Origin of the sequence: Actinomadura sp. 6N118, from assembly GCF_044326415.1 — a bacterium.
Lineage (GTDB): Bacteria > Actinomycetota > Actinomycetes > Streptosporangiales > Streptosporangiaceae > Spirillospora.
In genome coordinates this window covers 283,309-397,361 of record NZ_JBIRAZ010000009.1, presented here as the reverse complement: position 1 = coordinate 397,361, position 114,053 = coordinate 283,309, and the positions used below count along the sequence as shown (strand labels likewise).

Genomic DNA, 114,053 nt, shown 5'->3' with positions numbered 1-114,053 from the left:
CAGACGTCGCAGTAGCCCTCGTCGATCGTGCCCCGGCAGGCCGGCCCCGCGCACCGCTCCAACGTTTTCACGTCAAAAACACCGCTCTCTTCAGGGCATCAAAAAACGCCCTCGAAAATGCGTGGAACAATAAACCGCATGGTGATTCAACCGGTGTGCGGACACACATCGGCCGATGAAATGTAAGGAGAGGGGGACGGCCAGAACGGCCGTCACGCCAGACGATCGGGAGGGTCCCCTCTGCAGGGGAGCGTGGAGGGAGACGAAACGCGGCAAACTGGCGCCGCTGCTCCTGTGAGTGGTCTCATCGGGTCTCCTGGTCGCAGCTGAAAAGCTTTGCCGACCAGACTTCCCGGCACACCTGATAAGACTTTAACGCGTTGTATGCGCCTGAGAAAGGCTTTATCAGCGGCCCGGCGCGGCCATTAGTGGCCGTTTAGGAGGCGGGAGCGGAGGTGCGCGCCGCGCCGATCGGCGTCCGGCCCCGGGCGAGGAGCCAGGCCATGCCGGCGAACGCGGCGACCTGGAGTGGCCAGCCCATGAAGATCTTGCTGGCGCCCAGCCAGCCGACCTGACCGGCCAGGTAGAGGGGGTACTGGACCACCACGCGCACGATGCACGGCAGGACGAGCAGCCAGGTGAGGCGGGAGCAGAGCTTGACGATCCCCGGGTCGTTGCGCCAGGCGGTCGGGTCGCCGGTGACCGAGCCGATGATGAAGCCCACCACCGGCCAGCGGACCACGATCGAAAAGATCATGGCGACCGCGTAGCCCGAGTTGTAGAGGATGCCGGGCAGGAAGGCGTCCTCGGCCTTGCCGGAGCGCATGGCGAAGAACGCGGCGATCGCGATGCCGAACAGACTGTTGATCACGAACTGCGGGTTGGACTTCTGCGCCACCCGGACGGCCAGCAGCACCACGGCGGCGGCGACAGCGATGATCAGCGAGAGCTTGAGCTGGTCACTGATGACGTACGAGAGCGTGAAGCCCGCCGTCGGCACGGCCGCCTCGATGACTCCGCGTACCCCGCCCAGGGCCTTGGACAACTGCGCCCGGACCGCGGCCTCAACCGTCTCGTGGGCATCCGCAGGCGCATCGTCGCCAGTCTCGGTCTCCGAGCCGTCACCGGCCTTGGCGCCGACACCGGCCTTGGTGCCGACACCGGCCTTGGTGCCGACACCGCCGTCGCCCTGGGGCTCGGCGTCGTCGCCGACTCCGGCCTCCGTCACGTCGGCGAACTCGCCGGCCGCCGATCGATCAGTCTCAGCGCCCACGCCGTTCGTCTCCAGTTCTCTCACCTGAGGCCTCTCGCGCCGCATCGGTCCCCCACCCCCGCCGCGCGCCGTGAAGGCATCGTGTCAGGAGCCGCCACGCAGCTCGTAGCGGGGGTTGAACATGACCTTGCGCCCGTCCTGCACGCTCACCAGGCCCTCGGCGCGCAGCCGGCGGCCCGGGTCGATCCCGGCGATCTTGCGCCGGCCCAGCCACACCAGGTTGATCACGTCGGTGCCGTCGGAGAGCTCGGCCTCCAGGGCCGGCGCTCCACCCCGCGGACGCAGGGTCACGGTCCGTAGCGTACCCGCGACGCAGTGCCGCTTGCGAGCGGCGCAGGCCGTGATGGGGGTCGCCCCCTCCTCACCGGAGGTCTTCTGGAGGTCTTCCGCCTCCAGCTCGGCCTTGCTCGACGCCATACGGCGCAGGAAACGCCGCAGGCCACCGCGCTGTTGCTCGGGCTCGGAACCGCCACCGGTCTCGGGTGACGGGTCCGCCTGCACCTCGTCCATGATTCGAAGACTAAGGCATCCCCAAGCTAAACGAACCGCCCGGCAATGAACGAATCATCCCAAGTCCGTTTACCTCGCACATCACGGGATGTGAGGAGCATCAGCCGCGCGGCGCGTACATGATCACAAGAACCCCGAGCAGGCATATGGCGGCGCCTGCGACGTCCCCGCGGTCGGGCCGGAAACCGTCCACCACCATCCCCCAGGCCAGCGAGCCCGCGACGAAGACACCGCCGTACGCGGCGAGGACGCGGCCGAAGTTCGCGTCCGGCTGGAAGGTCGCGACGAAACCGTAGGCGCCGAGCGCCAGCACTCCCGCGGCGACGAACCACACGCCGCGGTGCTCGCGCACCCCCTGCCAGACCAGCCAGGCGCCACCGATCTCGGCCAGGGCCGCCAGCGCGAACAGCACGAGCGAACGCATCACGGTCATGGTCGCCGACCGTACCCGCAGGGATCAGGCCCCAGAACGGGTGCCCCTACCAGGGCGATCCTGTGACGCCCAATCGAGACATCTCAATTTCCCAAGCCCGCCACGCGGCGACCTGCGGACGTCTACTTTGCCAGGAGTAGTCACAGTCGGTAATCGAGCTATCACGTAGCGAGGAACTCGATGCGTCGCAGGCACAGCCAGCGGAAATCCGGGCGGCGGCGCCTCGCCGCGGTCGCCGCGGCAGGCACAGTGGCACTCACCGCCGCGGGTGTCTCACTCGTGGCATGCGGGGTCGGCCGAGAACGCCCCGGTCCCCCGCCGGCGCTCGCGCCCGACGACGCCCAGGCCCCTACACGGCGGCCGGACACGATCCGGATCGCGCCGGTCGACGGCGCGCGGCAGGCGCGGCCTGAACGGGGCGTCACCGTCACCGCCGACCGCGGCACGCTCGGCAAGGTCGTCGTCCGTGCCAAGGGCACCCGGACGGCCGAACCCGGCAAGCTGTCCCGCGACAGGCGAACGTGGCGGACGCGCTGGGCGCTCCGTCCCGGCACCGCCTACACCGTCACCACCATTGGAACGGACGACACGGGCCAGCCCACGACGGCGGTCAGCCGGTTCCGCACGCTGCGCCCGGACGCCACCTTCACGATCACCGACGTCACGCCCCGATCCGGCGAGCAGGTCGGCGTCGGCATGCCGCTCATCGTCACGTTCGACCGGATGATCACCGACCGGGCCGCCGTCGAACGGTCCCTCGAACTCCGGATGAGCAGGCGCGTGACGGGTGCCTGGAACTGGGTCAGCGGGCGGCAGGTCGTCTTCAGGCCGCGCCGCTACTGGCCCGCCGGCCAGCGGGTCACCCTGGTCGCGCACACGACCGGCGTACGCGCCGCACCGGGGGTGTACGGGGCCGCCTCCACGACGGGCGGCCCGTACACCAGCGGGTTCCACGTGGGCGCAGCCCGCATCAGCACCGTCGATGTACGAAGGCACCGCATGTCCGTACGCGTTAACGGTGTGGTCGTGCGCAAGGCCGGCATCAGCGCGGGCAAGGGTGGGCGGCGCGCGTACACCACCACCAGCGGAGTGCATCTGGCGATGAGCAAGGGTGACCCGGTCGTCATGACGTCAGGGTGGATGCGCGTTACCGACCCGAAGGATCCGCGCTACTACAAGCTCAAGGTGCGCCACGCGGTGCAGATCTCCAGCAGCGGCGAGTACGTGCACTCGGCGCCGTGGTCGATCGCCTCGCAGGGACGCGAGAACGTGAGCCACGGATGCGTGAACGCCCCTCCGCCGTTCGCCCGGTGGTTCTACGCCCAGTCGCTGCGCGGCGACGTCATCACCGTGAGCGGCACCGACCGGCCCTTGGAGTGGACCAACGGCTGGGGCTTCTGGCAACTTCCGTGGAGCCGGTGGGTGGCGGGCAGTGCCCTCAAGCGCCCGGCACCCGTCCAGCGCCCGGCGTCCGTTCAGCGAGCAAGCTGAGCAGGTCGGACATGCCGGACGCCCGGCGGCTCAGACGATCGGGCGGCCCTTGCGGATACGTCGGCGGACGTCCCAGAGGTAAACGTTCCAGGGAAACTGGCGTACGGGGCGCGGCAGCACCCTGTTGACTCGGGCCGTCGTGCGGACGTACGTGTCGAAGCGGGCCTGGTCACGGTCCGTCCACGTCACGCCGAGCTCGTCCCTGAACTCCTGCGGCAGGAACCCCAGGGTCAGGAATCGGTTGAACGATCCAAGAACCCTCCGCACCGGAGCCGGGAGAAAGGCCATATCGGTGAGGTCCAGCAGGTACTTGCGTGTGACCTCGTCCATCCGCAGCTGCGTGAGCCCGTCCTGCCAGTACTCCTCGAACGCGGCGCGGTCGGCCGGCCACATGGCGTCGGGGAGCTGGAGCGTGGTGCCGAACCGCGCGCCGTGCCGGTAGAAGTCATCCCTCATCTGGTCGCTGGGTTGCCCGTAGAGCTTGATGTAGATGTCCTCGGTGCCCCAGAACAGGCAGGCGGCGACCCACAGCTGGAGGTCCCGGCTGAACGCGTTGTACTTGACCGGGGCGTCCGGCCCCGACCGCACCTGGCGATGGGCCTTGTCGACCTCCAGGCGCATCGCCTCGCGTTCCGCCTCGGTGCCCTGCATGGCGATCATGATGTAGCTGAGGGTCGTCCGGAGCCGCTTGACCGGGTGCTGGTCCACCCGGCCGCTGTCGACCGTGCTCTCGGCCACGCCGCGGCCGATCGGCAACCGCGACAGCTGCATGATCACATTGGCGTTGGCGGCCCCCAGCGCGAAGCCGTTGATGGTCTCGCGAGCGATCTCTGGGATCTCCGGAACCATGTCGCGGCGGGTGGCCGCGCCCGTCGCTGTCATCGGGCCTCACTTCCGTGACGCATGGGGTTGATGCGCGGTCCAGCCTGCCAAAGTAAGTGATTGCTTTCAAGTAGGCGCTCCGTCACACCTTCCCACGCGGCGGCCGATGAGTTTCGCTCGACCAGGAGGTCTCTTCCACCACGGATCTCTCCGCGGATCCCTGCACGGACCTCTCCGCACATCCCTACACATCCCGCACATCCCGCGCATCTCGCCAAGGAGGACGCCATGAAACTGGGTCTGCACCTGCCCGTCTCCGGACACGACGCCTCGCCCGAGGTCATCGCACGTACCGCCGAAGAGGCCGAACGGATCGGGCTCGACTCCGTCTGGACCTGGGAACGCCTGCTGCGGCCGACCGTCCCGATCGCCATGGGCGGTCCGGGCGGCCCGGTCATGGACCCGCCCGAAGCCTTCGCCAGCGTCTACGACCCTCTGGACACGCTCGCGTACGTCGCGGCCCGCACCACCCGCGTCACACTCGGCACCAGCGTGCTCGTCTCGCTCTTCCAGAATCCCGTCATCCTCGCCCGCCGGATCGCCACGATCGACCGGCTCAGCGGCGGCCGCCTCGTCGCGGGCATCGGCCAGGGCTGGATGGAACAGGAGTTCGCCGCCGCAGGCGTGCCCATGAGCCGCCGCGGCGCAGGCTTCGAGGAGCACATCCTGGCCATGCGCGCCGTCTGGGGCCCCAACCCGGTGCGCTTCGAGGGTCGCCGCTACCAGATCCCCGAGTCCGAGATCGGCCCCAAGCCGGTGCGGCCCGGCGGCCCCACCCTGCTGATCGGCGCCGCCGTGCCCGCCGCGGTCGAACGCGCCGCGCGGCTCGGCGCCGGGGTGACCCTCGTCATCTTCGACTTCGACGCCACCCGGGAGACGATCACCACGTTCCGCCGCACCGCGGAGGCCGCCGGTCACGACCCGGCCTCCCTGCCCATCGCCATCCAGGTCAACGGGAGCGTCACCGCCAAGCCCCTCGACGAACGCGCGCCGCTCACCGGATCGCCCGAACAGGTCGCAACCGATTTGGAAGCGCTGGATGCCGACCACGTCTTCTGGAACGACCCCATGACGGGCACGGACGAACAACTCCACAATCTCGCTCAATTGATTGCAAAATAGACAATTACCGGCCCCTCTCATACAAATCTCCCGCGAGCCCGGATAACCGTGTGCAGGTCGTAATAACGAAAGGCCCCTGAGACGGCACAGGAATAGGTAGTCTCCCCCATCGATCGCCCGAGCTTGTGTGAGGCAATGAGGGAGAAAACGCCACATGACGGCCGACAGCCGAGCACAGACCATCACGCGTTGGTCAGCCATAGCGTTCATGGCCGCCGCGGTCCTGACCGCGACCGCCGGAGGCTTCGCCCAGTCCTATGCCGGCCTCTACCACTGGGCACTGGAACACGGTCTCAGCGGCTGGAAGGCGGAGTCCTTCCCCCTGCTCGTCGACCTCTTCATCATCGTCGGCGAGCTGGGGTTGTTCCTGCTGGCCATCGACGCCTTCGTCCTCCAGCGCCGCAGGCTGCTGAGCTGGCTGGACTTCGGCCTGCCGCTGTCGATCGCCCTCGCGGGCTGGACGGCCAGCCTGATCTTCAACGTCGGCCACGTCGGCGAGCGCGCCTTCTCGTACCAGGCCACCGCCGCCGTCCCGCCCATCGTCTCGATGCTCGGGCTCTTCGTCCTGCTGCGGACGCTCCATCGCTACGTGGCGGACGAGGAACCCGAGCCTGAGCCCAAGCGCGACAGTTCGGACATCCGTGCGGTGGCCCTGCATCAGGTCACCCTCACCCCGATCCGGAACACCGGCCCCCTGTTCCAAGTGCGCGCCCGTCCAGAACCAGCCCTTGGGCCAGGCGTCGCCACACCACCCCAGAAAGCCGCCACCGGCGAGAGCGCGGGTGAGGGCGCGCCAGCCGAACCGGCCACCGTGCCCGAAACAAGGGCACCCCAGGCCGAAAGCGCTCCGTCCGTCAACGGCAAAGATCCAGCGAACGGCAGGGGCGGCTCAGCGAACGGCGCAAGCAGCTCAGCAAATGGCGCGGGCAACTCGGCAAATGGCGCGGGCGGCTCAGTTAACAGCGCAAGTGGCTCAGTTAACGGCGTGGGCGCGGCGGCGGAGCCGACCCCTGTAAAGGTCACCCAGCCCGCTCCGGCCTCGCTCAAGGAAGCCGTCCTGGCGCCTTCGGTCGTCGTGAGCAGCGCGAACGGGGCGCACGACGTGGCTGTTCTCCCGGACGCAGCCGCCCCTCAGCTGGATCCGGATGCGCTGCGCGGAATGGTGATCGAGGCGCTGGAACGCCACCACGGCGACGTCGCGGCGACGCTGGCCGATGTCACGAGCAAGGGCCACCTCTGTGACGAGGCCGAGATCCGGCGGATCAGCGCGAACCACTGGTTCCCCTATGCCGTCTACCGGCTGCTCGCCCGGCACGACGGCGATGGCGAGATGGTCGCCGGCCTGCTCGCCGAGCGCGGCGTCGACTTCGACCAGGCCGCGCTCGACGAGCTCGTCCGTTCCTGGCGTGCCTAGGGGGCGTAGGGCGTGTCTCGCGCCCTACGCCCCCTAGGGATCGGCACGCCTTAGGGGATCGGCACGCCCCAGGGACACGGCACGCCTTAGGGGATCGGCACGGCGGCGCCCGAGACGTGGACCCGGGGGTCGCCGTCGCGGAGCTCCACCGTGAGAAGTCCCGGGCGGCCCATGTCCTCGCCCTGGTGGAGCGTGAGCGTGGCGGCGGGGGCGACGATGCCGAGCTCCCGCACGTACGCGCCGAACGCGGCCGCCGCAGCACCGGTTGCGGGGTCCTCCACCACACCGCCGACGGGGAACGGGTCACGCACGTGGAAGACGTGCTCGGACTCGCGCCACACCAGCTGGACGGTGGTCAGGTCGTACCTGGTCATGTACGCGGCGAGGCGGTCGAAGTCATAGTCCAGGTCGGCCAGCCGTTCCCGGGTGGCGGCGGCCAGGACCAGGTGACGGGCCCCTGCGTACGCGATGCGGGGCGGGAAGGCCGCGTCGAGATCGTCCTTGCCCCACCGCAGGATGTCCAGGGCCTCGGAGAGGTCGGCCACCTCCTCCAAATGCGGCTCGACACTTGTGAGGGTCGCCTGGAGAACGCCGTCGGCCTCGACCACCTCTACGGGGACGGTGCCGGCCTGAGTGGCGAACGTGAGAGCACCTGGGCCGATTCGTTCTGCCAGGGCGACCGCGGTGGCGACGGTGGCGTGACCGCAGAACGAGACCTCAGCCTTGGGGCTGAAGTAGCGGATGGTGAAGGCCCTGCCCGGCTCCCCGAGGCCCTCGGGCGGCGCGGTGAGGAACGCGCTCTCCGAATAGCCCAGATCCGCCGCGATCGCGAGCATGGCCGCGTCATCCAGTGCGGAGGCGTCCAGGACGATCCCGGCGGGGTTGCCGCCCTCGGGGTCGGTCGCGAAGGCCGTGTAGCGCAGCACCGCGCTGCTCAAGTTGGTCATGCCGCTATCAAACACCAGCAATCCACGCCGGATTCCGCCATGACGGCGCCCCGCAAGCGGGCCGCCTAGCCGCGGCCGGGGAGGCGGGCGCGGACGAGGTCGTAGAAGTAACCGAGTTCGACGATCTTCATGAGCCGGGCGGTGAGGACGTAGAGGAGGCCTCCGCCGATCCCGCCGATGAGCAGGGCCAGGAACGCGGAGAGCCGCTCGCCCGGAACCTGGCTGATGGCGAGGACGGTGACGGCCGCGAACACCAGGGCGGGCAGCACGGCCAGGTGCAGCAGGATCAGGGTGCGCAGGATCCGGCGGCCGTCCATGCCGCCCAGCCTCCGGCGGAGGACCAGGGCCGCGCCCAGACCGCCGACCACGTAGAACATGCCGTACGAGAGGGGCAGGCCGAGCACCACCTGGCGGGCCGGGACGAACTCCAGGAGAGCGAGAGCCGTGACGACCTGGGCGATACCGGCCGGGACGGCGATCAAACCGGGCGTCCGGGTGTCACCGAGGGCGTAGAAGACGCGCATCAGCAGCTGGTGGAACGTGAACGGCAACACCATCACGGCGAACACCATGAGGATCACGCCGATCCGGCGGGCGCCGTCCGGGGTCGTGCTGCCGTGGGAGAAGATCGCGACCGCGCCGGGGACGCCGAAGGCGAACATGCCGGCCGACAGGGGCACCAGCAACGCGCAGGCGAGGCGGAATCCCCGCGAGAGGTCTGCGCGGACGAGGTCCCGGCGGCCGTCGGCGACATGGGAGCTCATCCGGGGCAGGAGGGCCGTGATGACCGAGACGGCGATGACCGCGTACGGCAGTTGGAAGACGACGAGAGCGTTCTGGTAGACCGTGAGCCCGCTCCCCGCCACCGGATGCCCGGCGGCCTCGGCGGCGCGGTCTCCGGCCCGTGTCGCCACGTTCACCGTCACGAACACCCCGGCCTGCACCACGACCACGTACACCATCATCCAGACGGCGGTGCGCGCCGCCTCGCCGAAGCCCGACCCACGCAGGTCGAGCCGCGGCCGCCAGCGGAACCCGGCGGTCCGGAGTGTCCAGGCGAGGATCGCGCTCTGCACGATCGTGCCGAACGCCGAGCCCAGTGCGAGCAGGGTCAGCTGGCCGTCGGTGACGGTCTCGGCGGTCCGGCCCGCCCCGGCGAGCCACAGGTAGAACAGGGCCGCCGCCATCGTGATGAGGTTGTTGGCGACCGGCGCCCACATCGCCGCGCCGAAGCGGTGCCGGACGTTCAGCAGCGTGCCGCTGACGCCGCTCACTCCGATGAAGAAGACCTGGATCAGCAGCAGCCGGGTGAGCAGCACCGTGACGTCGCGCTGCCGCCCCTCGTACTCCGCCGCGTACAACGAGATCAGCCAGCCGGCGGAGAGGACGGCCGCCACCGTGAGCACGAGCAGCGCGAGCAGGACGGCCGTGAAGAGCCGCTGCTCGGTCGCGTCGCCCCCGTCCTCGTCCCGCTTGCGCCGTTTGACGAGGAACGGCACGAAGACGCTGGCCAGCATGCCGCCGAGCAGGAGCTCGTAGACCGTGTAGGGGATCGTCTCGCCTACTCGGTAGGCGTCACCGAGCAGCGCCGTGCCCAGCGCCGCGGTGATCGTGACCGTGCGGAGGAAGCCCGTGGCGCGGGAGAAGACCGTGCCGATCGCCATGACGGCGCTGGAGTGGGCGACGCCGGGCGGTGGCCGCTGCGCGGCGGTGCCGATCTCGTCGCCCTCGGAGCCCGGCCGGTCCGCGGTGCCCGGATCATGGACGTCGGTAGGGTCGTGGCGCGTGGTCAGGCCCAGCTCAGGATCGGTGGGCGGCTCCGCGCGTTCGACCGCGTCGAGGATTTCCGGCATTCGCTGCCGATCGCCGTTCGCGCCCCGCACCGGCATCACCCCATAGCCCCGGAAATACAAAGTATGCCGGAAGGTCTTAGCCGTCCCGTGGCCGCGGGCGGCCAGACACGAGGACGAGGGGCCCGGGCCGATCCAGGATCTTCATGTTGTCGTGAAGCTGTTGAATTTCATTGAGTTGATAGGATTTCGTGACTTCCCCAACTCGATGACCAACCCAATCGGCTTCCGGAGGCGCCGCGTGACGACGCCGTCAGACCTGTACGACGAGGCGCTGCTGCGGTTCGTCGAGCGCTTCGCGATCGTGCTGAACGAGACCGGGATGCCGCGCATGGCCGCCCGCGTCTTCGCCTTCGTGCTCGCCGACGACGCCGAGACCTACACCGCCGCCGAGCTCGCCGCCGGCCTTCGGGTCAGCTCGGCCGCGATCTCCAGCGCCGTCCGCTACCTCGTACAGACGGGGCTGCTCGGCCGCGAACGCCGCCCCGGCGAACGCGTCGATCACTACCGGGTCTACGACGAGGATGTCTGGTCGGCGATACTCAGGCAACGTGAGCCCCTGCTCCGCCGGAACGAGGAGTTTCTCGCCGAGGGCGCCGAGATGCTCGATTCGAAGCGGCCGGGCGGGCAGCGGATCCGCGAGACCCTGGAGTTCTACCGGTTCGCGCGCGCCGAGTCGCCGCGCATGGTCGAGCGCTGGCAGGAGCACCGGCGGCGGCACCGCCTCGGCTCCGAACACGGTGAACACTCCGAACACGAGGAACCCCTCGAACACCGGGAAGACTCCGCCTGACCGCACGGCGAAGCGGGGCGGCCGCAGCCGCCCCGCTTTGATCTCCGTGTCCCGTCTCAGACTCTCCGTGTCCCTTCTCAGACCGTGTGTCCCTCCTCAGACCGTCACCGCCGCCACCGCGGGAGTACGGACCGCGCGGCGGGCCGCGCCCACGGCCGTGCCCAGGGTGAGGGCCACCGCCAGCGCGGTCACCCCGGCGTACACGGCCGGGCTGCCGTCCGGCAGAGCCGAGCCGAGCCGGACACTGGCGTACGGGAGGATGGTGAAGAGGGACGCGACCGTTCCCATCAGCACGCCGGTCACCGTCAGGACCGCGCCCTCCAGCGCCACCATGCCCAGCACCTGCCGGCGGGTGGAGCCCGCGAGGCGCTGCTGGCCGAACTCCCGGCCGCGGTACGTGGTGGCCGCGAGCAGCGTGTTGACCAGCATGATCGCGGCGAAGACCACGATCATCCCGATGACCACGAGGTTGAGCGTCTCGATGTTCTTCTCCTCCACGGTCTTGGCCAGCCCCGCCGCCTCCAGTGCGGCGTTCTCCGTGCTCTGCATGTAGAGCGTGCCCGTCGCGATGGCCGTGAACAGGACGATCGGCGTGAGCGCCCCGCCCAGCTGGCCCGTCCGCTGGCGCAGGTTGCACACCGCGAGGTAGCCGGTCACGCCGCCCACCCGTTCCACCGTCCCCGCCAGCACGGCGACGACCCGGCGGATCATGATCGGGCCGAGCAGCGCCATGCCGATGGCGGCGTAGATGCTGGCCTGCCCGGCGGTCGACATCGCTCCGCTGCCCTCGTTGCGCATCGCGGTCGCGGTGACGATCGCCAGGTCGAGCCCGAGGAGCAGGAACAGGGCCGCACCGGCGATGCGCTTCTTGCTCATCCGGCCCAGGTCGGTGGCCGCGTCCGCGATCGACTCGGTCACCCGCATCCGGGCGGCCCGCCGCACCGCGAGCAGGGCCGCGCCGGTGGCGGCGGCGAACGTGATGATCAGCCCCATCGGGACCGCGAGCGGCCCGAACACATACGAGACGTCCGCGTTCACCTGCCCGGTCGAAATCAGCAGCTCCAGCAGGCCGCGGCCCGCCAGCGCGGCCGGCGCGATCGCACATGCCACCGCCGCCACCGCCAGCACCGCTGCCTCACCGACGATCATCCGGCGCAGCTGCCCCGGCGTGGCGCCGACGCTCTTCAGCAGGGCGATCTCCTCCGCCCGCTGCCGGACCGACAGGGTCAGCGTGGACGCGACGGCGAAGACGACCAGCAGCAGTCCCCAGCCGCCGACCACGCTCGCCATCGTGATCATCGTCTCCCGTCCGGTCCCCGACGCGCCGCCGAGCACCGCAGTGTCGTACATCGAGCCGAACGTCATCAGGATCGACGCGCCGAGGAACATCGACAGGAAGGCGGCGGCGAAGCCGCCCGCACGGAACCGCAGGGTTCGCAGAGCCAGCCCGAACATCACGCCACCGCCGGGATGATCTCGTCGGACAGGTGGGTCATGCGCTCGGCGACCGCCTCGGCGGTCGGCGCGGCCATCCGGCCGACGATCCGGCCGTCGGCGAGGAAGACCACCGAGTCGGCGTACGAGGCGGCCACCGGGTCGTGGGTCACCATGACCACGGTCTGCCCGTACATGCGCACGGCCTCCTGGAGGAGCGCCAGCACGTCCCGCGCGCTCCGTGTGTCGAGCGCCCCGGTCGGCTCGTCGCCGAACAGCACGCTCGGCCGCGTGACCAGCGCACGCGCGATCGCCACCCGCTGCTGCTGCCCGCCCGACAACTCCGACGGCCGGTGGTGCAGCCGCTCCCCGAGCCCAACGCGCGCCAGCACCGCACGGGCCTGCTCGGGATCGGCCTTCCGCCCGGCCAGCTTCAGCGGCAACGTCACGTTCTGCATGACCGTCAGCGCCGGCAACAGGTTGAACTGCTGGAAGATGAACCCGATCCGCTCCCGCCGGAACTTGGTCAGCGCCGCCTCGTTCCGGCCGGCCAGCTCCTCGCCGTCCACGAACACCCGGCCGCCGGTCGGCTGGTCCAGGCCCGCCGCGCAGTGCAGGAACGTGCTCTTTCCCGAGCCGGACGGCCCCATGACCGCAGTGAACGATCCCTTGGGCAGGGCCAGCGAGACGCCGTCCAGCGCGTTCACCTGATTGCCCTCGGCACCGTAGACCCTGCGCACCGACTCCAGCCGAAGCGCCTCCACCGAACCGGTGCGCTCCTCTGCGTTTCGCCTGAACATCCCATACCTCCGAGTCCTTCGAGCGCCTCTCGCGCCGTCAGATACGAAGTTATGAGCGGGGAAGAGCAGGGCACATGGACCCACCACGTCAACCGAGGTAGGCAAAACCCCACCTTCGCTCTCGGGGGTGGAGCTACGTCACGTACGAGATCAGCCGGTCGGCGAGCTCCTTCGGACGGGCGAGCATGGGCATGTGGCCGGTGGCGATCTCATCGGGCGTGACACCGAGCCGGTCCTTCACCACACGCCGCATGAACTCGGCGGGAAAGAACCGGTCTTCACTGCACAACAAGAATCTGGTCGGCACATCGGGCCACGCCGGCAGCGGCCACGGCTCCCCCATCGGCGTGCCGGACTGGTCACGCTCGTCCTTCGTCGACTCTGCAGCCAGTTCTGGCGGAACGTCATGGAAGAACGTGTCGCCGTCCAAGGACTCGTGCCCGGTGTTGGCCCACCAGTCGTTCGCCGTCTCCCCCGGCGCCGGGATCATCGCCGTCAGCATCACCAGCAGGTCCACCGGCACCCGTGCACACACCAGCGGGGCGGTGAACCCGCCCAGCGAGTGGCCCACCACCACGAGATCCCGCCGGTCCCCGATGGCGTCCACAGCCGCATCGGCGTACTCCGAGAGCCCGGCGGAGTCGTCCTCGCTGGGCAGATCCACCGCCACCCCGTCGTGCCCCCGCGCACGCAGCTCGTCAACGAGCAGACTCCAGTACCAGGGCCCGGACCCTCCGCCCGGGATCAACACGAAGTTGGCCACACCGATACCCCTTTCACACCGGAATCCCTCTCACACCGCGGCTTCCTTCCTATCGCGAACGTCCGACAGAACGTCCGACAGAACGCCCCCGCATCGACATTCCCCGAATCGTCATAGACTCGGTTCCACCTATGACGACGCAGACCGAGCCCTCACAGGACGCCTCTGAGCAGCTGCTTGAGGCGTTCAAGGCGCTCGCCAACCCCGTGCGGCTCCAGCTCCTCCAGTGGCTGCGCGACCCCGAGGCCCACTTCCCGGTGCACGAGGGGATCGCGGACCCGCATGAGGTCGGCGTGTGCGTCAGCCACATCCAGGCCAAGACCGGGCTCGCGCAGTCGACCGTCTCCGCCTACATGGCATCGCTGCAGCGCGCCGGGCTGGTCCGTTCCACCCGCATCGGGAAGTGGACGCACTACCGGCGCGACGAGGAGCGCATCGCCCAGCTCGTCGACCTCATGGGCCGGGCGCTCTAGCCGCGCGCTCTAGCCGCGCGCCCTCGACGAGGTGGCGCCTCAGGACATCGCGGGCAGCCGGTGAGAGGGCCGCTCGGCCACCTGGACGGCCCAGCGGCGATCCTCGGCGAAGCTCGTGGCGTTGAGCACCGACACCACGATGATCGTGGTGTTGCGGAGGGCATCGCGAGTGGCGGCGCAGGCCGTGGCGTCGCAGGTCACGGTGTCGCCCTGCGCTGGGAAGCAGCTGGTGCACCCCTCGGCCGCATACTCGGTGTTGAGTGCGAGCCTCAGGGCCATCTCGGCGAGAAGGTGCCTGCGTTCCCACGCTGCCGGCGTCGTCCCCGCACTGTGCAGGATGACGCGCTGGGCTATCTCACGGCACTCATGGGCGATCTCCAGCAGCTGGTGCTTCGAGACGGCGGGAGACGTGCCCGCCAGGCGGCCGTCGAGGCAGGCCAGCAGCGCCTGACCAAGATCAGCAAGTGCGAGTGCTTGAGCCTGCTCATTCATGGCGGCCTCCCCGAATCCTCCCGAACCCCTGAACGACTCCACCCCTGCCACAGCCTGTCCCTGAACTGTGAACGGGCATCAGTGGTCACCCCGGCACTCCACGCTATCGCCAGCGCCATGCAATCAGTACCTCGCTCCAGCTGCACGGCACCGCATGCGCACGGCACCGCATGACTGTCGGGGAACACCGCATGACTGTCGGGGAGCGTGGCAGCTGCGGCAAGATCAGCGAGAATGGGGGTATGGAAGCGGTACCGGAGGACTGGCAGCGGGCACTGGCGATCGTGGCGCATCCCGACGATCTGGAGTACGGGGCGTCGACGGCGGTCGCCAAGTGGACCGCGCAGGGCAAGACGGTGGTCGAGGTGCTGGCGACGCGCGGCGAGGCGGGGATCGACTCCATGGACCCGGACGACGTGCGCGCCATCCGTACCGAGGAGCAGATCGAGGCGGCCCGGCAGGTCGGCGTCGACACGGTCGAGTTCCTCGACCTGGCCGACGGCATGCTGGAGTACGGGCTGCCGCTGCGGCGCGAGATCGCCCGCGCGATCCGGCGCCACCGGCCGGACGTGGTGGTCTCGTCGAACTTCCGCGAGACCTGGCCCGGCGGTGTGGGCTTCAACATGGCCGACCACCGGGTGCTGGGTCTGGCCGTGGCCGATGCCGTACGGGACGCGGCCAACCGCTGGGTGTTCCGCGACCTGGACCTGGAGCCGTGGCAGGGCGTGCGGTTCGCCCTCTTCTGCAGCTCACCGCAGGCCACGCACTACGTGGACGTCACCGGCTACCTGGACGCGGGCATCGCCTCGCTTCAGGCCCACAAGGTCTACTTCGACAACCTGGGCGCCGAGTTCGATCCGGCGGCGTTCCTCACCGAGGCGGCCTCGGGGCAGGTGGACGGCGTGGCTCACGCGATCCAGTTCGAGCTCATCGAGCTCTGACCTCGGTGACGAGCCCTGACGTAGGTATTGAGGGGACGTGGGTATTGAGGGACGTGGGTATCGAGCTCCGACGTCAGTGCCGGGCGGCCGGCCGCTTGCCCTTGTTGGCCTTGTTGCGCTTGCGGGCACGGCGTTTACGGGTGCGTTTCGACATGGCTTGATTGACCACCCGCCGGGGCCGCTCTGCAAGACCCAAATGTGACCTAGGCCACAATCAGCCGCGCCAGAGCGGTGGCCGCCACGGCGGCGATCAGCACGGCGGCCGTGTCAGGTCGGCCTTGTCAGGCAGCACAAATGATCACGGCCCGCCGCGGTATCGCGACGGGCCGTAAAGACGGTTCGAGCTGTGCCGGCCGTTCCGGGTCAGCGGACCTCGGTGATCTCCGGGCCGCGCTCGAAGGGGTTGAAGGTCTCGACGGCCCCTTCTTCCTCCTCCTCGCCCGCCTCGGAGAACTCCTTGGGGATCTCCAGCGGCAGCAGGTCGCGGGGCGGCATCGGCGACTCGCCGCGGACCACGACGATGTTGCGGAAGACGTCCTCCAGGACCTGCCACTGCTCCTCGTCCTCGATCGCGGCGCCCTGCACCACGGCCTGGAGGAACCAGCGCGGGCCGTCCACCCCGATGAAGCGGATCAGCTGCGGGGCCCAGCCCTGCTCGATGAACTCGGCAGGGATCTGCTCCTTGACCTCGTCCGGCATCTCCGCGAGGACCTCTTCGGTCAGCGCCGCGGGGACCATGGCGATGAGCTCGGGACCGAACGGGCCCTCACCGTCCTGGGTCTGCCCCTGCGCCTCTTCCTCGATGTCCTTGGCGGTCTCGCGCCGGATGTCCTCCCAGATCCCGCTGCGCTTGGGAGCGGCGAACGCCTGCAGCTGCATGGCGCTCTCCTCGTACTGCACCAGGACGGCGACGGGCCGGCCGTCGAGGGGGTTGCCCTCCTCGTCGACCTCGGTGGCCTCGAAGTTGACCTGGAAACCAAGGCCGGGCGCGACCGGGACCTGCATGCATCCGAAGTCCAGACGCTGCAACTCGGGGTAGGACTCCTCGGAGTCCCACGGGCCGCCGTCATCCGGCACGGTGCTCTCGGAAGCCCCAGCCTCGGCCTCGGCGGTCTCGTCCGCCTGCTCGTCGGTCAGCTCGGGCTCCTTAGCGGGCTCCTCAGCCTGCCGGCGACGTCCAAAAGCCACGACTCACGCTCCTTCTTCCCTGTGCTCATTATCCGCGAATCCCCCTGTGGAGCCGAATCCGTCGACTCCGCGGGCCGATCCGGGAAGCTCGGCGACCTCGTGGAACACCGCCTGCTCCACGCGCTGCACGACCATCTGCGCGATGCGATCGCCGCGCCGCAACCTGACCGTGGCGCGGGGGTCGGTGTTCAGCAGGGTCACCTTGATCTCACCCCGATAGCCGGCATCGACCGTACCGGGTGCATTGACAATGGTCACCCCAAACCTAGCGCCCAAACCGGACCGGGGGTGAATGAAAGCGGCATAGCCGTCCGGCAGCGCGATCGAGACCCCGGTCGGGACCACCGCGCGCTCTCCCGGCGGGAGTTCGACGTCGACGGCGGCGACCAGATCCGCGCCCGCGTCACCGGCATGCGCATACGACGGTACCGGCAATTCCGGGTCGAGGCGCTTGATCAGCACATCCACCTTGCTCACAGGTTCACCTCACGGGCTGACTTCACAGACTGACTCACGGCTGACTGCTCAGCTGGGCTCACGGCCGGGGATCACACCGCCGACGAAGCCACCCGACCATACCGAGAGCCCCGTCCGCCGCCGGGGCGAAAACGCCGCCGTGGGCGAGTCCGGACGCCCCTGTTGGTGCGGCAGCGCGTCGTACACGCCGTGACCCTACCTGCTCAACGAAGGTGACCGGATGCGGCATGTTTAGCACTCCGGAGGCACTGGAGCGCGTAGCGTCACTTGTGTCACTGCTCGTACATCCTGTACGAAGGGGCCGCAGCGATGCCACGTCAGGTCACTCACCGATCACTCGATGGCATCCGGGTTCGAATGTCCGGTTTGCACGATCTTTCCCGTCCCTACACCTCGGTTGCCAAGATCGCCGTCGGCGACCGGCTGCACGAGATCTCCAGCGGCACGCGCGCGGACGCCCGCGCATGGGCCGAAGACATCGGGGTCGGCGCGTTCGACCAGGAGTTCAGGCTCCAGGGCGGGCGGCTCCGGATCGGCCGGACGCGGCTCACCGATCCCGACACCCGGGTCGCCGACCAGATGCTCGCGGCCGTCTGGGAGGGGCGCCGGCACGCGGTCTTCACGCACCTCTACCACGGGCGACCGGCCGACGCGGTGGCGTTCTTCGACGGGCTGCGCCTGGCCGAGCACGAGGACGGTGTGGTGGCGGTGCCGCGCGGGCGGCGCGTGCGCCGGCCCGAGCCCGCCGAGCTCGTCAAGGAGATCCCGCACGTGGGCCTGCTGGAGATCACCGCGCTGACCGCGGCGACCCGACGGCGGCTGCCGAAGTGGCGCGGCGCGAAGATGGCGGGCGGCGAGCTCTTCCGCGGCGACGTCGATGGCCAGGGGCCGTACTTCCTGCTGGCCACGCGTTCCCTGCTGGTCACCGTGCTGCCGGAGGAGGAGCAGGTCCGCGACGTGCCCCGGCGGCTGGCCGGGCTGTCGGTCGAGGCGGTCCGCTGATGAACGATCTGCTGGCCGTGGTCGCCCTGGTGACCGTTCCGCTCGTCCTGCTCGGCTCGCTGGCCGGGCACGTCGCGCGGCCCGGAGTGCTCGTCACCGCGCTGCGCGCGCACCGTACGGTCCCCGGCGCCATGGTCGTCGCGGTCGCGAGGCTGGTGGGCGTCATTGAGGCCCTGCTGCTCGGCGAGATGATCGTCGCCCTGGTCTGGTGGGAGCCGGGGCTCCTGCGGGCCGGGATGGCCGCCGCCGCGGCGCTGCTGGCCGTCTACGGGCTGTATTCGGCCTACGTGAGGTGGCGCGGGCCGCCCGGCGTGCCCTGCGGGTGCGCGGGGATCGAGACGCCGATGACGGGCTGGGTCACGGTACGCGCTGCATTGCTGGGACTCATCGCGGCGGCCGGAGCCGTGTCCGGCCCGGTGCAGGAGCCCCTGCCCTTCCAGATCTTCGTCGGCTTCCTCGCGGGGCTGGCGTTCACGGTGATCGCCTCGATCCTGCCGGAGGCCATGATCTATGAAGGAGGCGCGGCCAAGTGAGCTTCCAGAACAGCGCCCTGTTGCTCTCGTGGGTGGCGATCGTGCTGCTCGCGCTCGTGGTCGCCGGGCTCGTCCGGCAGGTGCACGCGCTGAGCCAGGGGCCGCCGGGATCGGCTGGGCAAAGCCCGCTCGGCCCCGCGGCGGGCACCCGGGCGCCCGGCTTCGACCGGCTCGGGCCCGGCCTGCTGCTCTTCCTGGACGTGGACTGCGGGGTCTGCGTGGAGGTGCTCGACGAGGCCGGGTCGCTGGGACGCCCCATACATGCGATCTTCGCGGGTGCCGCGCCCGAGGCACCCGGGATCACGGTGCTCGCGAACGAGCGGGACGGGCTCTTCGAGGACTACGCGGTCCCGGCCACACCGTTCGCCGTCCTCGTCGACGCGAGCGGCCGGGTGCGCGCCGCCCAGCCGGTGGGCTCCACCGAGGCACTGCGCGAACTGCTGGGTGACACGGAGGTGAGTCGATGACCATCGCCGACACTGAAACTCTGCGGCTGGAAGACATCCCGCCCCTGAGCGGCCCGCGGCCGGAAGGCGCCGAACGGGTCCGTCGCCGCGCGCCAGGCGGGACCGGCACCGCGGGCCCAGCCCGCCGCAACGTCCTGCGCGGGCTGGCCGCCGCGGGCACGTCGCTGGGGCTTACCGCGCTCGGGGTCTTCCCGCAGGCACGTCAGGCGATCGCCGCCGGATACAGCCTGGGCGGCGGCTACCACATCTACGGCCGCTGCCCCTCCTACGGCGCCAACCACAACTGCTCCCCCGGCTGTGGTCCGAGCGTCGTGTGCTCGACCTGCTGCCGTACGTCCGGGAGGTACAAGGGCTACCACAAGTCCGGCAAATCCCACCCCGGTCGCTACAGGCTCCGCCCCAACCAGTGCTACAGCGGTCGCTGGGACGGCTGGCTCTGGGGCTACTCCCGACGCTGCGGCAACTGCCGCCGCGGTGTCACCTGGCGCTGCCACGACGGCTGGAAGAAGTCCGGGCGCGGCGCCTGGTACAAGACGATCTGCCGTAAGGCCACGAGTTGCCGCAAATGACGAACGGCCGGCGAGCCCGCGCCGCGTTCACCGACCCGCTGCTCCCGGTCACGGCGCTGGCGCTGCTGGCGGTCGCGGCGGCCGCCCTACAGGCCACGGTGCTGTGCTGGGCGTCGGTCGGCGCGCTGGCGGGGTTCGCACTGTCCGGCTCGGTTTGAACGCGTAACTCGGAGGCCGTCCTCTTCTCGCCAGGTTGGCGAGGTCCGGTACGGCAAGGGGAGATCCTTGCCGTCTTCACCCTCGGGCTGCTGCTCGGGGGCAGTCTCAGCGCCCTGCTCGTCTGGCTGCTGTCCGGCCTGGCGGCGCCGTTGCCGTCGGACGCCCGCACGGCACTGATCATCGTGATCGCCGCCGCCGGTGCCGCCCGCGAACTCGGCCTGGTGACCATCCCGCTGCCGCAGAACGCCCGGCAGATCCCGCAGGAGGTCCTGCAACTCCGGCTGCGGCAGGGCTCGCTCCAATTCGGCTTCGAACTGGGCACGGGCGTCCGGACCTACGTGTCGGCGAGCACCCCGTACGTCCTGGCCCTCGGCCTGCTGCTCAGCCGCCAGGACCTGCTCCCGACCGTGCTGGCCGGAACCGCGTTCGGAGCCGGCCGGGCACTCAGCGCGGCCCTCACGCTCTGGTCGCTCGACCCCGACCGCGGCGCCACGATCGCCGCACGAATGACCTGGATCAAGAACGTCACCGCGATCACGACCCTCACCGCCCTCGCCGTCCTCCTCATCACCTGACCGGGAACCTCCAGGCGCTCCCGCCCGTCAACAGATCGACACCCGCACGCAGGAAGGCCCACCCGTGCCGCTGATGATCGCCGCACTCCTGCGGCTCCTCGGCATGGCCGACACAGGCAGCGCGCTCGTCACGCTGGCGACGGTCACCGTCGCCGCCCTGCTCCTGCTGGCGGCCGCACAGGTCCTCCACCACCGGCCCCGCACATCACCGGCCAGAATCCGGACGACGCTGCGCGAACGCACGTTGCGCACGGCCTTCCTGCCCCAGCGCGACCCCGACGCGGCGGGACGCCCCCGCCCCCGAGCCCCCGGTTTGAAGATCACTCTCGCGCACTGATCTTCATCTCTACCGGAAGGCTCTCATGTCCCTGCTCGACGCACCCGTCTCCGCCGCGTACGGCCTCGTCACCACCCTGGCCGACGCCCTGTCCCCCATCACCGGCGATCTCGCGACCGTCGCGGCGATCATCATCTTCACCGCCGCCGTACGGCTGATCCTGCTCCCCCTCGCCGTCGCCGCCGCACGCGGCGAACGCACCCGGACGCGCCTCATGCCCCAACTCCAGGCGCTCCACAAAAAGCACGCCAAGAGCCCCCAGCGCCTGCAACGCGAGACCGCCGCCCTCTACGAGAAGGAAGGCGCAACCCCGCTCGCCGGATGCCTGCCGATGTTCGCCCAGGCGCCGTTCTTCTACGTCATGTACCGGCTCTTCGTGTCCGGCACGATCGCCGGACACCAGAACATCCTGCTCACACACACCCTCCTGGCCGCGCCGCTCGGCCAGAACTGGATGAGCGTCCTCGGCGCCGGCTTCTTCTCCCCCGCTTCCCTTGTCTTCCTCGGCCTGTTCGTGCTGCTCGCCGCGATCGCCTGGTGGTCGTCGCGCCGCGTCACCGCCGAGGGGCCGATGGCGAACGTGGCGAAGCTGCTCCCGTTCGGCACCGTCGTAATGGCCGCGTTCGTCCCGCTGGCCGCCGGGGTCTACCTCCTCACCACGACGGCGTGGACAGCGGTAGAACGCGCCACCCTGCACCGCCGCATCGTCGCCGCCCAATAGTGGTGGCGGGCCTGCAAGATGGTGACCTCGGCCTCAAACACCGTCCCCGACCTCAATGAGGTCATGCGGGCTGCACCGACCTTCCAGCGCCTCCTGGTAGGACGCCAGCAGGCGCTCCCTGTTGACCGGTGAGCGCATCAGATAGGCGATCTCCTGGAGGGAGCGGTACTCGGCTTCGGGCACCAGAAACGCACTGCCGTTCTTGGAGACGATCTCTATGGCTGCAGCATTGTTGTTGACCTCCTCAATGAGGGGGAACAGACGGCGCCGGGCCTCGCCAGCGGTGATGGACATGCGAGCTCTCCTATCTGGTACCAGATCCGTACCACTTGGGGCGTCTTCGAACGCCTGGATTCAGGGAGAGCGAGTTGAACCGCGCCACTGACCGCCGCGTTCGCGGGCGGGATCGGCTTGACGGCGGGGCGGGGGGCGGATTCGATGGAAACCGAACGGCATTCGGGCATAACGCACGAGGACGGTGCAGCGTGGCGACCGAAACACTCGAACCGACCGTCGATCTGTCGGACCTGGAATTCTGGGCGCTTCCGCAGCGGCAGCGGCTCGCGGCCTTCGCGGCGTTGCGGGCCCAGGACCGTCCGGCGTTCTTCCACGAGCTGAAGCTGCCGTTCATCAAGCACGGCGCCGGCTACTACGCCCTCGTGCGGCACGCCGACGTGGTCGGGGCCAGCCGCAACCCGGAGATCTTCAGCAGCGAGCCGTGCTCCAACAGCATCGCCGACCTGCCCCGCTACATGGCGCGCTACTTCGGCTCGATGATCAACATGGACGATCCGCGGCATGCCAAGATCCGGCGGATCGTGTCGCGGGCGTTCACCCCGCGCGTGCTGGCCAAGCTGGAGACCGACCTGCAGGCCACCGCGACCCGCATCGTCGACGACCTGCTGGCCGGCGGGCCGTGCGACTTCGTGACCGAGGTGGCGGCGCGCCTGCCGGTCCAGGTCATCTGCGACATGATGGGCATCCCCGAACCCGTGCGCCCGATGGTGTACGACCGGACGAACGTCATCCTGGGTCTGGGAGATCCGGAGTACACCGGAGGGCGGGAGTTCGTCAGCACGGGCATCACCCGCAGCGGCATGCTCTACGGCCTGACCAAGGGCATGACGGCGGGGTACGAGCTCAACCACCTGGCCATGAAGCTGGCACGCAAGCGGCGCCGGGAGCCCGGCGACGATCTGGTGTCCGCCCTGGTGACCGCCAACGTGGACGGCGAATCACTGACCGACCAGGAGATCGGCTCGTTCTTCATCCTCCTTGTCGTCGCGGGCAACGAGACCACGCGCAACGCGATGTCGCACGGCCTCAAGCTGCTGACCGACAATCCTGAGCAGCGTGCTTTGCTGCTGGCCGACTTCGACGCGCACATCGCGGGCGCGATCGAGGAGATTCTCAGGATGGCGACGCCGGTCATCCAGTTCCGCCGCACCCTGACGCGCGACCACGTCATGAACGGGCAGCAGTACCGTGCCGGCGACAAGGTCCTGCTCTTCTACAACTCGGCCAACCGCGACGAGGCGGTCTTCGCGGATCCCGACGTCTTCGACATCACCCGTTCACCGAATCCCCACGTCGCCTTCGGCGGTCCCGGCCCGCACTTCTGCCTGGGCGCCAACCTCGCCCGGCGGGAGATCACCGTCATGTTCCGCGAACTCTTCACGCGCGTGCCGGAGATCCGCGCCGGCGGGCGCCCCGACCGGCTCTTCTCCAATTTCATCAACGGGATCAAGCACCTGCCCTGCGCCTGGTGACATTCCAGGACGGTCACGGTCTGTTGACCAAGTCGAGGACCTCTGAGAGGGACTCGATCTCGGGGCCCGTCCAGTTGACGGGCTCGAAGCGGTGATGGACCGTGCCCTCGTCGAGGATGCGGACGGCGGTCATGCCCGCGGCGGTCGCACCCGCCAGCTCGTCACTGCCGCCGTCACCGACGAAGAGGCAGTCGGCCGGCTCGACGCCGAGCCCTTCACAGGCGAGCGCGAAGATGCGCGGGTCGGGCTTCTTGAGGCGCGCGGTGAAGGAGAACACGGGCACCTGGATGTAGCGCGCGACCTCGAGCGTGTGCCACTCGTCGGGAAGCTCGTCGGTGCAGTCGCTGATGAGCGCGATATTCACGTTCCACTCGCGGAGCGTCCGGAGCGTGCTGACCGCGTCGCGGCGGAGGTTGCGGAACGAGCGTTCGCCGGAGCGCCGGAGCTCGGCGGCAGCGGCGAGCTGCTCCGCAGTGGCGGAGACCCCGAGGCGGCCGGCGACGTCCGCCAGGGCGGTGGAGAAGTCGCCCATGGCACCGACGCAGCGTTCGGCCCAGGTCTGCCACCACAGTGTGCGGAACTCCTCGGGCGGGGCACCTATCGCCTCGGCGATCGCCAAGATCGCCGAGGCCCGGCGCTCGGGCGCGCTGGCCACGGTCAGGGTGCCGAAAAAGTCGAAGACCACCGCTTTGTAACGCACGATCGCAGCGTACCGGGGGCTCACGCCACGGCGACGCCCTCGATCTCCAGGAGCCATTCCTCGCTGTAGATGCCCGTGATGATGACGGTGACCGCGGGCCGGCGGTCGCCGAGCACCTCCGCGCGGATGCGGCTGTTGGCCTCCCGGTCGCGGCGGTCGGTGAGGTAGATCGTGACCTTCGCGAGGTCGCGCAGGGTCAGGCCCGCCTCCGCGAGCACCCGCTCGACGTTGCGCCATGCCAGCCGGCACTGCCCCTCGAAGTCGTCCGGAAGGTCACCGCCCCACGGCGGCTGGCCGCTGACGAAGAGCAGGCGCTCGGCTCCGCTGACGAGCGTTCCGTGGGTGTACGCGGGGGACGGCTCGGGCAGTCCGGCGGGGTCAATGGTCTCGATCACGCGTGCTCACTTCCATGGCCGTGTAGTAAATGCACTCTTCCTCGCCGTCGTTGGCGAAGGCGTGCGTGGCGTCGCCGGCGTAGTACATGGCGTCGCCCGTGGTCAGCCGGTGTGGGGTGCCGTCGATGGTGACCGTCAGCTCGCCGCGTTCGACCGCGATGTACTCGCGCGAGCCCGCCGCGTGCGCCGCGAACTCCCCCACGGTCACACCGGCGGGCACGATGGTGCGGATGAACTCGAACTCCACGCCCGGCAGCGTCGGCGACAGGATCCGCCGCTCCCAGCCCGCGGGTTCGCGCAACGCGGGCTGGTCGGCGTGCCGCAGCACGACCACCCGATCGGCGGCCTGCTCGTCGAGCAGCCGGGCGGCCGTGGTGCCGAGCGCTGTCGCCAGCCGCGCGAGCACCACCACGGTCGGCGCCTTAGCGCCGCGTTCCACCTCCGAGATCATGCTCCGGCTGACCCCGCTCGCCGTCGCGAGCGCGTCCAGGCTCACACCGCGCGCCTGCCGCTCTCTCCGCAACCGCCGTCCGAGATCGGCCAGCGAGAAGTCCGCAACGCTCACGGTTCCACTATAGAGGAATATTTCCCCTATAGCGTAAGGAGTCCTAGGCGTTCGGCGAGGCGGGCCCGATGATGGCGTGGCGGGCCAAGGAGGAGTTCGCTGCTCTTGGCACGCTTGTAGTAGAGATGCGCGTCGTGCTCCCAGGTGAAGCCGATGCCGCCGTGGAGGAGCAGGTGGTCCTTGGCCGCCTGGAAGTAGGCGCGGCCTAGATAGGACTGCGCGAGGGCAGCGGCTACAGGGAGCTCGTCCGGGCTCTCGTCGGCGGCCCAGGCGGCGTAGCGCACGATCGACTCGGCCTGTTCGAGGGTGCAGTGCATGTCGGCGAGTTTGTGCTTCACGCTTTGGAACGAGCCGACGAAACGGCCGAACTGCACGCGGAGCTTCGCGTACTCCACGATCGTGTCGAGGCAGCGGCGGAGACCGCCCAACTGCTCGGCGGCGAGAGCTACGGAGACCAGGTCCAGGGCACGCGAGATGACCTCACTCGCGTCGTCAGGGCCGATCTGGCGCGCGGGCGTGGCGTCGAACGTCAGCGTTGCCTGCGGGCGGGTGAGATCGAGGGTCGTCAGGGGCGTGCGCGTGAGCCCGGACGCACCGGGCTCGACCGCGAAGAGTGCGATGGGCCCGTCACCGTCGCTGGCTTCGTCGGCGAGTGTGGCGGCGAGGAGAACGAGATCGGCGTCCGCTCCGTTCAGGACGCGGGGGGCCGGGCCGCTGATCTCATAGCCGCCGGAGGACTTGCGCGCGCCGGGCATGGGGTCGCCGAGGACCGGAATGGCGACCGTGGCGACGGTATGGCCGGTGGCGATGCCGGGCAGCAGATCCTTGATCGCCGCGTCGTCGCCGGACTCCAGGAGGACGTTCACGGCGAGGACGGCCGAGGCCAGGTAGGGGCTCGGGGTGAGCGCGGCGCCCAGCTCCTCCATCACCACCGCGACCTCGGCATGGCCGGCACCGGCCCCGCCGAGGGACTCGGGGACCGCGAGCGCGGCGAGGTCGAGCTCACCCGTCATGCGGGCCCAGACGTCCGGGTCGTACGGGGTGGACGACTCGGCGATCTCGCGGACCTTGGCCATCGGGGCGGTGCCGGCAAGGAAGTCCCGAACGGTGGCGGCCAGTTCCTGCTGGTCATCAGTACGGATCAGCTTCACTTGCCCTCCTCCGACTGGGTGCCGACCTTGAGATCGCGGAACGGGATCTCGCGATCGACCTGGGGCTCGCGGGGCAGCCCGAGGACCCGGTCACCGATGATGTTGCGCATGATCTCGTTGGTGCCGCCACCGAGCGCCATCCCGGGCGCCCAGGCGAGCGCGCGAGAGATCTTTCCTTCGCCCTCGTAGGCCACCGACTCGGCGCCGAGGATCTCACTCGCGACGTCGGCGCTGGACATGGTCAGGTCGGCGAGCAGCAGTTTGGCGATCGAGCCGCGCGCACCCGGGAAGACCCCGGCCTTGACCTCCTGGGTGAGCCGGGCGTTGAAGAGATCGAACGCCCGTTCCTGCAGGTAGAGGTCAATAAGCTGGTCGACCACCGCGCGGTCGCCGAGCAGGCCGCGGTCGCGGGCGGCACGCGACAGGGCCTCGAACGAGGCGGGGCGTTCGGTGCGGGCGGCGCCCATGCCGATCGACACGCGCTCGTGGAGCAGGGTGGTGACGGCGGCGGACCAGCCCTCGTTCACGGTGCCCACGATCTGGTCGGGCGCCACGCGGACGTCGTCGAAGAAGATCTCGTTGAAGTGGGACTCGCCGGTCATGTCGCGCAGCGGGCGGACGGTGACCCCTGGGTCGTGCATGTCGATGATGAACATCGTGATGCCCTTGTGCTTGGGCGCGTCCACGTCCGTACGGGCGATGAGCAGGCCATAGTCGGCCTGGCGGGCCACCGACGTCCACACCTTCTGCCCGTTGATCACCCACGCGTCGCCGTCGAGGACGGCCCGCGTCTGCAGCGACGCCACGTCCGACCCGGCACCCGGCTCGGAGAACATCTGGCACCAGATCTCCTCGCCGCGCAGCAGCGGCCGGATGTAGCGCCTCTTCTGCTCCTCGGTGCCGATCGACACCAGGGTCGGGCCGCACATGCCGAAGCCGATCCCGAAGACCCCGACCGGGAGGCTGACGTCCCGTGCGGCCTGCTGGAACGCCCGTTCCTCGGCGGCCGACAGCCCCTGCCCACCGTACTCGGCAGGCCAGGTGATGCCGGAGTACCCGGCGTCGTACAACTTCCCCATGAACGCGCGGGCGGTGGCCAGGTCGGGCTCGCGGGGAAGGTCGCCGGTGTTGGCGTCGAGCCAGGCTCGGGCGCGGCGACCGTACTCGTCCAGATCCGTCACAGGGCGGCTCCTCGGTGAGACGCAGTCAGTATTCACTTACGCTAACGCCTGCCCAAGCAAAACGGAATGACGTTCGGTTAGTGCGCCTCAAGATCGGCCCCGCCGATCGCACGGCCCGGCAGTGGCGTGCCAGGCCGCGAGCGCAGGCCGTCCAACATCAGACCGACCAGCCGACCGGGAACGGCGTCCGCCAACTCGGCGGGAATGTCGGCCGCCTGGTGGATGTGGACGTTGATGAGCATCCCGATGTCACCAGGCCCGACGTCGTCGCGCATCACCCCCGCAGCCTGGGCGCCCTCGACCATCAGGGCCAGAAGCTCCACCAGCCGGCCACGGGCCTCCGCCACCGCCGGATCATGCCGGATCTTGGTGTGCAGGACCGGATCGACCGTGGTGCCCAGCACGCCCATCCGGAGTTCGACGCAGCGGCGGACGAAGCGGCTCAGCGCACTCCAGCCGTCGGGCTCCTCGTCCCACGCGGTCTGGGCGATCTCCACCACGCGCCGCATCGTGTGTGCGGATATGCCGATCAGCAGATCCTCGCGGTCGGGGAACCGGCGATAGAGGGTGCCGATCCCCACACCGGCTCGCTGGGCGATGTCCTCCAGCGGCGGCATTCCACCCCGTTCCACGATCAGCTGCCGGGCCGCTTCGAGGAGGAGGTCCCGGTTACGCCTGGCATCCGCGCGCAGCTCCACCACTCCTTCTTCACCCTTCTAACGGAGGATTTTCCTCCACATATTGATACTGTGCGCTATACGGAGGAATTTCCTCCCCTTATGCCCCAGAGGAGACGCAGTATGCGCATCGGACTGTTCGTGGACGAGCTTGGCATGTCCCTCGACGCCGTCGTCGAGAAGACGCGGGAAGTCGCCGAAGCGGGCTTCACCGGCGCCTGGTTCGCCCAGCGGCATGGTTGGGACGCGCTCACCACCCTGGCCATAGCGGGCCGTACCGCTCCCGGCATCGAACTCGGCACCAGCGTCGTGCCGGCCATTCCCCGGCACCCGCTGGCCATGGCGGCACAGGCACTGACCATCCAGGCGGCGATCGGCAACCGGCTCACACTCGGGCTCGGCGTGAGCCACAGGCACATCGTCGAGGACGGGTTCGGCATGTCGTTCGACCGGCCTGCGCTCAGGATGCGCGAGTACCTGACCGCGCTCGGCCCGCTCCTGCACGGCGAGAGCGTGGCGTACGAAGGCGAGACGCTCAAGGCCGAGGGGGTCGTCCTGGCCCCGGGCGCGACGCCGCCCGCGGTCCTGATCGCCGCGCTCGGTCCCGCCATGCTGCGGATCGCCGGCGAACTCACCGACGGGACGATCGTGTTGTGGGCCGGGCCCGAGGTCATCGCCGACTACTTCGTTCCGACGATCACCAAGGCCGCGGCGGGCGCCGGGCGCCCGGCCCCTCGCGTGGTGGCCTCCCCGTTCGTCGCCGTGACGGATGACCCGGACGCGCGCCGCGCCTGGGTCGCCGAGAACTTCGGCATGGCCGCGCAGGTCCCCGCCTACCGTGCCGTCATGGACCGCGGCGGCGCCAGGGGTGTCGAGGACACGATCGTCGTGGGCGACGAGGCCGCAGTCGAACGTGAGATCCGCCGCCTGGCCGACGCCGGCGCGACCGACCTCATCCCCATGCCCTTCGGACCCGAGGAGGAGCAGGCCCGGACGGTCGCGTTCCTCGCCGACCTCGCAGGAGGCTCAGGAGGCGCACGCGAGTGAGCGGCTTTCGGAAAGCGGACCGGGCTCCCGACGGCGCGGATTTCGGGAGCCCGGCCCCGTCTTCAGGAGGCGGTTTCGTCCGCCTGGGGGCGCGCGGCCATCGCCGCGGGTGAGGTCGCCAGGTAGTCGAGCGCCTTCTGCGTCGAGCATTCCTGCGAGGGGTGGTGGTCGCGGCGCAGATAGGCGCGGGCGGCGCCGATCATGAAGCGGTTGCTCGGGAAGATGCCGCGGCGGACGGCCCGGCGGTAGTCGCGGATCCGTGGTCGTACGCCCTTCAGCGTCGGGTCCTTGAGGCACAGGTACGCGGAGCCGAAGTAGACCATGAGCGGCATCGCCAGCACGCCGGTGAAGAACGCGAGGAAGCGCCGCCAGTACGCACCGGACACGTGCTGGTACACGTCGAAGGCCACCGACCGGTGCTCGACCTCCTCCGCGCCGTGCCAGCGCAGCAGGTCCATCATCGTCGGGTCCGCGCCCGCCTCGTCCAGTTCCCGGGCGTCCAGGATCCACTGGCCGAGCACCGCCGTGTAGTGCTCGATCGCGGCGATGATCCCGATGCGGAAGTTGAGCCACTGGCGCTTGGGGACCAGCGGGAGCGGGGGCCGGTCGCCCAGGAGGTTCTGGAACACCCACTCGATCTTGTTCGTGAGCGGCCGCGGGTCCAGGCCCTGGGCGAGCATCTGGCGGTCGAGCACGCCCTGGTGGGAGTACGCGTGCACGGCCTCCTGGCCCATGAAGCCCTTGACCTCCCTGCGCAGTTGCTCGTCGTTCTCCACCAGCGGCAGCGCCTGCTTGTAGACGTGCACGAACCACCGCTCACCGGCGGGGAGGAGCAGGTGCAGCACGTTGATGAAGTGCGTGGCGACGGGCTCGCCGGGGATCCAGTGCAGCGGGGTGGCCGACCAGTCGAACCTGACCCGCCGCGGCGCGATGACCGGGTGCCGTTCGTCGATCTCATCCAACCCCGGCCCTCCGTTCGTCGCGGCAATTAGATACCAAATCTAATATGGAGAGCGCCGTGAACGTGAGTCAAGACCGTATCGCCCTAGTGCCCTGGGCCTACCCGGGCGGCCCCATGTTGGCCCCGTGGCTTCTGTCGCCCCTCCATCCCGCTCGCGAGCATGGTCCGCGGCCGGTGATCATTCGGCCGCCCTTTCCCTGGACCACTGCAAAGGACACCCATGCGCAGAACGGCTATCAGCTTTGCCGCCGCGGCGATCGCGGTGAGCGCCATGGCGCCGGCCGCGCAAGCCGCGGAGGCCGCCGCCGCGGAGCCGACGAAGGTCACCGACTGGAACCTCGACCTCTACAGCCCCACGGAGGTCAAGGCCTCGGGCACGTGGACCGTCAACGGCAGCAACATTGTGCTGACCGGCAACCTCCGCGACACCACTCCCGGCGACATCGCCGTGGCGAAGCTTGAGTTCTACCGCAACGCCAACGGCACCGGGACGGTCAAGTCCATCACCGCCGACACCACCTACACCTTCAGGTTCACGGTGCCCGGCACTTCCGCGACCAAGCTTTGGGCGAGGAAGATCCTTTCCTACAGCGACAACACGACCAAGCGCAGCTCGATCGTCCGCATCAAGTAGCCCACGCGCAGCGCAGGGCCGGGTCAAAGCCCGGCCCTGAGTCATGCCCGGGAACGTGTCAGCCGGTAGGGGCGAGGGTCACGTGGACGGTGAGCTCGACGGGCTCCTCTTCGAGGGCCAGGTCGGCGATGCGGCCCGCCGCGACCAGATCGGGCCCGGCCACGTGCCGCACCTCGGCGCCCCGGACGACGGCCCGGGCGACATCGGCGCGCATCGAGGCCCTGGCCTCCGACTTGGCCTTGCGGACCTGGCGCAGCGCCTCGGCGGTGGCGGCCAGCACGGCCGGGTCACCACCGGACGGCAGCTCGGCGACCTCGGGCCAGGATGCGCGGTGGACCGAGCCCTCACGCCACCACGACCAGACCTCCTCGGTGACGTACGGCAGGACGGGCGCGAAGAGCCGCAGCATCACCGAGAGCGCCGTGCGGAGGGCGACGCGGGCCGATTGGGCCTCGGGGCCGTCCCCATAGGCGCGGGTCTTGACCAGCTCCAGGTAGTCGTCGCAGAACTCCCAGAAGAAACGTTCCGTACGTTCCAGCGCCCGGGTGTAGTCGTAGCCCTCGAAGGCCTTGGTCGCCTCGTCCACCACGCCGCTGAGCGTGGCGAGCATCGCCAGGTCCAGCGGCTCGGTGACGGCGGCGCCGGAATCGACCTCGCCGAAGCCGAGCACGAACTTCGAGGCGTTCAGGATCTTGATGGCGAGACGGCGGCCGACCTTGATCTGGCCTGTGTCGAACGCGGTGTCGGTGCCGGGACGGCCATTGGCCGCCCAGTAGCGGACCGCGTCCGAGCCGTACTCCTCCAGGAGCGCGATCGGCGTGACGACGTTGCCCTTGGACTTGGACATCTTCTTGCGGTCCGGGTCGAGGATCCAGCCGGACAGGGCGGTGTCGGTCCACGGCAACGAGCCGTGCTCCAGGTGAGCGCGGACCACGGTGGAGAACAGCCAGGTCCGGATGATGTCGTGGGCCTGCGGGCGCAGGTCGAACGGGAAGACGCGGGAGAAGAGATCGGCGTCGCGTTCCCAGCCGCCCGCGATCTGCGGGCTGAGCGACGAGGTGGCCCACGTGTCCATCACGTCGGGGTCGGCGATGAAGCCGTTGGCCTTGCCGCGCTGGTCCTCGGTGTAGCCGGGCGGGACGTCGGAGGACGGGTCGACCGGCAGGCTGTCCTCGGCCGGAACGATCGGATCGTCGTAGACGGGCTCGCCCGCGTCGTCCAGCCGGTACCAGACCGGGATCGGCACGCCGAAGAACCGCTGCCGCGAGATCAGCCAGTCGCCCGCCAGGCCCTCGACCCAGTTCTCGTACCGGGCCCGCATGTAGGGCGGGTGCCAGACGAGTTCGCGCCCCCGCGCAAGGAGCTCCGTGCGTGTCTCCGCGTCACGGCCGCCGTTGCGGATGTACCACTGGCGGGTGGTGACGATCTCCAGCGGCTTGTTGCCCTTCTCGTAGAACTTGACCGGCCGGGTGACCTTGCGCGGCTCGCCGTCCAGGTCACCGGACTCGCGCAGCAGCTCGACGATCCGTTCCTTGGCGGAGAAGACCGTCTTGCCCGCCAGCTCGCCGTACGGATGCGCCGGAACGCCCTGTGGCGGCTCGTGCGCCAGCCGCCCGTCCCAATCGATGATCGCCCTCGTGGGCAGGTCGAGCTCGCGCCACCAGGTGACGTCGTTGATGTCGCCGAACGTACAGATCATCGCGATGCCCGAGCCCTTGCCGGGCTCGGCCAGCCGGTGCGCGACGACCGGGACCTCGACGCCGAACAACGGCGTCCGCACGGTGGTCCCGAACAACTCCTGGTAGCGCTCGTCGTCGGGGTGCGCGACGACCGCGACGCACGCGGGCAGCAACTCCGGCCGGGTGGTCTCGATGTAGACCGGGCGCTCATCGCCATTGAAACGCAGCCGGTAAAAGGCGCCGGGGTGATCGCGGTCTTCCAGCTCCGCCTGCGCGACCGCCGTCCGGAACGTGACGTCCCAGAGTGTCGGTGCCTCCGAGACGTACGCCTCACCGCGCGCGAGGTTGCGCAGGAACGCGCGCTGCGACGCGATCCGGGACTCGTCGCCGATGGTCGTGTAGAGGTGGTTCCAGTCGACCGAGAGGCCGACCCGGCGCCACATCTCCTCGAAGGCCTTCTCGTCGATCTCCGTCAGCCGTTCGCACAGCTCGATGAAGTTGCGGCGGCTGACCGGCAGCTGGCGCTTCGGATCCGGCTTTTCCGGCGGCTCGAACGACGGGTCATACGACAGCGACGGGTCACAGCGGACGCCGAAGTAGTTTTGCACGCGGCGTTCCGTCGGAAGCCCGTTGTCATCCCACCCCATCGGGTAGAAGACCTCCCGGCCGCGCATCCGCTGGAAGCGCGCCACGGTGTCGGTGTGGGTGTAGGAGAAGACGTGACCGACGTGCAGGGAGCCGCTGACCGTGGGGGGCGGCGTGTCGATGGAGTAGACCTCGGCCCGCGTCCTCGTCCGGTCGAACCTGTACGTGCCCTCGGTCTCCCAGGCGCGCACCCACTTCTCCTCCAAGCCGTCGAGGGAGGGCTTGGCGGGGACGTTCGGCGTACGCGGCTGTTCTGTCATGCGCCAATGGTATTGACATCGGGGCGTTCCGCATGCCGATTAAGCCGGTGCACGGCGGTCCGGTAGCGTCGACCACAGATTCGAGTACGGGAGGACACGATGGCGGACAAGGGTGACATCGGCTGGCGCCTGATGGCGGGTGCCGCGGCCTTCGCCGGCGGCTTCGTCGCCAAGAAGGTGATCACCATGGCGTGGAAGAAGACCACCGGCAAGGAGCCGCCGACCAACCCCGAATCCCCCGAGGTCGCGCTGCACGAGGCGATCGGCTGGGCCGTGATCATGGGTGTGGGCATGGAGGTCGCCCGGCTCCTGGCCACCCGCGCGGCGGCCCGGCAGTGGGCCAAGGGCACGGGCAAGTCCCCCTACGAGCTCAAGGCCGAGGTCTGAGCCGGGGGTCCATGACTCGCACATCGTGGTCGATCCCCAGCACTCCGAAGGGATCGACCACGATGCCGTCCGAACTCGACTTCCCCTAGGACTGCGGGTAGCGGTGCGTCACGCCCTGGCTTCCGGGGGGGCTAGTCGGCGGAGGGGAGCCGGGGTGGTTCGCTGGGGAGCGGTGTGGAGGTGGTGGCCCGGAGGTCCTTGCGGATCTCTTCGGAGAGGCGCTTGGTCGCGGTGCGGTTGAGGGCGGCGCCGGCGGCCGCGCCGGTCAGGAACGGGCCCATCGTGCTGAGGCTGCGGCCCATGGTGCGCAGCAGGCGCTTGCGGAGGGCGACCTTGGCTGCCGAGCCGAGCGCGTTGGCGAACGATCCGGTCTCGAGCGGGTTGATGCCGCGGCGTTTGGCCCAGGCCGTGAGGAACGCGGCGCCGCGCGCGGTGCCCGAGCCCTCGACGCGGACCCCGTAGACCTCGTGCAGCTCGGCGATCATCTTGACCTCGACGGCCGCGATCACCAGGGTCTCGGCGGCGAGCTGGGCGGGGGCGGTGAGCAACAGCGGCGGCGCGGCGAACTGCACCGCCGCGAGCGCGCCTCCGGCGGCGCCCACCGCGGTCGTGCCGTTGGCCGCCACCCGCACCACGTTGTCGGCGAGATCCTCGCCGGTCAGGCCGTGATGGTGGCGGCTCAGGGTCTCCAGATCACGGATGGGGATGTGGGGCGCGGCCGCGGTCATCAGATCCGCCAGCCAGCGGCCCCGCGCGATGCCCGCGGCGCCTGCTCTGCTCGCGCTGTGGCCGAGCAGCCGGGCGAGTCGCCCGAACAGGCGGCCGCGGGTCTCGCGGTCCATGTCGTCGTCGTTGGAGAGCTTGCCGATCAGCTCACCGATCTCGGCGTCCTCCGGGACGGCGACCGTAGTGTGCTCCTCGTCGTCGCGTTTTTCTCCTCCCACCGGGGGCTCCCGTCAGGCGGCGCACTCGCGGCAGATGGGCTGGCCGTTCTTCTCGGTGGCCAGCTGGCTGCGATGGTGCACCAGGAAGCACCGCGTGCAGGTGAACTCGTCCGCCTGGCGGGGAACCACCCGGAAGGTGAGCTCCTCGTTGGACAGGTCCGCGCCTGGAAGCTCGGCGACCTCGCCGGCGTCCAGGTCCTCGTCGATGATGCTCGCGGCCTTGTCGGCCCGCCGAGCCTGAAGCTCCTGGAGGCTGTCCTCGTTGAGATCGTCGTCTGTCTTACGTGGGCTGTCGTAGTCGGTCGCCATCTTCTATCTCCATCCCCCTCAGTCCTTTATGCGCCCCGTCGCGCGGATCTAACGCTCGGGAGACCCTTCTTGTGCCCGATCCGGGCGGGAAATTCTGTCACGGGCAGTGGCCTGCGACACACAAGGCGCGACTGATCCCACCGGTGACACCGATCACCCCAGATCACTCCCCCGATATGTGTCGTACATCACAGACCCGATCGGGTATCCCGGACTGAATCAGGGCCGGAACGCCCCACCGGGGCTTCCCACGGCGGCGGGATCATATCGGTCCCGGCCGCGTTGTGCTCGCCGACCGGCGGGAGGCTTTCTCGTGGTCCTGAAACAAGGGGGCTTGCGCCCCCGAACCGATCGCTCCGGTGAAACGTCTGAACTAACGCGATATCGTGCCCGCCTAGGTTGGGGCGGGTCCCCTGACAGGGCGTCCCCGCATCGTCACGGTCCGGGGTGCCCCATGACGGGGGCCGGCGTCCGACACGCGGCACATTACTGACGGGTCACTGGAGGGTCAGATGCCGGATGCCGCTCCCCTGGAGCCAGGCGATCCCCGCGTATTGGGGCAGTACGAGGTCGTCGGGCGGCTCGGCGCGGGCGGGCAGGGCGCGGTCTTTCTCGGCAAGTCGCCCAGCGGCGAGTACGTCGCCGTCAAGCTGCTGCATGCCCAGATGGCGAGCGACCCGGCCGCGCGCGCCAGGTTCACCCGTGAGGTGAGCGCGGCGCAGAAGGTCGAGCCGTTCTGCACCGCCCGGGTGATCGAGGCCGACGTGCACGGCGACCAGCCGTACGTCGTCAGCGAGTTCATCGACGGCCCCTCGCTGCACGACGTGGTCGCGCACAACGGGCCGCGCGACGCGGCCGAGCTCGAACGGCTGGCGATCGGCACCGTGACGGCCCTCGCGGCCATCCACGAGGCCGGGATCGTCCACCGCGACTTCAAGCCCAACAACGTCATGCTGGCGTCCGACGGCCCGCGCGTGGTCGACTTCGGCATCGCCCGCACGGTCAACTCCCAGGAGAGCGCGGTCACCGCCACCGGCATGGTGGTCGGCACCCCCGGCTACCTGGCGCCGGAGCAGCTCACCGGGGCGCCGCTCACCCCCGCGGTCGACATCTTCGCGTGGGGCGCGACCATGGTCTTCGCCGCGACGGGCCAGTCGCCGTTCGAGGCCGACACGCTCCCGGTGATCATCAACAAGATCCTGAATGAGGAGCCCGACCTGTCGGCGCTGCCCGCCGGGCCGGTCCGCGACCTGGTGGGGCGCTGCCTGTCCAAGGACGCCGGGCTCCGGCCGCCCGCGGCGACGCTGCTGCTGCAGTTGCTCGGCCACGTCGGCGCGGCGCCGTCCAACCCGGGTGCGGGCCAGGAGGACCTGCTCAACCAGGGCACCCGGATCGCCGCCCAGATGCAGGCACCGCCGCCCGTTCCCCAGGCGCGGCACACGCCGCCGCCACAGCCCCTCACACCGCCCCCGATGCCCATGCACCAGGGCGGGGTCGGCCCCAGCACACCGCCACCGCAGCAGATCACTCCGCCGCCCATGCCCATGTATCAGGGCCAGGGCATGCCGCAGGGGCCGCACACGCCGACTCCCATGCACATGCAGCAGGGGCCGGGTATCCCGCCACAGCCGCCGATGTACGGGCCGCCGCCGCGCCAGGGCGGTTCCAACGCGCCCGCCATCATCGGCATCGGCTGCGGTGCGCTGCTGGTGGTCGGGATCATTCTCGTGGTCGTGCTGGCCGCGATCGGCAGCGACGACGACGATCCGCCGCCGTTCCGGTCGACCTACAGCCCGCCCACTTACAGCCTGCCCACGCGCACGCCGTCGCTCGGCGCCGGCGAGCTCTCAGGCATCTGGGAGGGGCCGGCCAGCCAGCCCGCCTCCTCCAAGCCGGACACCAGGAGCTTCACGGCACGGTTCACGATCTTCCGGAGTGCAGGCATCGCCCGGTACACCTACAGCAACGTCTCCGACAACTGCTCCACCAGGTTGTCGTACATCGGCGGCGACAGCACCAAGGCGACGTATCGCGAGACGCCCCTCAGCACCCTTAACAAGAACTGCGCTGAGGGGTACCTGACGTTCTTCCTGAGCTCGACTCCCTCGATGCGCTGGGAGTGGCGCACAGACCAGTCCAGGACCAGCCCCCAGGCGTTCGGAACGGCCCGCAAGCAATAAACCTGGAGGACCCCCCGCCCATGGACGTTCTCCCTCTGCGCCCAGGCGATCCCGACCGGTTGAGCGGCTACCGTCTCGTCGGCCTGATCGGCGAGGGCGGCCAGGGTTCGGTGTTCCTGGGCGAGGGCGACGACGGCGCCAGGGTGGCCGTGAAGCTGCTGCACGCGCGCTTCAGCGGCCACCCCAAGGCCCGCTCGCGGTTCGCCGCCGAGCTGGACGTGGCGCGGCGGGTGGCGGCCTTCTGCACGGCGTCCATCCTGGACGCCGACGTAGAGGGCGACCGCCCGTACATCGTCAGCGAGTACATCGACGGCCCGCCGCTGTCGCAGGTGCTCGCCACCGAGGGCCCGCGCACCGGCGCGGTCCTGGACCGGATCGCGATCGGCACGATCACCGCGCTCGCCGCGATCCACGAGGCCGGGGTGGTGCACCGCGACTTCAAGCCCGCCAACGTGCTGCTGCCGGCGGACGGGCCGCGCGTGATCGACTTCGGCATCGCGCGGGCGCTGGACGCCACCGGCACGCTGTCCAGCACAGCCGTGGGCACGCCCGCCTATATGGCGCCCGAGCAGATCTCCGGGGCCCGGGTCGGCCCCGAGGCCGACGTGTTCGCGTGGGGCACCACGATGGTCTACGCGGCCACCGGGCGGCCCGCGTTCGGCCAGGACTCCATCCCGGCCGTCATGCACCGCATCCTCAACCTGCCGCCGGACCTGGGCGCGCTTACCGAACCGCTGCGCGACCTCGTCCTCCAGTGTCTGAGCAAGGATCCCGCGGTCCGGCCGTCCTCGCAGCAGGTCCTCGTACGCCTCCTCGGCCTGGCAGGGAGCCTTCCGCAGAGCGGCTCCAGCCCGCAGGCCCAGCCCGCCGCCGTCCTCACGCAGGGCGCTGCGGCGGCGGCCGAGACCACCGAGGTCCGCCTCCTTCAGCCGCCCGCCACACCGCCCACTACACCGCCCGGCACTCCACCTGCGGCTGTGCCTGCCCCGCCTGTTGCTCCCCCCGCCCTCCCTCCCGGATTCGACCAGCCCGACTCGTTTCCGCCTCACAATCCGTACGTCGGGGCCGGGTACCCCTACGACGCGGCGCCAGGGCACCCCTACGCCCAGCCCGCGCCCGGCGGCAACGGAGGCGGCGCTTCATGGCCGAACGGCCCCACCTCACCGGGCGCGCAAACCACCTCGCCGGCAAGCGGGCTCGGCGGGCCCGGCAGGCCCGGTGGACCGCCCGGTACAGGTGGCCCGCGCAGGCGAACGATCGGTGTGCTCGCCGGTGCGGGCAGTGCCGCGCTCGTGGCGCTCGTCGTCACCGGCTCGGTGATCGCCGTGGACCTCTTCGGGAAGGACGACAAACCGACGTCCAAGCGCGGCGGCCAGTTCACCATGGTCGTGAGCAAGTTCTTCTCGGACGAAGAGCTCAACCCCTCGCAGGCGGGTTACGGCAGCGGCACCCGCTTCGTGGTCAAGCAACTGTTCACCGGGCTGACCGAGATCACCTCCACCGGCGCCGTGCGCAACCGCCTGGCCACCCGCATCGTCCCGGTCGACTCCACCTGCACGACCTGGCAGATCGACGTCAGGAGCGGCACCACGTTCAGCAACGGCGAACCCGTGACCGCCGAGGCGTTCGTACGGGGCTGGATCCGCGCCGCACAGGGCAAGAACGGCGTGGCGCCCCTCCTCATGTCCAACATCAAGGGATATTCCGAGGTCAGCGGCAACAGGGCGACCACCTTCTCCGGTGTCCAAGCCCCCGCCGGCGAGAACCGCATCGACGTCACCCTCACCAAGCCGGACTGCGAGTTCGACAAGCGGCTGGCCGACCCGATCTTCTTCCCGGTGCCCACGAACGCCCTCAAGGCCGACAACCAGTCCTACAACGTCATGCCGGTGGGCAACGGTCCCTTCAAGATCAGCTTGTATACCCGGGACAAGGACCTCACCCTGGTCCGCAACCCCTCGTGGGGGCTCGGCACGGCCCGTCTCGACCAGGTCACCGTCAAGTTCAACGACGACGCGCTCACCGTGGGGCGCACCGGCTTCGCCTCGGGCGCGTATGACTGGGCGGAGCTCTCCACGGATTCGCTGGCGAGCGCCAAGTCTCAATCCGCCCTGCTCACCCAGCCGTCGATGAGCATGAACTACCTCGTCCCGATCACCTCGCGCGGCCCGATGAGGTCCAGGGAGGCCCGGCTCGCCGTCTCGTACGCGCTCGACCGCCGGGCGATGAACAACACGCTGTACGGAGGCCTCTACGCCCCCGCGAAGGGCTTGCTCTCCCCCGCGATACCCGGGTTCGCACGGTCCGGCGTTTGCCCGTCCTGCGAGACGTCCGACCCGGCCAAGGCCAGGCAGCTGGCCGAGCAGGCGGACCTCAAGGCCGGCACCAGGGTGACGATTTACGCCCGCGAGCTGTCCTCGTACAGGCGCTGGGCAGAGCTGGTGCAGCAGCAGCTCCAGCAGAACCTCGACTGGTCGGTGGAAATCAAGACGGTCCGGCTCGACGACAAGGAGCTGCGGCGGACCCTGCTCGCCAAGAACGCGCCGGGCGGCCTTCTGACGTACGGCTGGGTGCCCGACTATCCCTCCGCTTATAGCGCCCTACAGCCGCTGCTGGGCGGTGACCAGGTCGCCACCGAGACCAACAGCACGCTCAACTTCAGCGGATGGCGCAACGAGCAGTTCGACCAGGCGCTCGCCAACGCGATCAAGGACCCGCAGGCCACCACCCGCCTGAACAGCCTGCAGCAGGCCGAGAAACTCGCCCTCGACGACATGGCCCTGATCCCACTCTGGAGCTACGCCAAGGCGGCATTGGCCAGCGCCAAGTTCACCGGTCTGAAGCTCGACCACGAGGGCAATCCCACCTTGGCCACAACGGCCCTCAAGTAGCCCTCAACCCTCAAATAGCCCTCAAGTAGTGGGACGAGGCGGCGGGCTGGGACGAGGCGGCGGGCGAAGGCTGTCAGATGGCGGCGTGTGAGACCAGGGGAAGGCGGACGGTGACGACGAGGCCGCCGCCCGCCCGGGGGGTCGCGTAGACCGTGCCGCGGTGCGCCAGCACCACCGAGCGCACGATCGACAGCCCGAGGCCGGCGCCCTTGGCGGACTCGATGCGGTCGGAGTTCAGGCGGCGGAACGGTTCGAAGAGCCGGTCCACCTCGTAGTGGGGTACGACGGGGCCGGTGTTCTCCACCTGGACTGTCGCGAAGCCGTCCAGGACACCCGTCCGAACCCAGACGTCGCCGCCGTCGTCGTTGTGCTTGATCGCGTTGTCGACCAGGTTGGACACCAGGTGCTCCAACAGCACCGGATCGCCGAGCGCGGTGCCGGGCGTCAGCTCGCGGTGGACGGCGACCTCGTTGTCGTGCTCGCGGCGGGCGGCGAGATCCAGCACGGTCTCGGCCACCTCGCCCAGGTCCACCGTCGTACGCGCCGTCAGTTCCCGTTCGCTGCGGGCCAGGAGCAGGAGGCCCTCAATGAGCCGCTCATGCCGGGCGTTGGTGGCCAGCAGGGTCTTGCCGACGGTCTTGAGGTCGGCGGACACGTCCGGATCGCCGAGCGCCACCTCCAGCAGCGTCCGGTTGATCGCCAGCGGGGTCCGCAGCTCGTGCGAGGCGTTCGCGACGAAACGGCGCTGGGAGTCGAAGGCCTCGCCGAGCCGCTCCAGCATCGCGTCGAACGTGTCGGCCAGTTCCTTGATCTCGTCGTCCGGCCCTTCGAGCGCGATGCGTTCGTGCAGCGTGCTCTCCGACAGGCGGCGCGCGGTGGCCGTGACCCGCTGCAACGGGCTCAGCGCCCGGTCCGCGACGAAGTAGCCCAGCACCAGCGCGATGATCCCGACGCCGACGAGCGCGAGCAGCGACCGCCCCACGAGCTGCCGCATCGTCTCCTCGACGAACTCGCGCCGGAACTTCTCGAGAACGTCGGGGCTGAGCAGCGGGTCGACGATGGTGATCTTGCTCAGGATGTTGGCCATCAGGACGGACATGACCAGGAGCAGCAGCCCGCCGGCCATGAAGAACAGCAGCCCGTACAGCAGGGTGAGCCGCAGCCGCACGCTCACCCGGCCCGGCAGTGCCCGGAGGTCCTCGGCCAGGGACGATCCGTCCCTCCGCCCGCTCTTGCGGCCGCCGCCGTTCTTGGGCTGGACGACCACCGGCTGCGTACCCGGCGACCTGAACAACCCGCGCCGCTGCCCGGGATCGGCGGGCGGCTGGGGCTGGATGGGCTGTGTGGACTGGGTCGAGGCGGGCTGAGGCGACGTGGGCTGAGCTGAGGGGGGCTGGGGCGAGGTGGACTGGGTCGAGGCCTCCGCCGGCACCTTCTGCCGGTCGGTGCCGGACTCCGGGGCAGGACCGGGCTCGGGGGCGGACGAGGTGCTCACAGCCGGTACCCCACTCCCGGCACCGTCTCGATCACCGGCGGGTCACCGAGTTTCTTGCGCAGCGTCATCATCGTGACCCGCACCACGTTCGTGAACGGGTCGATGTGCTCATCCCAGGCCTTCTCCAGCAGCTGCTCGGAGCTGACCACGGCGCCCTCCGCGCCCAGCAGCACCTCCAGCACCGCGAACTCCTTGCGGGTGAGATCGACCGGACGGCCGTCGCGGAGCACCTCGCGGCGCGACGGGTCGAGCACGATCCCCGCCCGTTCGAGCACCGGCGGCAGCGGCGCCGAGGCGCGCCGGCCCAGCGCGCGCACCCGGGCGATCAGCTCGGCGAACGCGAACGGCTTGGCCAGGTAGTCGTCGGCACCGATGGACAGGCCCTCGACCTTGTCGTCCAGCTCGCCGGCCGCCGTCAGCATGATGATCCGCGCCGGATACCGCTGCGCGACGAGCTGCTTGCAGACGTCGTCACCGTGGATCCTGGGCAGGTCCCGGTCGAGCACGATCACGTCGTACTCGTTGACCCCGGCCCGCTCCAGAGCGCCGGCGCCGTCGTACGCGACGTCCACGGCCAGCGCCTGCCGGCGCAGGCCGGTGGCGATCGCGTCGGCGAGCACCCGCTCGTCCTCGACGACTAGAACACGCACTTCACGTCCCCCTCGTTCATGCTGCTCGCGCACCGGACGGCACCATAGTCAGGTATGACACGGGCCTCGTAAGACGCCCGTAAGACTCTTTCAGGATGGCGCCGCGCGCCCCCCGGAAAACCCTGCGAATTGCTGGTTTGGAACAGGTTTATCTTCAGCGTAGGCGTGGGTAGGAGCTGGCCTGATCCGGGAGGAGGCCCATGGGCGAGCTGTCACGAACCATCAGACAACGACTCGACGACGCGTACGAGTCGCTGCAACACGCCCACGCTGACGGCGACATCTACCTGGCGGACATCCGCCAGGAGGAGATCAAAGAACTGCGCCGGATCGCAGCGAACCACGACATAGGCGTCGAACCACCCCGCTGCGACTGAGGACGCCTCTGCGATAGCCACAGGAAGACCGGGGCCATTGCCCCGGTCTTCCTGTTGTTCGCAGGTCTCCATGCCTCTGAGCGCCGCTGAGAGCGGGATGTGAGGTCAGTGCGAGCCGGGTCCGGTCAGTCGCGGGCCGGGTCCAGGGGGAGCAGGAGGCCGTGGAGGGCTTCGAAGGTGGCGGGGCCCGCGGCGATGGTCAGTTCGGGACCTGCGGGGCTGCCCTCCAGGCCACCGACGAGACCGCCCGACTCCTGGACGATCAAGGCTCCGGCGGCGATGTCCCATGCCTGGACGCCGCGTTCGTAGTAGGCGTCCACGCGGCCCGCAGCGAGCGAGCACAGGTCCACGCAGCACGACCCGTTCCGCCTGATGTCACGGACGTTGGGCAGTACGCCGGTGAGGACATCGGCCTGGTGGGCGCGGCGCTCCGCCGCGTACCCGAAACCGGTGGCCACGAGGGCCTGGTTGAGCGGCACGTCGGCGTTGACCTGGAGATCACGGGCGCCGGACGGGGTCTGCAGCAGCGCGCCGCCGCCCTGGACGGCGGTGTACATCTCGCCGCGCCGCGGCATGTCGATCACCCCGGCCACCGCCACGCCGTCCACCTCGGCGGCGATGCTGACGGCCCAGTCGGGCAGGTCGTACAGGTAGTTGACGGTCCCGTCGATCGGGTCGATCACCCATCGCACGTTGCTGCCGCCGTCGTGGGTGCCGCCCTCCTCACCCAGGAAGCCGTCGTCGGGGCGGGCGGCCCGGATGCGCTCGACGATCAGGCGTTCCGCGGCCTGGTCCATCTGGGTGACCACGTCGGTCGGGCTCGACTTGGTCTGCACCACGTCCGGCCCGCCCACCGGCCGCTTGTCGACCAGCATGCGGGCCGCCTCGCGGGCGGTCTCCACGGCCAGTTCCAGCAGGTCCTCGGCTTGGCTCACGCTTGTTCCCCCGATGTCTCTGCTTCGGTCACCAGTTCGCGGGCGAGCGCGGCGAACCGCGGATCTGTCCCCGGCGTGGTGACCCGTACGAATCGCATTCCGAGTTCCTCGGCCTTGGCGGCCGCCTCGACGTCGAGGTCGTACTTGACCTCCATGTGGTCGGAGACGAACCCGACCGGGACCGTCACCACGGACCGGACACCCGCACCGTGCAGCGTCTCCAGGTGATCGCACACGTCCGGCTCCAGCCATGGCTGGCTCGGTGGCCCGCTCCGGCTCTGGTAGACCAGCGCCCACGGGCTGCCGGGCGCCGCCTCGTCAGCCACGGTGGCCGCGGCCTCCTCCAGCTCGGCCACGTAGAGCTCGCGGCGGGGTTGTGCGAACGGCACGCTGTGTGCGGTGAAGACGAGGTGGGTGTCCTGTGGCGCATCGGCGAGGGCCGTCCGGGTGGCGTCCACGAACGGGCTGAGGAAGCCGGTGCGGCGGCAGTAAGCGGGCAGCTTGTCGATCTGCGGCGCACCCGGCACCTCGGCGCGGGCGCGCGCGATGTCCTCCACGTACTGGTCGCTGGTCGAGTAGCCGCTGTAGGCGGACGTGACGAACGCTGCGGCGCGCCGGACGCCGTCCTCCTTCATCTGCCGGACGGTGTCGGCGAGGTACGGGGTCCAGTTGCGGTTGCCCCAGTAGACGGGCAGGTCGATCGAATGCTCTTTGAAGTCGGCCTCGATGGCGGCCTTGAGGTCCCGGCACTGCTGGCTGATCGGGCTGACGCCGCCGAAGAGGAAGTAGTGCTCACCGACGGCCTCCAGGCGCTCGCGCGGGATGCCCCGCCCCCGGGTGACGTTCTCCAGGAACGGAATCACGTCGTCGGGCCCCTCCGGCCCCCCGAAAGACAGCAGGAGCAGCGCGTCGTACTGCGCCGTCTTCATTCCAGCCGTCTTCCTTCCAGTCGTCATGCCTCCATCCAACCAGTCACCTACGAGTGACAGGTGTCACCCCGAACCCCGGCTGTGACTAGCGGAAGCGGGCGGCGTAAGCCTTGGCCAGCGCCAGCACCTTCTGGACGTACCAGTCGGCGTGGTTGTAGTGCCAGATAGCGCGGTAGAGCTGTTTGCCGCCCTTGCCGGCGCCGTTCGCGCACAGGTACTTGGCAGCCCCGGGAACGGCGTCGTAGGGGTTCATGATGTCCGCTTTGCCATCACGATCGCCGTCCACGCCGTACGCCTTCCATGTGGCGGGCATGAACTGCATAGGGCCGAGCGCTCCGGCGCTGGAGCGGCCCGCATTCCGGCCGTGGTCGCTCTCGACCTGGCCGATAGCGGCGAGGACCGTCCACGACAGGCCAGGGCAGGTGGTGGCGGCCTGCCGGTAGAGGTCCATGTAGCTGCCTGGGCGGCCGCCGTCGGCGGGCGCCTGGTACTTCTGCTCTTGCAGATTGACCACGTTCGCGCCCCCTCCGAGGATCTTGCCGACTCCCTTGACGACCGTGGCGGGGTTGGCGCCCGGCGCGTTCACCATGACGGCCACGTTCGGGACCAGGCCCAGGTCACTGCCGGTCTTGCGGCTGACCAGCATGTCGATGCCGGGCAGGCCGAGCGTGCCGGAGCCGCCCATCGTGAGGTTGGGCATCGTGCGGGCGACGATCGGGTACTGGAAGCCGCGGGCGAGCTGGAGTTGCTCGGCCGCCGAGGAGGACACCACGAACTGGTCTGCGGCGAGCGCGGCCCACAACTCGGTCTTCTTCGCGGTGCCCGGCGGCGTCCACGACCGGAACGAGGACGGGTCGACGGCGAACGTGTTGATCCCGCGTCCCTGGAGCTGGACCGCCCCGCCCGCGACCGCCACGACGTCCCGGACCTTGGCCAGCTTGGAGATCTTGTTGATCTGCGCCGGGCTGATCGAGCCGCCTCCGCCTCTCACCGCGAGCACGTCCGGCGGTACGACCCGGCGCAGCGGAGCGACCTGGCCGGCGTCCGCCACGTTCGTCACCGGCCCGGGCGGCGCGGTCGGCGGTGCCTCTGACGGCTTGCCCGCGGTGGACCTGCGCTTGTCGTTCCGGGTGTCGATGGCCGCGTAGACGCCACTGCCCAGGCTGCCCGCCGCCAGAAACGCGATACCGGCCGCGGCCAACGGTGCCAGCCGCCGCCGCCCGGTCTTGGCCTTGGGGGGTGGTGAAGGAGGAGCCACTACCAATCCCAACGAGAGTCGCTACGGAGGGGTTACCTGTTTTTAGAGTTGTTTCGTCCCAGTAACGTGATCTTGGGTCTGAAGGTCGACGACGAGACCGGGGGCCGTCTCCGGGGTGAGGAGACAGGGTTGGCCAATCCGTACCGGGAACTGCTGGCCGTTCCCGGGGCCCGGACCTTCGTCGCCGCGGGCTTCGTGGGCCGCATGTCGATGTCCATGGTGGGAATCGCCATCGTCCTACTCGTGTCCGCGGTTACCGGATCGTACGGTATCGCCGGTGCGGTGTCGGCGACCCTCTCCCTGGCCTACGCGGCGGGCGCCCCGCTCAGCGCGCGCCTTGCCGACCGGTACGGGCAACGCCGGATCCTCATCCCGCTGGCGCTGGCCAACGCGTCCAGCTTCGCCACACTGATCATCTTCACCCTGCTGCGGCTGCCGACCTGGACGCTGTTCCCCATGGCGGCGCTGGCCGGGCTGACGCAGCCGTCGCTGGGCGCCTGGGTGCGGGCGCGCTGGAAGTACGCGCTGCGTGACGGCCCCGCGCGGCTGCACACCGCGTTCTCCTTCGAGTCGGTCGTGGACGAGACGATCTTCGTCTGCGGTCCGATGATCGTCACAGCCGTGGCCACCGGCGTGCATCCGGCGGCGGGCCTGGCCGTCGCCGCCGCGTGCACCCTCGCCGGCTGCCTGGCACTGGCCGCGCAGCGCGGCACCGAGCCGCCGCCCGTTCCGCCCGTGGCGGGCGGGTCGGCGAGCGTGCTGCGCAACCCCGCAGTGCTGATCATGGCGCCGGTCTTCCTGATGCTGGGCGCGGTCTTCGGGGCGATCGACGTCAGCGGCATCGCGTTCGCGGAGGAGAAGGGCCACAAGGCGCTCGCCGGGCTGCTCCTCGGCTGCTACGCCCTGGGCAGCGGGAGTGCCGCCCTCTGGTACGGGGCGCGGCACTGGCGCAGTCCGCTCGACCGCCGGTTCCGGATCGGGCTGATCCTGCTCGCCGCCGGGCTCGTGCCGCCGCTGCTGATCACGAACCTCTATCTGATGATGTTCGTGGTCTTCTTCTCCGGCCTGGCGATCTCGCCCACGATCATCCCGGGGTACGGGCTGGTCGAGCAGTCCGTACCGGGACACCAGCTGACCGAGGGGCTCGCGCTGGTCTCGACCACGGTCGGTCTCGGCGTGGCGCTCGGTGCCTCCAGCGCCGGGCGGGTGGTCGACCTGTACGGCGCGCGGGCCGCGTTCCTGCTGCCGCTGGGGGCCGCTCTGATCGCGGCGGCGATCGGCCTGGCCGGGACCCGGAAAATAAGTAAACATGAACTCTCTTCACGTCAATGATCCCGGTAGAGTCACCGCATGTCCCCCGCGAGTTCACAAAAGTGGCAGAACTGGGCCGGGAACCAGCAGGCCACGCCACGGCGCGTCGTGACCCCCCGGACCACCGACGAGGTGGCCGGCGCGGTTCGCTCGGCCGCCGCCGACGGCCTCACGGTCCGCATGATCGGGACAGGCCACTCGTTCACCGGTGCCGCGGTCGCCGAGGGGGCTTTGCTGCGGCCCACGGGGTTGACGGCGGTCCGTTCGGTCGACACCGCCAGCGGGCTGGTCACGGTCGAGGCGGGGCTGCCGCTGCACGCGTTCAACCTGGTCCTGGACGAGCACGGCCTCGCGCTCGCCAACATGGGCGACATCCAGGAGCAGACGGTCGCGGGCGCCCTCCAGACCGCGACGCACGGCACCGGCCGCGACGCCGCCGGCTTCGCGTCCCAGGTCGAGGCTCTCGAACTGGTCCTCGCCGACGGCAGCGTGGTGACGTGCTCCCGGGACGAACGACCGGAGCTGTTCGACGCGGCCCGGGCCGGGGTGGGGGCCCTCGGCGTCGTCACCGCGATCACGTGGCGAACCGTGCCCACGTTCATCCTGGAGGCCCGCGAGGAGCCGATGAACTGGGACGAGGTGCTCTCGCGCCTCGACGAGTTCGAGGCGGCCAACGAGCACTTCGAGTTCTACTGGTTCCCGCATACCGAGGGCTGCCTGACCAAGCGCAACAACCGCGTGGAGGGTCCGGCCAAGCCGCTCTCCGCGTTCAAGGGCTGGCTGGACGACCAGTTCCTGTCCAACACGGCCTTCGGCTTGCTACAGCACGTCACCCACCGTGCTCCAGGGACTGCGCCGTTCATTAACGGCGTCTCGGCCAAGGCACTGGGCGCGCGTACGTTCAGCGACACCTCGTACAAGGTCTTCACCAGCCCGCGCACGGTGCGATTCAAAGAGCAGGAGTACGCGATCCCGCGCGAGCAGCTCGTGCCCACGCTGCGAGACCTGCGGGCGCTCTTCGACAAGCGCGACTGGCGTATCAGCTTTCCGATCGAGGTGCGGTTGCTGCCCGCCGAGGACGCCTGGCTGTCGATGGCGTACGACCGCCCGAGCGCCTTCATCGCGATCCACGTCTACAACCGCGACCCGCACGAGGAGTACTTCGAGGGCGTCGAGGAGCTCATGACCGCCGTAGGCGGCCGCCCCCACTGGGGCAAGATGCACACGCGCGACGCCGCGTACCTCGAAACGGTCTACCCGCGCTTCAACGACTTCTTGGCACTGCGAGACCAACTGGACCCTGAACGCCGGTTCCTCAACCCGTACACCAGGCAGGTCTTCGGCGCCTGACCCGTTTCCCTGTTTCGGTCTGCCCACATGTCGGTCCGCATTGGAAACTAGCCGGACTTCTCGGGTGTTCCAGGCCTTGGAAGTGACGTCGGCGGCCAAAAAGTGCAGGTCCCCCTGCATCTTCAGGCACAGTGTGGAAAAGGATCCACAAGAATCAGGCAGGGCGACCCCAGCCGGAGTTCGGCACGGGCAAGCTTGGTCAGGTGTCCTCTTCACCCTCGTGAGGAGGGCTTCGAGAGCGGCGATGTTCGGACATGCCGGGTACGGTGCTGGCAGCAAGGCGTGTCCGGAAGACAGACTCAGGAGTCCGGGGGAAGGGCACGCATGCGCCCTCGGTGGGCGCCGAACGACCGATCGTCACGAGCACGAGTGAGGCGGGCTCGCGACGGACGTGTCGTCCGGCACCCTCCGTGCCGTCAGGAAGGGCAGGAAGGACACGCATGCAGGAGCTGCGCCTCGTCGCGGTCAGCGAGGACGGTACGTACCTCGTCCTGGCGACCGCGGGCCGGGGCACCCGGTTCACCCTGCCCGTCGACGACCGGCTGCGCGCAGCGGTACGTGGGCATTTCTCCCGCCTCGGCCAGTTCGAGATCGAAGTGGAGAGTCCCTTGCGTCCCAAGGAGATCCAGGCCCGCATCCGCTCCGGCGAGACGGCGGAGGAAATCGCCGAGTCGGCCGGCATCCCTGTCGAGCGCGTCCGCTGGTTCGAGGGCCCTGTCCTCCAGGAGCGCGAGTACATGGCGCAGCAGGCGCAGCGCGTGACCGTCCGCCGCCCGGGCGAGTCGACGCCCGGGCCTCCTCTCGGCGAGACGGTCGAAGAACGTCTCGGCCGCGGCGGCGTCGACCTCGACGAGGTCGAGTGGGACTCCTGGAAGTGTGAAGACAGCACTTGGCGGGTGCGCCTGTCGTTCTTCGACAACGGCCGCCCGCACGCGGCGGAGTGGGTCTTCGACCCCCGCCGCCGCCACGTCTCCCCACTCGACGAGGTCGCCGCCCGCCTCACCGCTGTGGAATGGGGGGACGACTCGCTGAACGACACGGTCACGCCGCTGGTGCCCCGCCGTCCCGCCATGAAGGTCGTCTCAGACCGCGAGCAGCAGCGCCCCACCGACGCCCGCCGCGAGTACATCGTCGAACGCGGCCGCATGGTCGACCCGCGCCCGGCTCCGGCTCCGGCACCAACCCCGGCCCCCGCTCCGGCCCCGCCGACCGAAACCCCGCGCGAGACCGCTGTCGCCGCGCGCCTGGAGCCCCCCGCCGTCCGCGTGGCCACCCCCACTGCCGACAACTGGGACGACGGGCGCCGGACCATCCACGAGGCCACATCCGAGGACCGTCCCGCACCTGCACCTGAGCGCGGAGAACGGCCGCTCGCCCCCGCGGCGGTCTCCGATGAGCGCGCCACGCCGGCCGAATCTCGTGATGACTCGCACGAGACGGACGCCGCGCGTGACGAGCGCCCGGCTGCCCGGCAAGAGGAGCGCTCAGCCTCCCAGCCGGCCGCCAGGGAAGACGAGCGCTCTGCCTCCCAGCCAGCCTCCCAGCCAGCCTCCCGGGAACGGGAAGACGAGCGCTCAGCCGCCCGGGAAGACGAGAACGCGGCGGCACGGGCGGAGGAGGCCCGCGCCGCCCGTGAGGAGCAGGCGGCCGCGGCCCAAGAGGAACGCGCCACTGTGTTCGCTCGCCCAGAAGAGCCTGCAAAGCCCACGCCAGTGGAAGTCGCCGCCGTTCAGGAGGAAGAGCCCTCCCAGGACGCGGACCCCGTTCACGAAGAGGCATCCGCGCCCGCGCAGGACGAACGCGACGTCCAGCCGACGTCGGCCGCCGCAGAGGTCGTGGAGCGGGAGGCACCCGCAGAGGTTGCAGCAGCAGAGGTTGCAGCAGCAGAGGTTGCAGCAGCAGAGGTTACGGACCCCGCCCCCGCGCAAGATGTGGATCCTGCTCCCGAGGCGTCAATGCGGCCTGCGCCAGCCCCCGTTCCGGAGCCCGCCTCGGAAGCGGCGGACGAGCTCGCGCCCCAAGATGCGGAAGCTTCCGACGACGAGCTTGAGGCGTCCACCGAGGCCGACGACGAACTCCCTGCCGCGCCTAAGCCTGCCGAGTCCAAGCCCAAGCAACAGGCGCCGAAGCCACAGCCGCAGCGTCGCGAGGCCCCCCGTACACCCGCTAAGAAGAAGCCCACGGGCCGCCCGACGATGCCCGCCGCAGACAAGCCGGGCAGCGAGCCCGCGGCGGCGGCCAACTCCGAGCCGCCGGCGGCACCCCAGCGTCCTGCGGCCCGCAACCGCCGCAAGGCCAAGGGCAAGCGCGCCTCCGTCCCGTCCTGGGACGAGATCATGTTCGGCGCCCGCCGCCCCGAATAGCCACGCCCTCCTCAGCGGGTCAGGAAGGGGTCCAGCCAGGCCGGCGTGATCTCTGCGGCCAAGGCGGGAACCTCCTCCTCCGCCATGTCCACGGCGGGATAGCCCCCGTCGCCCGCGCCCACGGCGACGATCAGGGTGGCCAGCCCGAGGCGGCGCTGGAAGAGCGTCTGGCGGATGCGCCAGCCCACGACTGCGCCGTGTTCGACCACGGCTTGGCGGCGGCGAAGCGATCCGGATCGAACGGTCAGCCGTTCCCCGTCGGAAGCATGGCCCAGCTGGCGGTACCGGTCGAGGCCGAGCGGGACGGCGAGCAATGCGGCCACGGCGCATCCGTACGCCACCCAGGGCTGGCCGGCCAAAACGGCCAGCATCCCCATCCCGGCTGGCGGGGCGATGGCGCGGGTGATGCGGCGGCTGCGGGCGCCTCGCGGATGCATGATGAGCGGTGCGGGCGGCGGGCCGAGCACCCGTCGCGCCATGGACTCCACTGCGGCACGCGGCGCGGCGGGCAGCAGGCGGCCCCGGTGTGCGGCGTCCCCCAGGCCGGTGACGAGGGCGCCGAGTCGGACGACGCCGGCGAGCCGTTCGAACGGGTTGTCCGCAAGCTCCACGCCCCGGATGCGGCGGCGTTCGAGCGAGACGCTGCGCCGGGTCATCAGACCGCGCTCGGCCACCACGGAGCCGTCCCGCTCGTACACGGTGAAGTCCCAGTTGAAGAGCGTGAACACGATGACCGACATCACCGGCATGGCGATCAGGAACAGGATCGCCAGGATGATCACGACGAGGGTCGGGAGGCCGACCACCTCGTGGCCCAGGTTCTCGAGCCGGTCGCGGGTGATCAGGCCGAAGTCGTCGCTCAGGTTGTAGAGCGTGCCGAGGAGACTGCCGGCGAGTGCGAACGGGGTGAGGAGATAGGCGCCGCTGAGCGGTGCGTACACGTACCAGCGCGATTCCATCCGGCCAAGGACGCGGCGCTGAGGCTCTGGCTCGGCTCGTTCAGCGACTGCTGAGGCTCGGGCGAGCAGCACCTTGCGGAGCCGTTCGGCTTCCTGCCGCGAGACCGCGTTGAGCTCGCCCTCGCCCCCATCCGCGCCGGCATCGATGTGGACGATGGCCAGCCCCAGCACTCGATGGGCCAGCGTCGCGTTGATGTCCACACCACGGATGCGGTCACGCGGAATGGTCTTCACGGATCGCCCGATCAGCGCCCGGCGGAGCTCGATGCGGTCTTCGTGGACGGTGTAGGTGAACGTGGCCCAGGTCGCCAGGTGGAAGGCGAAGCCGACGCCCAGTCCGACCAGCGTGAAGTAGAACGCCGTGGACAGGCCGCCGACCGCCAGTCCCGCTGCACCGGCGGCAAGGAGCGCGATCAACTCCCGCACCGCGCCCACGACGAACGTCAGCGGATGCAGCCGCAACGCAACCGGCTCAATCCCACCAGGCTCTGCCACCGTCTCCGAGCGGTGGTCTTCCTCTAGGTCGTCCGAGGGGCCGTCCGAGGGCCGCGAGTCCCGCTCGCCTTCTTGGACGTTCATGTCGCGTCGTCTCGGAGGTCATGGGCGCGGCGAGCCAGCTCCTCGGCCAGGCGCGTCGCCACCGCCACCGGAAGGCCGGCGACTTCTGACGATCCGGCGTGCGAGGCGGTGTTGACCTCGATGGTCGCCAGCCCCAGCATGCGTTCGATCCAGCCCTGCTCGGTGTCGACGGTCTGGATACGGCTCACCGGGACGAGCAGCCACTCACGGCTGAACCACCCCGTGCGCGTGTAGACGACGTCGGAGCTGACCTCCCAGCGATGAACCCGGTAGCGCCACACCGGCGCGACCGTGACCATGAGCACCCCGGCGGCACCGATCAGGAACGGCATCCACCAGACACGTTCGATCATCCAGCCGGGCAGTCCGTCCCAGTCGGCGTCGTCGATCCAGGTGGCCACGCCCCAGGCGAGGCCGAATCCCAGGCCCCAGAGCAGGAAATACTCGATCGCCCAGTGGGCGATGGCGCGCGGAGAGACCCGATGGGCGGGCGGCCGCAGGCGCGGGCCCCCGCCGTCGGGCTGGTGGGCGCGCACCACCGACGTCACGGGCATGAGTCTAGATCCCTGAGGGCTCCCGCCAGTGGAGCGTCATCGGCAAGCTCGCCCAACCCCGATGTGTTTGCCCTGCTGTGACACGAAGTTGTGTTCACCATGCTCGGTGCGACGCAAGATGTAAGCCAGCCGCGCCCGGGGGGTCTCAGCGTTTTGTCAGACCCAGATGCGAGAGTTGTTCTGGACGTCAGCGGGCCGCCAGCGATTTGTCAGGACCGTCGGAAATAACTAGATGCGTTCCCCACCGGACAGCTGTAACTTGGCACGCCGCCGCCTCCGGGACCGTTTCAGATGTCCGGCGAACACAGACCTAGGAGACCACATGTCACACGCCATCCAGGCCGAGGGCCTGGTGAAGCACTTCGGTGAGACCAAGGCGTTGTGCGGAGTATCGCTGCAGGTCGCGGCCGGTACAGTGCTCGGCGTTCTCGGTCCGAACGGCGCGGGCAAGACAACGACCACGCGGATCCTCGCCACCCTTCTCCGGCCCACCGAGGGCACGGCGCAGGTCGGCGGCTACGACGTCGTCAAGGACGCGCACCGGGTCCGCCAGCTGATCGGCCTGACCGGGCAGTACGCAGGCGTCGACGAGATGCTCACCGGCACCGAGAACCTCGTTCTCATCGGCCGCCTGCTCGGCCTGTCGCGCAGTTCCTCCAAGACCCGCGCCGCCGAGCTCCTCGACCGCTTCGAGCTGACCGAGGCCGCCGAACGCGCCGCCAAGACCTACTCGGGTGGCATGCGCCGCCGCCTCGACCTCGCCGCAAGCCTGGTCGGCCGCCCCGAGATCCTGTTCCTGGACGAGCCCACCACGGGCCTCGACCCCCGCAGCCGCACCGCCCTCTGGGACATCGTCCGCGGCCTCACCGCCGACGGCGTCACCGTCATGCTCACCACCCAGTATCTCGAAGAGGCCGACCAGCTCGCCGACGACATCATCGTCATCGACCACGGCACCGTCATCGCGCACGGCACCTCCGACCAGCTCAAGGCCCAGGCCGGCGGCCAGGTCCTGCAGGTCCGCCCGGTCAACCCGGCCGACGAGGTGACGGTCGCCCGCGTCGTCGCCGACCTGCTCGACGCCACACCCGAGCAGCGCGACGGCCAGGTCTCCGCGCCGGTCACCGACCCGGCCGTGATGCCCGCCGTCGTACGCAAGCTGGACGAGGCGGGCGTCGTCCTCAGCGAGCTCTCCCTGCGCAAGTCGACCCTCGACGAGGTCTTCTTCGCGCTCACCGGACACCACACCGACGACTTCGAGGCCGAGGCCGAGGAGCTCATGTCCCAAGAAGGGGCCAAGGCATGACCGCCGCCACCCACGTCGCCCCGCGCGACCTGCCCCGGCAGGTGGGCCTGTCCAACGGACTGCGCAACACCATGACGCTGACCTGGCGCAACCTGGTGCAGATCAAACACAACCCGATGGAACTGGTCGACCTGAGCGTCCAGCCCATCATGTTCGTGTTGCTCTTCGCCTTCGTCTTCGGCCCGGCGATGGCCGGAAGCGTCCAGGACTACCTGCCGATCCTCATTCCGGGGATCATCGTCCAGAACGCCCTGTTCGCCTCGATGACCACCGGCGTCGGCCTCAACAACGACGTCACCAAGGGCGTCTTCGACCGTTTCCGCAGCCTGCCGATCGCGCGTTCGGCCCCGCTGGCGGGCCGGATCATCGCCGACACGGTCAAGCAGGCCTGGTCGATGTTCATCGTCATGATCGTAGGACTGGTCATCGGCTTCCGGGTCGAGACCAGCTGGGTGAATCTGCTCCCCGCGTTCCTGCTGCTCCTCGCCTTCTCCCTGCTCTTCGCGTGGGTCTCGGTCTTCGTGGGCCTGGCGGTCGACGAGCCGGAGAAGGTGCAGATCTTCGGGTTCACCATCATCTTTCCGGTCTCGTTCCTCAGCAACGCCTTCATCCCGGTCTCCGACAAGTACCCGGGGTGGATCCGCACGGTCATGGAGAACAACCCGGTCTCCCTGCTGGGTGACGCGATCCGGGGACTGCTGATCGGCCACAAGGTGACCGACCCGAGCATGGGCCAGCCGGTCCTCACTCCGGCGATCCAGTCCCTCATCTGGGGTGTGGCGATCGCCGCCGTCTTCATCCCCCTATCCATGCGAGCCTTCAAGCGCAAGGTCTAAGCACACCCAAGCGGCGGCGGTCCCCCAAAGGGCACCGCCGCCGCTTTTGTTATGGACCGCTTTTGTTATGGGCCTCGTTGAGCCTCGTTATGGGCCTCGGGTGGTTATCGCGGCTGCCAGGGCGAAGATGGCTACGGCTAGGAGGGCTGTGGTTGCTCCGGTGGAGCCCTGGTCGAAGAGGCGGCCGATCGCCAGGTCTCCCACGCAGGCGAACATCCCCGAGCAGAACGCCAGGACGCCGTAGTACGAGCCGAAGCGGCCCTGGGGGGCGTGGCGGGCGGCGCGTTGGAAGATCGATGGTTGGATCAGGCCGTTCGCGATGCCGTTGAGGACGGCCGCGAGCATCAGGAGGTTGGTCTCCGTGCCGTCGAGGGGTGCCAGCACCAGGAAGGTCGCCGCTGCGCACAGCAGACCGAGCCGCAGGACCCAGGGGCGCTCGCCACGGTGTTTCGCGGCCACGAACGGTTGGGCGGCTGCAGCTACTGCGGCCAGCACGCAGAAGCAGAGGGTGGCCGTGCTGGGCGTGAAGCCCAGGAGCGGCACGGCGGTCATGATGTGGTTGGCGAGAAGGGTCGTGGGGGCGGTCGCCAGGGCGAAGAGCAGGAATGCGCGGTCACGGAAGGCCGCTTGGATGCCCGCGAGGAGATTGCGGGGAGCCGAGTTTTGGTTGTGCCGGGGCAAGAAAAGGAAGAGGGCGCCGGCGAACGCCCACAAGATGGCGGCCGTTCCCGCGACGAACACGAAGCCCAGGGTGAGCAGGGCGAGTCCCAAGGGTGGGCCCACCACCGTCCCGATGTGCTGGGTCGCCACGTAGGCGGCAAAGCCTGTGGAGCGGCGGGCGGGAGTGACGCCGGCCAGCATGGTCTGCGCCGCTGGGTGGAGGAGCGCGCCACCCGCGCCCATGAGGACGGCCGCGCAGAGCAACGCGCTCAAGCTCTCGGCGGTCCCCAGGAGGGCGAAGCTCAGTGCGCGGAGGAGACAGGCGATCGTTCCGGTACGGCGTGCGCCGAGCAGGTCGGTGAGGGGGCCGACCGGCAGCAGGAGTGCATACTGCACGCCGAGCCGGACGCCGAGGATCAGCCCGATCGTGCCGGCCATCAGGCCCACGTCATGCCGGAGGTGCGCGACCACGTGCGCCATCACGGAGAAGTAGCCCAGGCAGGCGGCGAGCTGGACCGCGACCATCGTCACGATCACACGGCGATCGGACCTGGCAGCGATCATGAGCACGGGACAGAGCACACCAGAGTGGCATCCGGTCAGTCCAATATGGACACGGCTGCGGTCCTATAGGCGAATTCATATCGGTAACCGCTCCAGGAGCAGCCAGACCCCGATGGCGGCCATAGCGGCGCCGGACACGCAGCTGGTCACGCGGGCGGCGGCGGGCCGGGTGTGAAGGGTCGTGCGGGCGCCGGGCCGGGAGGGAAGGGTCGTGCGGCCGGCGGGCCGGGAGGGAAGGGGCGAGCGGGCGCCGGGCCGGGAGGGAGGGGTCGCGCGGGCGGTGGGCCGGGGTGTGAAGGGGCGAGCGGGCGGCGGGCCGGGAGGGAAGGGGCGTGCGGGTGAGGGTGCCCAGGCAGAAACGACCGGCACTCCCTACCTGAGCTGGGGCGGAGACGGGCTGGAGACGGATTGGAGACGCGGGTCGGATTGGCTCTGGGGCATCACCGACCTGGGGAGACACACATGTCCTGTCACCTTCGCTCGCTTGCCGTAGTCGGCTCGGCCTGCGCCATCTCGGCCACATTGCTTTCTTCGGCGGCTTCGGCCGCGCCTGGCTCTGCGACTTCGGTCGCGCCTGGGCCTGCTCGTACGGAGGCGGCCGGGGATGCCACGGTTCTGAAGCGCCCTGCTTGGACCCGCCTTCGTGCAGAGCACTCCAAGAAGTGCATTGAGATCCCTGGCTGGTCCAAGCGGCAAGGAGTGCGCGCCGACCAGTGGTCCTGCACGAAGCAGGCGAACATGCAGTGGGCACTCTGGCTGGTCCAGGCGCCGGGGTCTGGTGGCGTCCGGCACTACATCTACGCGATCCAAAACCGGAACAGCGGGCTGTGCCTCACTGTGGACGCCAAACGGAACGGGGCCGCCGTCACGCAGCGGCAGTGCCGGAACAAGAAGTACGGCGACAACTACACCAAGCAGCTGTTCTGGTACACGCCCGACAGCCGGTTCTTCAGCCAGTACGCCAAGGGCAAGTGCCTGGACATCGCCGGGGCCAGCAAGCGCAACAAGGCCCTCACCACCGTCTGGAAGTGCGGCTACGCCAAGAACCAGCGATTCAAGAACATCAAGTGACCAACGGCGGCGGGCGTTCCAGCGCGAAGGCGCTCAGGACGTCGTCCAGGGTCGTGGCGAGGCCGCGTTCATAGGCAGTGGTGAACGCGGTCTCGCCGAGGACCTTGCGGGTGGCGTCCTCGACCAGCAGGACGTCGCGCAGTGACTGGTCGCGGCTGCCGCGCAGACCGTCGGCCGCGCCCAGCCAGTACGCGGAACGTTCCGCCTCCCCTTCGCGAAGAGCCAGGGCGGCGTGGCCCACCAGGACGATCGCGATGACCGGGTGGTCAATGGTGTGCACGGCGGCCTGCAACGCCTCGACAAGACGCGTCCGGGCCATCTCACCCTTGCCGAGGGCAAGGGCGAGATGGCCCTGCGAGCACAGGACCAACGCGCGAATGTGCGGTGGGCCGGTATGGGACGAGATCAGTTCGTACGCGCGATCGAGGCGCTCGGCGGCTCCGGCGAGGTCGCCATCGTGGCGGGCGATCTCGCCGAGCTGGAAGAGCAGCGCCGCCGTCGCCTCGACACTGCAGACCCGCTCGGCCTCGCGGAGCGCGACATTGAGCATCTTGACGGCGCGATCCTTGTCACCGAGCAGCGCCAGCTCGTTCGCCAGCCTCATATGGCACTGCACGATCGGCACCGGTCCGCCGCCCAGGGCGTCGTTGAGCCGGATCGACTCCTCATAGAGCGCGACGGCGTCGCTGTGGTCGCCGCGGCGGCCGGCGATTTCGGCCTGGGCGGTGAGGGTGAACGCGAGCCCCCAGCGGTCGCCGATGCGACGGAAATCGTCCAGCGCGCGGGCGAAGTCGTCGGCGCCCGCGTCGCCGCGCCCGAAATTGAGCGCGAACTGGCCGCGGATGAAGAAGCCGACCCCGCGTACCCACGGATCGGGATCGTGCAGAAGCGGGTCGATGAGCGTGATCGCGTCCTCGTCCCAGCCCATCAGGTACATCTTCAGCGCGACGTTCGTCACCCGCAGCGTCGGCTGCAGTTCCTCGTCGCCAAGGGTGTCGCAGATCTGGCGTACCCGCATCAGCAGGGCGGTGCTCTGCTCGTTTTTGTAATCGCTGTCGACCATCATCATCGCGCCGAGCGCCATGGCGACAGCGGTCGTCTGGTCTTCGGGGAGACCGGGCAGGTTGATCACCCATGTGATGGTGTCGGCGCTCTCCTTGAGCTGCCCGCGCAGGTACCAGTACCAGCCGAGCCCCGCGCAGAACCGCACGGCCAGCGGCGCGTCGCCGACCGAGATCGACCACCGCAGCGCGGCGTGCAGGTTGTCGTGCTCGGCGATGAGCCTGGCCAGCCAGTACACCTGCTCGTGGCGGTAGAGGTGGGGTTCGGCGGTTTCGGCCAGTTCGACGTAGTACGTGGCGTACGCGCGTCTGACTTCCTCTTCCTCGCCTGCCTCCGCCAGCCGTTCCAAGCCGTACGCGCGGATCGTCTCCAGCATCCGGTAGCGAGGCTCCTCCTGACCGTCACTGATCGTCACGAGGGACTTGTCGACCAGGGCGGTCAGCACGTCGAAGACCTGGTCACGAGGGAGCTCCGGGCCGGCGCACACCTCCTCGGCGCTCGCCGCGGTGACGCCGCCGGTGAAGACCGCGAGCCGCCGCCACAGCGCACGTTCGGCCGGATCCAGCAGATCCCAGCTCCATTCGACGACGGCGCGGAGCGTCTGGTGGCGCGGCAGCGCGGTGCGGCTGCCCGCCGCCAGGAGACCGAACCGGTCGCCCAGCCGGGCCGCGACCTGACCGGGCGTCATCGCGCGCAGGCGCGCGGCGGCCAGTTCGATCGCCAGCGGCATCCCGTCCAGGGACCAGCAGATCTGCGCGATGTCGGCGACATTGCCGTCGGTCACCGCGAAGCCCCGGGACACCGCCGTCGCACGGTCCGCGAGGAGCCGTACCGCGGGATAGGTCAGCGCCTCGACGGCCCGCACCTCCGGCGGGGGTGGTGGCAGCGGGTCGACGGGCCACAGCGACTCGCCCGTGATGCCGAGCGGCTCGCGGCTCGTCGCAAGGATCCGCACGCCAGGGCAGTCCGCCAGGAGCCGATCCGTCAGATGGGCCGCGGCGTCGAGGAGGTGCTCGCAGTTGTCGAGAACGAGCAGCAACTGCTTGCGCGCGAGCGCGGCGGCCAACCGGTCCAGCGGATCGGTGGCCTCCCATTTCACGCGCCCCGCGCCCGCCTGCCAGACCGTCTCACGCAGCCCGAGCACCGTGAGAACGGCCTGCGGCACCTCGGCCGGGTCGGTGATCGGCGCGAACTCGACCACCCACACCCCGTCCCGCATCCGGCCCAGCCACCGTTCGCCGGTCTCCAGCGAGAGCCGCGTCTTCCCAGCGCCGCCTGGCCCTGTCAACGTCACAAGCCGCTGCCCAGCGAGCAACTCGCTCAACTGGGAGAGATCGTCATCCCGTCCCACAAAGCTCGTGATCCGCGCCCGCAGATTCCCGGCAGGCTGAACATCATCCGCGGCCCCGGCATTCTGAGCCGCGTGCTCCGCGTGCGCCACCTGAGCTGCATGCGTCAAGTGCGCCCCTTGAGCTGCGTGCACCGCGTGCGCGTCGCCGGGGTCTCGGCGGAGGATCGCCAGGTAGACGTTCTCAAGGTCGGGTGAAGGGTCCACGCCCAGGGTCTCGGCCAGGGTGCGTTTGGCCGATTCGTATTCGGCTAGGGCCTCGGCCTGGTGGCCTGCCGCGTACATGGCTCGCATCAGCTTGCCGCGGAGCGGCTCGCTGAGAGGGTCGGCGGCGGACAGCGCCTGTAGCTCCGGAATGAGCGAGGCGTGGCGGCCCAGCGCGAGATCGGCTTCGATGCGTTCGTCCAGGGCTGTGCGGCGCAGGCCTTCGAGGCGCGCCGACGGTCCCTCGGCGAACGGCCTGCCCGCCACGTCCTCCAGCGCCGGGCCTCGCCAGAGTGCGAGGGCCTCCCGCAGTTCGGCCGCGCGCCTTGCGGGGTCACCTGTACGGAGCGCATGGCCGACCCGGGCCTCGAAGTCGTGCGCGTCCACCGCCGCGGGCGGGATGAGGAGCCGGTACATGCCCGGCTTCGACTCCAGGTGCTCACGGCCGATCATCGGGCGCAGCCGCGACACCAGCGACTGCAGGGCATTGGGCGCGGTGCTCGGCGGGCGGTCCTCCCAGAGGTCGTCGATCAGCCGGTCGGCCGAGACCGTACGGTCCGCGTTGAGCGCGAGCAGGATCAGCAGGGCGCGCAGTCGTGCGCCGCCGACCTCGACAGGGTGGCCGTCGGCGGCCACCTCCAAGGGCCCGAGGATCCCGATTCGCACCCGTTGATTCTCCCTCAAGCCGGGACCGTTCCGCCTATGCGCGGATGACGACCCTGCCGAACGAGAACGCCCCGCTGATCCGGACGTGGATCAGCGGGGCGTCGTCGTGTGCCGTCAGGCGGCTGTTGTCAGGCGGCCCGGTCGGCCTTGGTCGCCTCGAGCTGCTTGACCTCGTCGGTCGCCGCCAGCTCGAAGTCGGCCCGCGGCTGCTCGATCGTGCCGAGGGAGATGGTCTCGCGCTTGAAGAAGAGCGCGAGGGTCCAGTCGGCGAGCACCCGCATCTTGCGGTTGAACGTCGGCACCATCATCCCGTGGTAGGTGCGGTGGAACCACCAGGCCGGCAGGCCCTTGAGCTTGAAGCCCATCGGGTTGGCCACGCCCTTGTGCAGGCCGAGACCCGCCACCGCGCCCAGGTTGTTGTGCGCGTACGGCTTGAGCGACTTGCCGCGGAGGGCGCGGACGATGTTGTCGCCGAGGAGCTTCGACTGCCGCAGCGCGTGCTGGGCGTTCGGCGGGCAGAACATGCCGTCCTGGGTGAGGTCGGGCACCGCGGCGTTGTCACCCGCGGTCCAGGCGCCCACCACGCCCTCGACGGTGAGGTATTCGGTGGCCTTGATCCGGCCGCGGTCGTCAAGGGGAAGGTCGCTCGCCTTGACCACCGGGGAGGGCTTGACGCCCGCGTTCCAGACCAGCGTCCCGGCCGGGAAGGCGCTGCCGTCCGACAGTTCGATGTTGCCGCCGACCGCCGACTGCAGGAGCGTCTTCATCTTGACGTCGATGCCTCGGCCGCGCAGCTGCTCGGCCGTCCACTTGCCCATGTCCGGGCCGACCTCGGGGAGGATCCGGTCGGACGCCTCGACCAGGTAAAAGCGCAGGTCACGCGGGGTGACCTTGCGCATGTACTTGGTCGCGTCACGGGTCATGTCCTCGATCTCCGCGACCGCCTCGACGCCCGCGAAGCCGCCGCCGACGAAGACGAACGTGAGGGCCTTGCGGCGGATCTCCTCGTCGTCGGTCGACTCGGCGATCTCGAGCTGCGCGAGAACGTGGTTACGGAGGTGGATGGCCTCGCCGACGGTCTTGAGGCTGATGCCGTTCTCGGCCAGTCCCGGGATCGGCAGGATCCGCGGCACCGCGCCGGAGGCCATGACGATGTAGTCGTAGGAGATCCGCTCCGGCGGTCCGGCCAGCGGCTGCACGATCGCCCAGCGCTCGTCGTGGTTGATCTCGGTGACCCGCGCGTTGCGGACGTTGCAGAGGGGCAGCGTGCGGCGCAGCGGCACCACGACGTGCCGCGGGGAGATGTTCCCGGCGGCGGCTTCGGGGAGGAACGGCTGGTACGTCATGTACGCGTTCGGGTCAACGACGGTGACCTTGACCTCGCCCCGCTTGAGCTCGCGCTTGAGCTTCTTCTGCAGGCGGAGCGCGGTGTACATGCCCACATAGCCGCCACCCACGATCAGGATGTGGGGAGCGCCAGGGATCCCCTCGGCGGTCCTGGCCATTGCGGCCCTCCAATGTTCATGGTCGGCTTGTGAAGACATTCACAAACTACCCGATGAGCCACGTCAAGCACCAGCCAGAGGGAGGCAAAGAACTCAAGAACTTTCCAATCCGACAATATGGACCGTTACGATCATGTGAACTTCTGCCATCCTTCGCTGAATAACGGACATCAGGGAACAGACATCCCATGATGAACGTCACAATGAGACTCTCCGGAAGCGCCGTCGTCCGCGGGGAGAAAAGGCCCGATCCACCCCCGTAGACCGCCTATGGTTATGGCGGACGAGGAAGGGAGCACCACCGGTGCGGTGCGCCCGCCCTGGAGTTGGACCGAATCTGGCAGTGCGCGGCGTACGATCTCGCCCATCAGCCAGGCTGGCCCTGGGCTGCAGGATTGCGGTCAAGCCTGGCTTGTCCTTTGACAGGGTGGCTGGGTGTGGGCTGCGGGAAGGCGGCCAAGCTCGGCTTGTCCTTTGATAGGGCGGCTGGGCGGGGGCTGCGGGAAGGCGTGTCGATGATGGGCAGGAAGCGGCGTCCAGGTGTGGCCGCAGTGGGCGTCGTGCTGCTCGGCGGGGCGCTGAGCGGGTGTGGCCTGATCGGGCTGCCCCAGAACAAGAGCGCCGAGCTCTCCGAGTGGTTCCCCGTGAACAGCCAGGTCTTCCGTGATGGGCAGGACTTGCCCACACGGTACGGCTGCGCCGCGTACTCTGGCGGGCAGGGCAAGACCCCGCCGCTCGGATGGAGGGGCAAGCCCGCCGGGACCCGCTCGTACGCGATCGTGGTGGACGACCCGGACGCCGACAACGGCGCGTACGTGCACTGGGTGATCGCGGGCATCGGCGAGAACACGCAGGACCTCATCGAGGGCACAAAGATCGACAAGACCTGGGTCCAGGGTCAGAACACCGGCAAGAAGGTGGGTTACGAACCGCCGTGCCCGCCCCGCGGCGAGGAGCACCGGTACCGGTTCACCATCTACGCACTCGACGACCAGGCGCCGTTCAAACAGGGCGCGACGCTGAAGGAATCCCTCGGGGCCATCGCCAAGCACACGGTGGGCCGGGGCAGGATCATCGGGAACTTCGGGACCGAGTAGGCGCGTTCAACCCTGAGGCCGTTGGGCAAGCAGGGCGAACAGAGCCTGGAGGGACAAAACTGACAGGGGTGTACCGGTCGGCCGGATTGGCCGATAGAGGCACGCCGTGTGAGGGTAGATGTGCGCGAAGGGTGTGACAACGGTCATAGCGGTCGGTCAGAATCGGTTTAGGCTCCCATCGGGGACCCGGCCGCTAGCGATAATCAGGACGAACCCGCGGGCCGTAGGGCCAAGGCATTGGGTGGTGGCATGACTTCTTACATCGTGGTCTTCGGCCTCATTGTGGTCGTGGTCCTGGTGGTCGTCCTGGTGGCCTTGGGCATGCGGGCCAGCAGGGCGGCCCGTGAGGACGACGACGACTGGATGGCCGACGAGCAGCAGCAGCCGTCCAGGGGCTACCGTTCCGCCCCGGCCGACGAGCCGGTGGACGATGGCTACGGCACCGGCTATGACGGCGCGTCCTATGGACCGGGCCAAGCCGAGCCGGGTTTCGACCGCCGTGTCGCGGGCGGCCAGGCCGGTGGTGGCCAGCCCGGCGGCGCGCCGCTCGCCGCCGCTCCCCTCGCCGCGCCCACGCCCGCCCCCGTGCAGGCGGCCCCCGCGCCGCCCCCGCCCAGCGGCCAGGCCAGCGACGAGATGGCCGACGACGATTATTGGGCGACGATCACCTTCGACAAGCCGAAGTTCCCCTGGCAGCACGACGCTCCCCCGGAGAAGACCGAGGCCGAGCTCGCCGCCGACCCGCTCAACGCCCAGAGCGGCCCGCAGGCCCCCGAGCCGCAGTCCCCCGCCGAACGTCCCGCCGCCGGTCTCACCCAGCCGGTGTCGATGAACGACCTCGGGCACGGCCCGGGCGGTCAGGGCCCCGGTGCCCCGGGGACCGGCGCCGTCGGCGGCCTGCTCGGCCCCCGCAACGGCGCCGACGCGCAAGCGGTGCCCACGCCCCCGGCGTCCTTCACTCCGGCCGCCGCGCACTACGCCGGTGACCCGAGCGCCACCGCCGCCGACCTCCAGGCGCTCGGCTCCGGCACCGGCCCGCAGGCCGCATTCGGCGCGGGCGACCAGTCCTTCGGCGGCGCGGGCTCCGACCAGCCGCCCTATGGCCCCCCTGATCAGTCCCCTTACGGTTCCCCCGAGCAGCCCGCGTACGGGTCGCCGGACCAGTCTCCCTACGGCGCCCCGGACCAGCAGCAGCCCTTCGGTGCCCCGGACCAGCAACCCTTCGGCTCCCCTGAGCAGCAGCCCTACGGCCCCGGCCCCGAGCAGTCCCCGTACGGCGTGGGCGACCAGTCCCCGTACGGCGCCCCAGACCAGCAGCCGGCCTACGGCAACGGCTCCCAGGGCGCCTACGGTGCGGGTGACCCGCTGGGCACCTCCCTTCCGGCCGCCTCGGCAGGCCCGGCACGCCAGGACTCCTACGACCTGCCCATGTCCTCGGGACCACTCTCGGGCGACCCGCGTACCTCCGACCCACTCGGACTGCCCCTCGGCCGCACCGACGAGCAGCCCGTACGCGGCTATGGCGAGGCCCCTGCGGCTCACCCGGCCCCGGCAGCCCCTCCGGCCCCTGCGGTGCCGTCCCGCGCCGAGCCTGCGGCTCACGGCGGCTGGGACGGCGGCGGCTCCTCCGGCGGCGACACCGACAGCAACAAGCTCCCCACCGTGGACGAGCTGCTCCAGCGCATCCAGACCGACCGGGCACGTTCCGCCGGCGGTGCCGGCGGCGCCGGGGCTCTCGGTGGCGCGGGCTCGCGCTCGCCCGAGCCGGAGGCACCCGCGTACGGCAGCGGACTGGGTGACCCGCTCAGCGACCCGCTCAACACGGGCAGCGGCTCGTCCTACGGCTCCACCGGTCCCTGGTCCACGCCTGCCTCGGCGAGCGCCGGGTACGACAGCGACCAGTCGGGACCGTCCGGCGGCTTCTCCGGTATGTCCGGCGGCGGTACGGGCGGCGGCGGTTACGGCCAGAACGAGGGTTACCCATCGGCGCCCGCCTACGGTGACTCTCCCCGCTACGACGATCCGCTCGGCGGGGGAGGCCGCGAGTCGTACGGCTCGTACGGCACCGGTTCGGGTGCCGTCCCCGGTCCCGCCGGCAATGCGGGCCCCGGCTCCGCCGGCAACGGCGCGGGCGACAGCGGAGAGCCCGGCCGCTACACCGACTTCAGCGGCAGCAGCTACAACGGCGCGTCCGACCCTCTGTCGGCGCCGACTCCCCAGGACGCCGGCTCCCAGGGCGGTTACGGAGACCCTGGCGCCACCCAGAAGTTCAGCAACGGCTACTTCGGGTCGCAGCAGGGCTACGGCAACTCCGACCAGGCCGGAGGGCCTGGGGGCGGCGAGACGGGTGGCCAGTACGGCTCGTCATACGGCAGCGGCAACTCGCGCCAGCAGCAGCAGCCGGACGACTGGGAAAGCCACCGCGACCGCGACCGCGACTACCGGCGCTGACCAGCTGAACATCAACGAAACGGAGGGCAGCCCCTAGGGCGCCCTCCGTTTCGCCTTTCGACGGCCCGGATCCGCCGAAATCTACAACTCCGTGGCCCCTCGTTTGTGTCATCCCGGGCGGACATGATCCAGCTCGTGATTGCATACTATGCGTGACGTTCAAGACACTCAACGTATCCATGCTTCGACGGGACCTTCCCGCCTCGTTCGTCGTCTTCCTCGTCGCGATCCCGCTGTCTCTGGGTATCGCGGTGGCCTCCGGGGCACCGATCGCCGCCGGACTGATCGCCGCGATCGTGGGCGGTGTCGTGGCGGGGCTGCTGGGCGGTTCGCCACTGCAGGTCAGCGGACCCGCGGCGGGACTCACGGTGATCGTGGCCTCGCTCGTCCAGACCTACGGCTGGCGTGCGACCTGCACGATCACGGCACTGGCGGGGCTGCTCCAACTGGCCCTCGGCGCCGCCAAGGTGGCACGGACGGCGCTGGCCGTCTCCCCCGCCGTCGTCCACGGCATGCTGGCCGGAGTCGGCGTCGTGCTCGTTCTGGCGCAGGTGCACGTCGTCCTGGGCGGAAGGTCCCAGCATTCACCGCTGAGCAACGTACGGGAGCTTCCCGGGCAGCTGATCTCGTCCCACTCCCACACGGTCATGCTCGGCCTGCTCACCATCGCCGTCCTCCTCGCCTGGGAACGGCTCCCCAAGGGCGTGAACGGCACCGGCACGGCGTTGCACTGGATCCCCGCGCCGCTTCCCGCCATCGCCCTCGCCACGCTGACGTCGTGGGTGCTCGGCTGGGAGACGGCACGCGTCGACCTGCCGGACACCCTGCTGGGCGACTGGCAGGCGCCCGCACTGCCCCATGGCCGCCTGCCCGAGATCGTGGGAGCGGTCGTCTCGGTCGCCGTGGTCGCGGCCGTCGAGTCGTTGCTGTGCAGCGTGGCCATCGACCGGGCCCGGCCGCAGGGCGTACCGCGAGCCGACCTCGACCGCGAACTCCTCGGCCAGGGCGCGGCGAACGCGGCGTCGGGCCTGCTGGGCGGCCTGCCCATCGCCGGCGTGATCGTACGGAGCACGGCGAACGTGGCGGCCGGAGCCCGGTCTCGTGCCTCCACGGTGATGCACGGGTTCTGGGTGCTCGTGCTGGCCCTGTCGTGCGGGCCGGTGATAGAGCAGGTGCCGCTGGCGGCCCTGGCCGCGCTCCTCGTCGTGCTCGGCGTCAAGATGATCGACACCGCCCGGGTCCGTGACCTTCGTCACCACCGCGAGGCGCCCGCCTACTTCGCGACCTTGATCGGAGTCGTGCTGCTGGGGCTCGGCGAGGGTGTCCTGCTCGGCATTGGGATCTCGGCCGTGATGGCCTTGCGGCGGCTCACGAGGTTGTCGGTCCGGGTCGAGCAGGCGCTCTCGATCCCGGCCCGGGTCTCGCCCGGATCCCCTGGCGGGAAGGGCCCTGCGGAGCAATGGCATGTGATCGTCGAGGGCACGCTGACGTTCCTCGGCGTGCCCAAGGTGACCAAGGTCCTGCAGCAGGTACCCGCCGGGGCAAGCGTCGATCTGGACCTGAACGTGGACTTCATGGACCACGCCGCGTTCGAGGCGATCCACGAGTGGCGGGTCGCCCACGAACGTCAGTGCGGCAGGGTCGACATAGATGAAGTTCACGAGGGTTGGTATGAAAGAGCTGTGACTGGGGATATGTCGCCGCCGCGTAAATCGTCCCCCAATGCCCGCTGGTGGGCACCATGGGCGAATCGACGGCGCCGCCACGAAACACCGGAACTCGACGCACCGGACGTGTCGCCGAGCGCCCTGCTGCTCGCCGGCGTCCGCGAATACCACGGCCGCACGGCCCGGCTGGTCAGGCCGATCATGGCCGAGCTGGCGTTCGAGCAGAAGCCCGAGCACCTGTTCATCACCTGCGTGGACTCGCGTGTGGTGCCCAACATCATCACCGCGAGCGGTCCCGGCGACCTGTTCATCAACCGGAACGTCGGCAACCTCGTCCCGCGCTTCGGCTCCCGCACCCAGGACGACTCGGTGGCCGCGACGGTCGAGTACGCCACCAACGTGCTCGACATCAGGACCATCACGATCTGCGGCCATTCCAACTGCGGCGCCATGGCGGCACTGCTCGCGGGCGGCACCGAGATCGACCACCTGCCGGCGCTGTCGCGGTGGCTGAAGCACGGCAACCACAGCCTCGCCAGGTTCCTGGCCACCGAGCCTGAGGACGGCGTGCCGCCGCTCACCCGGCTCTGCCAGATCAACGTGATCCAGCAGCTCGACAACCTGCTGACCTATCCCTGGCTGCGCAACCGCGTGGAGGCCGGGAAGCTCGAACTGGTCGGCCTGTATCTGGACCTGGAGTCCGCCGAGGTCAACGTCCTCGACCGCTCCACCCAGAGCTTCGTCCCCGTCCCGGACGAGGCCCCCGACGGCGACTCCGACAACGCCCGGGCCCTCACCTAGCAAAACGATCATGGGTCGTCCCCCGACAGGACGACCCATGATCACCCGGCCCACGGCACCCGCCACCGTGGAACCGTGCTCACCCCAAGCCCGACTCGCCGCGCCTGGCGCGCTCCTCTACCACCGTCTTGTGGTGTCCGGTCGTCCGCCCCGGCCCTCGTGGCGGCCGATTGCCCGACCCCGGCCTCGTGGCGGCCGGTTGCCCGCCGCTGGTCTTCCAGCGGCGGATCGGCCGCCATGGGGTCTTCAGCGACCGACGAGTTCGTTCTCGCCGGTCCTGTCCCCGTGTTCGATCCGGGTGTGGTAGCCCGTGTACTCGTCCCTGCGGGCGGTGTAGTCGTCGCGGATGTACATGCCTGCCACGCGGCGCGCCCACCGCGTCTGACCGGTCGCCGGAGCGTAAAGGGCGTCCCGTCGACTGGACCGCGAGAACGCGGCCACCAAGATCAGTGGCACCAGCAACCCGACGAGCGCGGCCACCGCGATCACGATGAACATCGGCGCTCCTCTCCGCGGGGCGTTCTTCCGGGGCCCCGCCGCCACCGCCGATCTCCCCCAAAGGCGATCAGCTTTACCTTGGACGTTAGAGGCGCGCTTTCCGCTCCTTTGTGTCGTGTGACCCGAAGCTACCGAGATGAGACCCACTTCCCGTTTTGGTGTGAACGAGGCGCGCAGGGGGAAGGGTAGATAAGTGGGCCTGGTGCCGGACGGTTTTAGACTCTGACCTCTTCCGGCAGTGAAGCCGAGGGCGCCTTTGGTGCGCGGCGGCCGGGCATCCACCAGTTGGCCTTGCCGCACAGTTCCATCACCGCGGGAACGAGAATCATCCGGACGATGGTGGCGTCGATGAGCACGGCGACGGCCATGCCCAGACCCCCCTGCTTGTTTGCTACGTCGGGGCCAAGCAGTGAGGTCATGAAGACGGCGATCATGATGGCGGCCGCAGCCGTGATGACCTTGGCGGTCCGCGCCAGCCCGCGGGTGACAGCGATGCGGGTGTCGCCGGTGCGCTCGTACTCCTCACGGACCCGCGAGATCAGGAAGACCTGGTAGTCCATGGACAGGCCGAACAGGAGCGGGAACATCATCATCGGTATCCAGATCGTGATCGGCATGTCGGTGGGGAATCCGAGGGCCGTGCCGAACCATCCCCACTGCACGACCGCGACGAGCACGCCGTAGGCGGCGCCGACCGACAGCAGGTTCATCACGGCGGCTTGCAGCGCGATCGTGACCGACCGGACCAGCGCGATCAGCAGCACCATGGACATCGCGATGACGACCGCGATCATCAGGGGCAGGCGCGAGCCGACCTCGTCGGCGACGTCGATCGCGCCGGCGTTCGGGCCGCCGACGTAGACGCCTTCGCCGCCGGGTGCCGTGGGCAGCACGTCATCGCGGAGCTTGCGCACCAGGTCCGTGGTCGCCTCGTCCTGGAATCCGGTCGTGGGGAAGGCCATAAAGGTGGCCGCCTGCCCGTCCTTGCTGACCCGCGGCTTTGTGGCGTAGGCGATGCCCTCGGTCTTGCTGACCGCTTCGACGACGGGATGCAGATCGGCGTCCCTGGAATCGACCTGGGTGGCGAAGATCAGGGGTGCGCCGTAGCCGGGACCGAAGCCCTCGGAAATGATCTTGTATGAGGTGTAGCTGCTCCTGTCGCGGGGCTGGACACTGGCGTCGGGCAGGCTCAGCCGCATCGACAGCGCGGGTGCGGCCAGCACCAGCAGAACCCCGCCGACCAAGAGCGCGGCGGCCAGCGGCCTGCGCTGCACCACGCCGGCCCAGCGCTCGGCGGGGGTACGGCGCTCCCGGGGCGGGGCGCTGATGGGCTCGGGCCGACCGGACGTGCGACGGGGCAGGCGCCACGAGTTGATCTTGTGGCCGGTGAAGCCCAGGAACGCCGGCAGCAGGGTCAGCGCGGCGATCATCGTCACCAGCACGATCACCGAGGTGGCGACGGCCACGCCGGTCATCAGCCGCTGTCCCATGATGACCAGGCCGAAAAGCGCGATAACGACGGTCGTTCCGGCGAACAACACCGCGCGACCTGCGGTCGCGATGGCCTTGACCGTGGCGCTCTCGGGCTCATCGCCGTCCTGCAGGCTGTCCTTGTAGCGGGTCACGATGAACAGTGCGTAGTCGATACCAACCCCGAGCCCGATCAACGCGGCGAAGGTCACCGTGAAATTCGGCGCGGGAACCACGTGCCCGACCAGCTTCATCAAGGCGATGCCGCCAAGGAGCGCCAGCAGCGCGGTCACGATCGGCAGGCCCATCGCCACCAGTGACCCGAAGGCGATGAACAAAATCACCGCTGCCGCCAGGACGCCCACGCTCTCGGCCGGACCCTGCGGAGGTGTCTCGGCCTTCTCTGCCCTTTCCCCGCCCAACCCCAGCGTCACGCCGTCACCGGAGGCTTCCTTGACCGTGGCCACCAGGGGTTTGACCTCGGCTTTCGTCACATCCTGGTCGGTCAGCGGGATGATCGTACGGGCGATGCGACGGTCCTCCGTCACCAGTGCCTTGTCCTGGTACGGCGAGGTCACCGGTCCTGTAATGGATGAGGCGTCCAGATCGGCGATGACCTTCTCGACCTTTTGCCGGGCGGCGGGGTCGTCGATTCCCTTTTCCGCCTTTATAGCGAGAGTGAGCGTGTCGCCCTGCTGCTCGGGAAAGTGCTTTTCGATCAGCTCCTGTGTCTTGGCCGATCCGGAATCTCCGCCAGAAAAGTCATTGTCGGAGTCGGCACCATAACCGAAGCCGGCGAACGCCACAATGATCACACCTGCGATCCAGGTCAGGAGGACCAAACGGCGGCGCCGGTAACAGAACCTGGCCAGTCCCGCCAGAATTCCATTCGTACGGGGAGTCTCGTTCTTCATGGCCCGATCCTGGCTGCCGGCAGCAATGCCGGTCGTCCCCCGGACGCATGCAATTAGCGCTACGGCTAATGGTGCACCCTGTTACCGCAGAAGCCGCAGGCTCCGCGAAAGTACTGCGTACGCGGTAGGCGCCTGCTCGTCCGTGAGCAGGAGTGGCACGCGCCAAGGCGCGGCTAAGGTGCGCATATGAGCACAGGACTGTCCGGCGTCTGGGCCAAGGCCAGAGGCTGGACGATCTCGGTCTGCGTGGCGGCGATTTTGCTGGTCACCGCGCTGGCCGAGGATCACCTCGCCACGGATTTCGACGTACTCGGCTACGCACTGGTGGTGGCGAGCGGCCTGGCACTGGCCGCAAGCCGCCGGGCCCCCGTTCCCGTCCTGGCCGTTACCGGACTGTGCGCGTTGAGCTATCAGGCGATGGGTTTCGACGTGCCTGCCGTCGCGTACCTGTTCGCGGTGTACGCCGCCGTACGCGCGGGACACCGGATCATCACGTTGGTAGCAAGCGTGGCCCTGCTGGCCACGCTCCCGCTCGCCGTCATGGCCTCTCCGGCGGACGGGTCCACGGCCGACGCGTTCGCACAGGCCCGAAGCGCCCTGGAGCTGGCCTGGCTGATCGCTGCCGCTGCCGCGGGTGAGGCGCTGCGGCAGGCCGAGCGGCGGGCGGACGAAGCCGAGCGCACCCGGGAGGAGACCGCTCGGCTGCGCGCGTCCGAGGAACGGCTGCACATCGCGCGCGAGCTGCACGATTCGCTCACCCACCAGATCTCGATCATCAAGGTGCAGGCCGGAGTCGCCGTCCACCTGGCCCGCAAGCGCGGCGAACACGTACCGGAGGCCCTGCTGGCGATCCAGGAGGCCAGCCGGGAGGCGACCCGGGAACTGCGAGCGACCCTGGAGACGCTGCGCGACGACGCCAGGATCCTGTCGCACGGGCTCGACCACGTCCCGGATCTGGTGAAACGGGCCCGTGGGACAGGCCTGAACACGACGCTGATGATCGAAGGACAACGGCACGACGTGCCGGCCGCGGTGGACCAGACCGCCTACCGGATCGTTCAGGAGTCGCTCACCAACACCGCCCGCCACGCCGCCGCCGCAACGGCGTCGATCCGGATCAGCTACCTTCCGGAAGCCCTCGCCATACAAGTCGACGACGACGGCAAGGCCATGCCGGGCACCGCCCCGGTGCCCGGCACCGGGCTGCTCGGAATGCGTGAGCGGGTCACCGCCCTCGGCGGCCGGCTGCGCGCGGAACCGCGCAGCGAGGGCGGCTTCAGCGTCCAGGCCGAGATCCCCGTGGGCCGGCCGTCGTGATCCGTGTCCTGCTGGTCGACGACCAGCCGCTCCTCAGGGGAGGTTTCCGGGCCCTGCTCGACGCCGAGGACGGCATCGAGGTGGTGGCCGAGGCCGCCAACGGCGAGGAGTGCCTCGCCCTTGCCAGGGAGCATCTGCCCGATATCGCGCTCATCGACATCCAGATGCCGGTCATGGACGGCATCGAGACGACCCGGCGCATCGCCGCGGACCCGGCCCTGGCCGGCGTGCACGTCGTCATCCTGACCAACTACGGCTTCGACGAGTACGTCTTCAACGCGCTGCGCGCCGGGGCCGCCGGATTCCTGGTCAAGGACATCGAGCCGGAGGACCTCCTTCACTCCGTACGCGTCGCCGCGCGCGGTGACGCCCTGCTCGCACCGTCGATCACCAGAAAGCTGATCAGCCGGTTCGTCTCCCAGCCGCTCAACCTGGCGACCGGCACGGGGCTGAAGGAGCTGACCAACCGCGAACGCGAGGCCGTCGCCCTGGTCGCGCAGGGCCTGTCCAACGACCAGATCGCCGACCGTATGGTGATCAGCCCGGTGACCGCGAAAACCCATGTCAACCGGGCCATGATGAAGCTCCACGCCCGCGACCGCGCCCAGCTCGTGGTGCTGGCCTACGAATCCGGCCTGGTAACCCCCAGAAACCCCTGATCACATAGCGGCGGACGAGTCGGCCTGTAAGCCGGGTTCTGTGTCCCGCCGCGCCTTGCGGCGGGCGGGCGACGGCCATCCATCTCGGACCGCCGTTGCCGACGGTCTCCAGCGATCTACCCGCAGGCTCGGGCGGGCAGCCCTCGAACGCCTGCGCGGAGAGCCTGTCGGCTCACCTTCTTGACCTTGCTCCAGGTGGGGTTTACCTAGCCGCCCACGTCACCGTGGGCGCTGGTGAGCTCTTACCTCACCGTTTCACCCTTACCACCGGCGAACCGGTGGCGGTCTGCTTTCTGTGGCACTGTCCCGCGGGTCACCCCGGGTCGGCGTTACCGACCACCTTGCCCTGTGGAGCCCGGACTTTCCTCGGCGGGAGACCCGGAGATCTCCCGACGCGGCCGTCCGGCCGGCTCGTCCGCCGTGCCTCAAAGGTTACCGCTTCAGGAGGGGTCGCCGAGGCTCCGGTCGGGTGCGGCCGTGCGGGCCGAGGGGTGTCCGCAAACGGTCAGTCCAGGAGGTGATGGGTGTCGTTGAACGCGCGGAGGCTGGCGGGGCCGTCGTCGTACCAGTGGATCGACGAGAGCGACGCCACGTCCAGCTGCATCCGGAAGAGCGCCGTCATCGGGGCGCCCAGCGCCTCCTTCACCAGGAGCTTGATGGGCGTCACGTGCGACACGACCAGCACGCTCTGGTGCCGGTAACGCACCTTGAGCTTGTCCAGCGCGGTCCGTACGCGGCGATCGGCCTCGGCGAGGCTCTCCCCGCCGGGCGGCGCCACGGACGGGTCGGCCAGCCAAGCCTTCAGCTCGGCAGGCCAGCGCTCACCGGCCTCACGGAACGTCAGGCCCTCCCACGAGCCGAAGTCGGTCTCGCGGAAGCCCTCCTCGACCCGTATCTCGGCGCCGGTCACCGCGGCGACCTCTGCGGCGGTATCGCGGCAGCGGCTCAGCGGGGAGGTCACGATCGCGTCGATCGCACGGCCCTTGAGCGCCATGGCCGCCGCCCGCGCCTGGGCCAGGCCGTTCTCGGTCAGCGGGAAGTCACCGATGCCGGCGAAGCGCTTCTCGACTGAGAGTGGTGTCTCGCCGTGCCGCAGCAGCAGGGTCGTGGTCGGCGTGGTCGTGGCCCCCGACCACGCGGGGGCCGCCACCTCAGGGGTGGGCGGCGGCTCCTCCTCTACTGTGCGGACCCAGTGTTCGCCGCGCGCCGCCGCGTCCATCGCCTCGTTCGCCAGGCGGTCGGCGTGCGCGTTGCGGTTGCGCGGGATCCAGGAGTAGGAGACCGAGCCCAGGCCGTTCGCCGCCTCCCGGGCCTCCAGGGCCAGCGGGATCATGTCCGGGTGCTTGATCTTCCAGCGGCCGGACATCTGCTCGACGACGAGCTTGGAGTCCATCCGCGCCTCGACCCGCGCGCCCGGGTCGACGGCCGCGGCGGCCCGCAGACCCGCGATCAGGCCGCGGTACTCGGCCACGTTGTTGGTGGCGTGCCCGACCGACTCCGCGACCTCGGCGAGCACCTCACCGGTGACCGCGTCGCGGACCAGCGCGCCGTATCCGGCAGGGCCGGGGTTGCCGCGCGATCCGCCGTCCGCCTCGACGACCAGTTTCCGGCCCACGCCTACAGACCCGACTCGGGGGTGCGGATGAGGATCCGGCGGCACTCCTCACAGCGGATGACCTCGTCGCCGTCGGCAGCGCGCATCCGGTTGAGGTCGACGGTGTTGAGCGCCAGGTGGCATCCCTGGCAGGCGCCCCGGTAGAGCTTCGCGGCGCCCACCCCGCCGAACTGCCCGCGCAGCTTCTCGTAGAGGGCCAGCAGGTCGTCCGGCAGGTCCTTGGCCACGGCGGTACGGGCCGTGCTGGTCATGCCGGTCTCTTCGTCGATCTTCTGCTGGGCCTCGTCGCGACGGGCTCCCGCGGCGGCCAGCTCCTCCTGGGCGGCGGCCTGCTCGGCACGCAGCGCCGAGACCTTGCCCTCGGCCTCCTCGCGGCGTTCCATGATCTCCAGTACGACCTCCTCGAGGTCGGACTGGCGGCGCTGCAGCGAGGCGATCTCCGCCTGCAGGCTGCTCAGGTCCTTGGCCGAGCTGACCTGCCCGGAGTCGAGCCGCTTCTGGTCACGGTCCGCCCGGCTCCGGACCTGGTCGACGTCCTGCTCGGCCTTCTTCTGCTCCCGGTCCAGGTCGCCGACCTCGGTGTCGGCCGCCACGATGGCGTCGCGCACCTCGGTCAGGCGGGCCTCGAGCCGTTGGATGCCGGCCAGCTCGGGCAGGGTGCGGCGGCGGTGCGCCAGCCGGTCGAGCGCGGTGTCGAGCTCCTGCAGGTCTATGAGGCGCAGCTGGGCTTCCGGTGCGGCTTTCACTTTGCTCCTTCGTAATGCAGGCTCCACGCGTCGGTGACGAGCGTGGACACCCGGGTCTTCACGTCCAGCGTGCGGGCCAGGCGCCGCTCCGCGTCGGCCAGCCAGGGCCACTCGGTCGCCCAGTGCGCCGCGTCGACGAGTGCCGGGCCGTCGTGCTCGGCGAACTCCGACGCGGGATGGTGCCGCAGGTCGGCGGTGAGGTAGACGTCCACTCCCGCCGCGCGGGCCGTGTCGAGCAGCGAGTCTCCCGCGCCGCCACAGACGGCGACCGTACGGATCGTACGGCCCGGATCCCCTGCGGCGCGCACACCCCACGCCGTTGCGGGCAACCCCGCGGCCGCGCGGGCGGTGAACTCGGCCAGCGTGATCGGCTCGGCCAGTTCGCCGATGCGTCCGAGGCCCCGGCCGCCGCCCTCACCGGGGGCGGCCTGCTCATGCCCGGGGGACGCCGGGCCGGCCGGCGACACGGCGCCGGGGGCCGGGACCATCGGGCGCAACGGCCCGGTCAGGCCCACGGCGCGCGCCAGGGCGTCGGACACGCCCGGGTCGGCCACGTCGGCATTGGTGTGGGCGGTGTAGAGCGCCATCCCGTTCGTGATCATCCGGTGGATCAGCCGGCCCTTGGGCGTGGTCGCGGCGACGCTGGTGACACCGCGCAGCAGGAGCGGGTGGTGGGTGACGACCAGGTCGGCGCCCCACTCCAGGGCCTCGTCCACGACGGCGGCCACGGGGTCCACCGCGAACAACACGCGGCCGACCTCCTGGCCCGGATCGCCGCAGACCAACCCGACGGCGTCCCATGACTCGGCCCAGGCCGGCGGGTAGAACTCCTCCAGGACCGCGGTGACTTCGGAGAGACGCACGCCCGCAGGCTACCGCTCCCGGAGGCCGCAGCCGAGTCACCGGCGGCGACCGACCGTGTCGGCGTCCGGAGCGAGTCTGGAACGATAGGAAGGGGAGAGCCAGACCGAGGGGAGATCGTCATGCCGGCTTCCGGCGCCATACCGGGAGTGGTTCCCACCATCAGCCGTCCGTACATGCCCGGTTACGGGATCGGCGGCCCGGCGGAGGGCACCGGCCTGCTGCCTTGGTCGTGGGCCGTGGAACGGCTGAACGCGACGCGCAACTTCTGGCTGAGCACGGTGTGGCCGGACGGCCGCCCGCACACCATGCCCGTCTGGGGCGTGTGGTCGGGGGAGGCGCTGTGGTTCAGCAGCAGTCTGTCCTCCCGCAAGATCAGCAATATCCGGGGCAACGAGATCGTCACGATGGCCACCGAAGATGCCGAGAATCCCGTGGTCGTGCAGGGTCGCGCCGAGATCGTCACCGAGCCCGACCGGCTGCAGCGGTTCATCGACATGGTCAACGGCAAGTACGACACCGGCTATCGTGTGGACTTCCTGGACCCCGCCGTCAACGCGACGGTCGCCGTCTGGCCACAATGGGCGTTCGGGCTGCAACAGGGAGACTTCAGCGGTTCTCCCACCCGCTGGTCGTTCGCACCATGAGCGGCCAGGCGGGATCAATTCGGAGACTCATCGCGTTGGAGTGTGTGTGAAGTCACCCTTTCGCCGCCGTAAGCGTGTCAAGGGCCGCCCCATGGGGACGGCCCCCAAGGCCACGGAGCACGAGCCCGTGGACTGGCCGCAGGAGGGCACCGGCAAGTCGTCCCTGATGGGCGCGATCCGCGGCGACGGCGAGACCGGCGCCGGTTTCGGCGGCGGCATGTTCGAGGACCTGGCCTCGGCCTTCGAGGGCTCCAAGAAGGTCAAGATCGAGGAGCAGGAGCAGCAGAAGCTGCGCAAGGCCGACGACATGCTCCAGGCGGGCACGGGCGGCCGCGACAATCTCGACTCGGGCAAGATCCGGATCCGCCGCGCCCCCGACGAGGGCGAGCCGCAGTAGGAGGGGCCGGAGGGGCGGGATATGCATATGTGTCCGATATGTATCGAACATAGGTTCGAATCTCGGGTTATCGTAGGCGTGTGAGCACGTACGTCCCGCCCGGCTGGCCCGCGCAGGTGCACCCCCCGGGCACCGAACGCTTCGAGGACACGGCGATGACCTGGCTGCTCGAACTCGTCCCGCCGGAGTATCGCCGTTACGGAGTGCTGCGCCGCTATCCGATCGCACTGGCCCGCATGGCCCGCCACCATGTCAACGCCTCCATCGAGGCCGCCCGGGAGGGGTTCCGCACCGCCCGGGTCGAGCTCGCCGAGGCCGTCCCGCCGCACGGCATCGAGGCCGTCCTGGAGACCTACCGCCGCGAGGGCGGGCGCCTGGTCGCCCTCGCCTCGGCGATCGAACTCGTCGAGTCCGCCCTGCGCAGCCAGGAACTCCCCGACGACCCCGAATACCGCCGTCCCTTCACGCCCAAGCTCTGACCTCCTGGCCGGCCGGGAGGTCAAAGGGCGCGGGTGGCGTTGTGGGCAGCGGGGACCGCGGTCAGGAAGCGCGGTGGACGCCGGGCCTGGCCCGCCAGCCTCCTCGTGACCGCCGCCCGGATCTTGGGAACGGCGGCCATCGGGACCAGGGCCACCCCGCAGCGGCCGATGACCAGGCCGCCCAGCGCGCCCGCCGCGCGGGCCGCGTCGAGTGCCAGGTCCAGCAGGGCTTCGCCGCGCACGTGGGCCTCGGTGAGCAGGGCACCCAGCGCCGGGAAGTTCCCGGTGCGCAAGGCTGCTGCGGCACGTTCAGCAAGGTCTCCTGCCGGGTGTACGGGTGCCGCCGTGCCCGCGCCGGCGTCCACGCCGACGTCCATGATCAGGAGCCGCAGGCCCACGGCGGCCAGGTCGAACGGCAGGTGCTCGATCGTGTCTGAGACCAGAAGCGCACGCTTGGGACGGGCGTTCAGGGCAGCGGCGTACGACGGCGTGGGGTCGTACGCCCGGGCGTCCGCCGCGTACAACTCCCGAAGGCCCAGCTCGATGGCGCAGGCAGTCTCGGCGCCGGTGAGCAGTCCCATCTCACCCGGTAGCTCGCGGTTGATCAGCACGCGCGTTCCAGGCGCCCGCGTTCCAGGCGCCCGCGTTCCAGGGGCCCGCGTTCCAAGGCGGTCGTGCACGATGAGCGCGTTGACGGCGGTGAGCGCCCACTCCGGGACGGCGCCCGCGGCGAGCGCCGACGGCAACCCTCCGCAGCCGATCGAGAAGCTTTCGGTGTGGAGGCTCGTCGAGTAGAACGCGGCGGAGCCGTCATCGGTCGCGCCGAGCGCCACCATGACACCCCACGGCAGCGCGACCGCCAATGCGGGACTCCCGCCCAGCAGGGTCAGCCCGCCCGGCGCCCGCCACACCCCCGCGGGCGCGCTCCCGTAGGCCCGCTCGAAGACGTGCGCGGTGATCCGTACCTCTGGATCGACGGCCAGCTCAGCGACTGCGACCCCACCACCGACGTGGATCACCCTTCGTCCTTTCGTGCCAGTATCCGGTAGGCATTGCTCGTGCCCGGGACCAGCGGCAGCACCACCAGGTCGAGAACGACGGCCGCGGCAAGCAACGGCCCGGCACAGGCCGCCGCCAGCCCGCACCGCGCCCAGGCGGCGGCTGTCGGCGGCCAGGGCGCCCAGGGGCGGCGGGGATCGGGGGCGAGCGTCCGGAGCATGCCCAGCGCCGTCCGCGTCAGGTCGTAACGCTGGTGCGCGCGGCGCCGCCGCCTGGCCACGACCCGCAGCCCGCGCGCGCCGAGCGCCGCCTCCAGGTTGCCGATCGGGATCAGGTGCCGGTGCCGGGGCTGTGTCCAGGGCGTCCACCAGCGGCCGCACGCCTTCCCGGACAAGGACTCCGGGTCGGCCAGCTCGATCAGCAGGTGCCCGCCGGGCATGAGGACCTTGGCCGCGGCGTCCAGTTCGGCGAGCGGGTCGGCGGCGTGTTCGAGGTAGCGGTGCATGCTGACGACGTCGTACCGCCCGAACAGCTCGTCCATCAGCTCGATGAATCGCCCCCGGTAGGCCCGCCGCAGCCAGCCCCGCCGCACGCCCTCCTCCGCCCCGGCTCCCGCCCGGGCATCCAGCCCGTCGAACTCGGTGTCCGAGAGCACGGTGCGAGCGGTACGGCAGAAATGCCCATGCCCACTGCCCACGTCCAGCCACGTACGCGGCCGAGACCTGACGTGGGCCGCCACAAGTTTTGCGCGCGCTCGGTGGAGCTTCGTCCGGCCAGCCAAGATCCGTTCGCCCGCCGCGCCACCGGGGCTGTCCGGCAAGTCACGGTCGTAGAAATCCAGCCCGGCGGCGTTCAGCGCGGGGTTCTGGAAGATGTGCCCGCAGTCGCCGCACCGTTCCAGCCTGAAGCTTCCCGGCTTGCCCTGAGGAACGTCCCCGCTGGTCAGCAGCTTCCGGAACGCGAGCGACCCACACCACGGGCAGTCGTCACGAAGGGGTTCGAGAAACCGGGCCACGCCCTGGGCGATCTGGTTCCCGTACCACGCACGCGTCTCCCGTTCGCGCTCGGCGACGCGCCGCTCCCAGCCCGTCTGCGGACTGGTGAGCGTCTTCCAGCACTGCAGGGGTGTCTCGATGACGCGCAGGAGCGCTGACCGATGCAGATCCCGTGGTGAGAGCACGGATCCTGCGAAGACGATGTAGGGCACGGCGCTGTACGCGGCCACCGCGAGCATCCCCCACCAGAGGTCGGCCACCAGCGCCAGCCCGACCAAGCCGTACCCCAGCAACAAGCCGGTGATCCGACGCGGTACCGAGATCCCGAGCCCGCGCAGCCAGGCCCGCCGCCCGTCGCTCACCGGCAGCCGCGGCGTCGTGCGGCACGGCACGACGACCATGGCCGCGCCGGCCCCGGCTCCTTCGAGGGGAAGCAGCGCGTACTGCCGCAGGCACGCGGTGGCTGCGCCGAAGTCGCCCGGTTCCATCGACCCGGCGCGAACGCCAGCCCGGGCGAGCACATCGTCACAGACGAGAGTCGCGAATCCGGCTCCGCGACCTGGCGCAGCCGGATCGGTCCGGTATCGGCGGGGATCGACGTCCCGAGCGAGGTCGAGCGCGCGCTCCACGGGCAGGTCAGCCGGGATCAGGTCGAGGACCTGCAGGTCACCCGCAAACGCGTGGTTGAACGCGGCGCGGCGCAGCTGCCCTGAAACGACACCGCCCTTCGCCGTGATCAGCTGGTACGCGTCATCCGGCACAGCGTGGCCGCCGGTGTGACGGTCGATGTGGCCATCGGTGTGGCCGTTCCCGGTGGGCACGTCCATGCGGCGCAGCCCGCCCAGCCGTCGCCGCAGACGAACCGCGTTGGCGGTCACCCCGGCGGCGACCAGCAGGGAGATGAGCATCACGCCAGCTTCTCCAGACGTTCGGCCGCCTGGGCCGCGCCCCCGGCGGCGGTGAAGGAATCCTTGATCCGCCCGGCCGCGGACCGGTAGCTCTCGTCGGCCAGCACCGTGCCGAGCGCGTCGCGCAACTCCGCCGCCTGGACGCGGGTGAACCGGACCGTCACGCCCGCACCGGCCTCCTCGACCTGGCGGGCGATGATCGGCTGGTCGTCCCTGATCGGCGCGACCACCAGTGGCAGGCCGTTCGCGAGCGTCTCGCAGACCGTGTTGTGGCCGCCGTGCGACACGACCGCCGACATCCGCTCCAGGAGCGGCAGCTGCGGCACGTGGTCGCGGACCAGCACGTTCGGTGGCGGATCGGCGACCATGCCCGCGGGCGCGACGAAGACCGCCTGCAGATCCATGTCCCGCACCGCGTCGGCGGCGACCTGGAAGAACCGCGCCCCCGCCGCGCCGTTGACCGTCCCCAGCGAAACGAGCACGGCCGGGCGCCCGCCGGTCTCCAGCCACTCCCAGGGGAAATCGCCCCGCTGCGGGCGTCCCAGCGCGGGCCCCACGAATGCGAAGTGCTCCGGGAAGAACGAGACGTCCCCGATCAGCGCGCCCGTGGAGAACGCCAGCACCAGATGGTCGGAGAACCGCAGGTCGAGCAGGTCCTGGATGCCGTAGTGCAGCTGGAACTCGCCGATCTGGTCGCGTACCCACTCCTCGACCAGCGGCATCCCCGCCAGCGGCCGGGTGAATTCAGCGGACGTGGTCGCCGAGGTGACCCACGGCAGCCCGCTCAGCCGTGCCGCGACCGGCGCCGACAACACCTGCTGGTCGGAGATCACCACATCCGGCCGGAACCTGCCAATCGCCGCCTCGACGCCCGGCATCATCGAGTGCCCGAGCGGGACGATGAACTCCTCCCAGAGGAACTTCAACGCCGCTGGGCCGCGCAGGCTCGGGCGCTCCTCCCTGTCTGCCCGCAGCCGTGCCGTGAACGCCTCACTCACGGCCGGGTAGACGCGCGAGCCCGGCGGCAGGAGCGGTTCGAGGCTGCCGGGGTGCCCCACCCAGGCAACGCGGTGCCCGCGCTTGACGAGCTCGGCCGCCACCGCGACGGTCGGGTTGGTGTGCCCTGTCAGAGGCGGCACGGCGAAGAGGAACCGGCGCGGCGTGATCTCCACCGAGCTGCCGTCCTCGGCACCGGCGGCCGCCGTCGTCCGGCCGAGCAGCGGCGGGACCTGTACGCGGCGCGACGTCGCCGAGCGTCCTTTACGCGACCGTCCGATCACAGCGCACCCCCTGCTGCCGCCGCCACGATCGGAACGCGCGTGCCGGCGTGATGCGCCAGCCACGGCAGCATCACTCCCAGTAGCTCCGCAGTCCCCTCCCGGAGCACTGTGTGCGCGTGACCAGCCATGATGTGGAGCGTGCAGTCCGGTACGGAGCGCAGGAGAAGCGTGCCGGCGTCCACGATGTCCGAGTGCTCCCCGTAGACGGCCAGCACCGGGCAGTCCACGGCGGCCAGGTCGGCGGGCCGGACGGGCTCGACCGCGGCAAGGTCATCGAGCAGGCTGGTCCCGTTGATGAGCGCGTCGGCGGTGCGCGCCTGCCTGCCGCGCTGCCGCCAGCCGATCGCCAGCAACTGGTCGGCGAGCCGCTCGTACTCCAGGGCGAGCGCCGACTTGCCGAGGGTGTTGAGCATGTTCTCGGTCCACTCGCCGGCGCGCTCGGCCGGGCCGTACGACTCGATCATGACCAGCCCGGCGATCCGTTCGGGCCGGGCGAGCGCCGCGTTCAGCGCGACGACCCCGCCGAAGCTGTTGGAGACCAGGTAGACCGGCTGCCGATGGCCGAGGACGTCCAGGACGCCGAAGAGGTCCGCGACCGCGTCGGCCGCGCTGTAACCGGCCGGGGTCCGCTCGGTGAGGCCGTGGCCGCGCAGGTCGTACAGCACGGCGCGGGCTCCGGCCGCCGACACCGGCCCGGCCAGCGTGTAGTAGAAGCTCGACAGGTTGTCCACGACCAGCCCGTGGACGAACACCACCACGGGCGGGTCGGACACGGCGTCCCGCGGGGGGTCCATCGTCTGGACATGGAACCGGATCCCGCGTGCGGTCACCTCAGGCATGAGCGTCCTCCAGGAAGTCCTTCAGCTTCAGCGGGTTCAGACGCCGGCGGGTCGCAGGCGTGATTCGACGTGCCGCACCAGGTCGCCGACCGTCATCCGCATGATCTGGTCCAGGTCCATGCCGGCGATGAACGCGGCGAATTCGACCTGCTCGCCGTAGCGCTGCTGCAGCTTCTCCGCCAGCGCGACGAACTCGATGCTCTCCAGGGCGAGGTCTTCGTTGAACGTGGTGTCCAGGCCCACTTCCAGATCGAGCAGGAAATCCTCGCCGACCACGTCGACCAGCATCCCGACGACCTCCTTGAGGACGTCGGCGCCGCTGATCATGTCCGTGCCGATGTTCGTGCTCATGTTCGTGCTCATGGTCATGCCTCCGTGTTCTCGGCCGCGGAGTCCCTGCTCTGCGACGTGACGGTCCAGGTCACGACGTGCCCGTCCAGGAGCCGGGTCGCGACGGCCGTCAGCGAGTCCGGCGCGGCCACCAGCAGGCGGTCGGCGGCGGCATCGGTGACGACGAGGTCCCTGATCCCGGCGGTGTCGCCGGGCACGGCATCCTTGGCGGCGCCATTGGCGGCGGTCTTGGCGGCGGCCTCGCGCGCCGCAGCGGCACGTTTGGCGGCCAGCAGCCGGGCGATCTCCGTGGCGGGATCGCCGGGCAGCCGCCGCACCAACGCCAGCTCGCTCTCGCACAACGTGTTGTGATCGGCCGGGCCCGGTGGCAGTCCGTGCACCCGCCCCGCCAAGCCCTCGACGATCGGCGTGACGTCGATGCCCGCGGGCTCGGAGGCGGGCCGGACGAGCGCCACCCCCAGCTCCTCGGTCTGCGCGATCGACAACGCCACCGGCAGGTCGAAGGGGCCTGCGGCCTCGGGCCGCCCTGCCCTGTCCACGCGAACGGTCACCTCCGCCGGGAACAGCGGCCCGTGCCCCCGTCCCCACAGCCAGTGCCGCACGGCGTCCTTGGCCGCGATCCGGCCCAGCAGCCACGGCCCCTGCTCGCGCGGCGTGAGGGCCTGGTACTCGGCCCGTTCGGCGGCGCACAGGTACTGCCGCATCAGCAGATCGCGCGACGCCGTGCCGTCCCAGCGTTTGCGCGCCAGGCACCAGTCACCGGCCTGCGGCTCGCCGATCGCCGAGAACTCGGGGGTGAGCCTCATCCGCCACACCGGCTCGTCGGTGAAGAAGCGGCGCGTCGTCCAGCCTTCGACCCGGCCCCACACCGTGCCGTCCCTGCGGACCATCTCGGCGTCGCACCTGATCGTCGTGTCGGAGATGGTCCGGTTCCGGACGGTGACGTCGAGCCGCTCCCCCTCCGGCGGCAGCGGGGCGTACCAGGACACCCGCTCGATGCCGACCGGGAAGACGGTCTGATCCTTCTCCCCGTACACCTGGATCCAGTGGCCGCACAGATGCCCGGCGCTGTCCATGAGCGCACCCGGCGTGGGCAACGACCTCAGGGCGGCGCGCAGGCCGTCGCGGGCGAGTGCCGAGATCTCGCTGACACCTCGGTAGAGCGGTCCGTGGAACATCCAGCGCTCGGCGTAGAACTGCTCGGCGCTCACCTCCGGCGGCTCCTCGGCGGTGAGTGGCGTACGGTCCGGAGCGGGCGGCATCGGGTAGTTCACGGCGAGCAGGACGGTCCCCTCGGTGTGGCCCTTGATGACCACCCTCACCCGGCGAACGCCAATGTCGCCGGCGATACCAGAGGTGCCCGACGTGCCGGGAAGGCCGGGAGTGCCGGGAAGGCCGGGGATGCCAAGGCCTCCGGGGTCGGCGAGGGTCGCCTGGATGTCGGCGGTGGTCGGCGGGTCGGCGATGACCCACCGGATGGCCCGCACGTCCTCGAAGCCGATCACCACCAGCTCGGGGAAGAGCTCCCGCGCCGTCTCGGCCATCACTTCGAGCAGGGTGGTCAGCGGCACGACCGGGAACCGGTCCGACGCCTCCGGCCAGTCCGCGGGCTGCGGGATCACGCAGTGGTCGATGACGTACGGCATGGATTCGAGCGAGAACACACGCGAGGTGGTCAGCTCGGTCACCTGCGGCCTCGGTTCCGCCGCCGCAGGCTGTCCGCCGCCGGTGTGCAGCGCGTCGAGGACGATCTGAGCGCTCTCGGTGGCGTCGCGGAGCAGCGCGTCCAGCTCGGCCATGACCGGCCCGGCGCCGGCCAGTCGCGACCGGTCCGGCGGGAAGGGGCCCGCGCCGGGTCCCGTCCCGGGGCTCGCGCTGACGTTCAGCGGCGGCACGGCGCCGTCCAGCCGGACGAGCGGCGTGCCGAGGTTCAAACGCATCCCGCTGCCGTGACCGGCGCCCAGCCGGCTGGACCTCTCGTCCTGCGGCGCGGTTCCGTAGCCCTCCGCCCACAACGCCGCGACGACCCGTTCGAGCTGGGCGAGGCCTGTCCGCTGAGGGGTGTTGACCGCCAGGGCGAGGTGATCGCGGTCGCCGAGGCGGTCGCCCACGAATCCGGTCAGGCTGCCCGGCCCGACCTGGACGAACGCGCGCACGCCGACCCCGTACAACTCCTCGATGAGCTCGCTGAACCGGACCGGTTCCAGCAGGTGGCGCACCACGAGCCCGCGCACCTCGTCCGCCCCGGAGGGGAACGGCGCGGCCGTGGTCCCCGACCACAGCGGCACGCGCGGCGCGCGGATCGGCAACACCTCGAACGAACGCTGCACCGGCCCCAGATAGGTCTCGGCCATCGGCGTGTGGAAGCCAGATCGGAACGGCAGCTCCTGGCCCAGCACCCCCTCGGCACCAAGTCTGGCCAGCACCTCGCGTACCGCCTCCGGCGGCCCGCAGATCACAGACTGGTGCGGGCAGTTGTCGTGGCTGATCACGACCTCGGGACTCGTGCCGATGGCCTCCAGGGCCCGGTCGGCACCGCAGCCCAGCGCGGCGTACGCGACGTCCGGGACGTCGAGCGCGGTGCGGTCGAGGGCCGCCAGGTACGCCTCGGCCGCGTTCGCCGGATACATGCCCGAGGCGATCATCGCCGTCCACTCGCCGAGGCTGTGCCCGGCGGCCACGTCCGGCTCGATGCCGAGCTCGCCCAGCACGTCCGACAACAACCGGCCGACGGCGATGACGTCCGCCGCGTGCCCGAGCAGGTCGGTCCGCCCGGTCAGCTCGGGCCGCGCCATCCCGAAGTGGTCGGCGACGTCGTCCACGCGCGGCTCGAAGGTGGGCTCGAACCCCGGGAAGAGGAACGCCACCTTGCCGCCCGCCGCGAGCAGCGGCCGCGGCGTGAACCAGATGTCGCTCCGGCCCCGCCACGGCGTACCCCGGAGCACGATCGCCCGGGCCAGGTCCACCCGCCGGGCGGTCGGCTCCACGATCGCCAGGCGGCAGGGCAGGTCCAGGGGCGGCTCGCCCTTCGCCGCGATCGCCATCAGTTCGTCGTCCGGCCGTTCGAGGAGCCGGGCGAGTTCCTCGTCCGTCCGGGCCGCAAGCCGCAGCACCCCGGCGCCGCCGCCGTCCGCCTCACGCGGCGAGACGACCATGCGCAGCCGCTCCGGCTCGTTCGCGCGGGTGGCGGGCCGCACGTGCGCGGGCGGCTCTTCGAGGATCACATGGGCATTGGCGCCGCCGAAGCCGAAGGCGTTGACGACGGCACGGCGCGGCACACCCGCGGCGGGCCGTTCCCACGTGGCCGACTCGCGGACGGGCCGGAGCCGGGTGCCCGCAAGCGCCGGATGCGGCTCCTCGATGTTCAGGGTCGGCGGCAGCACGCCGTCGCGCAGCGCGCAGGCCGCCTTGATCAGGCCCGCGATGCCGCCGGCGGTCATGGCGTGGCCGATCATCGATTTCACGGCGCTGAGCGCGAGGGGCGGCCCGGCCGCCCCGAAGACCCGGCGCAGCGTCTCCAGCTCCGCCTCGTCGCCCGCCGGGGTGGCGGTGCCGTGCGCCTCGACCAGGCCGAGCGCGTCCGGCGCCGACGGGTCGAGGCCGGCGTCCCGCCAGGCACGCTCAACGGCGAGCACCTGGCCCTCGACGACCGGGCTCATGATGCTGCCGGCCCGGCCGTCGCTGGACGACCCGACGCCGCGGATGACGGCGTGGACGCGGTCGCCCGCGCGTTCGGCGTCCGACAGCCGCTTGAGCAGCACGACACCGGTGCCCTCCGACAGCAGCGTGCCGTCTGCGGACCGGTCGAACGGGCGGATCCGCTGGCTCGGGCTCAGCGCCCGCAGCTGGCTGAAGACGCTCCACACCGTCGCGTGGTGCGCGTGGTGCACCGCCCCGGCGAGCATCGCGTCGCACTGCCCCGAACGCAGGGCACGGACGGCATGCTCCACCGCCAGCAGCGAGGAGGCGCACGCGGCGTCCAGCGTGTACGCGGGGCCGCGCAGGTCGAAGCGGTTGGCGATCCGGGACGCCGCGAAATTGGGCACAAGCCCGATCGACGCGTCCGGGTTGTCCGGGCCGAGCCGTTCGCAGAACGCGTGCCGGATCCGTGCCAGCCGGTCGGCGCCGAGCCCCGGGACCAGCTCCATCAGCACGGACGTGAGCTGGTGCGCGGTGCGCACCCGCTGGTCGAAGCGGGCCACGCCCGGCGTGATGTAGCCGCCGCGGCCGATGACGACGCCGATCCGGGTCCGGTCCGGCAGCCGCCCGTCGCCGCCCGCGTCCGCGATCGCCTCGGCCGCGGTCCGCAGCGCGAGCAGCTGGTCGGGCTCCATGCCCGCCACCGCGGCGGGCATGATGCCGAACCGGGCCGGGTCGAACGTGGCCAGATCGTCCACGAACCCGCCGCGCCGGCAGTAGAAGCGGTCGCTCTCGGGTGGCCGCCCGTACGCCTCCGGGTCGTAGTACAGCGCCGGGTCCCAGCGGTGCGCCGGGACGTCGGTGATCGCGTCGATCCCGGCGCGGATGTTGCGCCACAGCTCCGCCGCCGACCCGGCACCGGGGAAGATCGCCCCGACGCCGACGATCGCGATCGGCTCAGTACTCATGGGCTCGCTCCGCTCGCCTTCACCGGTTCGCTCCGCTCACGTTCATCGGCACGCTCCGCCCGCATTCATCGGCTCGCTCCGCTCAGGGTCATCGGCTCGCTCCGCTCCAGAGTCATCGGCTCGCTCCGCTCACGGTCATCGGGCGGCCGTCCCGGTGAGGACGACCTGCACCTCGTCGCCGTACGCGATCTCACGCAGCAGCGCGGCCACCCCGGCGTCCGGCTCGATCAGCGCGAGGCCGCGCCGCGCGTACTCGCGGGCGAGCTCGGGCGAGACCATGCCGCCGCCCGCCCACGGGCCCCAGTCGGCCACCAGGACCTTGCCGCGCAGTTTGGTGCGCCAGACCTGGGCGAGGGTGCCGCAGGCGTCGTTGGCGGCCGCGTAGTCGGCCTGGCCACGATTGCCGTAGACGCCGGCGATGCTGCCGAAGACCACGAAGAAGCGCAGGTCCGGACGGACCGCGGCGGCCAGTGCGGAGGCCCCGTCCACCTTGGTGCGGTAGACCCGGGCGAACGACTCGGGCACCTTGTCGCGGACGAGCCGGTCCTCCAGGAGCCCGGCCCCGTGGATGACGCCGTCGAGGCGGCCGTGCCGGGCGTAGACGTCCTCGACGATGGCGCGCACGGCCTGCGGATCGCGGACGTCCAGCGCGTGGTAGCGGACGGACGCGGCGGGACCGCGCATCGTCTCCAGCACGGCGCGCACCTCCCGCTCGGCGAGGATCCGGCGGATCATCACCTCGATCTCAGCGGGTGCGCGGCCGCCCTGCGCGGCCAGTGCACGGCGCAGCGACATCTCGTCGTTGGCACCGGCGATCGCCGGGTCCTCCGCCGGGCGCGGCTCAAGCGTCCGGCCGACCAGCTCCAGATGGCAGCCGGTGGTGCGGGCGAGTTCGAGGGCCACCCGCGCGGTGATCCCGCGGGCGCCGCCGGTGAGCAGCACCACGCCGTCCGGTCCGAGGTCCAGTCCGTGTGCCGCTGCGCCGGCCGCTCCGTTCATCACGGGAACGGGGAGCTCGGCCGGTGTGACCGTCAGCGTGTGGCGGTTGTCGCCGTCGTGACCGACGTCGACCGGCGAGTCGGCGACGAGCATCTCGGCGAGGATCCGCTGCGCCACCGCGCGCGGGGTGTCCTTGGCGTCGACGTCCAGCGCGCGGACGAGGACGTCCGGGTACTCCTGCGCGATCGTGCGGGCCAGGCCGCGCAGACCCGCCCCGGCGCTCGGGTCGCCGATGCCGCTGCCGTCGAAGCGGCGCCCGAACGTGCCGCCCGAGCCGCTCGCCAGCACCAGCCAGCGCAGGCCGCCGCCGAGCAGCACGTCGCGGATGCCGCCGTACGCGCCGGGCAGCACGGGACCGCCGCCGGGCCGCAGCGCGGCGAGGTGGACGAGCCCGTCGCAGGGCCCCTCGGGCTCCAGCGGGGTGCTCACCTGGGCGCCCCGCTGCTCCAGCAGGTCGGCCAGCTCCAGCGCGATGCCGCAACCGTCATCGACGATCACGAACCGCTTCCCGGCGAACGACACTTGCGCCGGAAGAGGCAGCGCGGGCAGATCCCTCATACGGACGATCTGCCGAAGCGGCGGGCCCACGACCGGCAGGGCCCGTACGTCTCGTTCGCTCGGAGCGCCAGGTTGGGCAGGCACGGCAGGTGGAGCGAACACGGCAGGTGGGCCAGGTTGGGCAGGCACGGCGGGCGCAGGAGGTGCGACAGGCGCGGGAGGTGCAGCAGGTGCGGGAGGTGCGGCCTTCTCCGCGCCGTCGCCGATGCCCAGGTGACCGCAGATCCACGCGACGATCTCACCGATCGTCCTGATCCGGGCGAGTTCCTCGACGACCGGCTCGGCCAGCCGAACCCCTGCGGTGGTCAGGCCCACCCGCTCCGCCAGCTCCCCGATGATCTCGGTGCGCTTGATGGAGTCGATGGACAGGTCCGCCTCCAGGTCCAGGTCGGTGCCGAGCATGTCCTCGGGATAGCCGGTGCGGGCACCGATGATCGAGAGCACCGCCGCGCGGATCTCGTCCGGACCGAGCCGGGCGGCCTCCGGCTCCGCGGCCCGCGCGTGCTTGCCGGCACCGTCCTCGGGCGTGGCGGTCTCGGCCTTGCCTGCCGCCGTGGTGGGCGCGGACCCGGCGGCGGGCGGGGACAGTACCTCGCCCGCGTGCACCGCGCGGGGTGCCGGGACCGGCGCCGTAACGGGCTTCGGAGCCACCGACGGGGTGGCCATGCCGAGGAAACCGAGAACGACGTCGCGCTGGGCGGCGACGAGCTCGCGGCTGGTCCGCAGGTATTCCAGGACCGCGGCCTCGGACATGCTCGGGGCGGGATTGGGAGCGGGATCGGGACCGGGGTCGGCACCCATGGTTCCTCCTGAGGGGAGCGCGACCCGCTCGGCGGGACGCAGCGCGTTGGTCAGATATCCGCCGTCGGCGGTGCGGACGAGATGTCCGTTGACGGTCCAGCTCGGGGTCTTGCGGCCGTCGGCCGCCGACACCGGCCGCGCGCCGCGCCCGGTGAAGAGCGGCAGCGGGTCGACCGGGACTCCTGCCACGGCAAGGCGGGCCAGGGCCTCCAGCAGCCGTTCGAGCCCGTTCTCGCCGGGGGTGTCCACGTTGACGGCGGTGTGCGGCCGGTCGCCGAGGATCGCCCCGACGAGCCGGGTCAGGACCCGGCCCGGCCCGGCCTCCACGAACACCCGCGCGCCCGCCGCGTACATCGCCTCGATCTGGTCGACGAACCGGACCGGCGCGGCGACCTGCCCGGCGAGCGTGGCGCGCAGCGAGGCCGGCTCGGCGCCGTACGGCGCGGCAGTGGTGTTCGACCACACCGGGAAGGCCGGCGAACGCAGGTCGCGCCCGGCCAGTTCGGCGCGCATGGCGGCCGCCGCCCCCGCGACGAGCGGGCTGTGGAACGCACAGGCGACCGGGAGCCTCTTGGCTGCGATGCCGTGAGCGTCAAGCACGCCCAGAGCGGTTTCGAGCGCCGCGGTGGAGCCCGAGATCACCACTTGGCGGGGTGCGTTGTGGTTGGCGACCACGATCCCCGAGACGCCCGCGAGCGCGGCCCGTACGTCCGGCAGGGTCGCGGTCACGGCCGCCATCGCGCCCGGATCACCGTGGCCACCGCCGCCCTCGGCGCCGGCCGCGGCGAGGATGGCGTCGGCGCGCGCGGCGCTCAGCGCGACCAGGTCGTCTTCGTTGAAGACCCCCGCGGCGCAGAGCGCGACCAGCTCGCCATAGCTGTGCCCGCCGGCCAGGTCGGGCCGCACCCCCAGCTCGGTGAGGAGCTTGTGCGCGGCCATACCGGCGATGCCCAGCGCGGGCTGGGCGACCCGGGTGTCGGTGATCGCCGCGCGCTGCCGCTCTTTCTCCGCCGGGGTGAACGCGGCGGGCGGGAACATCGCCCGCGCGTAACGGCTGCCGGCCCCACCCTCTTCACCGGCACGCAGGAGGCGCTGCAACCGCGGGAAGGCCACGAAGAGATCGGCGAACATGCCCGGCCGCTGGCTGCCCTGCCCCGGATAGAGGAACGCGACCTGGCCGGGATCCCGCTCATCGTTCTCCGGCATGAAGACACCGGGCGCGGAACGCCGGTCGAGCGCCGCGTCGAGCTTGCCGCGCAGGTCGTCCAGGCTCGTCGCGACCAGCGCCACCTGCACCGGCCCCTGCCCTGCGGCGAACGTACGGGCGAGATCGCGCAGCCGCACCCCGCCGGTGTCGAGCAGGGCGCCGAGGCGGTCCAGTTCGGCGCGGGCGGCGGTGCGATCGGCGCCGCGGATCAGGAACAGCTCCGCGGGCCACTCCGCGAGCCCGGCGACCGGCTCGGGAGCGCCGTCATACCCCGAGAGAACCGCGTGGAAGTTGGAGCCGCCGAAGCCGAAGCCGCTCAGGCCCGCGTACCGTTCCGCCGGTGCGGCGGCCCACGGCCGGGCACCGCCGCCGAAGGCGAACGGGCTGGTGACGGCGTCCCAGGCCTTCGACGGCTTCTTGAGGTGCAGGGTGCCGGGCAGCACGCCGGTGTGCAGCGCGTACGCGGTCTTGATGAGCCCGGCCAGGCCGGCGGCGCACTTGGTGTGGCCGATCTGCGATTTGACCGAGCCCAGCGTGACGCTGCCCGGCTCGGCACCGGCCTCCATGAACGTCTCGGTCAGCGTGGTCAGCTCGGTGCGGTCGCCGACCTCCGTGCCGGTGCCGTGGGCCTCGACGAGGCCGACGTCCGCGGGGGAGATCCCGGCTCGCTCGTACGCGCGTCGCAGCGCGAGCCGCTGGCCCTCGACGCGGGGCGCGGTGAGCCCGAGCGAACGGCCGTCGCTGGACGCCGCCACGGACTTGATGACCGCGTAGATCCGGTCCCCGTCGCGTTCGGCGTCCGCCAGCCGCTTGAGCACCACGCACGCGACGCCCTCCCCCAGCGCGATGCCGTCGGCGTCCGCGTCGAACGTGGCGCACCGGCCGCTGGGCGACAGCGTGTGCACCGACGAGAAGAGCAGGTAGTCGTAGATCCCGTTGTGCAGGTCGGCTCCGCCGCACAGCACCATGTCGCTCGTTCCGGCGACGAGTTCCTTGCAGGCGGCGTCGAGCGCGGCCAGCGACGCCGCGCAGGCCGCGTCGACGGTGTAGGTGGCGCCGCCGAGATTGAGCCGGTTGGCGATGCGGCCGGCGATCACGTTGGTGAGCACGCCGGGGAACGAGTCCTCGGTCAGCCTCGGCAACTGCGCGTCCAGCCCCTCGGGTACCTCTCCGAAGTACTTGGGAAGGATGGCGCGGGCGCTGTAGGCGGTGCCGAGATCGGTGCCCGCCTCGGCTCCGAAGAAGACCGAGGTCCGGGAACGGTCGAATGCCCGGTCGGCGTAGCCCGCGTCGGCCAGCGCCCGCGCCGCCACCTCCAGCGACAGCAGCTGCATCGGCTCGACGCTGGCGAGCGAAGTGGGCGGGATGCCGTAGGCGTAGGCGTCGAACGGGATGTCGGGCAGGAAGCCGCCCCACTTCGACGGGGTCTTGGTGCCCGAGTCGTGCCGTCCTGCCGCCGGGTCGTAGTAGACCTCCGGGTCCCAGCGTTCGGGGGGAACCTCGGTGACCGCGTCCACTCCGCCGATGATGTTGGCCCAGTACTCGTCCAGGTCGCGGGCCCCGGGAAAGACACAACCCATGCCGACGATCGCGATGTCCGCGGGAGCCGCCGCCACCGCCGGCTCCGCGTCCCCCGGCTCGATGCCGAGCGTGACCGCCCGCGCCGCGAGGAAGGAGGTCGCCCCGGTCGTCACCTGCTCGTGCAGGCCGGTGATGCTGGTGGTGGCCGAACGCAGCGCGGCCACCTGGCCGATCATGTACATGCCGTCGCGGTGCTGCTCGCCGGCCTCGACCGACTCCAGGTCGCCTTGGGCGCCCGCGCGGCGCAGTCCCCTGGCGGCGATGCGCAGCCTGCCGAGGTTGAGCTCCTCCAGCTTGGCCCACATCTCCTTGCGACCGGCGCCGGCGGCCTCCAGCTCGCGCCTGGCCTCCTCGAACTCCTGCACATAGGGCGTCCGCGCGCATCGGGTCGCGTGGCCGGGCGAAGTCTCCAGCAGCGTGGTCCTGTCGCACTCGATGGCGGCGCGCTGGAAGCCCGGCAGGATCGCCCCCGCCGCGACCGCTTCGTACGTGAACAGGTACGCGGTGCCCATCAGGACGCGGATGTCGGCGCCGTGCTCGGCCAGCGGGCCCGCCAGCGCGGAGACCATGGCGGCCGAGCGTTCGTCATGGATGCCGCCCGCGAACAGCACCGACATCTCGGCGGCGGCTTCGGGGTTCTCGGCGGCGAAGGTCAGCAGCCGGTCGATCTGCGCGTCCCAGAGCGGGAAGCTGGCGCGCGGCCCGACATGGCCGCCGCATTCCAGCCCCTCGAACACGAACTTCCGGGCGCCCTCGCTCAGGAAACGCTCCAGCAGTCCCGGCGAAGGGACGTGCAGGTACGTGCTGATCCCGGCCTCTTCCAGCGGGGCCGACTGGGGTGGCCTGCCGCCTGCGATCAACGCGTAGGGCGGCTTGACCTCGTGCACCGCGGCGAGCTGCGCCTCCCGCAGCCCAGGCGGAGCGAAGCCGAGGATGCCCACGCCCCAGGGCCGGTCACCGAGCCGCTCGGCGGTCTCAAGGAGCAACTGGCGCACCTCGTCGCCGCCCATGAGGGCGAGCGCCAGGAACGGCAGGCCGCCGTCCTGCGCGATCGCGGCGGCGAACGCGGACCGGTCACTGACCCGCGTCATCGGCCCCTGGACGACCGGGTAGTCGCGGGTGATGGGGGAACCCGGCGGGTTGTTCCTCGGAGCCAGCGGTTTGGCGCGGACGGCGGCGCGGATGTGCACGGCGATCTGCTCCCGTACGGCCTGCACGACGCCGCCCGCCGTCTTGTAGCGCCGTGCCAGCGCTGCGGCCAGGGCACCGTCCTGGCCGACGGGCAGCAGCTGGTGCCGCAGTCCCGTCGCCCCCAGGCGGGCATTGATCCCGGCCAGGTCGAGCCCGTCCAGGTCGATGTCGGGGAGGTCCGGCCGCGTGTAGACCCGGTGCCGGCGAACGACCTTCGTCTCGCTGCCGTCCATCGCGGCCAGCGCGCTCGCGACATCCGCAGGGAGATCCATCTCCCGCACCAGCGCGAACTGGACGTCGAGTACCACGCCCGCCGCGCCGCCCGCCATGGCGGCCGCGGCCGTGTGCGGCCCGATCCCCCCGGCCGCGTAGACCGGCACGTTGACCCGCGCGTCGGCGAGCAGCCGCTGGAGGAGGACGAACGTGGTCAGCTCCCCGACCCGTCCACCGGCCTCGCAGCCGCGGGCGATGAGCCCCGACACGCCGGGAAACCGCAGGGCCGTGACCACGTCCTCCGGGTCCACGACCTCGATCAGCAGCCTGCGTCCCTTGGCGTACGCCGCCGGGTCGCCTTCCGCCGCGTTCTGGGCCGCCGCGTTCTGGGCCGCCGCGTTCTGGACCACCGCGTCCATCACGACCGTGTCGACGGCGTCGGGAAGGTCCTCGGGGTGCACTCCGCAACCGGCTGGCACCCGGACCCCGAAGGTCCCCTTCCACCAGCGGCAGACATCGGCGAGGGCGGACCAGGCCCGGTCACGGTCCAGGCCGAGGTCGAGCACACCGAGCCCGCCGGCCCGGGCGACGGCCGCCACCAACTGGGGCGCCGGCCGGCCGAACGGGCCGATTCCGATGATCTCGGCCTGCGCACGGCCCCGCACGTCCGGTCCGGTCTGGCCCTTGTCAGCCGTCATCCACGCCCCCCGACGTCCGCGCACCCAGATGACCCTTCTGGCCGGCGCGGCTAGAAACCCCTGCCGTGCCCCCCTCTGTCCGGGGGTCGTTGCTGCTGGGTCACGGGCACGGGCCCGCGACGCTGGGTCACGGGCATGGGCCCGCGACGCCGGGCAACAATACGGTCAGTGACTTTAGGATCACTCAGGTGACACACCCCGGGTGGTGCCGATTGCAGGCTCCAGAGGCTCCCTTGGGAGTTCGTTGACCCCGCGCCCCCGCGACCCCACGACCCCAGGCCCCGCGACCCCGGTCAGACGGGGAGGACCTCTCGGCGGGACGGGCGGATGCCGTGCCGGACGATGCCTTCGTCCAGCCAGCGGTCCAGGTGGGACCAGGTGGTGGAGCGGGCCGACCGGCCGGTGAGGACGCCGAGGTGGCCGCCGGGGGCGGTTTCGAAGCGGACCTGCTCGGCTCCGGAGAGGAGGCGGGTGAGCGGGTGGACCGACTTGGCGGGCGCCAGGGCGTCGCTGCGGCCGGCGATGGCCAGTACCGGCACCCGGACGTCGCTGAGGTGGATGCGGCGGCCGCCGACCTCGATCCCGTCCGCCATCAGAGCGTTCTCCCGCAATAGGGCCGAGTAAAGCTGCTCGAACGTGCGGCCCGGATAGGCGAGCATGGTGTTGGTGAAGTGATCGACCGCTTCGATCTGGGCGAGAAACTCAACATTGTTGAGATTGGTCAGGACAGCGTAAGGACGCAGCACGTATTTGTCCAGACCGATGAGTTGATAAGCACGCTTGACCAGTGGTTGAGGCACTCCCCCGAACAGCGCGTTGACGACGTTCACCTCCATGCCCCTGGTGGCCCACGAGAGCGGGCGCAGAGGCGCGGCGAGGCGCACCCGCCGGATGTCGACCGGAGTGGCGATGGCAGCCACCGAGGCGATCGGCAACTCCGGATCATCGGCCGCCGCGAGCAGCGAGAAGAGACCTCCGAGGCACCAGCCCACCAGCTGTACGGGCTGCCCGCCGGCGTCCTCGCTGACCGTGCGGACCGCGCCCGGCAGGATCTCCCCGACCCATTCCTCGAAGCCCAGGTCACGGTCGGCGTAGCCGATCGGGCCGTAGTCCAGCAGGTAGCTGAGCCGGCCCGCGTTGACCACGTGCTCGGCGAGGCTGCACCCGCGGCGGAGGTCATAGCAGCGGGCGGGCGCGGCCAGCGGCGGCACGAACAGCACCGGCGGGCCGGCCGGAACGACCCCCTCGGGAGACCGGTAGCGGTGGACCGAGCGCTTGGAGCCGTCGTCGACCATGACCGTGGACATCGGGCGCAGGTCGGCGACATGCCCGTACAACAGTTTGTGGGTCACGTTGGACGCGGCGGCTCGCAGGCTCCGAGGGGAGGGAATCATTGCGTTTTCAACATCTCCATTCGGGAAGGATCAAAGGCGTTCTCCTCTTTCAAGTATTTTGTACACCGGTTTCACCGAGACTCATATCATCCACCCGTGAAGCGCGTGTTAAATCGTCTTGACGCCCCCGACCGAAAGTAGCGGGTGGAACGACCGGCCGGTCATTGCTGACGGGGTGCGAAATCCGGCCAGGGACCCGGCGTTCCATCCCGGCCGGGACGTCGCACATAATGACGATCACACCCCGTAGCAGTCACGCTACGGGCCGGCTGCCAGGTGGGTACGTGATGACGACCCTCAACCCGTGGCGTTCCGGCTCCAGCCGGTCCGCGATGGCACCGTTGCTGGCCGCGCACCGGTCCGCCTCCCCGGCGGGCGACGAGGCCGAGCTGCTGCGCGGGTACGAGGTCGCGGAGCGCCTTCACCGGGGCCAGCTGCGCAAGTCAGGCGCGCCCTACATCACCCACCCGCTGGCGGTGGCCATCATCCTCGCGGGCATGGGGCTGGACTCGACGACGCTGCTGGCCGCGCTCCTGCACGACACCGTCGAGGACACCCCGTACACGATCGGCGAGGTACGGGCGGACTTCGGCGAGGAGGTCGCTGTCCTGGTCGACGGCGTCACCAAGCTGGACGGCGGGAAATGGGGCGAGCGCGCCGAGGCCGAGACGTTCCGCAAGATCGTGCTGTCGGCCGCAGCCGACCTGCGGGTGTTGGTGATCAAACTCGCCGACCGGCTGCACAATCTGCGCACCCTGCGCTACCAGCCGCCGCACAAACGGGTGCGGTACGCGGAGGCCTCGCTCGAACTGCTGGTGCCGTTCGCCGAACGCCTGGGGATCCACGTGCTCAAGCGGGAGATGGACGACCTCGCCTTCGCGGCGCGCGCCCCCGAGCACTACGCGGAGGCCGCCCAAGCCCTCAGATCCGCGCTGGCCGGCACCGGCGCCGCCTTCGGCCCCACGCTGGCACGGCTGCGGACCGCCCTCGGCGAGCAGCGGATCCGAGGCCGGGTCGAGATCCGCCCGCGGCATGCGTACGCGGTGCACCGCGAGCGGGGCGGCGATGTCGCGGGCCTGCGCCCGAACGAGGCGGCCCGCCTGCTGCTCCTCGTCGACGGCGACGACCAGGACTGCTACATCGCCCTCGGTGCGGTGCACGCGGCCCTGCACCCGGTGCAGGGGCGGGTGAAGGACTTCATCGCCCTGCCCAAGGCCAACCTGTACCAGTCGCTGCACACCCGCGTGATCAGCACGGACGGCGACCTGTTCGACGTCATCATCCGCAGCCGCGCCATGCATCCGGTGGCCGAGTACGGGATCGTGGCGCACATCCGCGACGCCCGCAACGGCGTGGCCACCGCCGACACGGTCGCGGGCCGCCGCGACCTGGTGTGGCTCAGCCGCCTGCTGGCCTGGCAGTCGGATGTGCCGTCGGCGGAGTTCCTCGCCGGCCTGCGCGCCGACCTGGCGTCGGGGAACGTCGCGGTGTTCACGACGTCCGGCGAGGTCGTCACGCTGCCCGCGGGAGCGACCGCACTCGACTTCGCGTACGCGGTGGGCACCGAGACCGGCGACCGCAGCATCGGCGCGCTCGTCAACGGCAGGCTCGCCGCCCTGTCGGCCGAGATGCGCAGCGGGAACGTGGTGGAGATCCTCACCGACCCCGACAGCGAGCCCTCCGGCGACTGGCTGGGGTTCGCGGTCACCGCACCGGCGCGGGTCCACATCCAGCAGTGGCTCGCCAGACAACGCGCCGAAGAGGCCGCGGTCGCCGGGCGGCGGCGCCTCGTCCTGGCTCTCGCCGGCCGCAAGATGGACCTGCTGACCGCCGAGGCCCACGGCGACTCCCTGGCGGTGGCCAGGGATCTGGGTTACACCGAGCCCGACGAGATGTACGCGGCGCTCACCATGGGCTCGGTGCGGCTGGACGACCTGCTCTCCCGCTTCACCCGGGTCTGACCGGGTGAAAATCGGAAAGAGCTCGGGCATACGCTGGCCTTCGAGGTGATCACATGAGCGAGGCGTCGTTCGAGCTGGGAACCGATGGACCGCGGGTGATCGTCACGGGCGTGGACGGCTCGGAGACCTCCCTGCGCGCCGCCGCGTACGCCTGGGGACTGGCCCGGCGCAGCGACGCGCAGCTCGTCCTGGTGCAGGTCTCGCCCCTGGCCACGCTGTCGACCCTCACGCCGGGAGGCGCGGCGGCGATACACGAGGCGGGTGAGCAGGTCGCCGCGGAACTGCGTGAGGAGCTCGAACGGGCCGCCCAGCGGGCCGCCGTCCGCTACGAGTTCATCACCGAGCAGGGCGATCCGTACCAGGTGCTGGCCCGTATCGCCGACGAGCGGAAGGCCGACGCGGTGGTGGTCGGCGCCTCGGCTCAGGCGGGCCACCGGCTGGTCGGCTCCGTGGCGGTGCGTCTGGTCAGGGCGGGCAGGTGGCCGGTGACCGTGGTCCCGTGATCCCGGGGCGGCCAGGTCACCAGCCGCCCGGCAGCAGGGGCGGACGGGGTGGCGACGGTGGCGGGGGCGGCTTCCGCCGGCGCAGCGAGATGGCGGTGACCGTCGCCAGCAGGGCGATGATGATGGACCCGCCTGCGAGGTTGAGACCGCCGGTGACCACGGCGACGTCGAACGAGCCGCGCAGCGTGAGCGGCAGGAACGACATGATCAACACGGCGAGGCCGGCGATCCAGCAGAACGCGCGGACGGGCCGTGCCGCCACCGCGCTGAGCACGTGCAGCAGCGCCGTGGCCTGGAACGCCACCATGGCGGCGCACGCGGCATAGGTGCCCGCCGCGAGTCCGGGCCCCAGGTCGCTGCCGCCGGCCGGGACGGGTATGCCGAAGAGGCCGCGCAGGACGAGCGTCCAGGTGAACGCCATCCCGGCGGCGACGAACGCGGTGCCCAGGCCGCAGGCCCACAGGCGGCGGAGATCGACGTCCGGCCGGGCCGTCAGGGACTCGTGCAGCGCGACGAACTCGTCGAACCTTCTCATCGGGAGGACTCCAGCGGGCGGGATCGACGTCCGGCAACGGAAGGATCGTTGCCAGGCCCGCGGACGTGAACGGGGAACCTGCCGGCCGCGGCTGTTCCCCGGCAGACGGCCATCGAAGGACGGCCCGAACGGCGTCTCACCCATGTCCCCTCCCCCCGGTGCGACGAGAGAGTGCTACCCGGGACCGTTCGGGAAAACTCCCCCTCGTTCCCCAATTTGTCGTTATTCGCCACGCTTCGCGGCACCCGGCCGCACGCCTGGGCCCTGGAAGCTTTCGCAATTACGGAATTGCTGGCTACCGTGGGGGAATGTCCACGACAGATGATCGGCTGAGCGCGCTCGAAACCCGCGTGGCTGAGCTCGAAGCGCGGCTGTCCGGCCCATCCGTGCCGCCCGGGCGCGCGGTGGCCGACGGCACCGGCCAGCTGCGGTACGGCGGCGACGCGCGCCTGGGCGGATACGAGTGGACATGGGAAGTGGTCCGCAGCCCCGGCGAGCTGCTCAAACTCCCGGCGGGCCCGCTGGCCGCCGTGCTGCAGGCCGCCGGCCATCCCGCCCGGTTCGAGGTGCTGCGGCTGCTGCTGACCGGGCCTCGCACGGTGAACGAGCTGCAGTCGGAGCTGGAGCTCAACTCGACCGGCCAGCTCTACCACCATCTCAAGGCGCTCTCCGGCGCCGGTCTGATCGAGCAGACGGAACGTGCGGTCTACCGGCTGCCCGGCCAGGTCGTCTTCCCGGTGCTGGCGCTGGCCGCCGCCGCGTTCGACGTCACGCAGGCCCGCCGTTCATGAGGCCGCCCCACCACGCGGACGCGATGGGGCGGCCATGAAGGGATCCGGTTCAGTCGAGCTGGAGCTCGCTCTCGGGCTCGGCTTGGCTGACCTGGCCGGTCTGGTCGGTCTGGGGCTCGAACGAGCCGGTCTGGGGCACGCTCCCCGGGGCGACCGGGTCGACCTGGAGTTCGCTCTCGGGCTCGTCCGGCTCGAGCCCGATCATGCCGTCCGGCCCGAAGACCGCCTCCGTGAGATCGCCCATGAAACAGAAGAGATCGCCGACGAGGCCGCCGAGAACGCTCTTGCTGTCGTCCTCCTCGCACCGTCCGTCGGCTTCGCCACCTGGGGCCGTGCCGCTCAGCGGAGCCGCGGCGTTCGTGGACGGTTTGTAGGAGATGGCGGCGACCTCGCCGTCCGCGTCATAGATCACACCCGCGTGGATGACCCATCCTTGGGGCAATGCGACGGGCATTTTCTGGGCGTTGTAGAGAGTGGCTCCATGAATGAAATAGCCCGGTGGGAGCTTTTGTCCGCCACCATCCTGGGGCGCCGCGGCGAGCGGCACGGAAGGTGCCACATCGGTGGGCACAGAGGGCGTCTCATCGGCGACCGCCGCGATGCCCGGCGACATCGAGGCGGCACTGACGCCCACGATGACGACGGCCCGCTGCCATCCCTTTATGGTCATGCTTTTCTCCAGTGATCAGGTCCCGCCAAATTGTTCGGAGATTATGTCCGGGGGTTCCTGATGGCATAGGCATGACCACGTAAAGTTCCTGCTTCGAGACATGAAAGAGGGGACCCCGGAAGCGCCCCGCCCCGGGAATCCCCTCTGTCTCAGGAGGCCTTGATCAGACCTGGTCTGCCTTCTCCAGCGCGGAGCAGCAGGTGCCGACCAGCAGCCTGGTCACGTTGTACGGGTCGATGTTGGCGTTGGGCCGACGGTCCTCGATGTAGCCCTTCTTCTCCACCTCGACCTGCCACGGGATGCGCACCGAGGCGCCGCGGTCGGAGACGCCATAGCTGTAGACGTCGTGCGGGGCGGTCTCGTGCTGGCCGGTCAGGCGCTCCTCGATGCCGTGACCGTAGCCGGCGATGTGCTCCGCGACCTTGCCCTCGGCACCCAGCGCCTCGCAGGCGGTGACGATCGCGTCGTAGCCCTCGCGCATGGCCCTGGTGGAGAAGTTGGTGTGCGCGCCCGCGCCGTTCCAGTCACCCTTGGCCGGCTTGGCGTCCAGGGTGGCCGCGACGTCGAACTCCTCGGCGATGCGGTAGAGCAGCCAGCGGGCCACCCACAGGTGGTCGGCGACCTCGACCGGGCCGGCCGGGCCGATCTGGAACTCCCACTGGCCGGGCATGACCTCGGCGTTGATGCCGGAGATCTGCAGGCCCGCCTCGATGCAGGCGTCCAGGTGCTTCTCGACGATCTCGCGCCCGAACACCTCGTCCGCGCCGACACCGCAGTAGTACGGGCCCTGCGGAGCGGGGAATCCCACCGCGGGGAAGCCGAGCGGACGGCCTTCCTGGAAGAAGGTGTACTCCTGCTCGATGCCGAACCAGGATTCCTGGTCGGCGAACTTCTCCGCGACCGGGAGCAGCTTGGCCCGGTTGTTGGTCGGGTGCGGGCTGCCGTCCACGTGGTAGACCTCGCACAGCACCAGCTTGTTGTCGCCGCCGCGGATCGGGTCAGGACACGAGAAGACCGGCTTGAGCACGCAGTCCGAGTTGTCACCGGGTGCCTGGTTGGTGCTGGAGCCGTCGAAGCCCCAGTCCGGCAGCGGGGCACCGTCGGCGAGGACCTTCGTCTTCGAGCGGAGCCGCGCACTGGGCTCGGTGCCGTCGATCCAGATGTACTCGGCCTTGTAGGTCAACGTCAGTCCCTTTCGTCGCAGCCGACCTGAGCATTCCGGCCTCCCTGAGTCGGCCACGAAGAAGAGTGACAATTCGGCATTTCGGACCTGTTGCCCACATGTGAACGCCATGTAAAACGCCATCTGACCTGGGCGAACAACAATGAGAGACCGGTCACACCATCCGAATTCCGGCCGCTTCCCGGGCAGCGCAACGGCCCTTGGCGAAGACCTCCACCAAGGGCTGGCCCGGGGGTCGCCCTCGGGAAAAACACAGCGGCCCTCGGGGAAGCCGCTCCGAAGGCGGCGACCACCGAGAGCCAGCTCGTGGGCGCGGACGGTTTCGAACCGCCGACCGCTCGGTTGTAAGCCGAGAGCTCTACCCCTGAGCTACGCGCCCTGAACCGGGGATTCGTCCCCGGCGACCGGGCAAGCGTACCCGGTCTGAGGGGCCGTACGCGAAACGGTAAAAGGCGCCTATCCACCCACAGCGGCGCGCGATGGCCCCCTCAGGACTGCTGGTCGGGGCCGTCCTGCTCGGCCAGGAAGCGCTCGAACTGCGCGCCCAGCTCCTCGGCGGTGGGCATGTTCTGGTCTTCGGCGAGGAGGTTTTCGCGTTCGGCGGCGCCGGCGAACGCGTCGTACTGCTGCTCCAGGGCCTTGACGACCTTCTCGACCTCTTCGTTGCCGGTGACCTGCTCGGCGATCTCGGCGTCGGTCTTGGCCGCGGCCTCGCGGAGGGCGTCCGCCGGGAGCACCAGCCCGGTCGCGTTGACGACGGCCTCCAGGGCCGCCACGGCGGCGGCCGGGTAGGCGGACTGGGCCAGGTAGTGCGGCACGTGGACGGCGAAGCCGACCGCGTCGTGGCCGGACTCGCCGAGCCGGAGCTCGATCAGGCCGGCGGCGCTCCCCGGCACCTGGACCTTGTCGAACCAGGACGAACGGTTGATCAGCTCGGGCCGGGTGGCGTGCGAGGTCAGGCCGACCGGGCGGGTGTGCGGGACGCCCATCGGGATGCCGTGGAAACCGACCACCAGGCTGACGCCCAGCTTTTCCACCAGCGACCGCACCGAGGCGGTGAAGCCCTCCCAGAGGCGGTCGGGCTCGGGGCCGGTCAGCAGCAGGAACGGGCTCCCGGCCTCATCCCGCATCAGATGGACGACCAGCTCGGGGGCCTCGTAGGCGGCCCAGTGATCGCGGTCGTAGGTCATCATCGGCCGGCGGGCCCGGTAGTCGATCAGCGAGTCCACGTCGAACCGGGCCACCACGCGGTGTTCGAAGGAGTCGAGGAGGTGCTCGCGCACGAGCTCGCCCGTGGACCCCGCGTCCACGAAGCCGTCGAGGCTGTGGAGGAGCACCGGCCCGGACATCTCCGGCAGGTCGGCGTCCAGCTCGTACAGGTCCTCAGGGTTTTGCACCGTCTCCCCCACATCTTCATGTCGATGTCTCAACACTAGGACATGGGAAGGACCATCCCTCGTTCGAGTGTGATCACTATCGCAGTGTGAAAACCCGGCTGGCGAGGAAGTCCCCGGGGCGCAGTGTGGTCAGCTCAGGGCGCCCGACCGGCGTCCCGTCGGCCAGGAGCCGGTTGGCGTGCCGCAGCCGGGCCCGTTCGATTGCGTTCCGGACCGAGCGGGCGTTGGCGAAACGTGGCTGGTCACGGCGGCGTTCCAGGTACTCACGGAAGACCGGGACGGTGTCGGGGGCGAGGGTGTAGCCCTCACGTTCGAGCATCAGGTGCCCGATCGCCTCCAGCTCCTCGGTCGAATAGTCGGGGAAGTCGATGTGATGTGCGATGCGGGAGCTCATGCCGGGATTGGACGCGAAGAACGAGTCCATGCGGTCCTTGTAACCGGCCAGGACGACGACCAGATCGTCACGCTGGTTCTCCATGACCTGGAGGAGGATCTCGATGGCCTCCTGGCCGTAGTCGCGCTCGTTCTCGGCCCGGTAGAGGTAGTACGCCTCGTCGATGAAGAGGACGCCGCCCATCGCTCTCTTGAGGACCTCTTTGGTCTTGGGTGCCGTGTGGCCCACGTACTGCCCGACCAGGTCGTCGCGGGTCACCGAGACCAAGTGGCCGCGCCGGATGTAGCCGAACCGGTGGAGGAGTTCGGCCAGCCGGACCGCGACCGTCGTCTTGCCGGTCCCGGGGCTGCCGGTGAAGCACATGTGGAGGTTGGGCCGCCCGGACACGATCCCGAAGCGGGAACGCAGGCGATCGATGAGGAGCAGCGCGGCGATCTCCCTGATCCGGGTCTTGACGGGGAGGAGCCCGACGAGCTCCTCGTCGAGGGCGTCCAGGACCTCGTCGGCCTGCGAGTTCTTGCGCTCCTGGGCCAGATCGACGCGCGCGTCCGGCCTGAGGGGTTCCCCGGCGTCTGCCTCAGCGGAAGGGGACGCCGGGGAACAGTCCTCGGACGATTCGTGTGAACCGTTCCCAACGTGTCGCATGCCGAACCCAGGTCGTTCGTTCATAGGGATCCCTCCTATGAACAACTGCGAGGCCTGGACCTCGCAGTTGCTCACCCCCCTCGCTACGCGTAACGGTCGCCTTGGGGACGGTCGAGTGCGTACGGATGGATGCGGACGCGGACGCGGCGGTCGCTGGTCTCCTCACGGTCCAACCGGAAGCCGGGCTCCTCCTGCGGACGCTGGACGAGGAACGACAGGGCCGTGGTCTGCCGGCCATAACGGGCGTCGTAGGCGGTCAACCGGACATAGAGGTTCGGGTAGGCGCGGCGACACTCGTTGACCTCGTACAGCACCGCGGCCGCGTCGCTCATGTCGAACATCGGCAGCCCCCACATCTCCCAGTACGAGTTGCGCGGATGCGGGTCGTCGGTGAACTCGACCGAGCACGGCCAGCCGTTCCCCAGCGCGTACGTGATCTGCGCGGAGATCTCGTCGTCGGTCAGATCCGGGAGGTACGAGAACGTTCCCTGGGTGATCCTCATCAAATGCTCCGAGGTTGGGGGTGGGCCCCCTTCAGGGGGTCGGAGAAAACACTGCTGTCTCGACGACGTCGGGGGTGTCCGTGGATTCGTAGGTGAAGGTGATGTCGCCCCAGGTGGACAGGGCCACGTCCAGTTCGCGGCTGTGCTTGGCGGCGGCTCGCAGGATCTCGGTGCCCTCGGCCAGGAAGTCGCGGCCCTCGTTACGCGCCTTGATCATCGCCTCCAGGGCGACGCGGTTGGCGGCGGCGCCGGCGGCGATGCCCATCGGGTGGCCGATCGTCCCGCCGCCGAACTGCAGGATCACGTCCTCGCCGAGGTAATGCAGGAGCTGGTGCATCTGCCCGGCGTGGATGCCGCCCGACGCCACCGGCATCGTGCCCGGCATCGAGGCCCACTCCTGGTCGAAGTACAGCCCCTTGACCGGGTCTGCCGCGATCTTGTCCAGGCGGAGCGTGTCGTAGAAGCCGGCGACGCTGTTGGGATCGCCCTCCAGCTTGCCGACGACCGTCCCCGCGTGGATGTGGTCGACCCCGGCGAGCCGCATCCACTTGGCGATGACGCGGAAGCTGACGCCGTGGGTCTTCTGGCGGGTGTACGTGGAGTGCCCAGCGCGGTGCAGGTGCAGGAGCATCCCGTTGGCCCGGGCCCACTTGGCCATCGACTGGATCGCGGTGTAGCCGACGGTCAGGTCGATCATGACGATGACGCTGCCGAGCTCCTTGGCGAACTCGGCCCGCTCGTACATGTCCTCCATCGTCGCGGCGGTGACGTTGAGGTAGTGGCCCTTGATCTCCCCTGTGGCCGCCTGCGCCTTGCCGACGGCCTCCATGCAGAACAGGAACCGGTCGCGCCAGCGCATGAACGGCTGCGAGTTGATGTTCTCGTCGTCCTTGGTGAAGTCGAGCCCGCCGCGCAACGCCTCGTACACGACCCGGCCGTAGTTGCGCGCCGACAGCCCCAGCTTGGGCTTCACGGTCGCGCCGAGCAGCGGACGGCCGAACTTGTTGAGGTGCTCGCGTTCCATGACGATGCCGTGCGCCGGCCCCTGGAACGTCTTCACGTAATGCGTCGATATGCGCATGTCCTCCAGCCGGAGGGCCTTCAGCGCCTTGAACCCGAAGACGTTCCCGATGATGGACGACGTCAGGTTCGCGATCGACCCCTCCTCGAAGAGATCGAGGTCGTACGCGATGTAGGCGATGAACTCCCCTTCCTTACCTGGCACGGGCTCCACGCGGTAGCACTTGGCCTGGTAGTTCTCGTACGAGGTCAGCCGATCGGTCCACACCACCGTCCAGGTGGCGGTGGACGACTCGCCCGCCACCGCCGCGCCCGCCTCCTCCGGCGGCACGCCCGGCTGCGGCGTGATCCGGAAGGCGGCGAGGATGTCGCTGTCCTTCGGCTCGTAGTCCGGCCGCCAGTAGCCCATCTCGGCGTACGGGATCACGCCCGCCGACCATCTGCCCTCGCTCATCGCCGCTCCTGCTTCTCCGGCGGCGGGCCGTCCCGAAAGGGCGACAACCCAGGGGACGGGGCGGCCCGCCGCGTGTCCGTGGACGTTTCGAGCGTGCCCGGCGATACTTGCCGTGTCCATCAAGTGTTTCGCGGTGAGGCTTGAGCGATGACTGAATCCAGGTTGCGGTCGCTGCTCGCGCTGGCGGAGACCGGGTCGGTACGGGCGGCGGCGCAGCGGTTGTACGTGACGGAGTCGGCGGTGTCGTCGGCGATCACGGCACTGGCCCGTGACCTGGGCGTTCCCCTGGTCCAGCGGGCCGGGCGCGGGGTGGCGCTGACCCCGGCGGGCTCGGTGTACGCCGGTTACGCGCGGCAGGTGCTGGGGCTCCTCGAACAGGGCCGGGCGGCGGCGCGCGGCGAGGCCGATCCGGCGCGGGGCTCTCTCCGGCTGGCAGCCGTCACGACCGCGGCCGACCAGATCCTGCCCGAGCTCCTCGCGGGCTTCCGGGACCGCTGGCCCGGCGTCGAGCTGGCCCTGGAGGTCGGCCCCAGCCGCCAGTTGTGGCGGCGGCTGGCCGACCATGACGCCGACCTCGTCCTGGGCGGCCGACCGCCTGCGGGTGTGCCTTCGCAAGTACTGGCGACGCGGCCGAACGACCTGGTCGTGGTGGCCGCACCCGCCCTCGCGGAAACGTTCTCACTCGGAACCACACCGTGGGTCATGCGCGAGCCGGGGTCCGGAACCCGCGCCACCGCCGAGTCCTACCTGGCCGACCACGGAGCCGAACCGCCGCAACTCGTGCTCGGCTCCAACGGCGCGGTCATCGCGGGGGCGGCGGCCGGCTTGGGCGCCGCCCTGGTCTCGCGCGATGCGATCAACGATGAGCTCACCTCCGGCCGCCTGGCCATCATCGACGCCCCCGACACCCCCCTCGATCGCCCCTGGCACGCGACCACGGCTCCCTCGCCCACCGCCACCACCAGGCTCTTCGTCACCCACCTGCTGCACGCCCCCAACTGGCACGCACCCACCCACGCCCCGGCTGAACAATCCAGCTAGCACGCCCAACCCCACCGCCTGGCAGGGCGCTACCGCCTGGCAGGGCGCTGGGCTGCCTCACCCGCCGCCCACCGTTCGACCGGCGGGCCGCCCACCTGCCGTCGAGTGAGCGTGTCGGTCAGCGCCGGCGCGGCTCCGGTGAGCCAGGTCACTGTTATTGGAGCGCGTGTCTAGTCGACGGTGAAACGGGCAGGGGACAGAATCGAGTTCGGGAATCCGTGAAGGTTCGGGAATCCGTGATGTGGAGGCATGGCACATGACCGGCGAACGTCCGTACGACATCGTCCTCTTCGGTGCGACCGGCTTCACCGGCGAGCTGACCGCCGAGTACCTGGCCGAGCACGCTCCCTCGGAGGCCCGCTGGGCCCTCGCCGGCCGCAACCAGGCCAAGCTGGAGGCGGTACGCGAACGGCTGGCGGCGATCAACCCCGCGTGCAAGGATCTGCCGCTGCTGCACGCCGACACCACCGACGTCTCCTCGATCGAGGCCGTGGCCCGCGCCACCCGTGTCGTCATCACCACGGTCGGCCCGTACATCAAGTACGGCGAGCCCCTGGTCGCCGCGTGCGCCGGCGCCGGCACCGACTACCTGGACCTGACCGGCGAGCCGACGTTCGTCGACCGCATGTACGTCCGCCATCACGCCGAGGCCGTCCGGAACGGCGCGCGGATCGTGCACGCGGCGGGCTTCGACTCGATCCCGGCTGACCTCGGCGTCTACTTCACCGTCAAGCAGCTCCCTGAGGGCGTGCCGCTGCATGTCGAGGGGTTCGTGCGGGCCAGCGGGGACGCGTCGGGCGGGACGTGGCACTCGGCGATCGGGATCTTCTCCGACCTGCGCGGGATGGTCACCGCCGAACGTGAGCGCCGCCGGCTGGAGGGTCCCGGTCCCGAGGGGCGCAAGGTGCGGATCTCGCGGCGGCCCACGCCCAAGGCCCGGGCCCGCTGGACGCTGCCGTTCCCGGCGATCGACCCGCAGATCGTGGCCCGGTCGGCCGCCGCGAACGAGCGTTACGGACCCGACTTCTCCTACGGGCACTTCATCGCCGTCAAGCGCCTGCCGATGGCGGCCGGGATGGCCGTGGGCGCGACCGCCGCCATGGCGTTGGCGCAGCTCCCGCCCACCCGTTCACTCCTGCTGCGCATGCGCACGCCGGGCGAGGGTCCGTCGGCCGAGCAGCGCGCCAAGCACTGGTTCAGTGAGAAGTTCGCCGGCGAGGGCGGCGGCGAGCGCGTCATCACCGAGGTCAGGGGCGGCGATCCCGGCTACGGCGAGACCGCCAAGATGCTCGCCGAGTCGGCACTGTGCCTGGCGTTCGACGATCTCCCGGAGACGGCCGGGCAGGTCACCACCGCGACGGCGATGGGCGACGCGCTGATCACCCGGCTCGACCGGGCGGGCATCACCTTCCGCGTCCTGTCCGCGGGCGGGGGATGACGGCTTCGACCGTCGTGCCGACGCCGGGACGGCTGATCACGTTGACCTTGCCGCCCAGCAGCTCGGCACGTTCGGCCATGCCGCGCAGCCCGTAGGAGTCGGGTCGGCGGCCGGGCGCGAAGACGTCCTGGATCGAGAAGCCGGTGCCGTCGTCGATCACCCGCAAGCGCACCCGGTCCCGGTCGTGTTCCAGCACCAGGTCCACGCACGACGCCGACGCGTGCCGCAGGCAGTTGCCGAGCGCCTCCTGGGCGATCCGGTAGAGCGCCGTCTGCACGTGATCGGGCAGCGCGTCCTCCAGCTCGCCCTCAACGGTGACCGTGATGTCGAGGGACGACCCGGGCACATCGGCCTCGCGGGCGAGGGTGGCCAGCGCGGCCGAGAGCCCGAGATCGTCCAGTACGGGTGGACGCAGGCCTCCGATGGCCGCGCGCGACTCGGCGGCGGCCAGGTCGCACAGCTCACGGGCCACCACGATCTGCGCGGCGGCCTCGGGGTGATGGTCGGGCAGCGCCCGCTGCGCCGCCGAAAGATGGAAGCCGAGGCCCGCCAGGCGCTGTGCGATGCCGTCGTGGATCTCCCGGCTGAGGCGTGAACGTTCCGCTTCTTGTGCCTCGACGGCGCGTTCGGCGAACCGTTCGGCCGCGTGCTCGCGTTCCTGCGCGGTCCGCAGTCTGCGGCACGAGCAGAGCACGGGCGCGAACAGTTCTGCCAGCGCCGCCACCAGCGTGGCGTCCTCGGCCAGGACGGCTCCGGCCGCGCGGGCGTCGACGACGGCGATCGTCGCGTTGCCGCTGCGTACGGGCACCGCGAGGCCGCGGCCGTCGGCGTGGGCGCGGGGGCGGCCGTGCGCGGCGACCCAGCCCGCGTCGCCCTCCCCCAGCGGTACGGCGGGTCCCGACCATTCGAGGGCGCGCTCGTCCTCGTCCAGGACGTACACGTCGCAGAACGTCAGCGCCTTGGCCGACCGGACCACCAGCCCGGCCAGCTCTTCGGCCATCTCGGGCAGCGCCCGGTCCGAGCACGCCACCGTCACTATGCGGATCAGCAGGTCCTGCCCTCGCCCGGCCAGCTGTTCGAGCGGGCTCAGCGCACCCGCAGCCGGGCCTGCGGTCAGCGGCGTCACCGGAAGAGGCCTTCGCGGAGGGCGACGGCGGTGGCCGCCGACCGGTCCGTCACCTCGAGCTTGCGATAAAGGGCGCGCAGATGGCTCTTGACCGTCTCCTCACTGAGGACCAGCCGCGCAGCGATGGCCTTGTTGGACAGTCCGCTGACCAGCAACGACAGGACCTCGCTCTCGCGCTGGGTGAGCCCCCGGTTGGCACCCGGCCAGAACTCGCCGCGGGTGAGCCGTGCCGCGGTGACCGCCATCCGTCCCGCCAGCGTCGGGTCGACGACCGTCTCACCCTGGATGACCTCCTCCAGCCGCCGGACCAGTTCGGCGCCGTCGACGCGTTTGAGCAGATAGCCTCCGGCGCCGGCGCGGAGGGCCTCGAAGACGTACTGCTCGTCGTCGTACACCGAGAGGAACACCACGCGGGCCTCAGGCACCTGGCGGCACAGCACCCGGCAGAGGTCGAGCCCGCTCTCCGGGCCGAGCCGGACGTCCAGGAGCACCACGTCGGGACGGAGCGTGGTGACCAGCCGGGTCGCCTCAGCGGAGCTCCCGGCCTGCCCGACCACGCGTACGCGCCCGGTGTATCCCGCCAGCATGGCGTGCAGCCCGGCCAGGATCATCTCGTGGTCGTCAACGAGGACGACGCGTACGGGGGCGCCCATCCCGGCACGATAACAACCGAAGCTACTCACCAGTAGCCCCCTTAGATGCCGGGGTTTTGTGTGGTTCACCCCTTATCTCCCCCCGATGGGGGAAGATCGCTCCGCCGTTCCGGGACTACCGTCCGTGAGGACAACTGAATGCCCCCGGACGGAGGAGCCAGAGTGCCCCATCGGATCGTGCATATGCTCCGGGCGCGCGGGTCAGGCCGCCGCCCCGTCATGCTCGCCATCGCGGGGGACAGCGCAGCGGGCAAGACGACACTCACCAGGGGGCTCGTGCAGTGTCTGGGGGCGGACCGGATGACAGCGGTCTGCGTGGACGACTACCACCGCTACGACCGCGGGGAGCGCGCCGGCAAACCGTTCACGGCGCTGCATCCCGACTGCAACCACATCGACATCATGGAGCAGCATCTGCAGCTGCTGTCGCTGGGTGAACCGATCCTCAAGCCGGTGTACGACCATGCCACCGGAGAGCTCGTGCGGCCGGAACTGGTCGAGCCACGGGATTTCGTGATCGTCGAAGGCCTGCTGCCGCTGCACACACGGCTCGCCCGCGCCTGTTTCGACATCACCGTGTACCTCGACCCGCCCGAGCCGCTACGGCACAGCTGGAAGGTGCAGCGCGACTGCCAGAAGCGCGGCTACACCCCTGATCAGGTGATGGCCGAGCTCGAACGGCGGGAACCGGAGAGCGCCGCGTACATCCGGCCGCAACGGCGCTGGGCCGACATCGTGGTGCGGTTCGCACCCGTCGCCGCCCGCCATGATCCGCCGGACACGCCGCTGTCGGCGGAGTTGTTGCTGCGGCCGACGATCGACCATCCGGAACTCGGGCCGGTCATCGACGAGGCCGCGCCGGCTGGCGGCGAGACCGCGATGCACCTGCGCCTGCACCGCGACACCGACGGCCGCCCCGTGGACGCCCTGCATGTGCACGGGTACGTGTCGCCGGAGGAGTCGCAGGTCGTCAAGAAGGCGATCTGGGAACGCCTCGGCCCGCGGGCCGGAGCCGGCGACCTCGACGATGAGGCGCTCGGCCGCTTCGGCGAGGGAGAAGTGAGCGACCCGCTGGCGATCACCCAGCTGCTCCTTCTCTACCACCTGCTGGACGCCGACCACCGCCAGGCCGCCTGACGAGCAGGACTCCGCGGATCGTGCGGGGAGGCCCCGGAACACCCTTTCGGGCCGCGCGATACCGCGGCTGCCAGGAGGGCACCCCATTAGGGCGCGTGGGTGCCCTCCTGGCTCACGCTTTGGCTTCGGCGGGCGACACCTCGTGCCACGGGATCTCCGGGCGGTCGGGCGCCACGATGGCCAGTGACTGCCCACCCCGGACGATCTCGTCCGGGCGGGGTGTGAGCCGGAACTGCGCGTTGGGGAGATGCGACGCGCCGACAGCCAGCAGCGTGCTGCCCCGCCGCAGCAGGAAGATCGCGATGTCCAGGCGTGGCCATTCCCCCGCGCCTTCGGGGATGTTCACGCGGAACAGCGACGAGTCGGCGTCGAGCGTGCTGGCCAGGTTGTGATAGATCCCCGCGATGCCCGGGTTGCGGATCGCGACCGCCACCACGGCCGGGTCGTCGATGTCCACCGGCTCGATGTCGGGGCCGATGAGGCCGAGCGCCTGGTCGATCTCGGCGCGGCGGCCGCCGTCGTGCACCCCGGCCAGCTTGTGGATCTGTGGCCGATCGTGGTCACGGAGGTAGGCGCTCACGCCGAGCATCACCCGTACCGTCTCGTCGTCCGTCCGCCCCGCCACCAGGACGGTCCGTGCGTCCTCCAGGCAGGCCCGCCCGAACGCGGTCTCGTCATGGGCGATGACGTCGTAGAGCCCGGGGTCGGGGTTCTCGCCGCTGAGCTGGTCCTCCCAGAAGACCGTGACCACCGGCGTCTTGACGAAATCAGAGTCGGCGCGCAGCTGCTGGATGATGGCCCGCAGTCCGTTCCGCTCGTACCCGATGATGACGATGTGCCTCTTGTGGTGCAGCTGCGCCTGACCGTTGGCCTTCAATGTCCTGCCCCTCGCCATCCAGAGCGTCAGTTCCGCGAACAGCATCAGGCCCGCGGTGAGCCCGGCGGTGACGACGATGACGCCGCCCAGGCGCCCACCGGGCGTCTTCGGGAAGAGATCGCCGTAGCCGACCGTGGTGCCGCTGACGAAGAAGTACCAGAGGTAGTTCAGCGGTTGCTTGATCTCGGCGCCGGGCTCCTCGAACACCACGATGAGCACCCAGCCGAGCAGCGCGGCACAGAACAGCACGAGCGCAGGCGCGCGCCATGCCCGGGTGCCGATCCGGTGGACCAGGCGCATGAACAACAACGGCATCGGCGCCATCCCCGTCTCGTCATCACAGATGCTCGACGCAGAGTCGCAGCCCGTAAGGGAGTCGTCAAGCCCCGATAAGCCGAGGTCAGCCCCGTTAAGCCCCCGACAAGCCAAGGTCAGCGACGGTCAGGTGTGCCGACCGGGCCGCGCCCGAGGACCCTGCTGAGGGCCGCGGCGACCTCCTCCGACAGACCGGAGTCGCCGGGCGGCGCGCCGGAGCGCACCAGGTCCCGGTCATCGGCGGGACCTTCCTCTTCGCGTACGGCCTCACGGGTGTGGCCGCAGTCGCGGCACTCCACCTCGCCGAGCCGGCAGACGAGCGAGACCGAAGAGCAGGCCGCGCACCGATCGAGATCGGCGGCCCAGTCGTGTTCGGCCTGGCAGCGGGGACAGACCAGCACCTGCCGATCCGCCAGGACCCCGCGTCGCCAAGGGCTGGCGCCACGGGCGGGGTCGGTCTGCCGCGCCCCGCATCGGAAGCAGGGCATCACACCTCCAGCGGTGCGGGGACCGGATCCGCCCACGTCACGAACGGATCCGGTCCTTGGAAACTAGATCTCGGCGAGTGCCTTGCGGTACTCGCGGAAGTCGCGCGCCTCGGCCGGTGGATGCACGACCTTCCAGCGCACGACACCGTCGGTGTCGATGATGAAGGTACCGCGAATCGCGATGCCTTTGGTGTCATCGAAGACCCCGTATGACTGCGCCGCGCCGCCGTGCGGCCAGAAGTCCGACAGCAGCGGGAACGGGTACTTCTCCTGCTCGGCCCAGGTACGAAGGGCCCACACCGAGTCGACCGACACGGCGAGGACCTGGACGTCGTCCTCCCCGCCCAGCGTCGGAAGCTCGTCTCGGATGGTGCACAGCTCGCCCGTGCACACACCACTGAAGGCAAGCGGGTAGAAGACCAGGACGACCTTCTTCTTCCCGCGGAAGTCCGACAGCTTCACCGGTGTGCCGTGCTGATCCTTCAGCTCGAAGTCCGGTGCGGCGTCGCCTACCTCGACCGCCAATGCCTCTCCCCCGGCTCATCCCCGCCCCGGCGGGGTAATTCCGTCCCCCACGGCCGTGGGGAACGCGTGCGCGACCGAGCGCGCGGCAGCGGACCGCAGCCCGCCCCGGCCAGTCTGCCATCACCCGGCAGGAGCAGGACGCACGCGGGGGCCA

101 protein-coding genes, 1 tRNA gene and 1 other RNA gene (1 of these 103 running past the window's edge) are annotated in these 114,053 nt (G+C 70.4%); 41 read left to right on the top strand and 62 right to left on the bottom strand.

All coding sequences use genetic code 11. The features are described 5' to 3' along the window. The 4 genes from ACH34W_RS25345 to ACH34W_RS25330 form a co-directional block, all read right to left on the bottom strand. A protein-coding gene (locus ACH34W_RS25345; RefSeq protein WP_395963512.1) for a tetratricopeptide repeat protein crosses the window boundary here: on the bottom strand, nt 1-71 show its beginning. The gene continues 2,155 nt to the left of window position 1, outside the view; the window shows 71 of its 2,226 coding nt (coding positions 1-71); it begins with the start codon at nt 69-71; the stop codon falls past the left edge of the window. Between the two features lie 365 nt (nt 72-436). Further along, complete coding sequence (locus tag ACH34W_RS25340; protein ID WP_395963529.1) at nt 437-1,228, bottom strand: DUF3159 domain-containing protein; 792 nt, start codon at nt 1,226-1,228, stop codon at nt 437-439. A 129-nt stretch (nt 1,229-1,357) separates the two neighbouring features. Further along, nucleotides 1,358-1,783 carry an OB-fold nucleic acid binding domain-containing protein gene (locus ACH34W_RS25335; RefSeq protein WP_395963510.1) on the bottom strand — a complete coding sequence of 142 codons (426 nt, stop codon included), beginning with the start codon at nt 1,781-1,783 and terminating at the stop codon, nt 1,358-1,360. A 100-nt stretch (nt 1,784-1,883) separates the two neighbouring features. Continuing rightward, nucleotides 1,884-2,216 carry a YnfA family protein gene (locus tag ACH34W_RS25330; protein WP_395963508.1) on the bottom strand — a complete coding sequence of 111 codons (333 nt, stop codon included), beginning with the start codon at nt 2,214-2,216 and terminating at the stop codon, nt 1,884-1,886. Between the two features lie 180 nt (nt 2,217-2,396). Here ACH34W_RS25330 and ACH34W_RS25325 point away from each other — a divergent pair, with 180 nt between their 5' ends. After that, nucleotides 2,397-3,707 (top strand): Ig-like domain-containing protein, encoded by a 1,311-nt coding sequence (locus tag ACH34W_RS25325; protein ID WP_395963507.1) that lies wholly within the window; start codon nt 2,397-2,399, stop codon nt 3,705-3,707. A 30-nt stretch (nt 3,708-3,737) separates the two neighbouring features. On the opposite strand, the gene ACH34W_RS25320 is transcribed toward ACH34W_RS25325, so the two are convergent. Then, nucleotides 3,738-4,589 carry an oxygenase MpaB family protein gene (locus ACH34W_RS25320; protein WP_395963506.1) on the bottom strand — a complete coding sequence of 284 codons (852 nt, stop codon included), beginning with the start codon at nt 4,587-4,589 and terminating at the stop codon, nt 3,738-3,740. Between the two features lie 228 nt (nt 4,590-4,817). Here ACH34W_RS25320 and ACH34W_RS25315 point away from each other — a divergent pair, with 228 nt between their 5' ends. Both ACH34W_RS25315 and ACH34W_RS25310 read left to right on the top strand, forming a co-directional pair. After that, nucleotides 4,818-5,711: a TIGR03619 family F420-dependent LLM class oxidoreductase gene (locus ACH34W_RS25315; protein WP_395963505.1), complete on the top strand. Its 894-nt coding sequence runs from the start codon at nt 4,818-4,820 to the stop codon at nt 5,709-5,711. A 154-nt stretch (nt 5,712-5,865) separates the two neighbouring features. Continuing rightward, on the top strand, nt 5,866-7,125 hold the full coding sequence (locus tag ACH34W_RS25310; RefSeq protein ID WP_395963504.1) for a DUF2637 domain-containing protein: 1,260 nt from the start codon (nt 5,866-5,868) through the stop codon (nt 7,123-7,125). 86 nt (nt 7,126-7,211) lie between these two features. Here the strand turns inward: ACH34W_RS25310 and ACH34W_RS25305 are convergent, their stop codons facing one another. Both ACH34W_RS25305 and murJ read right to left on the bottom strand, forming a co-directional pair. Beyond that, entirely contained in the window at nt 7,212-8,072 is an 861-nt protein-coding gene (locus ACH34W_RS25305) for a PhzF family phenazine biosynthesis protein (RefSeq protein WP_395963503.1), read from the bottom strand. 65 nt (nt 8,073-8,137) lie between these two features. After that, a complete protein-coding gene (gene murJ / locus ACH34W_RS25300; RefSeq protein ID WP_395963502.1) occupies nt 8,138-9,961 on the bottom strand; it encodes a murein biosynthesis integral membrane protein MurJ in 1,824 nt (607 codons plus the stop codon). Nucleotides 9,962-10,163: 202 nt separating this feature from the next. Here murJ and ACH34W_RS25295 point away from each other — a divergent pair, with 202 nt between their 5' ends. Next, the gene (locus tag ACH34W_RS25295) at nt 10,164-10,715 is read left to right on the top strand and encodes a GbsR/MarR family transcriptional regulator (RefSeq protein ID WP_395963501.1); all 552 of its coding nucleotides are present in this window, start codon (nt 10,164-10,166) and stop codon (nt 10,713-10,715) included. A 96-nt stretch (nt 10,716-10,811) separates the two neighbouring features. On the opposite strand, the gene ACH34W_RS25290 is transcribed toward ACH34W_RS25295, so the two are convergent. The 3 genes from ACH34W_RS25290 to ACH34W_RS25280 form a co-directional block, all read right to left on the bottom strand. After that, nucleotides 10,812-12,170 (bottom strand): FtsX-like permease family protein, encoded by a 1,359-nt coding sequence (locus tag ACH34W_RS25290; RefSeq protein WP_395963500.1) that lies wholly within the window; start codon nt 12,168-12,170, stop codon nt 10,812-10,814. Continuing rightward, the gene (locus tag ACH34W_RS25285) at nt 12,170-12,949 is read right to left on the bottom strand and encodes an ABC transporter ATP-binding protein (RefSeq protein ID WP_395963499.1); all 780 of its coding nucleotides are present in this window, start codon (nt 12,947-12,949) and stop codon (nt 12,170-12,172) included. Before ACH34W_RS25285 ends, ACH34W_RS25290 begins: the two co-directional genes overlap by 1 nt. 133 nt (nt 12,950-13,082) lie before the next feature. After that, entirely contained in the window at nt 13,083-13,712 is a 630-nt protein-coding gene (locus tag ACH34W_RS25280; protein WP_395963498.1) for an alpha/beta hydrolase, read from the bottom strand. A gap of 131 nt (nt 13,713-13,843) precedes the next feature. On the opposite strand from ACH34W_RS25280, the gene ACH34W_RS25275 reads away from it, so the two are divergent. Next, nucleotides 13,844-14,185, top strand: a complete 342-nt coding sequence (locus ACH34W_RS25275; RefSeq protein WP_395963497.1) for an ArsR/SmtB family transcription factor — start codon at nt 13,844-13,846, stop codon at nt 14,183-14,185. Nucleotides 14,186-14,224: 39 nt separating this feature from the next. Here ACH34W_RS25275 and ACH34W_RS25270 read toward each other — a convergent pair whose 3' ends face one another. Next, on the bottom strand, nt 14,225-14,677 hold the full coding sequence (locus ACH34W_RS25270) for a hypothetical protein (RefSeq protein ID WP_395963496.1): 453 nt from the start codon (nt 14,675-14,677) through the stop codon (nt 14,225-14,227). 242 nt (nt 14,678-14,919) lie between these two features. Here ACH34W_RS25270 and ACH34W_RS25265 point away from each other — a divergent pair, with 242 nt between their 5' ends. Continuing rightward, nucleotides 14,920-15,618 carry a PIG-L deacetylase family protein gene (locus ACH34W_RS25265; RefSeq protein WP_395963495.1) on the top strand — a complete coding sequence of 233 codons (699 nt, stop codon included), beginning with the start codon at nt 14,920-14,922 and terminating at the stop codon, nt 15,616-15,618. 73 nt (nt 15,619-15,691) lie between these two features. Here ACH34W_RS25265 and ACH34W_RS25260 read toward each other — a convergent pair whose 3' ends face one another. The 3 genes from ACH34W_RS25260 to dut form a co-directional block, all read right to left on the bottom strand. Beyond that, nucleotides 15,692-15,772, bottom strand: a complete 81-nt coding sequence (locus ACH34W_RS25260) for a 50S ribosomal protein bL37 (protein ID WP_395963528.1) — start codon at nt 15,770-15,772, stop codon at nt 15,692-15,694. A 209-nt stretch (nt 15,773-15,981) separates the two neighbouring features. After that, nucleotides 15,982-16,806 (bottom strand): DUF3710 domain-containing protein, encoded by an 825-nt coding sequence (locus tag ACH34W_RS25255; RefSeq protein ID WP_395963494.1) that lies wholly within the window; start codon nt 16,804-16,806, stop codon nt 15,982-15,984. A gap of 3 nt (nt 16,807-16,809) precedes the next feature. Further along, on the bottom strand, nt 16,810-17,283 hold the full coding sequence (gene dut, locus ACH34W_RS25250; RefSeq protein WP_395963493.1) for a dUTP diphosphatase: 474 nt from the start codon (nt 17,281-17,283) through the stop codon (nt 16,810-16,812). 366 nt (nt 17,284-17,649) lie between these two features. Between dut and ACH34W_RS25245 the strand changes: the two genes are divergently transcribed. The 8 genes from ACH34W_RS25245 (at nt 17,650) to ACH34W_RS25210 (ending at nt 21,646) form a co-directional block, all read left to right on the top strand. Beyond that, nucleotides 17,650-18,285: a hypothetical protein gene (locus tag ACH34W_RS25245; protein WP_395963492.1), complete on the top strand. Its 636-nt coding sequence runs from the start codon at nt 17,650-17,652 to the stop codon at nt 18,283-18,285. After that, a complete protein-coding gene (locus ACH34W_RS25240) occupies nt 18,285-18,818 on the top strand; it encodes a MauE/DoxX family redox-associated membrane protein (RefSeq protein ID WP_395963491.1) in 534 nt (177 codons plus the stop codon). The genes ACH34W_RS25245 and ACH34W_RS25240 overlap by 1 nt, the downstream gene beginning before the upstream one ends. Next, nucleotides 18,815-19,285, top strand: a complete 471-nt coding sequence (locus ACH34W_RS25235) for a hypothetical protein (protein WP_395963490.1) — start codon at nt 18,815-18,817, stop codon at nt 19,283-19,285. The genes ACH34W_RS25240 and ACH34W_RS25235 overlap by 4 nt, the downstream gene beginning before the upstream one ends. Then, nucleotides 19,282-19,854 (top strand): hypothetical protein, encoded by a 573-nt coding sequence (locus ACH34W_RS25230; protein ID WP_395963489.1) that lies wholly within the window; start codon nt 19,282-19,284, stop codon nt 19,852-19,854. The genes ACH34W_RS25235 and ACH34W_RS25230 overlap by 4 nt, the downstream gene beginning before the upstream one ends. Next, on the top strand, nt 19,851-20,012 hold the full coding sequence (locus ACH34W_RS25225; protein WP_395963488.1) for a hypothetical protein: 162 nt from the start codon (nt 19,851-19,853) through the stop codon (nt 20,010-20,012). The genes ACH34W_RS25230 and ACH34W_RS25225 overlap by 4 nt, the downstream gene beginning before the upstream one ends. A gap of 150 nt (nt 20,013-20,162) precedes the next feature. After that, nucleotides 20,163-20,588, top strand: coding sequence for a hypothetical protein (locus ACH34W_RS25220; RefSeq protein WP_395963487.1), 426 nt, complete (start codon nt 20,163-20,165; stop codon nt 20,586-20,588). A 73-nt stretch (nt 20,589-20,661) separates the two neighbouring features. Further along, nucleotides 20,662-20,925: a DUF6412 domain-containing protein gene (locus ACH34W_RS25215; protein WP_395963527.1), complete on the top strand. Its 264-nt coding sequence runs from the start codon at nt 20,662-20,664 to the stop codon at nt 20,923-20,925. Between the two features lie 25 nt (nt 20,926-20,950). Further along, the gene (locus ACH34W_RS25210; RefSeq protein ID WP_395963486.1) at nt 20,951-21,646 is read left to right on the top strand and encodes a YidC/Oxa1 family membrane protein insertase; all 696 of its coding nucleotides are present in this window, start codon (nt 20,951-20,953) and stop codon (nt 21,644-21,646) included. Nucleotides 21,647-21,679: 33 nt separating this feature from the next. Here ACH34W_RS25210 and ACH34W_RS25205 read toward each other — a convergent pair whose 3' ends face one another. After that, on the bottom strand, nt 21,680-21,940 hold the full coding sequence (locus ACH34W_RS25205; protein WP_395963485.1) for a type II toxin-antitoxin system Phd/YefM family antitoxin: 261 nt from the start codon (nt 21,938-21,940) through the stop codon (nt 21,680-21,682). A gap of 191 nt (nt 21,941-22,131) precedes the next feature. Between ACH34W_RS25205 and ACH34W_RS25200 the strand changes: the two genes are divergently transcribed. After that, nucleotides 22,132-23,415 carry a cytochrome P450 gene (locus ACH34W_RS25200; RefSeq protein WP_395963484.1) on the top strand — a complete coding sequence of 428 codons (1,284 nt, stop codon included), beginning with the start codon at nt 22,132-22,134 and terminating at the stop codon, nt 23,413-23,415. Nucleotides 23,416-23,428: 13 nt separating this feature from the next. Here the strand turns inward: ACH34W_RS25200 and ACH34W_RS25195 are convergent, their stop codons facing one another. From ACH34W_RS25195 to ACH34W_RS25170, 6 genes are all read right to left on the bottom strand, one after another. Then, nucleotides 23,429-24,115 (bottom strand): HAD family hydrolase, encoded by a 687-nt coding sequence (locus tag ACH34W_RS25195; RefSeq protein ID WP_395963483.1) that lies wholly within the window; start codon nt 24,113-24,115, stop codon nt 23,429-23,431. A gap of 20 nt (nt 24,116-24,135) precedes the next feature. Next, on the bottom strand, nt 24,136-24,510 hold the full coding sequence (locus ACH34W_RS25190; protein WP_395963482.1) for a RidA family protein: 375 nt from the start codon (nt 24,508-24,510) through the stop codon (nt 24,136-24,138). Further along, entirely contained in the window at nt 24,494-25,075 is a 582-nt protein-coding gene (locus tag ACH34W_RS25185) for a helix-turn-helix domain-containing protein (protein ID WP_395963481.1), read from the bottom strand. The genes ACH34W_RS25190 and ACH34W_RS25185 overlap by 17 nt, the downstream gene beginning before the upstream one ends. Before the next feature lie 26 nt (nt 25,076-25,101). Then, the gene (locus ACH34W_RS25180; protein WP_395963480.1) at nt 25,102-26,226 is read right to left on the bottom strand and encodes an acyl-CoA dehydrogenase family protein; all 1,125 of its coding nucleotides are present in this window, start codon (nt 26,224-26,226) and stop codon (nt 25,102-25,104) included. After that, the gene (locus ACH34W_RS25175) at nt 26,223-27,407 is read right to left on the bottom strand and encodes an acyl-CoA dehydrogenase family protein (protein ID WP_395963479.1); all 1,185 of its coding nucleotides are present in this window, start codon (nt 27,405-27,407) and stop codon (nt 26,223-26,225) included. Before ACH34W_RS25175 ends, ACH34W_RS25180 begins: the two co-directional genes overlap by 4 nt. A gap of 77 nt (nt 27,408-27,484) precedes the next feature. Next, nucleotides 27,485-28,105, bottom strand: coding sequence for a TetR/AcrR family transcriptional regulator (locus tag ACH34W_RS25170; RefSeq protein WP_395963478.1), 621 nt, complete (start codon nt 28,103-28,105; stop codon nt 27,485-27,487). Nucleotides 28,106-28,207: 102 nt separating this feature from the next. Here ACH34W_RS25170 and ACH34W_RS25165 point away from each other — a divergent pair, with 102 nt between their 5' ends. Then, the gene (locus tag ACH34W_RS25165) at nt 28,208-29,131 is read left to right on the top strand and encodes a TIGR03564 family F420-dependent LLM class oxidoreductase (RefSeq protein ID WP_395963477.1); all 924 of its coding nucleotides are present in this window, start codon (nt 28,208-28,210) and stop codon (nt 29,129-29,131) included. Nucleotides 29,132-29,193: 62 nt separating this feature from the next. Here ACH34W_RS25165 and ACH34W_RS25160 read toward each other — a convergent pair whose 3' ends face one another. Beyond that, on the bottom strand, nt 29,194-30,093 hold the full coding sequence (locus ACH34W_RS25160) for a metal-dependent hydrolase (RefSeq protein ID WP_395963476.1): 900 nt from the start codon (nt 30,091-30,093) through the stop codon (nt 29,194-29,196). A gap of 219 nt (nt 30,094-30,312) precedes the next feature. Here ACH34W_RS25160 and ACH34W_RS25155 point away from each other — a divergent pair, with 219 nt between their 5' ends. Next, nucleotides 30,313-30,726, top strand: coding sequence for a hypothetical protein (locus ACH34W_RS25155; RefSeq protein WP_395963475.1), 414 nt, complete (start codon nt 30,313-30,315; stop codon nt 30,724-30,726). 58 nt (nt 30,727-30,784) lie between these two features. Here ACH34W_RS25155 and valS read toward each other — a convergent pair whose 3' ends face one another. Continuing rightward, nucleotides 30,785-33,310, bottom strand: coding sequence for a valine--tRNA ligase (valS, locus tag ACH34W_RS25150; protein ID WP_395963474.1), 2,526 nt, complete (start codon nt 33,308-33,310; stop codon nt 30,785-30,787). Nucleotides 33,311-33,409: 99 nt separating this feature from the next. Between valS and ACH34W_RS25145 the strand changes: the two genes are divergently transcribed. Then, nucleotides 33,410-33,697 carry a DUF4235 domain-containing protein gene (locus ACH34W_RS25145; protein WP_395963473.1) on the top strand — a complete coding sequence of 96 codons (288 nt, stop codon included), beginning with the start codon at nt 33,410-33,412 and terminating at the stop codon, nt 33,695-33,697. A 131-nt stretch (nt 33,698-33,828) separates the two neighbouring features. Here ACH34W_RS25145 and ACH34W_RS25140 read toward each other — a convergent pair whose 3' ends face one another. Beyond that, nucleotides 33,829-34,641 carry a hypothetical protein gene (locus ACH34W_RS25140; RefSeq protein ID WP_395963472.1) on the bottom strand — a complete coding sequence of 271 codons (813 nt, stop codon included), beginning with the start codon at nt 34,639-34,641 and terminating at the stop codon, nt 33,829-33,831. A gap of 12 nt (nt 34,642-34,653) precedes the next feature. After that, nucleotides 34,654-34,950, bottom strand: coding sequence for a DUF4193 domain-containing protein (locus ACH34W_RS25135; protein ID WP_131740700.1), 297 nt, complete (start codon nt 34,948-34,950; stop codon nt 34,654-34,656). A gap of 512 nt (nt 34,951-35,462) precedes the next feature. Here ACH34W_RS25135 and ACH34W_RS25130 point away from each other — a divergent pair. Both ACH34W_RS25130 and ACH34W_RS25125 read left to right on the top strand, forming a co-directional pair. Continuing rightward, nucleotides 35,463-37,130 carry a serine/threonine-protein kinase gene (locus ACH34W_RS25130; RefSeq protein ID WP_395963471.1) on the top strand — a complete coding sequence of 556 codons (1,668 nt, stop codon included), beginning with the start codon at nt 35,463-35,465 and terminating at the stop codon, nt 37,128-37,130. A gap of 20 nt (nt 37,131-37,150) precedes the next feature. Further along, nucleotides 37,151-40,021, top strand: coding sequence for an ABC transporter substrate-binding protein (locus tag ACH34W_RS25125; RefSeq protein WP_395963470.1), 2,871 nt, complete (start codon nt 37,151-37,153; stop codon nt 40,019-40,021). A 73-nt stretch (nt 40,022-40,094) separates the two neighbouring features. On the opposite strand, the gene ACH34W_RS25120 is transcribed toward ACH34W_RS25125, so the two are convergent. Together ACH34W_RS25120 and ACH34W_RS25115 are read right to left on the bottom strand one after the other, a co-directional pair. Further along, the gene (locus ACH34W_RS25120; RefSeq protein WP_395963469.1) at nt 40,095-41,516 is read right to left on the bottom strand and encodes an ATP-binding protein; all 1,422 of its coding nucleotides are present in this window, start codon (nt 41,514-41,516) and stop codon (nt 40,095-40,097) included. Continuing rightward, entirely contained in the window at nt 41,513-42,166 is a 654-nt protein-coding gene (locus tag ACH34W_RS25115) for a response regulator transcription factor (protein ID WP_395963467.1), read from the bottom strand. Before ACH34W_RS25115 ends, ACH34W_RS25120 begins: the two co-directional genes overlap by 4 nt. Nucleotides 42,167-42,366: 200 nt before the next feature. Here ACH34W_RS25115 and ACH34W_RS25110 point away from each other — a divergent pair, with 200 nt between their 5' ends. After that, entirely contained in the window at nt 42,367-42,543 is a 177-nt protein-coding gene (locus tag ACH34W_RS25110; protein WP_395963465.1) for a hypothetical protein, read from the top strand. 125 nt (nt 42,544-42,668) lie between these two features. On the opposite strand, the gene ACH34W_RS25105 is transcribed toward ACH34W_RS25110, so the two are convergent. From ACH34W_RS25105 to ACH34W_RS25095, 3 genes are read right to left on the bottom strand one after another with little or no spacing between them, the layout of a single operon-like run. Beyond that, nucleotides 42,669-43,478 (bottom strand): inositol monophosphatase family protein, encoded by an 810-nt coding sequence (locus tag ACH34W_RS25105; RefSeq protein WP_395963463.1) that lies wholly within the window; start codon nt 43,476-43,478, stop codon nt 42,669-42,671. Then, on the bottom strand, nt 43,475-44,434 hold the full coding sequence (locus ACH34W_RS25100; protein ID WP_395963462.1) for a ferrochelatase: 960 nt from the start codon (nt 44,432-44,434) through the stop codon (nt 43,475-43,477). The genes ACH34W_RS25105 and ACH34W_RS25100 overlap by 4 nt, the downstream gene beginning before the upstream one ends. Before the next feature lie 58 nt (nt 44,435-44,492). Further along, complete coding sequence (locus ACH34W_RS25095) at nt 44,493-45,677, bottom strand: lytic transglycosylase domain-containing protein (protein ID WP_395963461.1); 1,185 nt, start codon at nt 45,675-45,677, stop codon at nt 44,493-44,495. A gap of 54 nt (nt 45,678-45,731) precedes the next feature. Here ACH34W_RS25095 and ACH34W_RS25090 point away from each other — a divergent pair, with 54 nt between their 5' ends. The 3 genes from ACH34W_RS25090 (at nt 45,732) to sepH (ending at nt 50,689) form a co-directional block, all read left to right on the top strand. After that, nucleotides 45,732-46,997 carry an MFS transporter gene (locus ACH34W_RS25090; RefSeq protein WP_395963460.1) on the top strand — a complete coding sequence of 422 codons (1,266 nt, stop codon included), beginning with the start codon at nt 45,732-45,734 and terminating at the stop codon, nt 46,995-46,997. 18 nt (nt 46,998-47,015) lie between these two features. Further along, a complete protein-coding gene (locus tag ACH34W_RS25085) occupies nt 47,016-48,326 on the top strand; it encodes a D-arabinono-1,4-lactone oxidase (RefSeq protein ID WP_395963459.1) in 1,311 nt (436 codons plus the stop codon). A 440-nt stretch (nt 48,327-48,766) separates the two neighbouring features. Next, nucleotides 48,767-50,689, top strand: coding sequence for a septation protein SepH (gene sepH, locus ACH34W_RS25080; RefSeq protein ID WP_395963458.1), 1,923 nt, complete (start codon nt 48,767-48,769; stop codon nt 50,687-50,689). 11 nt (nt 50,690-50,700) lie between these two features. On the opposite strand, the gene ACH34W_RS25075 is transcribed toward sepH, so the two are convergent. Both ACH34W_RS25075 and ACH34W_RS25070 read right to left on the bottom strand, forming a co-directional pair. After that, nucleotides 50,701-52,227 (bottom strand): PH domain-containing protein, encoded by a 1,527-nt coding sequence (locus ACH34W_RS25075; RefSeq protein ID WP_395963457.1) that lies wholly within the window; start codon nt 52,225-52,227, stop codon nt 50,701-50,703. Next, complete coding sequence (locus ACH34W_RS25070; protein ID WP_395963456.1) at nt 52,224-52,781, bottom strand: PH domain-containing protein; 558 nt, start codon at nt 52,779-52,781, stop codon at nt 52,224-52,226. The genes ACH34W_RS25075 and ACH34W_RS25070 overlap by 4 nt, the downstream gene beginning before the upstream one ends. A gap of 322 nt (nt 52,782-53,103) precedes the next feature. Between ACH34W_RS25070 and ACH34W_RS25065 the strand changes: the two genes are divergently transcribed. Both ACH34W_RS25065 and ACH34W_RS25060 read left to right on the top strand, forming a co-directional pair. Beyond that, nucleotides 53,104-54,087: an ATP-binding cassette domain-containing protein gene (locus ACH34W_RS25065; RefSeq protein WP_395963455.1), complete on the top strand. Its 984-nt coding sequence runs from the start codon at nt 53,104-53,106 to the stop codon at nt 54,085-54,087. Then, nucleotides 54,084-54,923: an ABC transporter permease gene (locus ACH34W_RS25060; RefSeq protein WP_395963454.1), complete on the top strand. Its 840-nt coding sequence runs from the start codon at nt 54,084-54,086 to the stop codon at nt 54,921-54,923. The genes ACH34W_RS25065 and ACH34W_RS25060 overlap by 4 nt, the downstream gene beginning before the upstream one ends. An 87-nt stretch (nt 54,924-55,010) precedes the next feature. Here the strand turns inward: ACH34W_RS25060 and ACH34W_RS25055 are convergent, their stop codons facing one another. Beyond that, a complete protein-coding gene (locus ACH34W_RS25055) occupies nt 55,011-56,120 on the bottom strand; it encodes an MFS transporter (RefSeq protein WP_395963453.1) in 1,110 nt (369 codons plus the stop codon). A gap of 489 nt (nt 56,121-56,609) precedes the next feature. Here ACH34W_RS25055 and ACH34W_RS25050 point away from each other — a divergent pair, with 489 nt between their 5' ends. Beyond that, nucleotides 56,610-57,218 (top strand): RICIN domain-containing protein, encoded by a 609-nt coding sequence (locus ACH34W_RS25050; RefSeq protein WP_395963452.1) that lies wholly within the window; start codon nt 56,610-56,612, stop codon nt 57,216-57,218. Here the strand turns inward: ACH34W_RS25050 and ACH34W_RS25045 are convergent. Both ACH34W_RS25045 and ACH34W_RS25040 read right to left on the bottom strand, forming a co-directional pair. Beyond that, nucleotides 57,211-60,498: an AfsR/SARP family transcriptional regulator gene (locus tag ACH34W_RS25045; protein WP_395963451.1), complete on the bottom strand. Its 3,288-nt coding sequence runs from the start codon at nt 60,496-60,498 to the stop codon at nt 57,211-57,213. The two genes, ACH34W_RS25050 and ACH34W_RS25045, sit on opposite strands and share 8 nt — an antisense overlap. 128 nt (nt 60,499-60,626) lie before the next feature. Then, the gene (locus ACH34W_RS25040) at nt 60,627-62,003 is read right to left on the bottom strand and encodes an NAD(P)/FAD-dependent oxidoreductase (protein WP_395963450.1); all 1,377 of its coding nucleotides are present in this window, start codon (nt 62,001-62,003) and stop codon (nt 60,627-60,629) included. A gap of 515 nt (nt 62,004-62,518) precedes the next feature. Here ACH34W_RS25040 and ACH34W_RS25035 point away from each other — a divergent pair. The 3 genes from ACH34W_RS25035 to ACH34W_RS25025 all read left to right on the top strand — a co-directional run bounded on the left by ACH34W_RS25035 (nt 62,519) and on the right by ACH34W_RS25025 (nt 68,019). Beyond that, on the top strand, nt 62,519-63,100 hold the full coding sequence (locus ACH34W_RS25035; RefSeq protein ID WP_395963449.1) for a YbhB/YbcL family Raf kinase inhibitor-like protein: 582 nt from the start codon (nt 62,519-62,521) through the stop codon (nt 63,098-63,100). Between the two features lie 249 nt (nt 63,101-63,349). Further along, a complete protein-coding gene (locus ACH34W_RS25030; RefSeq protein WP_395963448.1) occupies nt 63,350-65,551 on the top strand; it encodes a hypothetical protein in 2,202 nt (733 codons plus the stop codon). Between the two features lie 179 nt (nt 65,552-65,730). Then, nucleotides 65,731-68,019 (top strand): SulP family inorganic anion transporter, encoded by a 2,289-nt coding sequence (locus ACH34W_RS25025; protein ID WP_395963447.1) that lies wholly within the window; start codon nt 65,731-65,733, stop codon nt 68,017-68,019. A gap of 246 nt (nt 68,020-68,265) precedes the next feature. On the opposite strand, the gene ACH34W_RS25020 is transcribed toward ACH34W_RS25025, so the two are convergent. Together ACH34W_RS25020 and ACH34W_RS25015 are read right to left on the bottom strand one after the other, a co-directional pair. Then, nucleotides 68,266-68,517 (bottom strand): hypothetical protein, encoded by a 252-nt coding sequence (locus ACH34W_RS25020; RefSeq protein ID WP_395963446.1) that lies wholly within the window; start codon nt 68,515-68,517, stop codon nt 68,266-68,268. A 215-nt stretch (nt 68,518-68,732) separates the two neighbouring features. Then, nucleotides 68,733-70,901: an MMPL family transporter gene (locus ACH34W_RS25015; protein ID WP_395963445.1), complete on the bottom strand. Its 2,169-nt coding sequence runs from the start codon at nt 70,899-70,901 to the stop codon at nt 68,733-68,735. Nucleotides 70,902-71,087: 186 nt separating this feature from the next. Between ACH34W_RS25015 and ACH34W_RS25010 the strand changes: the two genes are divergently transcribed. After that, the gene (locus tag ACH34W_RS25010; protein WP_395963444.1) at nt 71,088-72,218 is read left to right on the top strand and encodes a sensor histidine kinase; all 1,131 of its coding nucleotides are present in this window, start codon (nt 71,088-71,090) and stop codon (nt 72,216-72,218) included. Next, entirely contained in the window at nt 72,215-72,877 is a 663-nt protein-coding gene (locus tag ACH34W_RS25005) for a response regulator (protein WP_395963443.1), read from the top strand. Before ACH34W_RS25010 ends, ACH34W_RS25005 begins: the two co-directional genes overlap by 4 nt. A gap of 11 nt (nt 72,878-72,888) precedes the next feature. On the opposite strand, the gene rnpB is transcribed toward ACH34W_RS25005, so the two are convergent. The 4 genes from rnpB to ACH34W_RS24985 form a co-directional block, all read right to left on the bottom strand. Next, an RNA gene (gene rnpB, locus ACH34W_RS25000) (RNase P RNA component class A) lies at nt 72,889-73,291 on the bottom strand. Nucleotides 73,292-73,382: 91 nt separating this feature from the next. Next, nucleotides 73,383-74,492 carry a bifunctional RNase H/acid phosphatase gene (locus ACH34W_RS24995; protein WP_395963442.1) on the bottom strand — a complete coding sequence of 370 codons (1,110 nt, stop codon included), beginning with the start codon at nt 74,490-74,492 and terminating at the stop codon, nt 73,383-73,385. Nucleotides 74,493-74,494: 2 nt separating this feature from the next. Then, the gene (locus ACH34W_RS24990) at nt 74,495-75,238 is read right to left on the bottom strand and encodes a zinc ribbon domain-containing protein (RefSeq protein ID WP_395963441.1); all 744 of its coding nucleotides are present in this window, start codon (nt 75,236-75,238) and stop codon (nt 74,495-74,497) included. Beyond that, complete coding sequence (locus ACH34W_RS24985) at nt 75,235-76,101, bottom strand: Nif3-like dinuclear metal center hexameric protein (protein WP_395963440.1); 867 nt, start codon at nt 76,099-76,101, stop codon at nt 75,235-75,237. The genes ACH34W_RS24990 and ACH34W_RS24985 overlap by 4 nt, the downstream gene beginning before the upstream one ends. A 120-nt stretch (nt 76,102-76,221) precedes the next feature. On the opposite strand from ACH34W_RS24985, the gene ACH34W_RS24980 reads away from it, so the two are divergent. The 3 genes from ACH34W_RS24980 (at nt 76,222) to ACH34W_RS24970 (ending at nt 77,622) form a co-directional block, all read left to right on the top strand. Continuing rightward, nucleotides 76,222-76,746, top strand: a complete 525-nt coding sequence (locus ACH34W_RS24980) for a pyridoxamine 5'-phosphate oxidase family protein (protein WP_395963439.1) — start codon at nt 76,222-76,224, stop codon at nt 76,744-76,746. Nucleotides 76,747-76,837: 91 nt separating this feature from the next. After that, the gene (locus ACH34W_RS24975; RefSeq protein WP_395963438.1) at nt 76,838-77,143 is read left to right on the top strand and encodes a DUF6191 domain-containing protein; all 306 of its coding nucleotides are present in this window, start codon (nt 76,838-76,840) and stop codon (nt 77,141-77,143) included. 80 nt (nt 77,144-77,223) lie between these two features. Further along, a complete protein-coding gene (locus ACH34W_RS24970; protein WP_395963436.1) occupies nt 77,224-77,622 on the top strand; it encodes a hypothetical protein in 399 nt (132 codons plus the stop codon). A gap of 20 nt (nt 77,623-77,642) precedes the next feature. Here ACH34W_RS24970 and ACH34W_RS24965 read toward each other — a convergent pair whose 3' ends face one another. From ACH34W_RS24965 to ACH34W_RS24930, 8 genes are all read right to left on the bottom strand, one after another. After that, entirely contained in the window at nt 77,643-78,641 is a 999-nt protein-coding gene (locus ACH34W_RS24965; RefSeq protein WP_395963435.1) for a hypothetical protein, read from the bottom strand. After that, nucleotides 78,638-80,524 (bottom strand): class I SAM-dependent methyltransferase, encoded by a 1,887-nt coding sequence (locus ACH34W_RS24960; RefSeq protein ID WP_395963526.1) that lies wholly within the window; start codon nt 80,522-80,524, stop codon nt 78,638-78,640. The genes ACH34W_RS24965 and ACH34W_RS24960 overlap by 4 nt, the downstream gene beginning before the upstream one ends. Next, on the bottom strand, nt 80,524-81,804 hold the full coding sequence (locus ACH34W_RS24955) for a glycosyltransferase (RefSeq protein ID WP_395963434.1): 1,281 nt from the start codon (nt 81,802-81,804) through the stop codon (nt 80,524-80,526). Before ACH34W_RS24955 ends, ACH34W_RS24960 begins: the two co-directional genes overlap by 1 nt. Next, nucleotides 81,801-82,643 (bottom strand): alpha/beta fold hydrolase, encoded by an 843-nt coding sequence (locus tag ACH34W_RS24950; RefSeq protein WP_395963433.1) that lies wholly within the window; start codon nt 82,641-82,643, stop codon nt 81,801-81,803. The genes ACH34W_RS24955 and ACH34W_RS24950 overlap by 4 nt, the downstream gene beginning before the upstream one ends. Nucleotides 82,644-82,679: 36 nt before the next feature. Continuing rightward, nucleotides 82,680-83,006, bottom strand: coding sequence for an acyl carrier protein (locus tag ACH34W_RS24945; protein ID WP_395963432.1), 327 nt, complete (start codon nt 83,004-83,006; stop codon nt 82,680-82,682). Between the two features lie 2 nt (nt 83,007-83,008). Continuing rightward, nucleotides 83,009-87,601 carry a beta-ketoacyl synthase N-terminal-like domain-containing protein gene (locus tag ACH34W_RS24940; protein WP_395963431.1) on the bottom strand — a complete coding sequence of 1,531 codons (4,593 nt, stop codon included), beginning with the start codon at nt 87,599-87,601 and terminating at the stop codon, nt 83,009-83,011. Nucleotides 87,602-87,736: 135 nt separating this feature from the next. After that, complete coding sequence (locus tag ACH34W_RS24935) at nt 87,737-94,849, bottom strand: SDR family NAD(P)-dependent oxidoreductase (RefSeq protein ID WP_395963430.1); 7,113 nt, start codon at nt 94,847-94,849, stop codon at nt 87,737-87,739. Between the two features lie 293 nt (nt 94,850-95,142). Continuing rightward, on the bottom strand, nt 95,143-96,243 hold the full coding sequence (locus ACH34W_RS24930; RefSeq protein ID WP_395963429.1) for an alpha/beta fold hydrolase: 1,101 nt from the start codon (nt 96,241-96,243) through the stop codon (nt 95,143-95,145). 287 nt (nt 96,244-96,530) lie between these two features. Between ACH34W_RS24930 and ACH34W_RS24925 the strand changes: the two genes are divergently transcribed. Further along, nucleotides 96,531-98,204 (top strand): RelA/SpoT family protein, encoded by a 1,674-nt coding sequence (locus ACH34W_RS24925; protein ID WP_395963428.1) that lies wholly within the window; start codon nt 96,531-96,533, stop codon nt 98,202-98,204. A 53-nt stretch (nt 98,205-98,257) separates the two neighbouring features. Continuing rightward, nucleotides 98,258-98,707 (top strand): universal stress protein, encoded by a 450-nt coding sequence (locus ACH34W_RS24920; protein ID WP_395963427.1) that lies wholly within the window; start codon nt 98,258-98,260, stop codon nt 98,705-98,707. A 16-nt stretch (nt 98,708-98,723) separates the two neighbouring features. Here ACH34W_RS24920 and ACH34W_RS24915 read toward each other — a convergent pair whose 3' ends face one another. After that, entirely contained in the window at nt 98,724-99,242 is a 519-nt protein-coding gene (locus tag ACH34W_RS24915) for a DUF6069 family protein (RefSeq protein WP_395963426.1), read from the bottom strand. Between the two features lie 308 nt (nt 99,243-99,550). Here ACH34W_RS24915 and ACH34W_RS24910 point away from each other — a divergent pair, with 308 nt between their 5' ends. Next, on the top strand, nt 99,551-100,033 hold the full coding sequence (locus tag ACH34W_RS24910; protein WP_395963425.1) for an ArsR/SmtB family transcription factor: 483 nt from the start codon (nt 99,551-99,553) through the stop codon (nt 100,031-100,033). Nucleotides 100,034-100,082: 49 nt separating this feature from the next. On the opposite strand, the gene ACH34W_RS24905 is transcribed toward ACH34W_RS24910, so the two are convergent. From ACH34W_RS24905 to ACH34W_RS24875, 7 genes are all read right to left on the bottom strand, one after another. Then, the gene (locus tag ACH34W_RS24905) at nt 100,083-100,703 is read right to left on the bottom strand and encodes a hypothetical protein (RefSeq protein WP_395963424.1); all 621 of its coding nucleotides are present in this window, start codon (nt 100,701-100,703) and stop codon (nt 100,083-100,085) included. A 163-nt stretch (nt 100,704-100,866) separates the two neighbouring features. Then, nucleotides 100,867-101,886: a glutamine synthetase gene (glnII, locus tag ACH34W_RS24900; RefSeq protein WP_395963423.1), complete on the bottom strand. Its 1,020-nt coding sequence runs from the start codon at nt 101,884-101,886 to the stop codon at nt 100,867-100,869. A gap of 307 nt (nt 101,887-102,193) precedes the next feature. After that, nucleotides 102,194-102,265 (bottom strand) — tRNA-Val (locus tag ACH34W_RS24895). A gap of 109 nt (nt 102,266-102,374) precedes the next feature. After that, a complete protein-coding gene (locus ACH34W_RS24890) occupies nt 102,375-103,283 on the bottom strand; it encodes a proteasome assembly chaperone family protein (RefSeq protein ID WP_395963422.1) in 909 nt (302 codons plus the stop codon). Nucleotides 103,284-103,359: 76 nt separating this feature from the next. Further along, nucleotides 103,360-104,346, bottom strand: coding sequence for a CbbX protein (gene cbbX, locus ACH34W_RS24885; RefSeq protein ID WP_395963421.1), 987 nt, complete (start codon nt 104,344-104,346; stop codon nt 103,360-103,362). A 59-nt stretch (nt 104,347-104,405) separates the two neighbouring features. After that, complete coding sequence (locus ACH34W_RS24880; protein ID WP_395963420.1) at nt 104,406-104,825, bottom strand: ribulose bisphosphate carboxylase small subunit; 420 nt, start codon at nt 104,823-104,825, stop codon at nt 104,406-104,408. A 31-nt stretch (nt 104,826-104,856) separates the two neighbouring features. After that, a complete protein-coding gene (locus tag ACH34W_RS24875) occupies nt 104,857-106,299 on the bottom strand; it encodes a form I ribulose bisphosphate carboxylase large subunit (RefSeq protein WP_395963419.1) in 1,443 nt (480 codons plus the stop codon). A gap of 147 nt (nt 106,300-106,446) precedes the next feature. Between ACH34W_RS24875 and ACH34W_RS24870 the strand changes: the two genes are divergently transcribed. Both ACH34W_RS24870 and ACH34W_RS24865 read left to right on the top strand, forming a co-directional pair. Continuing rightward, on the top strand, nt 106,447-107,340 hold the full coding sequence (locus ACH34W_RS24870) for a LysR family transcriptional regulator (protein WP_395963418.1): 894 nt from the start codon (nt 106,447-106,449) through the stop codon (nt 107,338-107,340). A 256-nt stretch (nt 107,341-107,596) separates the two neighbouring features. Continuing rightward, complete coding sequence (locus ACH34W_RS24865) at nt 107,597-108,778, top strand: saccharopine dehydrogenase family protein (RefSeq protein WP_395963417.1); 1,182 nt, start codon at nt 107,597-107,599, stop codon at nt 108,776-108,778. Here the strand turns inward: ACH34W_RS24865 and ACH34W_RS24860 are convergent. Then, nucleotides 108,744-109,904: a histidine kinase gene (locus ACH34W_RS24860; protein ID WP_395963416.1), complete on the bottom strand. Its 1,161-nt coding sequence runs from the start codon at nt 109,902-109,904 to the stop codon at nt 108,744-108,746. The genes ACH34W_RS24865 and ACH34W_RS24860 overlap by 35 nt on opposite strands. Beyond that, on the bottom strand, nt 109,901-110,557 hold the full coding sequence (locus ACH34W_RS24855) for a response regulator (RefSeq protein ID WP_395963415.1): 657 nt from the start codon (nt 110,555-110,557) through the stop codon (nt 109,901-109,903). The genes ACH34W_RS24860 and ACH34W_RS24855 overlap by 4 nt, the downstream gene beginning before the upstream one ends. A gap of 162 nt (nt 110,558-110,719) precedes the next feature. On the opposite strand from ACH34W_RS24855, the gene ACH34W_RS24850 reads away from it, so the two are divergent. Continuing rightward, the gene (locus ACH34W_RS24850; protein WP_395963414.1) at nt 110,720-111,694 is read left to right on the top strand and encodes a phosphoribulokinase; all 975 of its coding nucleotides are present in this window, start codon (nt 110,720-110,722) and stop codon (nt 111,692-111,694) included. A 112-nt stretch (nt 111,695-111,806) separates the two neighbouring features. Here the strand turns inward: ACH34W_RS24850 and ACH34W_RS24845 are convergent, their stop codons facing one another. The 3 genes from ACH34W_RS24845 to ACH34W_RS24835 form a co-directional block, all read right to left on the bottom strand. Then, nucleotides 111,807-112,895, bottom strand: a complete 1,089-nt coding sequence (locus ACH34W_RS24845) for a potassium channel family protein (protein ID WP_395963413.1) — start codon at nt 112,893-112,895, stop codon at nt 111,807-111,809. Between the two features lie 107 nt (nt 112,896-113,002). Next, nucleotides 113,003-113,374 carry a hypothetical protein gene (locus tag ACH34W_RS24840; RefSeq protein WP_395963412.1) on the bottom strand — a complete coding sequence of 124 codons (372 nt, stop codon included), beginning with the start codon at nt 113,372-113,374 and terminating at the stop codon, nt 113,003-113,005. Between the two features lie 63 nt (nt 113,375-113,437). After that, nucleotides 113,438-113,899: a peroxiredoxin gene (locus tag ACH34W_RS24835; RefSeq protein WP_395963411.1), complete on the bottom strand. Its 462-nt coding sequence runs from the start codon at nt 113,897-113,899 to the stop codon at nt 113,438-113,440. Nucleotides 113,900-114,053 lie beyond the last annotated feature (154 nt).

Excerpts from the sequence above, each read along its gene's own strand:
- ACH34W_RS25335 (WP_395963510.1), bottom strand. The coding sequence starts at position 1,783 with ATGGACGAGGTGCAGGCGGACCCGTCACCCGAGACCGGTGGCGGTTCC.
- ACH34W_RS25330 (WP_395963508.1), bottom strand. The coding sequence starts at position 2,216 with ATGACCGTGATGCGTTCGCTCGTGCTGTTCGCGCTGGCGGCCCTGGCC.
- ACH34W_RS25325 (WP_395963507.1), top strand. The coding sequence starts at position 2,397 with ATGCGTCGCAGGCACAGCCAGCGGAAATCCGGGCGGCGGCGCCTCGCC.
- ACH34W_RS25320 (WP_395963506.1), bottom strand. The coding sequence starts at position 4,589 with ATGACAGCGACGGGCGCGGCCACCCGCCGCGACATGGTTCCGGAGATC.
- ACH34W_RS25315 (WP_395963505.1), top strand. The coding sequence starts at position 4,818 with ATGAAACTGGGTCTGCACCTGCCCGTCTCCGGACACGACGCCTCGCCC.
- ACH34W_RS25310 (WP_395963504.1), top strand. The coding sequence starts at position 5,866 with ATGACGGCCGACAGCCGAGCACAGACCATCACGCGTTGGTCAGCCATA.
- ACH34W_RS25305 (WP_395963503.1), bottom strand. The coding sequence starts at position 8,072 with ATGACCAACTTGAGCAGCGCGGTGCTGCGCTACACGGCCTTCGCGACC.
- murJ (WP_395963502.1), bottom strand. The coding sequence starts at position 9,961 with ATGCCGGTGCGGGGCGCGAACGGCGATCGGCAGCGAATGCCGGAAATC.
- ACH34W_RS25290 (WP_395963500.1), bottom strand. The coding sequence starts at position 12,170 with ATGTTCGGGCTGGCTCTGCGAACCCTGCGGTTCCGTGCGGGCGGCTTC.
- ACH34W_RS25285 (WP_395963499.1), bottom strand. The coding sequence starts at position 12,949 with ATGTTCAGGCGAAACGCAGAGGAGCGCACCGGTTCGGTGGAGGCGCTT.
- ACH34W_RS25275 (WP_395963497.1), top strand. The coding sequence starts at position 13,844 with ATGACGACGCAGACCGAGCCCTCACAGGACGCCTCTGAGCAGCTGCTT.
- ACH34W_RS25270 (WP_395963496.1), bottom strand. The coding sequence starts at position 14,677 with ATGAATGAGCAGGCTCAAGCACTCGCACTTGCTGATCTTGGTCAGGCG.
- ACH34W_RS25265 (WP_395963495.1), top strand. The coding sequence starts at position 14,920 with ATGGAAGCGGTACCGGAGGACTGGCAGCGGGCACTGGCGATCGTGGCG.
- ACH34W_RS25260 (WP_395963528.1), bottom strand. The coding sequence starts at position 15,772 with ATGTCGAAACGCACCCGTAAACGCCGTGCCCGCAAGCGCAACAAGGCC.
- ACH34W_RS25240 (WP_395963491.1), top strand. The coding sequence starts at position 18,285 with ATGAACGATCTGCTGGCCGTGGTCGCCCTGGTGACCGTTCCGCTCGTC.
- ACH34W_RS25230 (WP_395963489.1), top strand. The coding sequence starts at position 19,282 with ATGACCATCGCCGACACTGAAACTCTGCGGCTGGAAGACATCCCGCCC.
- ACH34W_RS25225 (WP_395963488.1), top strand. The coding sequence starts at position 19,851 with ATGACGAACGGCCGGCGAGCCCGCGCCGCGTTCACCGACCCGCTGCTC.
- ACH34W_RS25215 (WP_395963527.1), top strand. The coding sequence starts at position 20,662 with ATGATCGCCGCACTCCTGCGGCTCCTCGGCATGGCCGACACAGGCAGC.
- ACH34W_RS25210 (WP_395963486.1), top strand. The coding sequence starts at position 20,951 with ATGTCCCTGCTCGACGCACCCGTCTCCGCCGCGTACGGCCTCGTCACC.
- ACH34W_RS25205 (WP_395963485.1), bottom strand. The coding sequence starts at position 21,940 with ATGTCCATCACCGCTGGCGAGGCCCGGCGCCGTCTGTTCCCCCTCATT.
- ACH34W_RS25165 (WP_395963477.1), top strand. The coding sequence starts at position 28,208 with ATGCGCATCGGACTGTTCGTGGACGAGCTTGGCATGTCCCTCGACGCC.
- ACH34W_RS25155 (WP_395963475.1), top strand. The coding sequence starts at position 30,313 with ATGCGCAGAACGGCTATCAGCTTTGCCGCCGCGGCGATCGCGGTGAGC.
- valS (WP_395963474.1), bottom strand. The coding sequence starts at position 33,310 with ATGACAGAACAGCCGCGTACGCCGAACGTCCCCGCCAAGCCCTCCCTC.
- ACH34W_RS25145 (WP_395963473.1), top strand. The coding sequence starts at position 33,410 with ATGGCGGACAAGGGTGACATCGGCTGGCGCCTGATGGCGGGTGCCGCG.
- ACH34W_RS25135 (WP_131740700.1), bottom strand. The coding sequence starts at position 34,950 with ATGGCGACCGACTACGACAGCCCACGTAAGACAGACGACGATCTCAAC.
- ACH34W_RS25130 (WP_395963471.1), top strand. The coding sequence starts at position 35,463 with ATGCCGGATGCCGCTCCCCTGGAGCCAGGCGATCCCCGCGTATTGGGG.
- ACH34W_RS25125 (WP_395963470.1), top strand. The coding sequence starts at position 37,151 with ATGGACGTTCTCCCTCTGCGCCCAGGCGATCCCGACCGGTTGAGCGGC.
- ACH34W_RS25110 (WP_395963465.1), top strand. The coding sequence starts at position 42,367 with ATGGGCGAGCTGTCACGAACCATCAGACAACGACTCGACGACGCGTAC.
- ACH34W_RS25100 (WP_395963462.1), bottom strand. The coding sequence starts at position 44,434 with ATGACGACTGGAAGGAAGACGGCTGGAATGAAGACGGCGCAGTACGAC.
- ACH34W_RS25085 (WP_395963459.1), top strand. The coding sequence starts at position 47,016 with ATGTCCCCCGCGAGTTCACAAAAGTGGCAGAACTGGGCCGGGAACCAG.
- sepH (WP_395963458.1), top strand. The coding sequence starts at position 48,767 with ATGCAGGAGCTGCGCCTCGTCGCGGTCAGCGAGGACGGTACGTACCTC.
- ACH34W_RS25075 (WP_395963457.1), bottom strand. The coding sequence starts at position 52,227 with ATGAACGTCCAAGAAGGCGAGCGGGACTCGCGGCCCTCGGACGGCCCC.
- ACH34W_RS25070 (WP_395963456.1), bottom strand. The coding sequence starts at position 52,781 with ATGCCCGTGACGTCGGTGGTGCGCGCCCACCAGCCCGACGGCGGGGGC.
- ACH34W_RS25065 (WP_395963455.1), top strand. The coding sequence starts at position 53,104 with ATGTCACACGCCATCCAGGCCGAGGGCCTGGTGAAGCACTTCGGTGAG.
- ACH34W_RS25060 (WP_395963454.1), top strand. The coding sequence starts at position 54,084 with ATGACCGCCGCCACCCACGTCGCCCCGCGCGACCTGCCCCGGCAGGTG.
- ACH34W_RS25050 (WP_395963452.1), top strand. The coding sequence starts at position 56,610 with ATGTCCTGTCACCTTCGCTCGCTTGCCGTAGTCGGCTCGGCCTGCGCC.
- ACH34W_RS25040 (WP_395963450.1), bottom strand. The coding sequence starts at position 62,003 with ATGGCCAGGACCGCCGAGGGGATCCCTGGCGCTCCCCACATCCTGATC.
- ACH34W_RS25035 (WP_395963449.1), top strand. The coding sequence starts at position 62,519 with ATGATGGGCAGGAAGCGGCGTCCAGGTGTGGCCGCAGTGGGCGTCGTG.
- ACH34W_RS25030 (WP_395963448.1), top strand. The coding sequence starts at position 63,350 with ATGACTTCTTACATCGTGGTCTTCGGCCTCATTGTGGTCGTGGTCCTG.
- ACH34W_RS25025 (WP_395963447.1), top strand. The coding sequence starts at position 65,731 with ATGCTTCGACGGGACCTTCCCGCCTCGTTCGTCGTCTTCCTCGTCGCG.
- ACH34W_RS25020 (WP_395963446.1), bottom strand. The coding sequence starts at position 68,517 with ATGTTCATCGTGATCGCGGTGGCCGCGCTCGTCGGGTTGCTGGTGCCA.
- ACH34W_RS25015 (WP_395963445.1), bottom strand. The coding sequence starts at position 70,901 with ATGAAGAACGAGACTCCCCGTACGAATGGAATTCTGGCGGGACTGGCC.
- ACH34W_RS25010 (WP_395963444.1), top strand. The coding sequence starts at position 71,088 with ATGAGCACAGGACTGTCCGGCGTCTGGGCCAAGGCCAGAGGCTGGACG.
- ACH34W_RS24980 (WP_395963439.1), top strand. The coding sequence starts at position 76,222 with ATGCCGGCTTCCGGCGCCATACCGGGAGTGGTTCCCACCATCAGCCGT.
- ACH34W_RS24975 (WP_395963438.1), top strand. The coding sequence starts at position 76,838 with ATGGGGACGGCCCCCAAGGCCACGGAGCACGAGCCCGTGGACTGGCCG.
- ACH34W_RS24960 (WP_395963526.1), bottom strand. The coding sequence starts at position 80,524 with ATGCTCATCTCCCTGCTGGTCGCCGCCGGGGTGACCGCCAACGCGGTT.
- ACH34W_RS24950 (WP_395963433.1), bottom strand. The coding sequence starts at position 82,643 with ATGCCTGAGGTGACCGCACGCGGGATCCGGTTCCATGTCCAGACGATG.
- ACH34W_RS24945 (WP_395963432.1), bottom strand. The coding sequence starts at position 83,006 with ATGAGCACGAACATGAGCACGAACATCGGCACGGACATGATCAGCGGC.
- ACH34W_RS24940 (WP_395963431.1), bottom strand. The coding sequence starts at position 87,601 with ATGAGTACTGAGCCGATCGCGATCGTCGGCGTCGGGGCGATCTTCCCC.
- ACH34W_RS24935 (WP_395963430.1), bottom strand. The coding sequence starts at position 94,849 with ATGACGGCTGACAAGGGCCAGACCGGACCGGACGTGCGGGGCCGTGCG.
- ACH34W_RS24930 (WP_395963429.1), bottom strand. The coding sequence starts at position 96,243 with ATGATTCCCTCCCCTCGGAGCCTGCGAGCCGCCGCGTCCAACGTGACC.
- ACH34W_RS24925 (WP_395963428.1), top strand. The coding sequence starts at position 96,531 with ATGACGACCCTCAACCCGTGGCGTTCCGGCTCCAGCCGGTCCGCGATG.
- ACH34W_RS24920 (WP_395963427.1), top strand. The coding sequence starts at position 98,258 with ATGAGCGAGGCGTCGTTCGAGCTGGGAACCGATGGACCGCGGGTGATC.
- ACH34W_RS24915 (WP_395963426.1), bottom strand. The coding sequence starts at position 99,242 with ATGAGAAGGTTCGACGAGTTCGTCGCGCTGCACGAGTCCCTGACGGCC.
- ACH34W_RS24910 (WP_395963425.1), top strand. The coding sequence starts at position 99,551 with ATGTCCACGACAGATGATCGGCTGAGCGCGCTCGAAACCCGCGTGGCT.
- ACH34W_RS24905 (WP_395963424.1), bottom strand. The coding sequence starts at position 100,703 with ATGACCATAAAGGGATGGCAGCGGGCCGTCGTCATCGTGGGCGTCAGT.
- cbbX (WP_395963421.1), bottom strand. The coding sequence starts at position 104,346 with ATGAACGAACGACCTGGGTTCGGCATGCGACACGTTGGGAACGGTTCA.
- ACH34W_RS24880 (WP_395963420.1), bottom strand. The coding sequence starts at position 104,825 with ATGAGGATCACCCAGGGAACGTTCTCGTACCTCCCGGATCTGACCGAC.
- ACH34W_RS24875 (WP_395963419.1), bottom strand. The coding sequence starts at position 106,299 with ATGAGCGAGGGCAGATGGTCGGCGGGCGTGATCCCGTACGCCGAGATG.
- ACH34W_RS24870 (WP_395963418.1), top strand. The coding sequence starts at position 106,447 with ATGACTGAATCCAGGTTGCGGTCGCTGCTCGCGCTGGCGGAGACCGGG.
- ACH34W_RS24865 (WP_395963417.1), top strand. The coding sequence starts at position 107,597 with ATGACCGGCGAACGTCCGTACGACATCGTCCTCTTCGGTGCGACCGGC.
- ACH34W_RS24855 (WP_395963415.1), bottom strand. The coding sequence starts at position 110,557 with ATGGGCGCCCCCGTACGCGTCGTCCTCGTTGACGACCACGAGATGATC.
- ACH34W_RS24845 (WP_395963413.1), bottom strand. The coding sequence starts at position 112,895 with ATGGCGCCGATGCCGTTGTTGTTCATGCGCCTGGTCCACCGGATCGGC.
- ACH34W_RS24840 (WP_395963412.1), bottom strand. The coding sequence starts at position 113,374 with ATGCCCTGCTTCCGATGCGGGGCGCGGCAGACCGACCCCGCCCGTGGC.